The sequence below is a fragment of the Helicobacter apodemus genome, assembly GCF_000765745.2.
In the GTDB taxonomy this organism is placed as follows: domain Bacteria; phylum Campylobacterota; class Campylobacteria; order Campylobacterales; family Helicobacteraceae; genus Helicobacter_D; species Helicobacter_D apodemus.
Genome location: NZ_JRPC02000001.1, coordinates 1 through 115,343, shown reverse-complemented (window position 1 = coordinate 115,343; position 115,343 = coordinate 1). Strand labels below are relative to the sequence as shown.

Annotated in this window: 102 protein-coding genes, 2 tRNA genes and 1 pseudogene (1 of these 105 running past the window's edge); 64 read left to right on the top strand and 41 right to left on the bottom strand. The window is 33.9% G+C overall.

What is annotated here, in order from left to right; all coding sequences use genetic code 11:
- The 19 genes and pseudogenes from LS72_RS00520 to LS72_RS00435 form a co-directional block, all read left to right on the top strand.
- Positions 1–516, top strand: the final stretch of a protein-coding gene (locus LS72_RS00520; protein WP_034551972.1) for a succinyldiaminopimelate transaminase. 609 nt of this gene lie to the left of the window's left edge; the window shows 516 of its 1,125 coding nt (coding positions 610–1,125); its start codon lies off the left edge, out of view; the stop codon is at positions 514–516.
- Between the two features lie 2 nt (positions 517–518).
- Complete coding sequence (gene murC / locus LS72_RS00515; RefSeq protein ID WP_034552082.1) at positions 519–1,841, top strand: UDP-N-acetylmuramate--L-alanine ligase; 1,323 nt, start codon at positions 519–521, stop codon at positions 1,839–1,841.
- The gene (locus LS72_RS00510) at positions 1,841–2,212 is read left to right on the top strand and encodes a hypothetical protein (protein WP_034551970.1); all 372 of its coding nucleotides are present in this window, start codon (positions 1,841–1,843) and stop codon (positions 2,210–2,212) included. The genes murC and LS72_RS00510 overlap by 1 nt, the downstream gene beginning before the upstream one ends.
- Complete coding sequence (locus tag LS72_RS00505) at positions 2,202–4,409, top strand: endonuclease MutS2 (RefSeq protein ID WP_034551968.1); 2,208 nt, start codon at positions 2,202–2,204, stop codon at positions 4,407–4,409. Before LS72_RS00510 ends, LS72_RS00505 begins: the two co-directional genes overlap by 11 nt.
- Positions 4,410–4,589: 180 nt before the next feature.
- Positions 4,590–5,282 (top strand): outer membrane beta-barrel protein, encoded by a 693-nt coding sequence (locus LS72_RS00500; RefSeq protein ID WP_052087195.1) that lies wholly within the window; start codon positions 4,590–4,592, stop codon positions 5,280–5,282.
- Between the two features lie 30 nt (positions 5,283–5,312).
- Entirely contained in the window at positions 5,313–6,698 is a 1,386-nt protein-coding gene (locus tag LS72_RS00495; RefSeq protein ID WP_034551965.1) for a mannose-1-phosphate guanylyltransferase/mannose-6-phosphate isomerase, read from the top strand.
- Between the two features lie 286 nt (positions 6,699–6,984).
- The gene (gene gmd, locus LS72_RS00490) at positions 6,985–8,124 is read left to right on the top strand and encodes a GDP-mannose 4,6-dehydratase (RefSeq protein WP_034551963.1); all 1,140 of its coding nucleotides are present in this window, start codon (positions 6,985–6,987) and stop codon (positions 8,122–8,124) included.
- Positions 8,117–8,992 (top strand): annotated as a pseudogene (locus LS72_RS00485) (GDP-L-fucose synthase family protein); the annotation flags it as partial. The gene gmd and the pseudogene LS72_RS00485, both read left to right, overlap by 8 nt.
- Before the next feature lie 42 nt (positions 8,993–9,034).
- Positions 9,035–10,204: a DegT/DnrJ/EryC1/StrS family aminotransferase gene (locus LS72_RS00480; RefSeq protein WP_034552077.1), complete on the top strand. Its 1,170-nt coding sequence runs from the start codon at positions 9,035–9,037 to the stop codon at positions 10,202–10,204.
- A gap of 178 nt (positions 10,205–10,382) precedes the next feature.
- Complete coding sequence (locus LS72_RS00475; RefSeq protein WP_034551960.1) at positions 10,383–11,303, top strand: FkbM family methyltransferase; 921 nt, start codon at positions 10,383–10,385, stop codon at positions 11,301–11,303.
- A gap of 1 nt (position 11,304) precedes the next feature.
- On the top strand, positions 11,305–12,408 hold the full coding sequence (locus tag LS72_RS00470) for a GDP-L-fucose synthase family protein (RefSeq protein WP_084590109.1): 1,104 nt from the start codon (positions 11,305–11,307) through the stop codon (positions 12,406–12,408).
- Positions 12,408–12,929 carry a dTDP-4-dehydrorhamnose 3,5-epimerase family protein gene (locus LS72_RS00465; protein ID WP_034551958.1) on the top strand — a complete coding sequence of 174 codons (522 nt, stop codon included), beginning with the start codon at positions 12,408–12,410 and terminating at the stop codon, positions 12,927–12,929. The genes LS72_RS00470 and LS72_RS00465 overlap by 1 nt, the downstream gene beginning before the upstream one ends.
- Positions 12,930–12,938: 9 nt before the next feature.
- Positions 12,939–13,337 carry a hypothetical protein gene (locus tag LS72_RS00460; RefSeq protein WP_138154867.1) on the top strand — a complete coding sequence of 133 codons (399 nt, stop codon included), beginning with the start codon at positions 12,939–12,941 and terminating at the stop codon, positions 13,335–13,337.
- Between the two features lie 61 nt (positions 13,338–13,398).
- Positions 13,399–13,938 (top strand): acyltransferase, encoded by a 540-nt coding sequence (locus LS72_RS00455; protein ID WP_084590163.1) that lies wholly within the window; start codon positions 13,399–13,401, stop codon positions 13,936–13,938.
- Positions 13,925–14,164, top strand: coding sequence for a class I SAM-dependent methyltransferase (locus LS72_RS11200; RefSeq protein WP_202978610.1), 240 nt, complete (start codon positions 13,925–13,927; stop codon positions 14,162–14,164). Before LS72_RS00455 ends, LS72_RS11200 begins: the two co-directional genes overlap by 14 nt.
- A complete protein-coding gene (locus tag LS72_RS11195; RefSeq protein WP_202978609.1) occupies positions 14,155–14,481 on the top strand; it encodes a hypothetical protein in 327 nt (108 codons plus the stop codon). The genes LS72_RS11200 and LS72_RS11195 overlap by 10 nt, the downstream gene beginning before the upstream one ends.
- A 9-nt stretch (positions 14,482–14,490) precedes the next feature.
- Positions 14,491–15,579: a DegT/DnrJ/EryC1/StrS family aminotransferase gene (locus tag LS72_RS00445; RefSeq protein WP_202978608.1), complete on the top strand. Its 1,089-nt coding sequence runs from the start codon at positions 14,491–14,493 to the stop codon at positions 15,577–15,579.
- A gap of 76 nt (positions 15,580–15,655) precedes the next feature.
- On the top strand, positions 15,656–16,933 hold the full coding sequence (serS, locus tag LS72_RS00440) for a serine--tRNA ligase (protein ID WP_034554307.1): 1,278 nt from the start codon (positions 15,656–15,658) through the stop codon (positions 16,931–16,933).
- 4 nt (positions 16,934–16,937) lie between these two features.
- Entirely contained in the window at positions 16,938–19,322 is a 2,385-nt protein-coding gene (locus LS72_RS00435) for a tetratricopeptide repeat protein (RefSeq protein WP_034554305.1), read from the top strand.
- Here the strand turns inward: LS72_RS00435 and prfB are convergent.
- Together prfB and mnmH are read right to left on the bottom strand one after the other, a co-directional pair.
- Entirely contained in the window at positions 19,299–20,390 is a 1,092-nt protein-coding gene (prfB, locus tag LS72_RS00430) for a peptide chain release factor 2 (protein ID WP_034554304.1), read from the bottom strand. The genes LS72_RS00435 and prfB overlap by 24 nt on opposite strands.
- 34 nt (positions 20,391–20,424) lie before the next feature.
- Positions 20,425–21,417: a tRNA 2-selenouridine(34) synthase MnmH gene (gene mnmH, locus LS72_RS00425; protein WP_034554302.1), complete on the bottom strand. Its 993-nt coding sequence runs from the start codon at positions 21,415–21,417 to the stop codon at positions 20,425–20,427.
- Positions 21,418–21,548: 131 nt separating this feature from the next.
- On the opposite strand from mnmH, the gene LS72_RS00420 reads away from it, so the two are divergent.
- A complete protein-coding gene (locus tag LS72_RS00420) occupies positions 21,549–21,896 on the top strand; it encodes a P-II family nitrogen regulator (RefSeq protein WP_034554301.1) in 348 nt (115 codons plus the stop codon).
- Between the two features lie 69 nt (positions 21,897–21,965).
- Complete coding sequence (locus LS72_RS00415) at positions 21,966–23,183, top strand: ammonium transporter (RefSeq protein ID WP_034554308.1); 1,218 nt, start codon at positions 21,966–21,968, stop codon at positions 23,181–23,183.
- A gap of 857 nt (positions 23,184–24,040) precedes the next feature.
- Here LS72_RS00415 and LS72_RS00410 read toward each other — a convergent pair.
- Together LS72_RS00410 and LS72_RS00405 are read right to left on the bottom strand one after the other, a co-directional pair.
- Positions 24,041–24,604 (bottom strand): Fe-S-containing hydro-lyase, encoded by a 564-nt coding sequence (locus tag LS72_RS00410; RefSeq protein WP_138154865.1) that lies wholly within the window; start codon positions 24,602–24,604, stop codon positions 24,041–24,043.
- Between the two features lie 9 nt (positions 24,605–24,613).
- A complete protein-coding gene (locus tag LS72_RS00405; RefSeq protein ID WP_034553043.1) occupies positions 24,614–25,459 on the bottom strand; it encodes a fumarate hydratase in 846 nt (281 codons plus the stop codon).
- Positions 25,460–25,729: 270 nt separating this feature from the next.
- Here LS72_RS00405 and LS72_RS00400 point away from each other — a divergent pair, with 270 nt between their 5' ends.
- A complete protein-coding gene (locus tag LS72_RS00400; protein ID WP_034553040.1) occupies positions 25,730–27,139 on the top strand; it encodes a major outer membrane protein in 1,410 nt (469 codons plus the stop codon).
- A 430-nt stretch (positions 27,140–27,569) separates the two neighbouring features.
- On the opposite strand, the gene polA is transcribed toward LS72_RS00400, so the two are convergent.
- The 9 genes from polA to LS72_RS00355 form a co-directional block, all read right to left on the bottom strand.
- Positions 27,570–30,254: a DNA polymerase I gene (gene polA, locus LS72_RS00395; RefSeq protein ID WP_034553035.1), complete on the bottom strand. Its 2,685-nt coding sequence runs from the start codon at positions 30,252–30,254 to the stop codon at positions 27,570–27,572.
- Positions 30,255–30,258: 4 nt separating this feature from the next.
- Complete coding sequence (locus LS72_RS00390; protein ID WP_034553033.1) at positions 30,259–30,993, bottom strand: TerC family protein; 735 nt, start codon at positions 30,991–30,993, stop codon at positions 30,259–30,261.
- A 93-nt stretch (positions 30,994–31,086) separates the two neighbouring features.
- The gene (locus LS72_RS00385) at positions 31,087–32,151 is read right to left on the bottom strand and encodes an acyl-CoA dehydrogenase family protein (RefSeq protein WP_052087237.1); all 1,065 of its coding nucleotides are present in this window, start codon (positions 32,149–32,151) and stop codon (positions 31,087–31,089) included.
- Positions 32,152–32,682 (bottom strand): OsmC family protein, encoded by a 531-nt coding sequence (locus LS72_RS00380; protein WP_034553030.1) that lies wholly within the window; start codon positions 32,680–32,682, stop codon positions 32,152–32,154.
- An 80-nt stretch (positions 32,683–32,762) separates the two neighbouring features.
- Positions 32,763–33,518 carry an ABC transporter ATP-binding protein gene (locus LS72_RS00375; protein WP_034553028.1) on the bottom strand — a complete coding sequence of 252 codons (756 nt, stop codon included), beginning with the start codon at positions 33,516–33,518 and terminating at the stop codon, positions 32,763–32,765.
- A gap of 10 nt (positions 33,519–33,528) precedes the next feature.
- Complete coding sequence (locus tag LS72_RS00370) at positions 33,529–34,293, bottom strand: ABC transporter permease (protein ID WP_034553026.1); 765 nt, start codon at positions 34,291–34,293, stop codon at positions 33,529–33,531.
- Entirely contained in the window at positions 34,286–35,272 is a 987-nt protein-coding gene (locus LS72_RS00365; RefSeq protein WP_052087236.1) for an ABC transporter substrate-binding protein, read from the bottom strand. The genes LS72_RS00370 and LS72_RS00365 overlap by 8 nt, the downstream gene beginning before the upstream one ends.
- A gap of 226 nt (positions 35,273–35,498) precedes the next feature.
- A complete protein-coding gene (locus LS72_RS00360; RefSeq protein ID WP_034553021.1) occupies positions 35,499–36,590 on the bottom strand; it encodes an NAD(P)-dependent alcohol dehydrogenase in 1,092 nt (363 codons plus the stop codon).
- Positions 36,591–36,636: 46 nt separating this feature from the next.
- Complete coding sequence (locus LS72_RS00355) at positions 36,637–37,587, bottom strand: radical SAM protein (RefSeq protein WP_034553019.1); 951 nt, start codon at positions 37,585–37,587, stop codon at positions 36,637–36,639.
- A 91-nt stretch (positions 37,588–37,678) separates the two neighbouring features.
- Here LS72_RS00355 and LS72_RS00350 point away from each other — a divergent pair, with 91 nt between their 5' ends.
- Both LS72_RS00350 and truA read left to right on the top strand, forming a co-directional pair.
- Positions 37,679–38,713: an LptF/LptG family permease gene (locus tag LS72_RS00350; RefSeq protein WP_034553017.1), complete on the top strand. Its 1,035-nt coding sequence runs from the start codon at positions 37,679–37,681 to the stop codon at positions 38,711–38,713.
- Positions 38,713–39,432 carry a tRNA pseudouridine(38-40) synthase TruA gene (gene truA, locus LS72_RS00345; RefSeq protein WP_034553014.1) on the top strand — a complete coding sequence of 240 codons (720 nt, stop codon included), beginning with the start codon at positions 38,713–38,715 and terminating at the stop codon, positions 39,430–39,432. Before LS72_RS00350 ends, truA begins: the two co-directional genes overlap by 1 nt.
- Here truA and cysK read toward each other — a convergent pair.
- Complete coding sequence (cysK, locus tag LS72_RS00340; protein ID WP_034553009.1) at positions 39,429–40,349, bottom strand: cysteine synthase A; 921 nt, start codon at positions 40,347–40,349, stop codon at positions 39,429–39,431. The two genes, truA and cysK, sit on opposite strands and share 4 nt — an antisense overlap.
- 240 nt (positions 40,350–40,589) lie before the next feature.
- On the opposite strand from cysK, the gene acnB reads away from it, so the two are divergent.
- Together acnB and LS72_RS00330 are read left to right on the top strand one after the other, a co-directional pair.
- Entirely contained in the window at positions 40,590–43,139 is a 2,550-nt protein-coding gene (gene acnB / locus LS72_RS00335; protein ID WP_034553004.1) for a bifunctional aconitate hydratase 2/2-methylisocitrate dehydratase, read from the top strand.
- A 398-nt stretch (positions 43,140–43,537) separates the two neighbouring features.
- Entirely contained in the window at positions 43,538–44,551 is a 1,014-nt protein-coding gene (locus LS72_RS00330; RefSeq protein ID WP_052087235.1) for a cytochrome-c peroxidase, read from the top strand.
- 457 nt (positions 44,552–45,008) lie between these two features.
- Here the strand turns inward: LS72_RS00330 and flgL are convergent, their stop codons facing one another.
- Positions 45,009–47,621 (bottom strand): flagellar hook-associated protein FlgL, encoded by a 2,613-nt coding sequence (gene flgL / locus LS72_RS00325; RefSeq protein WP_138154863.1) that lies wholly within the window; start codon positions 47,619–47,621, stop codon positions 45,009–45,011.
- 155 nt (positions 47,622–47,776) lie between these two features.
- Here flgL and aspS point away from each other — a divergent pair, with 155 nt between their 5' ends.
- From aspS to pseH, 8 genes are all read left to right on the top strand, one after another.
- Complete coding sequence (gene aspS, locus LS72_RS00320) at positions 47,777–49,528, top strand: aspartate--tRNA ligase (protein WP_034554645.1); 1,752 nt, start codon at positions 47,777–47,779, stop codon at positions 49,526–49,528.
- 9 nt (positions 49,529–49,537) lie between these two features.
- Positions 49,538–50,110, top strand: coding sequence for an adenylate kinase (locus LS72_RS00315; RefSeq protein WP_034554644.1), 573 nt, complete (start codon positions 49,538–49,540; stop codon positions 50,108–50,110).
- Between the two features lie 9 nt (positions 50,111–50,119).
- Entirely contained in the window at positions 50,120–50,638 is a 519-nt protein-coding gene (gene ppa / locus LS72_RS00310) for an inorganic diphosphatase (RefSeq protein ID WP_034554643.1), read from the top strand.
- Between the two features lie 120 nt (positions 50,639–50,758).
- The gene (locus tag LS72_RS00305; protein ID WP_034554642.1) at positions 50,759–51,778 is read left to right on the top strand and encodes a DctP family TRAP transporter solute-binding subunit; all 1,020 of its coding nucleotides are present in this window, start codon (positions 50,759–50,761) and stop codon (positions 51,776–51,778) included.
- Between the two features lie 10 nt (positions 51,779–51,788).
- On the top strand, positions 51,789–52,409 hold the full coding sequence (locus LS72_RS00300; RefSeq protein ID WP_238700647.1) for a TRAP transporter small permease: 621 nt from the start codon (positions 51,789–51,791) through the stop codon (positions 52,407–52,409).
- 1 nt (position 52,410) lies between these two features.
- On the top strand, positions 52,411–53,685 hold the full coding sequence (locus LS72_RS00295; protein WP_034554641.1) for a TRAP transporter large permease: 1,275 nt from the start codon (positions 52,411–52,413) through the stop codon (positions 53,683–53,685).
- A 2-nt stretch (positions 53,686–53,687) separates the two neighbouring features.
- Entirely contained in the window at positions 53,688–54,437 is a 750-nt protein-coding gene (locus LS72_RS00290; RefSeq protein ID WP_034554639.1) for a cytochrome c biogenesis CcdA family protein, read from the top strand.
- Positions 54,434–54,898, top strand: coding sequence for a UDP-4-amino-4,6-dideoxy-N-acetyl-beta-L-altrosamine N-acetyltransferase (pseH, locus tag LS72_RS00285; protein ID WP_034554638.1), 465 nt, complete (start codon positions 54,434–54,436; stop codon positions 54,896–54,898). The genes LS72_RS00290 and pseH overlap by 4 nt, the downstream gene beginning before the upstream one ends.
- Before the next feature lie 941 nt (positions 54,899–55,839).
- Here pseH and LS72_RS00275 read toward each other — a convergent pair.
- The 15 genes from LS72_RS00275 to LS72_RS00210 form a co-directional block, all read right to left on the bottom strand.
- Positions 55,840–56,253 carry a LysE family transporter gene (locus LS72_RS00275; RefSeq protein ID WP_194145512.1) on the bottom strand — a complete coding sequence of 138 codons (414 nt, stop codon included), beginning with the start codon at positions 56,251–56,253 and terminating at the stop codon, positions 55,840–55,842.
- Positions 56,254–56,543: 290 nt separating this feature from the next.
- Positions 56,544–57,155, bottom strand: coding sequence for a recombination protein RecO (gene recO, locus LS72_RS00270; protein WP_034554877.1), 612 nt, complete (start codon positions 57,153–57,155; stop codon positions 56,544–56,546).
- A 20-nt stretch (positions 57,156–57,175) separates the two neighbouring features.
- A tRNA-Arg gene (locus LS72_RS00265) sits at positions 57,176–57,252 on the bottom strand.
- 3 nt (positions 57,253–57,255) lie between these two features.
- A tRNA-Ala gene (locus LS72_RS00260) sits at positions 57,256–57,331 on the bottom strand.
- Positions 57,332–57,374: 43 nt separating this feature from the next.
- Positions 57,375–57,971 (bottom strand): dephospho-CoA kinase, encoded by a 597-nt coding sequence (gene coaE, locus LS72_RS00255; RefSeq protein WP_034554874.1) that lies wholly within the window; start codon positions 57,969–57,971, stop codon positions 57,375–57,377.
- A complete protein-coding gene (locus LS72_RS00250; protein WP_034554873.1) occupies positions 57,968–58,774 on the bottom strand; it encodes a spermine/spermidine synthase domain-containing protein in 807 nt (268 codons plus the stop codon). The genes coaE and LS72_RS00250 overlap by 4 nt, the downstream gene beginning before the upstream one ends.
- Positions 58,775–58,848: 74 nt before the next feature.
- Positions 58,849–59,286 (bottom strand): META domain-containing protein, encoded by a 438-nt coding sequence (locus LS72_RS00245; protein ID WP_034554872.1) that lies wholly within the window; start codon positions 59,284–59,286, stop codon positions 58,849–58,851.
- 11 nt (positions 59,287–59,297) lie between these two features.
- Positions 59,298–60,167 (bottom strand): hypothetical protein, encoded by an 870-nt coding sequence (locus tag LS72_RS00240; protein WP_052087361.1) that lies wholly within the window; start codon positions 60,165–60,167, stop codon positions 59,298–59,300.
- Positions 60,168–60,216: 49 nt separating this feature from the next.
- A complete protein-coding gene (locus LS72_RS00235) occupies positions 60,217–61,530 on the bottom strand; it encodes a M20/M25/M40 family metallo-hydrolase (protein WP_138154861.1) in 1,314 nt (437 codons plus the stop codon).
- A complete protein-coding gene (locus LS72_RS00230) occupies positions 61,514–62,179 on the bottom strand; it encodes a 3-methyladenine DNA glycosylase (protein ID WP_034552499.1) in 666 nt (221 codons plus the stop codon). The genes LS72_RS00235 and LS72_RS00230 overlap by 17 nt, the downstream gene beginning before the upstream one ends.
- A gap of 97 nt (positions 62,180–62,276) precedes the next feature.
- Positions 62,277–63,401 (bottom strand): cytochrome d ubiquinol oxidase subunit II, encoded by a 1,125-nt coding sequence (cydB, locus tag LS72_RS00225; RefSeq protein ID WP_034552496.1) that lies wholly within the window; start codon positions 63,399–63,401, stop codon positions 62,277–62,279.
- Between the two features lie 10 nt (positions 63,402–63,411).
- Complete coding sequence (locus LS72_RS00220; protein ID WP_034552493.1) at positions 63,412–64,956, bottom strand: cytochrome ubiquinol oxidase subunit I; 1,545 nt, start codon at positions 64,954–64,956, stop codon at positions 63,412–63,414.
- 9 nt (positions 64,957–64,965) lie between these two features.
- On the bottom strand, positions 64,966–65,175 hold the full coding sequence (locus tag LS72_RS00215; RefSeq protein WP_034552490.1) for a DUF4492 domain-containing protein: 210 nt from the start codon (positions 65,173–65,175) through the stop codon (positions 64,966–64,968).
- Between the two features lie 166 nt (positions 65,176–65,341).
- On the bottom strand, positions 65,342–65,512 hold the full coding sequence (locus LS72_RS10655; protein WP_194145511.1) for a hypothetical protein: 171 nt from the start codon (positions 65,510–65,512) through the stop codon (positions 65,342–65,344).
- Between the two features lie 225 nt (positions 65,513–65,737).
- A complete protein-coding gene (locus LS72_RS00210) occupies positions 65,738–66,847 on the bottom strand; it encodes a Cj0069 family protein (RefSeq protein ID WP_034552513.1) in 1,110 nt (369 codons plus the stop codon).
- Positions 66,848–67,243: 396 nt separating this feature from the next.
- Here LS72_RS00210 and LS72_RS00205 point away from each other — a divergent pair, with 396 nt between their 5' ends.
- From LS72_RS00205 to recJ, 3 genes are all read left to right on the top strand, one after another.
- Complete coding sequence (locus LS72_RS00205) at positions 67,244–68,728, top strand: flagellin B (protein ID WP_034552487.1); 1,485 nt, start codon at positions 67,244–67,246, stop codon at positions 68,726–68,728.
- Positions 68,729–69,454: 726 nt separating this feature from the next.
- Positions 69,455–71,086, top strand: coding sequence for a CTP synthase (locus LS72_RS00200; protein ID WP_034552485.1), 1,632 nt, complete (start codon positions 69,455–69,457; stop codon positions 71,084–71,086).
- A complete protein-coding gene (gene recJ, locus LS72_RS00195; protein ID WP_034552482.1) occupies positions 71,067–72,662 on the top strand; it encodes a single-stranded-DNA-specific exonuclease RecJ in 1,596 nt (531 codons plus the stop codon). Before LS72_RS00200 ends, recJ begins: the two co-directional genes overlap by 20 nt.
- On the opposite strand, the gene LS72_RS00190 is transcribed toward recJ, so the two are convergent.
- The 8 genes from LS72_RS00190 to hisC all read right to left on the bottom strand — a co-directional run bounded on the left by LS72_RS00190 (position 72,627) and on the right by hisC (position 82,875).
- Positions 72,627–74,960 (bottom strand): efflux RND transporter permease subunit, encoded by a 2,334-nt coding sequence (locus tag LS72_RS00190; RefSeq protein WP_238700646.1) that lies wholly within the window; start codon positions 74,958–74,960, stop codon positions 72,627–72,629. The genes recJ and LS72_RS00190 overlap by 36 nt on opposite strands.
- A gap of 64 nt (positions 74,961–75,024) precedes the next feature.
- Entirely contained in the window at positions 75,025–75,606 is a 582-nt protein-coding gene (locus LS72_RS00185) for a Tgt2/MlaC family protein (protein WP_034552480.1), read from the bottom strand.
- Between the two features lie 6 nt (positions 75,607–75,612).
- Complete coding sequence (locus tag LS72_RS00180) at positions 75,613–76,299, bottom strand: MlaA family lipoprotein (protein ID WP_034552509.1); 687 nt, start codon at positions 76,297–76,299, stop codon at positions 75,613–75,615.
- A gap of 1 nt (position 76,300) precedes the next feature.
- On the bottom strand, positions 76,301–78,169 hold the full coding sequence (dxs, locus tag LS72_RS00175) for a 1-deoxy-D-xylulose-5-phosphate synthase (RefSeq protein ID WP_084590117.1): 1,869 nt from the start codon (positions 78,167–78,169) through the stop codon (positions 76,301–76,303).
- A gap of 3 nt (positions 78,170–78,172) precedes the next feature.
- Positions 78,173–79,006 carry a flagellar assembly protein FliH gene (fliH, locus tag LS72_RS00170; protein WP_034552477.1) on the bottom strand — a complete coding sequence of 278 codons (834 nt, stop codon included), beginning with the start codon at positions 79,004–79,006 and terminating at the stop codon, positions 78,173–78,175.
- Complete coding sequence (gene fliG / locus LS72_RS00165; RefSeq protein WP_034552475.1) at positions 78,999–80,033, bottom strand: flagellar motor switch protein FliG; 1,035 nt, start codon at positions 80,031–80,033, stop codon at positions 78,999–79,001. The genes fliH and fliG overlap by 8 nt, the downstream gene beginning before the upstream one ends.
- A complete protein-coding gene (gene fliF, locus LS72_RS00160; RefSeq protein ID WP_034552472.1) occupies positions 80,033–81,763 on the bottom strand; it encodes a flagellar basal-body MS-ring/collar protein FliF in 1,731 nt (576 codons plus the stop codon). The genes fliG and fliF overlap by 1 nt, the downstream gene beginning before the upstream one ends.
- An 11-nt stretch (positions 81,764–81,774) precedes the next feature.
- Positions 81,775–82,875, bottom strand: coding sequence for a histidinol-phosphate transaminase (gene hisC / locus LS72_RS00155; RefSeq protein WP_034552470.1), 1,101 nt, complete (start codon positions 82,873–82,875; stop codon positions 81,775–81,777).
- Positions 82,876–83,104: 229 nt separating this feature from the next.
- On the opposite strand from hisC, the gene LS72_RS00150 reads away from it, so the two are divergent.
- From LS72_RS00150 to LS72_RS00135, 4 genes are read left to right on the top strand one after another with little or no spacing between them, the layout of a single operon-like run.
- On the top strand, positions 83,105–83,830 hold the full coding sequence (locus tag LS72_RS00150; protein ID WP_238700645.1) for a tRNA1(Val) (adenine(37)-N6)-methyltransferase: 726 nt from the start codon (positions 83,105–83,107) through the stop codon (positions 83,828–83,830).
- Positions 83,824–84,201, top strand: coding sequence for a YkgJ family cysteine cluster protein (locus LS72_RS00145; RefSeq protein ID WP_034552468.1), 378 nt, complete (start codon positions 83,824–83,826; stop codon positions 84,199–84,201). The genes LS72_RS00150 and LS72_RS00145 overlap by 7 nt, the downstream gene beginning before the upstream one ends.
- Positions 84,185–85,483: a tetratricopeptide repeat protein gene (locus tag LS72_RS00140; RefSeq protein WP_034552466.1), complete on the top strand. Its 1,299-nt coding sequence runs from the start codon at positions 84,185–84,187 to the stop codon at positions 85,481–85,483. The genes LS72_RS00145 and LS72_RS00140 overlap by 17 nt, the downstream gene beginning before the upstream one ends.
- Positions 85,484–85,493: 10 nt before the next feature.
- Positions 85,494–86,249 carry an SDR family NAD(P)-dependent oxidoreductase gene (locus tag LS72_RS00135; RefSeq protein WP_034552464.1) on the top strand — a complete coding sequence of 252 codons (756 nt, stop codon included), beginning with the start codon at positions 85,494–85,496 and terminating at the stop codon, positions 86,247–86,249.
- Here the strand turns inward: LS72_RS00135 and LS72_RS00130 are convergent.
- On the bottom strand, positions 86,237–86,917 hold the full coding sequence (locus tag LS72_RS00130; protein WP_034552461.1) for a metallophosphoesterase: 681 nt from the start codon (positions 86,915–86,917) through the stop codon (positions 86,237–86,239). The genes LS72_RS00135 and LS72_RS00130 overlap by 13 nt on opposite strands.
- Before the next feature lies 1 nt (position 86,918).
- Positions 86,919–88,502, bottom strand: coding sequence for an inorganic phosphate transporter (locus tag LS72_RS00125; RefSeq protein WP_034552458.1), 1,584 nt, complete (start codon positions 88,500–88,502; stop codon positions 86,919–86,921).
- 192 nt (positions 88,503–88,694) lie between these two features.
- On the opposite strand from LS72_RS00125, the gene flgH reads away from it, so the two are divergent.
- The 22 genes from flgH (at position 88,695) to LS72_RS00015 (ending at position 113,153) form a co-directional block, all read left to right on the top strand.
- Positions 88,695–89,405 carry a flagellar basal body L-ring protein FlgH gene (flgH, locus tag LS72_RS00120; protein WP_414458053.1) on the top strand — a complete coding sequence of 237 codons (711 nt, stop codon included), beginning with the start codon at positions 88,695–88,697 and terminating at the stop codon, positions 89,403–89,405.
- Between the two features lie 58 nt (positions 89,406–89,463).
- Entirely contained in the window at positions 89,464–90,927 is a 1,464-nt protein-coding gene (thrC, locus tag LS72_RS00115) for a threonine synthase (protein WP_034552453.1), read from the top strand.
- A 3-nt stretch (positions 90,928–90,930) separates the two neighbouring features.
- Positions 90,931–91,818 carry a glycine--tRNA ligase subunit alpha gene (glyQ, locus tag LS72_RS00110; RefSeq protein WP_034552451.1) on the top strand — a complete coding sequence of 296 codons (888 nt, stop codon included), beginning with the start codon at positions 90,931–90,933 and terminating at the stop codon, positions 91,816–91,818.
- On the top strand, positions 91,796–92,542 hold the full coding sequence (locus LS72_RS00105; RefSeq protein WP_138154859.1) for a Nif3-like dinuclear metal center hexameric protein: 747 nt from the start codon (positions 91,796–91,798) through the stop codon (positions 92,540–92,542). Before glyQ ends, LS72_RS00105 begins: the two co-directional genes overlap by 23 nt.
- A 19-nt stretch (positions 92,543–92,561) precedes the next feature.
- Complete coding sequence (locus tag LS72_RS00100) at positions 92,562–93,275, top strand: zinc ribbon domain-containing protein (protein WP_034553092.1); 714 nt, start codon at positions 92,562–92,564, stop codon at positions 93,273–93,275.
- Between the two features lie 6 nt (positions 93,276–93,281).
- Positions 93,282–94,511 (top strand): lipid IV(A) 3-deoxy-D-manno-octulosonic acid transferase, encoded by a 1,230-nt coding sequence (gene waaA / locus LS72_RS00095; RefSeq protein ID WP_034553090.1) that lies wholly within the window; start codon positions 93,282–93,284, stop codon positions 94,509–94,511.
- 25 nt (positions 94,512–94,536) lie between these two features.
- A complete protein-coding gene (locus LS72_RS00090; RefSeq protein WP_034553099.1) occupies positions 94,537–95,283 on the top strand; it encodes an RluA family pseudouridine synthase in 747 nt (248 codons plus the stop codon).
- A gap of 61 nt (positions 95,284–95,344) precedes the next feature.
- Positions 95,345–96,262, top strand: a complete 918-nt coding sequence (locus LS72_RS00085) for a branched-chain amino acid transaminase (RefSeq protein ID WP_034553087.1) — start codon at positions 95,345–95,347, stop codon at positions 96,260–96,262.
- A gap of 11 nt (positions 96,263–96,273) precedes the next feature.
- Positions 96,274–97,356, top strand: coding sequence for a prohibitin family protein (locus LS72_RS00080; protein ID WP_034553086.1), 1,083 nt, complete (start codon positions 96,274–96,276; stop codon positions 97,354–97,356).
- A gap of 3 nt (positions 97,357–97,359) precedes the next feature.
- Positions 97,360–98,034, top strand: a complete 675-nt coding sequence (hisIE, locus tag LS72_RS00075; protein ID WP_034553084.1) for a bifunctional phosphoribosyl-AMP cyclohydrolase/phosphoribosyl-ATP diphosphatase HisIE — start codon at positions 97,360–97,362, stop codon at positions 98,032–98,034.
- An 8-nt stretch (positions 98,035–98,042) separates the two neighbouring features.
- On the top strand, positions 98,043–98,582 hold the full coding sequence (locus LS72_RS00070) for a DUF2393 family protein (protein WP_034553082.1): 540 nt from the start codon (positions 98,043–98,045) through the stop codon (positions 98,580–98,582).
- Positions 98,582–99,508: a 4-hydroxythreonine-4-phosphate dehydrogenase gene (gene pdxA, locus LS72_RS00065; RefSeq protein WP_034553078.1), complete on the top strand. Its 927-nt coding sequence runs from the start codon at positions 98,582–98,584 to the stop codon at positions 99,506–99,508. Before LS72_RS00070 ends, pdxA begins: the two co-directional genes overlap by 1 nt.
- Positions 99,509–99,686: 178 nt before the next feature.
- The gene (locus LS72_RS00060; protein ID WP_034553075.1) at positions 99,687–101,984 is read left to right on the top strand and encodes a dynamin family protein; all 2,298 of its coding nucleotides are present in this window, start codon (positions 99,687–99,689) and stop codon (positions 101,982–101,984) included.
- The gene (locus tag LS72_RS00055; protein ID WP_238700644.1) at positions 101,956–103,971 is read left to right on the top strand and encodes a dynamin family protein; all 2,016 of its coding nucleotides are present in this window, start codon (positions 101,956–101,958) and stop codon (positions 103,969–103,971) included. Before LS72_RS00060 ends, LS72_RS00055 begins: the two co-directional genes overlap by 29 nt.
- Positions 103,972–104,017: 46 nt before the next feature.
- Entirely contained in the window at positions 104,018–104,830 is an 813-nt protein-coding gene (locus tag LS72_RS00050) for a J domain-containing protein (RefSeq protein WP_034553069.1), read from the top strand.
- Positions 104,831–104,839: 9 nt separating this feature from the next.
- Positions 104,840–105,544 (top strand): hypothetical protein, encoded by a 705-nt coding sequence (locus LS72_RS00045; protein ID WP_034553067.1) that lies wholly within the window; start codon positions 104,840–104,842, stop codon positions 105,542–105,544.
- Entirely contained in the window at positions 105,544–106,383 is an 840-nt protein-coding gene (locus LS72_RS00040) for an NAD(+)/NADH kinase (protein ID WP_034553065.1), read from the top strand. Before LS72_RS00045 ends, LS72_RS00040 begins: the two co-directional genes overlap by 1 nt.
- The gene (locus LS72_RS00035) at positions 106,383–107,936 is read left to right on the top strand and encodes a DNA repair protein RecN (RefSeq protein ID WP_034553063.1); all 1,554 of its coding nucleotides are present in this window, start codon (positions 106,383–106,385) and stop codon (positions 107,934–107,936) included. The genes LS72_RS00040 and LS72_RS00035 overlap by 1 nt, the downstream gene beginning before the upstream one ends.
- Complete coding sequence (locus LS72_RS00030; protein WP_034553061.1) at positions 107,933–109,261, top strand: NFACT family protein; 1,329 nt, start codon at positions 107,933–107,935, stop codon at positions 109,259–109,261. Before LS72_RS00035 ends, LS72_RS00030 begins: the two co-directional genes overlap by 4 nt.
- Positions 109,262–109,264: 3 nt before the next feature.
- A complete protein-coding gene (locus tag LS72_RS00025) occupies positions 109,265–109,579 on the top strand; it encodes a hypothetical protein (protein WP_034553059.1) in 315 nt (104 codons plus the stop codon).
- Positions 109,580–109,662: 83 nt separating this feature from the next.
- A complete protein-coding gene (locus LS72_RS00020) occupies positions 109,663–110,289 on the top strand; it encodes a superoxide dismutase (protein WP_034553058.1) in 627 nt (208 codons plus the stop codon).
- 206 nt (positions 110,290–110,495) lie between these two features.
- A complete protein-coding gene (locus LS72_RS00015) occupies positions 110,496–113,153 on the top strand; it encodes a calcium-translocating P-type ATPase, PMCA-type (protein ID WP_034553057.1) in 2,658 nt (885 codons plus the stop codon).
- On the opposite strand, the gene trpS is transcribed toward LS72_RS00015, so the two are convergent.
- Positions 113,150–114,145: a tryptophan--tRNA ligase gene (gene trpS / locus LS72_RS00010; RefSeq protein ID WP_034553055.1), complete on the bottom strand. Its 996-nt coding sequence runs from the start codon at positions 114,143–114,145 to the stop codon at positions 113,150–113,152. The two genes, LS72_RS00015 and trpS, sit on opposite strands and share 4 nt — an antisense overlap.
- A gap of 179 nt (positions 114,146–114,324) precedes the next feature.
- On the opposite strand from trpS, the gene LS72_RS10650 reads away from it, so the two are divergent.
- Entirely contained in the window at positions 114,325–115,014 is a 690-nt protein-coding gene (locus tag LS72_RS10650; protein WP_052087238.1) for a hypothetical protein, read from the top strand.
- The last annotated feature ends 329 nt before the right edge of the window (positions 115,015–115,343 follow it).

Below are 115,343 nucleotides of genomic sequence, written 5' to 3'. Positions count from 1 at the left end.
CCATCTTCTATCTTAGAAGCTAGCATAGCGGTAGGTAATACAAGCTTTAAAAATGTTTTGGCGTTAAATTCTATTTCTAAACGTTCGAGTGCTCCGGGGCTTAGGAGTGGATTTATCGCCGGAGATAGTGCGGTTTTAAAAGATTATGCACGGTATAGAACCTATGTAGGTTGTGCCTCTCCTTTGCCTCTTCAAGAAGCAGCTGCTTTAGCGTGGAGTGATGAAGCCCATACGCAATATTTTCAAAGGCAGTATGCCAAAAACTTAAAATTAGCAGAGGAGATTTTAGGTGTTGAAGTTCCTAAGGAGACCTTTTATGTATGGTTATATGTAGGCGATGACTTGGCTTTTAGTAAAAAACTTTTAGAAAAAGAAAATATTTTAGTGCTTCCAGGAAGCTTTTTATCAAGAGTTGATAGGGGTATTAATCCCGGTAGTGGGTATGTCCGCTTAGCACTTGTTTATGAAGAGGAAATTATTAGGGAATCTTTATTAAGGATTAAGCAGTGTCTATAAAAATGCCACAAAGCGTTCATTTTATCGGCATCGGAGGGATTGGAATTTCTGCACTAGCTAGATTTTTGTATGCACAAGGTATAGAAGTAAGTGGTTCAGATATTGCAGAGGGTGCTATGACAAAAGAGTTAAAAAAAATAGGCATTAAAGTAACAATTCCTCATAGCATTCAATCTTTTAAAGATCCAGAGTTAGTAATCCATTCAGCAATTATCAAAGAGGATAATATAGAAATACAAGAGGCAAAAAAAAGGGGTATTAAGATTTTATCCCGCAAAGAAGCTTTATCTTTGATTTTGAGAGAAAAGCAGGTTTATGCGGTTGCAGGGGCGCATGGTAAAAGCACTACTACAGCGATTTTGAGTGCCATTTTACAAGATTGTAGTGCTTTAATTGGTGCAGAAAGTAAGGAGTTTCATTCTAATACACGGGCACTAAAGAGTGAGAAGGTTGTTTTTGAAGCTGATGAATCGGATAAGAGTTTTTTAAATTGTAACCCTTATTGTGCCATTGTAACTAATGCCGAGCCAGAACATATGGAAGCTTATGGGCATAATTTAAAGATGTTTTATCAAGCCTATGAGGATTTTTTAGGATTGGCTAAAAGACGTGTTATTAATGCTGAAGATAGTTTTTTAGGGGGATTAGAGTTAGAGTGTGTGCGTCTTTATCCTTCTAAAGAAATTTGTGAGATTGAATATTCTTTATGCAACAATCAACCAACAACGAGATTTAGATTATTCCATAACCAACAAGATTATGGTTATTTTGAAGTTTATGGTATTGGGGAACATATCGCATTAGATGCCTCTTTAGCTATTTTGAGTGTTTTAGATTCTGTGGATTTAGAGACTATTCGTAAAAATATCAAGAATTTTGTTGGGATTAAGAAACGTTTTGATGTTTTAGAGATTGGCAATTGCATTATTATTGATGATTATGCACATCATCCAACAGAAATAAGAACAACACTGCAAGCACTTAAAAAATACCAAGAATTAACAAAGAAAAATAAAATTTGTGCGATTTGGCAACCCCATAAATATTCTAGAATCTGTGATAATTTAGAGGATTTTGTAGAATGCTTTAGGGGTGTTGATGAGCTTGTGATTTTACCTGTTTATTCTGTGGGTGAGACAAAAAGGGAGATTGATTTTTCTTGGCTTTTTAAAAGTTATAGTCCTATTTTTGCAGATCGTATTCAAAGGGATGGAAATTCTTTGATTTTATATAAAAACCAACAACCCATTAGCAAGATACAAGAAGGGATCGCTATTGGGTTTAATGCGGGGAATTTGACTTATCAATTAAGGGGTGGAATTTAATGTTGAAGTATGGATTGATTGTCGTTTTGCTAGGTTTTTTGTTGTTTTTACTTTTGCAGTTACTAGCTTCTTATAATATTATTAGTGCTAAGGGAAAAATTTTTATAGCAGGATTTTTAGTTGTGATTGCTATGGGTATTGGAGTTTTTACAATAATTCAAGATAAAAGTGATGATAAGCTAACTTCTTTAGCGCAGATCTTTTTACAAGGTAAAAATCTTGAGTGCCAAATAGGTGCAAAAACCCTTGAAGCTAATAGTGAAGTTTTTAATTTTGTAAGTGGAACTTTAACTTTAGTGGGTAAGGAAAATACCCCATATTTTAGAATGGTTGTTCCGCTAAAAGATTGTGTCTTTAATAATGTTGATTAAACAGCTTGATTTAGTTGATTTTATTAAGCATTATGAAGCGTTTTTATCGCGTCCTAAAGCCTTATTTTTAGAGGGTGATTGCAAAAACCATTTGCGTTATATTCAAGCTTTAGAATCTATTCTTTTTACACCTCCTCAAGCCGTTAAACCCTTAGAAACTCAATTGCAATTATTGAAAAAGTTTGGTTATTTAAAGCTTGATGAAATTTTTGAATTTATAAAAATCATTCGCTATTTTATGTATCTAAAAACCCTAAAATGTGAGGGAATTTTACGAGAATGGTTTGATAATATTTTAATTCCAGAGTCTTTATTGGAATGTGTTAAGGCTTTTGAAAACAATGGTGTGATCAAACAAGGTGTTTATTTAGAGTTTGATGGGTTGTGTCAGAAAATTTTAGAACTTAAAAAAGAAATTTCTTCCCAAATGCATCAAATCTTATTCCAAAATAAGCTTGCCCCTTATTTGGTTGATAGACAAATTCACCTTATCAATAATGAAGAATGTTTATTGCTTAAAGCAGGATTCCATTATGTTTTAAAAGGGCAAATTATCCATCGCTCTAACACAGGATTTTTTTATGTATTGCCCCAAAGCATTATAGGTTTAAAAGATAGGCTTAATCACTTAAACAACCAAAAAGAAGAGGAGCTTTTTAAAATCTGCAAGGAAATCTCTTCGCTTTTTACGAAACATTTTTTATTTTTGAAATTTATTAATAAAGAATTTGATAGATTTGATTCTTACCAAGCGCGTTTAATGTTTGCTAAAGATAGGGGATTAGAGTTTTTATCCCCTAAGGGTAATGCAGGAAATATTCAAATTTGTGAATTTAAGCATCCTGCTTTAAAAGATCCTAAGCCTATTAATCTTGATTTTAAAGGAAATGTTTTAATTTTAACGGGAGTGAATGCAGGGGGTAAAACGATGTTTTTAAAGTCGGTTTTAAGTGTAGTTTTTCTTGCAAAATATTTACTTCCTATGCCGATAAATGCTCTTAAATCTAATGTGGATGTGTTTAAATTTATTCACCTTATTTTAGAGGATCCCCAAAATAGTAAGAATGATATTTCCACCTTTGGTGGGAGAATGCTTGAATTCTCTCAAATGCTTCACCAAAAAGGCGGAATTATTGGTATTGATGAGATTGAATTAGGCACAGATAGTGATGAAGCAGCAAGTTTGTTTAAGGTGCTTTTGGAATATTTAATGGAGAAAGAGAATAAGATTATTATTACTACACACCATAAACGGCTTGCAGCATTAATGGCGGGGAATCCAAAAGTGCAACTCCTTGCTGCACTTTTTGATGAAGAGAAAGAAATGCCAACCTTTAGTTTTCTTGAGGGTACAATTGGTAAGAGTTATGCTTTTGAAACTGCTTTGCGTTATGGGATACCTAAAATCTTGATTAATGAAGCTAAAAAAGTTTATGGAGAAGATAAAGAAAAGCTTAATGTGTTAATTGAACATTCTTCGCATTTAGAGATGAAACTTCAAAGGGAAATAGAAGAAGTGCAGCAAAAACAAAAAGATTTAGAGTATAAGAGGTTGCGATTAAAAGAAAAAGAAGAGGAAATGCAAAAAGCCTACAAAAAGAGAATGAATGCCTTAGAAATGCTTTATTATCAAGCAATTAATGAAGCAAAGAAAGCAGTAAAATCGCAAAACTCTCAAGAGATTCATCGCCAGATGAATAATGCCAATAAAATTTTTTATCAAATTAAAAAGGATTATGAAGAGAAATCTTTAGAGAAAATAAAGGAATTTAAAATAAAAGATAGGGTAAAATATGGTTGTTCCAAAGGAATAATAATCAGCATTCAAAGACAAATGGCAGTAGTGCAACTTGATGATGGGATAAAACTAAAAGTGCCATTAAATGAATTAAAACATAGTAGTGGAAATATTTTAGATACACCCAAAGTAAAAGTTGATGTGAAAATGCCTCAAAATGCTAATGTATCCCTAGATTTACATGGAATGAGAGTAGAAGAAGCTTTAGAAAAACTTGATGAGTTCATCTCTAATAGTTTAATAGCTGGACTTGATGAAGTATTAATCTATCACGGTATTGGAACAGGTCGGTTATCAAGTGTGGTAAGAGATTTTCTAAAGCAACATCCAAAGGTTGTGGAATTTTTAGATGCTCCACCAAAATTAGGTGGTTTTGGTGCTAAGATTGTAAGATTGTAAGAGTATAAATTATATTAAGGATAAATAATGAAAAAGTATTTGATTTTAATCGGGCTTGTGGCTTCAGTTTTTGTTTTTAGTGCGTGTGAAAAGAAAGAGTATCAGCATCCCGCACATAGAAGTGGAGGAATAAGGTAACCTTTTTAGGTTGTTTTCTTATTTGTAATGAGGACAGGTTTTATGATGAAGTTTTCAAATAAATTAAGTATTGTATTGGGTTTATTCATTGTGGTATTTGGTATAAATGTCCTAGCTAATGAAAGTCAAGGATTTTTTCTAGGTGCAGATGCAGGATATGGAAAGACAAAATTTCAACAAGACGATTTTGGTATAAATGTTAGAAATAATGTATCAAATCTTGGATTAAGAGCTGGGTATAGATTATCTCCTAAACATAGAGCCTATATTGGTTATTACCATCAATCTAAAATAAAAGATACGGGTAAAGTGCCTGTAACGGTTGCTGGAAACCTAATAGATAATATCTCAGTAGAAACTAAATATCGAGCACATAGAGTGATTGCTGGTTATGACTTTACACCTATCCTTGTTGAGAATATACGCGGTGTTTTAGGCGTATATGGTGGATATTCTTTTCTACGCGCTAATACAGAGTCTAATTTCTTTGGGGATGTTTTTTCTCTACCAAGTGCCTTTGATGGATTTATGTATGGGACTAAAATAGGACTTTTATATGAAATAGCTAAAGCAGAAGTAGAATTAGGTGTTAAATTAGAGCAGATTAGATATAAGACAAGAGATTTAAAATTAAGCTTTAATGTAGGTGGGCAAAAAACAGATGTATTAAGTGAGGATGTTAGACCTATACAAACTACAGGTGGAGTGTATCTAGGCTTTAACTTCAAATTTTAAATTCAATTTAAAGTTATTTAGAGGAGCATTATGACAAATGTAATTCTTTGTGGCGGCAGTGGAACAAGACTTTTTCCTCTAAGCAGAACGTTTATGCCAAAACAATTTGTTTCATTTTTTAATGGAGAATCTCTTTTTGAGCTTACCTTGAAACGCAATTTTGCTCTTTGTGATAAAGCTTTAGTTGTCTGTAATGCCGAGCAATATTTTTTAGCATTAGATAAAATAGAGCAGATAAAAGCACATAAACTCCCTACAAACATTTCTTATCTTTTAGAGCCTATAGCTAAAAATACAGCACCAGCTATTACCCTAGCGTGTTTGGATTTACCATTAGATGAAATTGTGCTTGTTACTCCAAGTGATCATTTGATTAAAAATATGGATTCTTATGGGGAAGCTTTACAAAAAGCTAAAGAATTAGCAGGTAATGGCTCTTTGGTAACTTTTGGTATTACCCCAAAGTCTCCTCATACAGGATTTGGATATATCCAGATGGGAGAGGATTTTAATGCAGAATCTTTTATTGAGAAACCTAAATTAGAAATAGCACAAGATTTTTTAACAAAAGGCAATTATTTTTGGAATTCGGGTTTATTTTGCTTTAGGGTTGAAGTTTTATTACAAGAAATGCAAAAGTATAGTCCGGATATTTTTAATCAGTGTAAAGCTGCATATACTAAGGTTACTAAGGATAAAAATCTTAGGAGAATCCCTTTAGAAGCAATGGAAGAGATTTCCTCAAATAGTATTGATTATGCTTTAATGGAAAAATCAAAATGTGTTAAAGTGCTTCCTTGCGATATAGGTTGGAGTGATGTAGGGAGTTTTGATACACTTTATGAAGAATTACCTAAAGGTAAGGATGGGAATGTTATTTTAGGCAATTCTTTACCATTAAATTCTAAAAATAATCTTATTATTAGCCATAGAGATAAGTTGATAGCACTTTTAGGCATAGAAGATTGTATGGTGATTGATACAGGGGATGTTTTATTGGTGGGTAAGAGGAGTGAGAGTCAAAGAGTAAAGGCTTTAGTAGAGCATTTAGGGGATAGTGAAATTTGTAAAACTCATCTAACCACACATCGTCCTTGGGGAAGTTATACGATTTTAGAAGATTCTGCAGGGTATAAGATTAAAAAAATTATTGTAAAACCGGGTAAATCTCTAAGTTTGCAAAAACATTTTCACCGTAATGAGCATTGGATTGTTGTAAGTGGTAGTGCGAGTGTGCAAGTTGGTAATGAGAAAAAGTTAGTGCGTCCTAATGAATCTACTTATATTAAAATGGGAGAAGTGCATAGATTGAGCAATGAAGGTAAAATCCCTGTAGTTTTAATTGAAGCACAAGTGGGTGAATATACCGGCGAGGATGATATTGTTCGGCTTGAAGATATATATGGGAGAAGTTGAGGGCTATAGAATATAGAGATGCATTTAAGAGGCATTAATTAGGTGCCTTATTATCGCAATTCTAAGATATTTTATTTGCTTTATTGGTGTTTTGGTAAGTTAAAGGTATATTAGTTTTATTGAGGAGCAACAAAAGTTGATAAAAATGAGAAGATTCTTATTTGGATTTGGTTTTAAAATTTGTTGTAAAGAGGGTCGTGAAAGTCCTTTAGAAATGGATAGCTATTATCATTTATTAGGTTATAATGTAGAAAATAAATTTTAGAAACTATTAAAAAGGGAAAAAATGGCTAAAGTAGCGTTAATTACGGGTGTTACAGGACAAGATGGGGCGTATTTATCGGAGTTTTTACTAAGTAAGGGTTACGAGGTGCATGGAATTAAAAGGAGGGCGTCTCTTTTTAATACGGATAGGATTGATCATCTCTTTGAGGGGCATCACTGCAAGCATAATAATTTTTATTTGCATTACGGAGATATGACAGATTCTATGAATCTTACGCGATTAATTGCTGATATTTGTCCTGATGAAATCTATAATCTTGCTGCTCAAAGTCATGTGGCTGTTAGTTTTGAAACACCAGAATATACGGCTAATGCCGATGGTATAGGAACGCTTAGAATCTTAGATGCGGTAAGGTTTTTAAAACTTATTGATAAATGTAGGATTTATCAAGCTTCTACTTCGGAACTTTATGGTAAAGTCCAAGAGATTCCCCAAAATGAAAAAACTCCTTTTTATCCTCGTTCTCCTTATGCTGTGGCTAAAATGTATGCGTATTGGATTACCGTGAATTATCGGGAGGCTTATAATGTATTTGCTTGTAATGGGATTTTGTTTAATCACGAATCTCCAGTGCGTGGAGAAACTTTTGTAACAAGAAAAATTACAAGGGCTGCTGCTAAAATTTCCCTTAATTTGCAAGAGAAGCTTTATCTTGGGAATTTAGATGCTAAAAGGGATTGGGGACACGCTAAAGATTATGTAAAAATGATGTGGATGATTTTACAATACAAAGATCCAGAAGATTGGGTGATTGCTACAGGTCAAACAACAATGGTAAGAGACTTCGTAAAACTTGCTTTTGAGTATTGTGGGATTGCTTTAGAGTTTGTAGGGAAAGGGATTGATGAAAAGGGTGTTATTGCAAAGCTAGATTTTCATAAGGCTAAAGAACATCATCTTGATTTATCGCATCTTAAAATCGGGCAAGAATTAGTTTGTGTAGATCCCCAATATTTTCGTCCTACAGAAGTAGATTTGCTCTTAGGTGATCCTAGTAAGGCTGAAGAAAAGCTTGGTTGGAATCGTGAATTTAATTTAGAGGATTTAGTTTGTGATATGATGCGAAGTGATTTGAAGCTAATGAATAAAGATAAGTATTTACAAGAAGGTGGATATACCATTATGAGGTATTATGAATAAAATCTTAATTACAGGTTCTACCGGAATGGTTGGGCGTAATATTGTAGAATACAAAGAAGCTCAATTTTATGAGATTTTAGCCCCTAAAAGAGAGGAATTAAATTTATTAGATAAAACACAAGTATTGGCTTATCTTAAAAGACATAAACCTAATATTATTGTGCATTGTGCTGGGCTTGTAGGTGGGATTAGTGCAAATATTGCAAATCCTGTTGAATTTTTAAGCCAAAATGTTTCTATGGGTTTGAATATTATAATGGCTGCTTTAGAGTGTGGGGTCGAGAAGTTTTTAAATATCGCAAGCTCTTGTATGTATCCTAAAGAAGGCAAAAATCCTTTAAGTGAAGATTTGATTCTAAATGGAGGATTAGAGCCTACCAATGAGGGTTATGCGTTAGCCAAGATTGTTTCTACCAAGCTTTGTGAATATATTTTAGATTCTAAAAATAAACTTTATAAAACAGCCATACCTTGCAATTTATATGGTAAATACGATAAATTTGAGATTAATAAAGCCCATATGCTTCCAGCAGTGATTGCAAAAATACATAGTGCTAAAAAGAGTGGAGCTAAGGAAGTGGAGATTTGGGGAAGCGGAAAAGCTAGAAGAGAGTTTATGTATGTGGAGGATTTGGCAGATTTTGTATATTATGCTTTAAAAAACTTTGAGAGAATGCCAAAGGTTCTTAATGTTGGCAGGGGTGAAGATTTTAGTATCACAGAGTATTATGAAGCTATAGCGGAGGTTATAGGTTATAAAGGAGATTTTGTTTATAATACACAAAAGCCAGAAGGAATGGCACAAAAACTTGTTGATATTACCCATTTAAAAGAATTTGGTTGGAGTTCTAATACAAGTTTAAAAGAGGGTATAGAAAAGACTTACAAATATTTTTTAAAAGGAGTAACGATGCAATATTATTCTTTAGCTTCATCAACTTGGGATTATAAAGAATTACAAGCTATAGAGGAGGTTATAAAGAGTGATATTTTTACTATGGGGACGAGGGTTGCGGAGTTTGAAAAAAACTTTGCTGCTTATGTAGGTGCTAAATATGCGGTAATGACAAGTTCGGGTTCTACTGCAAATTTAATTGCAACTGCTGCCCTATTTTATACAAGTAAGCATAAACTACAAAGGGGTGATGAGGTTATTGTCCCAGCAGTTTCTTGGGCTACAACTTATTATCCTTTATATCAATATGGTTTGAAATTGAAGTTTGTTGATATTGATTTAGAAACGCTCAATTATGATTTAGAGGCTCTAAGTGGTGCCATTAGTGAAAAGACCAAAATGATTATGGTAGTGAATTTACTTGGGAATCCTAATGATTTTGACAAGATTCAAGAAATTATTGGGAATAAAGATATTTTGCTATTAGAGGATAATTGTGAATCTATGGGGGCGGAATATAAGGGTAAGCAAGCAGGTACATTTGGGATTATGGGGACATTTTCTACCTTTTTTTCCCACCATATGGCGACGATGGAGGGAGGGCTTGTCGTAACAGACGATGAAGAGCTTTATCATATTTTACTTTGTTTAAGAGCGCATGGTTGGACTAGAAATTTACCAAAAGATAATAAGATAGCCCCTAAAAGCGAGGATAGCTTTAGTGAATCTTTTCGCTTTGTCTTGCCCGGATATAATGTTCGTCCAGTAGAAATGAGCGGTGCTATTGGGATAGAGCAGTTAAAGAAATTGCCAAATTTTTTAAAACATCGCAGAGAGAATGCAAAGATTTTTAAGCAATATTTTCAAAACCATCCGGATTTTATGATACAAAAAGAAATATCTTCTAGTTCGTGGTTTGGCTTTTCACTGATTATCCGAAAAAATTCTACACTTAATCGCCAAGAGGTAATCCAAAAACTTCAAGCTAACAATATAGAATGTCGCCCTATTGTTACTGGGGATTTTACGCAAAATGAAGTAATGCGGTTTTTTGATTATGAAGTGTTTGGAATACTCAAAAATGCACAGCATTTGCATAAAAATGGGTTTTTCGTAGGGAATCATCAAGTAGATATTAAAGATTCTATCCTCTTGCTTGCTGAAGTGTTGGGGGGGGGGGATTAAATAGATATATATTAATTAGATATTTATTTGTCGAATTACTATTTACTGCTTTTATTATTCTACAAATATATTTTATTTTCTTAAGAACTTCTTTTTCTGCTGTTTTTCAATGTTGCCAATCTTGCAAGGATTGGACTAAGGACTTTCATTTTAAAATCTTATTATTTAAGGAGTAGTTATGAAAAAACTTGAAGAGGCTATAAGGCAAAATACGCAAATTCATTACAATCTTTTAATGTCTAATATTATTATTCATTCTCTTATAAAAGAGGAAGATAAGCAAATTTTATTATTGCTTTTGCAAGATAGAGATAGGAACTATGTCCGTATTAATCATAACCAACAATGTTTGGAAAATATCCAAAAATATTTAGAAATTTTACAGCCTATCAAAGTGGCTTATGAAGATTTAGTTAGAGTAGGTGGCAAAGGTGATGGAGGATATGTGATGTATAAGCCTAACCTTTTGTGTTCTTCGGGGGGGGGGGGAATCCCTTTGAATGAAGTAAAAGCCATTTCATTAGGTGTTAGTGAGAGTTCCCCTTGGGATTTAGAAATGGCACAGAGGGGTTATCAAGTTGTTGAATATGATGGAAGTATAGAACAATGTCCCTATAATCATCCCAATATTGCTTTCCATAAGCGTTTTGTAGGAGTGGGTGAGAATTGTATTTCTTTATCTTCTATTATTGAAGACAATCATTTGAAGAAGATGGCAAACATCTTGCAAGTTGATATTGAAAATGCAGAATGGGAAGTTTTAGAGCAGGTAGATTTAGCTTTAGTGGCAGAATATTTTACGCAAGTAATTTTTGAATTTCATGGATGTAATCCTGAAGAGGATGAGGGTGCTAAAAGGCGATTGAAAGTATTAGAAAAGATTAATGAGTATTATGAACCTATACATCTTCATTTTAATAATCATGGAAAGATTTTCTACTCACAAGGATTATTTTTTGGCACAACTTTGGAGGTTAGTTATATGAAAAAAGGAGAAATTCCATTTTCTAAAGAAAAAGTAGTAGAGGGTATATTAGAGGGATTAGATTATCCTAATCACCCCTCCAATCCAGAAATACCTATTTATTTTAAGGAGTAGAATGAAAAAGGATTCTAAAATCTATGTTGCAGGACATAGAGGACTTGTAGGGAGTGCGATTATCAAAGAGCTCCAAAGGCGAGGTTATACTAATATAGTCGTTAAAACACACCAAGAGTTAGATTTAACCAACCAAAGTGAGGTAGCAGAGTTTTTTGCTTTAACAAAGCCAGATTATGTTTTTTTAAGTGCTGCAAAAGTGGGTGGAATCCTAGCAAATAATACTTATCGGGCAGAATTTATTTACCAAAATTTGAGTATTCAAAATAATGTGATTCACGCTTCTTATGTCAATGGGGTAAAAAAACTTTTGTTTTTAGGTTCCACTTGTATTTATCCCAAAAACGCCAAACAACCTATGTGTGAAGATGCTCTCTTAAGTAGTGAGTTAGAATATACTAATGAGCCTTATGCGATTGCAAAAATTGCGGGATTAAAAATGTGCGAGTCTTATAATTTGCAATATGGGACAAATTTTATTTCTGTAATGCCAACTAATCTCTATGGAGAAAATGATAATTTTGATTTAGAGAAATCCCATCTTATCCCGGCATTGCTTAGAAAAATGCATTTAGCAAAACTACTGCATCAAAACAAAAGAGAGGCTATTTTAAAAGATTTAAATCTCAAAGATTGGGAGAGTGCAGAGGAATATTTAGCAAAGTTTGGTATTAAAAAAGATTCTGTAGAGATTTGGGGTAGTGGGAAGCCAAGGAGAGAACTTTTATACTCTAAAGATATGGCAAGTGCGTGTGTATTTGTAATGCAAAATGTGGATTTTAAAGATTTATGTTCTCATAAGCCTATTAGGAATACGCATATTAATATTGGCTCAGGCGTAGATTATAGCATTGCAGATATTGCTTTAATCATCAAAGAAATCGTGGGTTTTGAGGGAGAGTTTGTGTTTAATACCCAAAAACCAGATGGAATGATGCTTAAAAAAACAGATTGTTCAAGGATGAATAATCTAGGTTGGAAATACCAAATAACACTAGAGCAAGGAGTAAAAATGATGTATGAATGGTATATAGCCTCTAGCGGGGGGGGGGGTAATACCTCTTTAGTTAGATTCTTATGCAACGATAATTTGGAGGTTGCATAATGGAATTTATAATTAAAGAGAGCCAAAAAATACAAGGCGTTTATATCATAACCCCTACTATCTCACAAGATAGACGCGGGGATATTTGGACTTCATTTTTAAAAGAAAGAATAGAAAATCTCTTACCACATAACCTACATTTCAAACACGATAAATTTTCACAATCTCACCATAATGTCTTGCGTGGAATACACGGCGATAATAAATCGTGGAAATATGTTACTTGTGTGTATGGAAGCATTTTTCAGGTGGTGGTAGATTGCCGCAAAGATAGCCCGACTTATCTTCAATGGGAAGGCTTTGAAATCCATAAAGAAAAGCAAAAGATGATTCTTCTCCCTCCTAATATGGGGAATGCTTATTATGTGCGAAGCCAAAATGCGGTTTATCACTATAAACTTGCCTATGAGGGGGAATATTTTGATGCCCCTCATCAATTTACTTATGCGTGGAATGACAAAGTAATTGGGATTGAATGGAATTGTAAAAAGCCTATCTTATCGGATAGGGATTATTATTAAGGAGATACAATGAAAAAAATAACAAAAGATGGGATAACCCTAGCAAAGCATATTAGTGCAAAAGAGTGGGGAGAGGGATTGCGATTCTTCTCTAGTGATGATGAGTTTATTCAAGTGGGGACTTGGTGCTATGATGAGGGAAAGGAGCTTTTAGCACATATCCACAATGAGGTGGAAAGAAAGGTATTTTGGACGCAAGAAGTCTTATATATCAAGCAAGGTGCCATTAGTGCTAGAGTGTATGATGTTAATGAAGTTTTTATAGAGGAGATTATCGCTAAAGAGGGGGATGTTCTAGTAATGCTACGAGGAGGGCATGGCTATACCATCTTAGAGGATAATACGCAAGTGTTAGAGGTTAAAAATGGACCTTATGTAGGGGCAGATAGAGATAGGAGGAGATTCTAATGGCAGTAGATAGGAGTGTGCGGGGGGGGGGGGATTTTATTCAAGAGAGGAGTTATTAGCTATGAATTTTAGAAATTTAGGTGAGAATGTGTTAATAGATAGGCTTACGCCTATTTATCATCCTGATAAAATCTCCCTAGGAAGCAATGTCCGTATAGGGAGTTTTTGCATTTTATCGGGGGATATTTGTATAGGGAATTATGTGCATATAGCCTCTTATGTGTTTTTAAATGGTGGGGCGGGTATAGAGATGAGAGATTTTTCAAGCGTATCATCGGGCGTAAAAGTTTTTACGGAATCATCGGATTTTAAAGGAGAGGGATTAGTCGTGCCTTTAGTGGATGAAAAATACCAAAAAGTTACAAAAAGCAAAATTATTTTTGAAAGACATAGTGTTGTGGGGGTAAATTCAGTGATTTTGCCCGGGGCGTATTTGGCTGAAGGGGTGGCTGTGGGTGCTATGAGCCTACTTATGCAACCAACAAAGCCTTTTGGAATCTATTTTGGTATTCCCGCAAAAAGAATGAGTGAGAGAAGTAGGAATATTTTAGAGTTAGAAAAAGCAATTTATAAGGATGGAATAAAATATGGTGAAGCTTAATTTAGGATGTTGGCATAGGAATATACCAGGTTTTATTAATGTTGATTTATGCGATATGCCACATATTCATTATAAAACAAGTATTGATAAATTAGATATGTTTGAGGATGGAAGTGTTGATTTAATCTATAGTAGCCATTCCCTTGCATATTTTGATAGGATTGAAGTAAAAGCTCTTTTGCAAGAGTGGCGTAGGGTATTAGCGGGGGGGGGGTATTGCGTTTAGCAGTGCCTGATTTTGATAAGCTCATTTTAGCGTATCAAAAGAGTGCGGATTTATCCAAGATTCTAGGACCCCTTTATGGCAGGATGGAAATACAAACCCAAGAGGGAGAGAGGGTGATTTATCACAAGACTATGTATAACTTCGATTCTTTAAAAGCAGTGCTAGAAGAAAATGGATTTAGTGATGTCAAGCCTTATGATTGGAGAGAGAGGATACATAAAAATTATGATGACCACTCACAGGCGTATTATCCGCATATGGATAAAGAAAATGGGATTTTAATTAGCTTAAATGTGGAAGCACAAAAATTACTATAAGGAGTTTAAATGGATTTTATTATGCAGATGAAACCTTGGTTTGGCAAGGAGGAAAAAGAAGCTTTGTGTGTTTATATGGATGAGGGAGGATTCTTAACAGAGTTTAAAAGAACGGAGCAGTTTGAGGAGATGATAGCGGATTATACAAAAACAAAGCATTGTATAGTTGTAAATAATGGGACTATTAGCTTAACATTAGCAGCTTTAGCTGCTGGTGTGGAGGCTGGAGATGAAGTAATAGTGCCAAATTACACGATGATAGCAACCCCAAATTCTGTTAAGCTTTTTGGTGCAAAGCCTGTATTTGTAGATGTAGAAGAGGATACTTTGTGTATGGATATACAAAAGGTAAAAGAAGCCATTACCTCTAAAACGAAAGCTTTGATTTTAGTTAGTGCAAATGGCAGGTATCCAAGAGTGGGTATTGAAGCATTTGAAAAGCTATGCCAAGAAAATAATCTAGTGTTGATTGAAGATGCAGCACAATCTTTAGGTTCTTTTTATCCAAATGGTAAGCATATAGGAAGTGTTGGGCTAGTGGGTAGTTTTTCATTTTCTGCACCTAAGATTATTTCTACTGGGCAAGGTGGTGCATTGATTACTAATGATGATAGAATCGCTAAAACTTTAAGGAAGTTAAAGGATTTTGGGAGAAGTGGCGGTGGTAATGACTTCCACAATAGCATAGGCTATAACTTCAAATTCACAGAGTTACAAGCATGTGTGGGTATAGAGCAAATGAAGAAGCTAGAATCTAGAATTGTAAGAAAAAAAGAAATATATACTTTGTATAAAAACGGCTTAGAGAGTATAGAGGGTATAAGGCTTATAGAACAAGATATAGAGCATACAACGCCTTGGTTTTATGAAGTGCTACTAGATAAACGCAATGAGTTACAAGATTATCTTAAAGGAGAGCATATCGGAACAAGATTGATGTATGGACCCATTAACAAACAAGTTGCTTATGGAGTTTCAGGAGAACATAAGGTATCAAATATGATAGGCAAAAAGGGGCTTTGGCTTCCTTCATTTACGCAACTTACAAATGAGGAGATAGCCTATGTTTGCGAGAGGATTCAGCGATTTTTCAGATAAAACTAGAGGGGTTGTTTTATTATTTTTTTAGTAGCTCTTAAGGTATAATAAGCCATTTATTTTTGGATTAGAGTAAATGATTGATTTAAAACTGCTTATAAATAACTTTGATGAGACGATACAAAAGCTCTCAAAACGCAATATTGATGAAAATTTTTTAAAGTGTCTTAAAGAAGTGAGTTTGCAATATAAGCAAAAAAAGATCGCTTTAGAATCACTGCAAGCAACACAAAATACAAAGTCTAAGCTTTTTGCACAATATAAACAAGAGGGCAAAGATATTAAGGATTTGAAGAAAGAATGTGATTTGCTAAAATCTAAGATTACTCTTGAGATTCAAGAGGTAGAATTATGGGAGTATAAGCTACAAGAACTCTCCACTAATATCCCCAATATTCCTGATGAAAAAACACCTTTGGGTAAAGATGAGAAAGAAAATATAGAGATTAAAAGGATATTAGAGCCTAAAAACTTTTCTTTTAAGCCTAAAGAGCATTGGGAATTAGCAGCACAAAATGGTTGGATTGACTTTGAAAGGGGCGTGAAATTAGCAAAGAGTCGTTTTAGTGTTTTTATGGGAATGGGGGCAAAATTAGAGAGAGCTTTAATTAATTATATGTTAGATTTTAACGCTAAAAGGGGCTTTAGTGAGGTGGCAACACCAGTAATTGTAAATAAGGAAGCATTATTTGGCACAGGACAACTACCAAAGTTTGAAAATGATCTTTTTAAAATTTCTGATTTTGAAGATGAAGAGAACACTAAAGGGCATCAACTCTACCTTATCCCTACTGCTGAAGTGCCATTGACAAATCTTTATAGTGATGAAATATTAAGTGAGGAAGATTTGCCTTTGATGATGAGTGCTTATACTCCTTGTTTTAGAAAAGAAGCGGGAAGTGCAGGTCGTGATACAAGAGGTATTATAAGACAACACCAATTTGATAAGGTGGAATTGGTGGCTATCACCACTCCTAATGATAGTGAGATGATGCAAGAGAGGATGGTGGCTTGTGCATCGGATTTGCTAACTTCTTTAAAATTACCTCATAGGCTTATGCGACTATGTGGGGGAGATTTAGGATTTAGTGCAAGTAATACTATTGATATTGAAGTGTGGCTACCTGGTCAAAATTGTTATCGTGAGATTAGCTCTATTTCTAATACAAGGGATTTTCAAGCAAGGAGAGCAAAAATCCGCTATAAAGATTCTAAGAAAAAGAATATCCTTGTGCATACCTTAAATGGTTCTTCTTTAGCTGTTGGTAGGACATTAGTGGCTATTATGGAAAATTATCAACAAGAAGATGGGAGTATTCTTATCCCCTCTGTGTTAGAAACTTATTTGAGGTAATATTATGCCATCAGAAGAGTCAAAAGAAAATATTATTCAACTTGATGATGATTTTGATATTGTCCGTGATATTTTAGACAAAAAGTCCAAAGAAAAAAAGCCCACAACAAAAATTGAAAAGATTTTACATTTTTTTAATACCCATAAAAAACTTAGTGTTATACTTGCTTTATTGCTTGGTGTTTTGATAGTAGCCTTTATTTTTATAATGGGATCTTTGTTCTCTAAAGAAGAGGCAATGCCATCACAAGAAGAAGAGGCCATAGTTTCTCCTCCGCAATTTTCTATTGAAGGTGGAGGAGAGATTATTGTTGATGAGGGAGAGTTAGAAGATCTTATTGGCAAGGCAAATTTTCTTTATATGAATGGCAACAAAGAAGAAGCTCTTGATTTATATGGTAGGATTGCTAGTTATTCTGAAGGATTATCAAGTTATAATTTAGGTGTGGTACAAATGCAACAAGAGGCTTATAAAGGAGCTTTAAAATCTTTTCAAACTGCTATTGATGTAGGAGAATATAGAGTTATTAGTGCCTTAAATGCTGCTGTTTCTTCCTTATATTTAAAGGAGCCTTTGCAATACCAGTATTATTTACAACTTGCTCAAACCTATCTTCCTTACGCTGCGAATTTACCCATTCACTCTTATTTATACGGACTTATTCATTATTATCAGGGTAATTATATCGAAGCAATATCTCCTTTAACACACCAAAACACACCTTATTATAAGCAACAAAATAATCGTTTATTAGCAGCTTTGTATAGTTATTTTAATAGTAATAGAAAAGCTATTGCTTATTTAGATAATGATTCTTTAGAGTCTAAAGAATGGTTTAATCTTGCTTTGCTTTATGCAAGAATTGGTGAATACCAGCAAGCGGATAAATTTTTAGCACAGATTATTGATGAATCGGGTAATACTTTAGAAGTAGATATGGCTTCTGCATTAGTGAAGTTGAAGTTAGCTAGATTTAATCAAGCAGTGAGTTTTCTAAAACCTTATGCGGATAACCAAGAGATGATAAATAAAAACCCTTATCCTATTAAGGTCATTCTAAGGGATGATTTTTTTGATGTAAATATTGCACAAAAACGTTTTTGGAATGAGTTTGGAGGATCTAAACTTAATGCTTATGAAATTTTATTTTATTACGCTCCTTATAAGGTATTTGACGCTAAAGAGGCATTATATGTTATTCAAGAAGGAGGAATTAATATCTCTATTGAAAACTTGCAAGAAGCTAAAGAAGTGCTTTTAAGAGGGCAAACTATTTCTAAAGTTAATCGCAATATTGCCAGTGCCATTTTAGAAATATTAAGCGGGGATATAAGAATTGCTAATGATATTTTGCAAAGTGCTGTAGCACAATACCCAAATCACGCAATTTTGCATTATAATTTAGGTTTAAATTACGCACAAATGGGAGATTATGATAAATCTTACCAGCATTTTATCCGCTCTTTTCACCTTAACCCTAAAGATGTTCAAGTAGGGGTTTTTGCACTTGCAACTGCAAAACTTACGCATAGAGATTTTTCAAGACTTGAAAGTGATGTAGGAAAAGAAGTTGTGAATTTTCAAGGCAGTAAGGAAGAAATGCAGTTTTTGCAAGTGCTTTTAAATTTTGTTCGTGATGGCTCTCCTGCATCTTTAGGATTTTTAGAACAAAGCTCTAGTAATATATTGATTTATTATGCTTTAAATTTTGTCCAAGGGGTATTATTAGGAGATCAAAGCTTACTTATAAATTCCTCTCATCATCTAAAGAATCTTCAGCCAACAGATCCTCTAAGCAATCTTTTAGAGCTCTTAGCACTTAATTATTATGATGACCCAAAAACACTTTCTTTGAAGCTTCAAAGTTATTACCAAGATAAAAATCTCAATAAGGATTTAATTTACTATGGACCCTCTATTGTCCGAGAGACGTATATTAAAGTAGGGCATATTGTGGGGACATTGCATTATGTGCAACAAGATTTAGATTATCGTTTAATTTCAGAGAGAAAAGATGTGCGTGGAGTTACCCAGGCTTTAGCATTGACTTATATTTATCTCCAAGAGTTTGAAAAGGCTTTTACGCTTTATAATAACCTCATTGATGATTTGAAAGAAAATGATACGCAAACCTTATTTTTAGCAGCTGTTGCGGCTATTGGTGCGGGGCATACAGAAAATGCTGCTGCTTTATTGCAGCTTTCTAAATTAGAAGCACCAACTAATTATGAAACGCGTGTGGCTAATGGACTTTTATATTTGCAAGAGAAAAATTTTAATGCGGCTAATTCACAATTTACAGTTATTGGTGATAGTGAGCAAAAATCTGATTATTTTGATTTTAAGATAGATACGAGCCATCTTTTACGCAGAATTAATATGGATTAAAACCCCCTCTAAGATTTCATCAATATCCCCATTAAGGATAGAATCTACATTGTTATAGGCAATTTGAGAGCGTAAATCCTTAACTTGTTGGTAGGGAGCTAAGACATAGCTTCTAATTTGATGCCCCCAGCCAATTTCGCTTTTTTCTTGATTAGCACTTACTTCATTGCGTTTTTGACGCTCTAACTCATAGAGTTTTGATTTTAGCATTTTTAAGGCTATGGCTTTATTTTTGTGCTGACTTCTATCATTTTGGCATTGCACGACTATTCCTGTGGGGATATGGGTGATACGAATAGCAGATTCTGTTTTATTGATATGTTGTCCCCCAGCTCCTGAAGCACGATAGGTATCAATGCGTAGGTCTTTTTCCTCTACAATAATATCAATAGTATCATCAATCTCGGGGCTAACAGAGACAGAAGCGAAGCTTGTATGCCGTTTAGCATTAGAATCAAAAGGGGAGATTCTAACAAGCCGATGAATACCATTTTCTACTTTTGCATAACCATAGGCATTTTCACCTTTGATAAGAAAACTTACATCTTTAATCCCTGCTTCATCGCCCTCTTGATAGTCTAAAAGCTCAACTCTAAATCCTCTACGTTCTCCCCAATGCAAATACATCCTATAAAGCATACTTGCCCAATCTTGTGATTCTGTCCCACCCGCTCCAGGAGTGATAGTAAAAATCGCATTATTGCCATCTAGCTCATCATTTAGCATAACTTCAATTTCTGCATTTTTAATTTGTTGTTCTAACTCTTTAGATTCCCCAAAGAGTAATTGCAGGGTTTCCTCATCATTTTGTGAGATTTCAAAAAGTTCCTTAGAATCTGCTAACGCATTTAAGGCGGTGTGGCATTTTTCTAATTGTCTTTGTAATCGTTTCTTTTCTTTTTGCAACTCTCCAGCTCTTTTGGCATCTTCCCAAAATTCTTTTTGTTGTTCTAGTTTTTCTATTTCTTTAATTCTTGCTTCCAGTTTATTAGGTTGCAAAATCTTTTGGATATTTTGCACTTTAATTTCTAGGTTTTTGAGTAATTCTCCATATTCGTAAGTATCCAAAACATTCTCCATTTTTTTCAAATTCTATCATATTTTAAGGATAATAGAGTTTAGCAATTTCGCAAATCTCTTGTAGGGTATCGTGCGTATTTTTAAAAGCTAAGCTGTGATTATAAGATTCTTTTTTATAGACTTTATCATAATATTGTAATAGTAAAATCTCTGCAACTTTTGGCAAATCGCCTTTTGCAAAAGCTTCTTTAGCGTCTTCCCAAAATTCTTTTTTCATAAAAGGTGCAATTTTTTGCATAGCTTGATAAAAGAGGGTTTCAGAAATATTACCATATTGTTTTAAAATCCGTTCAATTCTCTCTTGAAGTGGAGAGATGATAAGAATCTTAGGCGATTTTTGGTAGGCTTCATAGAGTTTAGAGGGCAAAATAACACTGCCAAGTCTTTTACTCTCACCCTCTACTAACACAAAGGGAGCGTTTTCTAGCTCTTTTAATCTTGTAAAAAGAGCGTTTTGGAAGCTTTTAGTATTGGGCTGAATCCCATAAATATGACCAAAGCTAGAACCTAAATGTTTCGCGAGTTTTTCGATATTTAAAGAATTTGTAAAAGCCTCTATAAGCTCACTTTTACCGCTTCCTGTTTGTCCTATTAAGGTTAGGAAGTGGTGCTTTGGGGTTGTATCTAAAGATTGTGTAACGACTTTTCTATAGCCTTTATAACCACTTTGCAACAAACAAACTTGGTAACCAATATTGTCTAAAACAAGCCCAAAGGAGCGACTTCGCATTCCACCCCTTGCACAATAGATGCCAAAGGGCTTAGAGGGAGTGATAAGCTCTTTTAACCTTAAAAGATGTTTGGCAGTGTTTTCACATATCATACTAGCACCTAGTATTTTTGCATTAAAGGGATTTTGTTTGTAGAGAGTGCCAATTTGTTGGTATTGTGAATCTTCTAAAACAGGAAAGTTTAAAGCATTAGAAATATGGGAGTTATGGTATTCATTAGGAGACCTTACATCAAGGATAAGCGATAAAGACAAAAATTCTTGTGTAGAAACTATTTGAAGCATATCATCCCTTAATAAAATTTGTTATTGTAGCTATTTTATTTATAATTAAAAACTTAAATTTATAAAATAGTTTTTTATTTTAAGTTAAGTTTTAATTTTTTATAATTTTGCATTCCAAAAAAGGAGATTTTATGGAAAAAATTTTTAAGGTTGAGATTATTACGCGTCCTGAAAAACTCAATACTTTAAAAGAATCTTTGGCGCAAAGAGGGATTAAAGGAATGACTGTAAGTAATGTTATGGGTGCAGGGAATCAAAAGGGTAAAACCGAAGTTTATCGAGGGAGTGAGATGACTATTGATTTACTCCCTAAGATTCGTATAGAGATTATCGCTAAAGAGATTCTTGTAAAGGATATTATAGAAGTCGCTAAAAAAACCCTCAATACAGGGAATACAGGAGATGGAAAAATTCTTCTTTCTACTTTAGAAAATGTTATTAGGATACGCACAGGACAAGAAGGGATTGATGCTATATAAGGAGAATAGATGAAAAGTTTATGGATATTGTTATTAAGTGGTGGTTTTGTTTTTGGGGTAGAAGAGGAAATTTCTGCAGTAGATACTCTTTTTGTAATTGCCTCATCCGCATTAGTTTTGTTAATGACACCAGCTTTGGGGTTGTTTTATGCAGGAATGGTAAATCGTAATAATACCTTAAGCACGATATTAAATAGCACAATGCTTTATGCCTTGATTGCTTTGCAATGGATTATATTAGGTTATACCCTAGCTTTTGGTGAGGATAAAGGAGGGATATTAGGGGGTCTCAATCATATCTTTTTAATTGATACGAATTATTCTTATGTAGGAAATATACCCGAAAAACTTTTTGTCTTTTTTCAAATGCTTTTTGCAGTAATTGGAGCGGCAATTATTACAGGTTCCTTAGTGGAGCGTATGAGATTTGGTGTGCTTTTGATTTTTATCTTATGTTGGAGTGCTTTAGCCTATGATATTTTGGCCCATTGGGTATGGGGTGAAGGTTGGCTTATGAAAATTGGCTCTTTAGACTTTGCTGGGGGAGGGGTAGTCCATATTGCAGCTGGGGTTGCTGGGCTTGTAGGTTGTATTATGTTAGGAAAGAGGAAATTTAAAAGAGGGCTTTTGCCCCATAGTTTGCCCCTTTCATTTATCGGAGCAATCTTGCTTTGGATGGGTTGGTTAGGATTTAATACTGGAAGTGCTTTAAGTGTTAATTCTGTCGCTGTTAATGCCTTTATCACCACAAATTTTTCAGTGGCAGGGGCAATGCTATCGTGGATGATTATAGAATGGACAAAATATGGCAAACCAACACTTTTAGGAAGTATTACAGGGATTGTAGCAGGACTTGTTGCTATCACTCCTGCAGCAGGATTTGTAACACCTTTTGCAAGTATTGTTATAGGGTTTTTAGCTTCACCTATTTGCTTTTTTGCGATTAGTTTTTTGAAAAGTAAATTAGGCTATGATGATACCTTAGATGCTTTTGGTTTGCACGGAATAGGGGGCATTTGGGGAGGTATTGCTACTGGGCTTTTTGCTACAAGTTCTGTTAATGCTATTGTTAGCGAAGAAGCTGCAGGAGAAGGATTATTTTATAGTGGGGATTTTAACCTACTCTTTGTGCAAATAATAGCGATTTTAGCGTGTTTTCTACTCTCTGCAGTGGTGAGTTATGTTATTTTAAAGATAATGAGTTGTTTTGTTGTCTTGCGCGTAGAAGAAAACCAAGAAGAAAATGGACTAGACCAATCTTTACACGGAGAGATCGCTTACCGATGATTTAAACTCTACTAGTAACCTGTCTTAATGGGTATTAGTAAAGGTTTTATTCTGCGTTGGTAGCAATGCAAGAGGACTATAGGAATCACACAAGATATTATTTAAGATTATTGCTTTTAAGCCTTTTAATTATTATTAGACAAAGGGATTTTATCCTTAATTTTAAGCTATCTTTTGGTGTAAGCATTAATGATGGAAATATGTATTGTTGGGCTTGATAAATAATATATGAAATATTTAAAAACGCACAAAATTGAAGTTTTTTAGCGACACAAGATTTATAAAACCATAGAATTTAGAGGGCAAAACTTTGAAATTACAGGGTTCGTGATAGAGTAGCTTTAAATTGTAATGATTTTATGAGTGCCTTAAACGCTGTTTAATACACTTTTAAAGGTATTTTGCGATATTTTGAAAATCCAAATTTCATTTTGAGCTTTAAATTAGAGTATTTTAAAACTCAAACTATTATTTTAATGAAGCTAAGATAGAATGAATTATACAAATGTATAAATTATATGTTTGTGTATAATATATATACGCATTTTACGCTATTTATTGATCATACAAATTATACGCCTTTGGTATAGGGAGAAAGAAATTAAATAAAGGTTAGGTTTCAATGTTTCACACGAGGAGATTTTTAACCTTTCAAATGAAAAGAACTCCTATACCAAAATACACCCCCTATCTCCCTATATAGTATTTTAAAAACACTAAATCCTTTAATAGCAAGTATTATTGGCTAAGTATGGTTTAAAATCAAATTTATTAAATGTTAGAATAATGGCTAACTCTAGTGGATTATCCTAAAGATTTACTAGCTTCATAGAGGAGTAGCCCCTACTTTAAAGCGATTAATCAAGTGTTCTAAAGGGTGTTTGTCCTGCTTGGTAGAAGTTATTTCCTTGAGAATCAATAGCTACAATAGCGGGGAAGTCCTCTACTTGAAGTCTAGCCACTGCTTCAGGACCTAATTCAGGATAGGCTAAAACCTCATATTTTTTGATACTTCTTGAGATAAGTGCTCCAGCTCCACCAATAGCTACCATATAAACGGCTCCATTTTTGATAATGCTTTCAATAACTTCTTTAGATCGGTAACCTTTGCCAATCATTCCGCTAATGCCTAATTCTAACATAGTAGGCGTGTATTTATCCATTCTGCCACTTGTTGTAGGACCAGCAGCCCCAACCGCTTGATTTTTATCAGGATTAGCAGGACTTGGACCTAAATAATAGATGATTTCATTATGGAATTCAACAGGAAGTTTCTCTCCCTTAGCCAGTGTTTCTGTAAGCACCTTATGGGCAGCATCTCTTGCAGCGATGATACTTCCACTAATGAGGACATTATCTCCTGCCTTTAGTGTTCTAGCCTTTTCTTTGGTAAGGGGGGTAGTGAGTTTAATCGTTGCCATAAGTTTCCTTTATAATTCTGTATCTGCGTGTCTTGCGGCGTGGCAGTTGATATTGATACACACAGGCAATCCTGCAATATGTGTAGGATAGACTTCTATATTAACTTTAAGGGCGGTGGTGTTTCCCCCAAGCCCTTGAGGACCTACTCCAGTTTTATTCGCAAGCTCTACAAGTTCTTCTTCAAGTTTGGCATATTCAGGATTAGGATTCTTACTATCTGCAGCTCTAATAGCTGCTTCTTTGGCTAAAATCGCACATTTTTCCATAGTGCCTCCCACACCCACTCCTACGACTAAGGGAGGACAGGCATTAGGACCTGCATTTTCTACTGCCTCTAAAAACACTTTTTTAACCCCCTCTAATCCATCGGCGGGGACAAGCATTTTTAAGATTCCTTTATTTTCACTCCCAAATCCTTTGGGAGCAACTTTGATTTTGAGCTTATCTCCGGGGACTATTTTAGTATGAATTACAGCAGGAGTGTTATTTTGCGTATTATCCCTATGATAGATAGGATCTTTAACGACAGATTTACGCAAAAAGCCTTGCGTATAGCCTTGTGCTATTCCCTCATTAATAGCATCCTCTAAATACCCATTGATAATATGTACTTCTTGCCCGATTTCTACAAAGACTACCGTCATTCCTGTATCTTGACAAATAGGCATCATTTCTTTTTTAGCAATATCCGCATTTTCTAGGATTTTCCCTAATATATCTTTGCCAAGTGGGGATTGCTCTTTTTCCTTTGCTTTACTAAAAGCCTCATACATATCTTTAGTAACCACACAACAAGCTTGAATACATAACTCTTTAACCGCTTGTGTGATGGTATCACAAGAAATATCACGCATAATTTCTCCTTAATGTTTTTGCTTTATATTGTATAGTTTTGAATTTGAAATTGTGTTTAAAAAATTTTTAAATTTTTAAAGTCTCTATATTTTAAGTATCGAAAATTTTAAGTAACTTTTTAGCTTAGCCCATAAATTTTTAGCCCATAAAATTGATAGGATTTTAAGAATTTTAAGATATTGTAGCAATGCAGGGCAAAATAACTTGATTTTTTGCTTTTAAATTTGCTACAATCAAGCTTGTAATTTCAAAAAATACAAGGAGATCTAATGAAATTTTTAAAATTAAGTTTGGCAGCGAGTATTGCACTTGGTGCTTTATCAACTTCAAGTTTCGCACAGCCTTTAGAGGAAGCTATTAAAGGTGTGGATGTTAGCGGTTATTTAAGATACCGCTATACCGATGATAGATACAATAAAAATCAATTTGGGGTTAGCGGTAGAGGTAGTGCAGCACATCAATGGAGAGCAGTAGCGGATTTTAAAACACCTGCTATTAATAATGTTGCTCTTAATTTAGGGATATGGTATAACAAGTCTAATAATGTTAATCACGGGAAAGGTACTTCAGATATTAATTTTGCAGGGACTGGCTTAGGTGCGGGTGCTGATGGGCAATTTGGTGTTAGAAGTTTCTACGCAACCATCACTCCTGATAACACAGCTACAACAGTAAAGATTGGTAAGCAACCTCTTGATACTCCTATTACTTATGCTCCTGATGGCGATAGAGGAACAGGTATCTTAGTGCTTAATAATGATGTGCCTAATCTTACTTTAGTAGCAACAGCTTTTGATAGCTGGATGGTTAATGAAGCAACAATTCAAGCAAGGAATGATGTTCCAGTAGGAAATGGTATTGCTCAAACCAATTTAACAACTGATAATTCTATTGATAAAAATCTCTATGCGGTTGCAGGTATTTATAATCTTGATACCGATTATGGTAACTTTGGAGGACAGCTTTGGGGATTTTATATCGATAGTGCAGTAGATGCCCTCGTATTTGGAGAGCTTTCTTGGAAAAATAGTCTTTTAAGAGCAAAAGCACAATATACTTATGCAGCTATTAATAATGATAAAGATTCTATTTTTGCTACCTATTATGGTAAAGTGGCAGATAGAAAACAACACGCTAATATTAAAGAAGCCAATGATATTTTAGCCTTAGAAGTAGGGGCAAATCTTACACAAGATTATCAGCTTCCTCTTGATGTGCGTTTAGGTTATATCACAAACTTCGCAGATGGCACCGCAGTAGCACTTGAAAATGAAGGAAGCAATGTCTCAAGAGCAGGAAAAGTGTGGTGGGATAATGCTGCAACAGGTATTAGCACTTCAGCATTACAAAGTTATGGTGTTCGCGGAATTCAAACAGATCAAGATATTAATGTTTTCTATGCGGCTGGAAATTATGGATTTATCGATAATCGCTTAAATCTAGGTTTAGAGTTTGCTTATGGTCAAAATAAACTTTCTACGAGTTCAGTTAAAGACACACAAAAAATTAAATTTACAGAAATCACTCCAACGATTAGCTGGAAACATAGTAAAAACTTAACACTCTCTAGCTACTATGCTTACCTACAAACTGATACTGGTTTAAAGGACTCTAACGGTCAAAATGTAGATGATCAAAAAAGAGGTAAATTCCGCGTAGAAGCTAAATATAGCTTCTAATTCCTCTCCCCTTTTGGGGAATCTTATCTCCATAAATTTCTTTTCTTAATTTACTTAACTACTTTTAGATGTCTATGCTTGATTTTGTAATGCTGTTCCATCAAACTTCATAATGGCTTTGATGTTATTTGATAAAGTTAATCCCCTTATTTTGAGTTTTGGGGCAATACAACACTAGAATTTTTAGTTTATGCAAATTATAAGGTTTTATGGATTTTTTGTGTTTTAAGTAAATAGTATTTTGGGGCGTTGCTCTTAATCTCTCTGTGGTAATCTTAAGCCTCTTTTGAAGCTTTAAGATGGAAAACCATAAAATAGTTTTCATTGAACTTCACTTGATTGGGATTTAAGATAAATTTAACCTGTGTTTTATCTTAGGTTTAAATGAGTCTTAGGATTCAATGTTTTAAATATCCCTACTTTATTGTAGCTATTTTAACTCTCCCCAATTTTTACCGCTATTGACACTACATTTTAGCGGGACTTTTAAGGTTGTTATGTTTTCCATAATTTCTTTAATCATAGCTCCTTGAGAATCCACTAAATTTTCTGGGCATTCAAAGATTAATTCATCATGCACTTGCAAAAGCAGTTTTGCTTCAAGTTTTGCTTGGGTTAGGGCATTCATAGACATTTTGATAATATCTGCAGCACTTCCTTGAAAAATAGCATTAATTCCCTCGCGTAAAAAGGCAGCTTTTTGGTATTCTTGTGCGTCTTTAAAATCAAATTTTCTTACTCTTCCTAATAAGGTTTTGGAATAACCCTTTTCTAAAATAAAATTTTCTTGGTTTTTGAGGAAGTCCTTAACGGTTGGAAAGGATTCAAAATAATTTTGTATATAAGTTTTGGCATCGGAGAAGCTAATGTTAAGGGTTTCAGAAAGTTTTTTAGGACCCATTCCATAAATAAGACCAAAATTGATACTTTTAGCAATTGATCGTTTATGGTAGGCTTGTTCTTCACCAAAGATTTTTTTAGCGGTTTCTAAATGAATATCTGCATCTTTTAAAAACGCTTCTAGCATTGCCTTATCTTCAGAAAAATGCGCTAAAAGTCGTAATTCAATTTGTGAATAATCTAAACTCAATAAAAGATGATGTTCTTTAGCGATAAAGCCCTGTCTTATGCGTCTGCCTTGAGCAGTTTTTACAGGGATATTTTGTAAATTGGGATTTTTTGAGCTTAATCTGCCTGTGCTAGTGCCTGTTTGCATAAAAGAAGTATAGATTCTATGTTCTTTATCAAGTTTTGCGTGTTGTATGAGGGGTTCTATATAAGTGCTGTAAAGCTTGAAAAGTTCGCGGTATTCTAAGATTTTTGGGATAATTGGGTGGGCATTATAAAGAGAGTTTAGGACGACTTCAGAGGTGCTATATCCAGACTTTGTCTTTTTACCTGCTTGTAAGTTTAAATCTTCAAAGAGGATAATAGCGAGTTGTTGAGGGGAATTTAAATTGAAACGTTTATTAGTGATTTTGAAAATTTCTTCAGAGATTTGGTAAAGCCTCTCTTTAGATTCGTTTTTGAGGGTTTGAAAAAAGTCTAAATCAAGCTTAATCCCGCTAGTCTCCATACTAATGAGGCATTGTATAAAGGGAAATTCAATATTGTTTGCCACTTCTAAAATGGTTTCTTCTAAGCAATGGTAAATTTTAAAATAGAGCTGATAACAAGCTGCTGCATCCTCACTTGCGTATTGCACCGCATTTTGGATAAGGATTTGGGAGAAATTTTCATTTTTATGCACGATGTCTTTATAATGAATCATTTCGTGATTGAAATATTTTTTCATTAAAAAGTCTAAATTACAAAGTGAATCGCTATGTAAAAGCCACGCAAGAAGCATACTGTCTTTAATGTTTGAAAAGCCTTTAGGGGTAAAATCAAAATTTGTTTGTAATATTTCTAAGTCGTATTTTAAGTTATGCCCGATAACATAGCGGCATTCAAAAACCTTATGGACAAAAGCTTTAGCACACTGCAAACTTACTTGGTCGCCAACGCCTAAGTAATTATGCCCTATAGGGACATAATAGGCATTTATACCATCAATGCTAAAGGAAAAACCGACAATTTTAGATTCTTTAATATCTAAGGAAGTGGTTTCTGTATCAAAGGCGATAATGGTTTGCTCTGTGAGGTTTTGCATTATCTTTTGTAATTTTTCATCGGTATCGATTAAATGGGATTGGTAATTAAAATGTTTTGGAATATCCCCTTGATTCTTTTGCCTTTGTATGATTTTTTTCTTATTAATGGGATTTTTATTGAGTTTTTTTAAAATACTATTTAAATCATATTGTTTAAGAGAATCAACAATATTTAATAAAGGGGATTCTTCGGGCATTTCACATTCGCTTAAATCAAAGCTTTCTAATAAATCATCCCTTAAGGTTACGAGTTTTTTGCTGCGGTATGCGTCTTCTTTGCTTTGTGATAAAAGCTCTCTTGTGCGTTTAGATTCTATGCTTTCAAGATTATTATAAATAGAATCTAAATCTTGGAATTGGTTAAGCAAGGCAGCAGCACCTTTGGTGCCAATTCCCTTAACTCCAGGAACATTATCAGAACTATCCCCTACAATACTTTGATAATCAATGAATTGCTTAGGGGAGATTCCATATTTAGCGATACATTCTTCTTCTCTAATTTCTTCTTTTTTGCTGGGATTAAAAAGAAAGGTATCCCCATCGATGAGCTGGTATAAATCCTTATCGTGGCTAATAATACGCACTTGGATATTGAGTTTATTAGCTTGTTTATTAATAGAAGCGATTATATCATCGGCTTCATAGCCTTCAATGCTAATGTTTTTAAAACCCATATCTTCTACCCATTTAATAGCTACTTCAAGTTGAAGTTTTAAATCATTAGGAATTTCTGGACGATTAGCTTTGTAATTTGGGTCTATGCTTTTACGGAAATTTTCGCCACCGCTATCAAGGGCAAAAACTAAATAATCCTTAGGATAATCCCTATGAAGTTGCATAATGAGTTTTGCAAAACCTGTTAGAAGCCCTGTTGGGAATCCTTCGTGGTTTTTAAGTGGAGGTAGTGCGAAATAGCTTCTAAAAAAAAATCCAAAAGTATCAATGATAGTTAAAGTTTTCATAAAGTTACCCTTCTAGGCTAGAATGTTTTTTTCGGATATAAATATTAATGGATTCAACACCAAGAGAAAATGCCATCGCAAAGTAAATATAGCCTTTGGAGATATGGAACTCTAAACCCTCTGCAACAAGCGTAACACCTACTAAGATTAAAAAGGCTAATGCTAAGATTTTAATCGTGGGATTATTTTCTACAAATTCTGAAATGCTCTTACTTGCAAGCATCATAATAATCACAGCAATAATAACAGCAAGCATCATAATTTCAATATTATTCACCATCCCAATAGCGGTAATAACAGAATCTAAAGAAAAAACAATATCTAAAATTACAATTTGGATTAAAACACTAAAAAACCCTACTTTAGCTATTTCTTTAAGGGATTGTTGGTTTTTGTCCTCTTTGTTTTCCATATCACTATGAATTTCTAATGTGGATTTAGCGATTAGGAATAATCCTCCTACAATTAAGATAATATCTCTCCCAGAAATTTCTTGTGAAAAGAGGGTAAAAAGTGGCGTGGTGAGCTTCATAATCCAAAAAAGTGAAAGCAGTAATAAAAGTCTAGTTATCATCGCTAGGCTTAAGCCGAGGATTCTAGCTTTTTGTCGGCTTTTGGATGGGAGCTTGTTAGCTAAAATGGCAATAACAATAATATTATCAATTCCTAAGACAATCTCTAATGCACTCAAAGTTCCTAAGGCTAACCACATCTCTAGGCTAAATATCCATTCAAACATTCTATTCCTTATTTGAAAAATGGTAGGATTATACATTATTCCTTTATAGATTTTTCTTAGGAATTTTGCATTTATAAGAATTGCTAAATTATTTTAATAAAGCGTATGGAGTAATTTAGCAATGTGTTTTGTAGAGGGAGTTACCATTGCGATAAAATAAGATTCTAAAAGTAGTTTATGAGCTTTTGAACCCTCTAAGTAACCTTTGGTTCCATAGGTAAGCATACAAGTTTTAGCACTCTCTAGGCAAAGATTTGCAATATCAGTTTTAAGGTTTAAGACACAAGCAAAGAAATTTTTATCAAGTTGTGTTATGTTTGCGGGTATTTTATGGCTTCCATAGGGGGTGTGGCTTAAAAATTCACAAAGATTAAGGAGTTTTTTATACTCTTTTTGGAGATTATCAAAGGGGAGATAAGTATTGATATTACCTTTAGCTTGTTGTTGGGATTGTATCATCTCTAAGGCAGCATTAATCAAACCTAATCCTATTCCTGCTTGTAAAAGCACAAATCCCGGTAATATTTTAGGCAATAATGCAGAGGCTGGATTGCTAAGAATCATAAGCTCTTCTAAAAAATAATCTTTTAAAACGACACTTTTTGTTGAAGAACCCTCTAAGGCACAAAAATTAAGCTTTTCTTTAAGTTTTATGCCCCGATTTTTATCACAAACTATAAGCCCCATTATAAAATCTTGCGAATTAGTAGAATCCATAGCGGCGATAATTCCAAAATAATGCCCCCAATCAACATTTGAAACATAGGGTAATACACCATTTAGGATAAATCCACCTTCTACTTTTTGAGCTTTAAGCTTAATAGATTCTATTTTAGCAAAAGATTTAATAGGGTTAGAAAGTCCAGTGCCACCTAAAATTTCTCCTTTGATAGCTTTATAATAAAGGGAGCGGTCAATATGGCTAGAGTGCTTTAAATACCAAATAAATATTTTATGGCACCATAAACAAAAGCCTGTATTTCCGCATATTTTAGAAATTTCCATTATGGTTTGTATGGAGGTATGGAGGCTATAATGATTCTCCATATGGGTATAAAATCCATTTTCTCCGAGTTTTTGGAGTGTTTCTTTGGGGTAGAATCCTTTATGGATTTCTAAAGTTTGCCCCTTTAAATCTTTGAGTATAGATTCTAACATTTAAGAAACCTCAAGATTAACAACGCGTAAAATGGTATTAGCTACAGGAGAGTATTTCGTAGCGTGTGCGATAAGTTTCTTTTGTGTAGCTTCATCGGCATTAGATTCTAAAATCACCTTAACGCGAATATCTGTAAAGCCTAAGGGTTTATCTTCTGATAGGTCTCCTGTCCCCCATACTGCGGTAATATTTAAATCCCCTTCTAATTCTAATTCTAGTTTGGTAATAACGATATTTTGTGCAATGGCATTTGCGTGAATCCCTACTGCTAAACAACTTCCAAGAGCTGCTAAAACCGCTTCACTAGGATTTGGTGCGGTATCATCACCTAAAAGTGTGGGTGGCTCATCGACAATATAAGCAGGAAGATTACGAATATAGTTTGCGTGTCTAAATCTCCCCTCCGCTACGGTTTTACATTTAAGTGTTTTAATAACATTAGGATTTGCTTTTCCAGACTTGATTAATTCTTCTAATCCAGCTCTATCAATAGGGTCTAATCTTGTGCAACTTGTTTCAACAGGTTTCATAATATATCCTTTAATAAAATAAATTTGGGTTACACCCAAAAAGATTAGAATCATTGCTAACTTTTTTGGGTGTAACAGTATTATATTTCATAATTGTTCTCAAAGCAATAAGTTTTTAAATACACACCAATCTCTCTCTTTAGCTCTAAAAAGTCAAATCCATACCTATCTTTTTTATCAATGGATATAGGAATATCAGCGACTATTTTACCCGGATTTGGGGACATAATAATAACTCTATCTCCTAAAAATATAGCTTCTTCTATATCGTGGGTTACAAAAATCATTGTGGTTTTAAGTGTCTTAGCAATATTTAAAAGCTCATTTTGTAGGGTATTTCTTGTGAAATTATCTAATGCACTAAAGGGTTCATCAAGGAGTAAGATATTAGGATTAACACTTAAGGCTCTTGCTAAGGCTATTCTTTGCTTTTGTCCTCCACTAAGGGTGTTTATAAATCTATCTTGAAACTGCCCTAAATGGACGAGCTTTAAGTAACGCAAAGCTCTTTGTTTTGCTTCCTTTTTGGGTATGTTTTTAGCTTGTAGAGCAAAGAGGATATTATCAAGGGCGCTCTTCCAAGGAAGCAAAGCATAATCTTGAAAAATCTTAATGCAATCTTTGCGCTTTGTTTTGTGGGTGTAGGCAATGCCATCAATGATAATCTCTCCTTTATCAAAACTTTCAAAACCTCCAATGATGTTTAATAAAGTCGTTTTTCCACAACCGCTTGCACCAAGAAATACTATAAATTCTCCTTTCTTGATCTCTAAATGGATATTTTCTAAGGCTTGGTAGCTACCAAAGGTTTTATAGCAGTCTTTAATTTGTATCATTGTGTATCCTTTAGAGATTACCTAGTTTTGAGCGGATATATCGCTCTAAAATAGAAAATAAATAATGCAGTCCAAAACCTAAAAATCCTATTAATAGCATCGCAACAAGGACTATATCTATACGCAATAAATTCCTACCGTCAATAATAAGATAGCCAAGCCCACTTTGAATCCCTAGCATTTCTGCTGCGACAAGATGTATCCAAGCAATTGAGGCGGCAAGTTTTAATCCGCTTGCGATATATACAAAGGTTCCAGGTAAAATAATGTGTTTAAAGATTATCCATTCACTAGCTCCAAAATTATTAGCCATCATTAAAAGCGTAGGCTGTATTTGTCTAACTCCACTAATGCTTAGTAATAATATTGGGAAAAATACTGCATAGGCGATGATAAAGATAGCACCTATTTCTCCAATGCCAAACCATAATACAATAATGGGTAGCCAAGCAATAGGGGAGATAGGGCGAAAGAATTGTATAAAAGGCTCTAAAGTAATTTCTAAAGGGATAAATCTACCAAGCAACAATCCTAAAATAATCCCTAAAGTTGAACCTATGGTTAATCCTAAGATAAAGCGGATTAAAGAGGCAAGAATAGATTCTTGAATAACTCCATTATAGAGTAATTCTATAAAAGTTTGAAAAACAATGCTAAAAGGTGGGAGTTCTCCTCCTTCTAAATAGCTTTCATGAGTGCTAAATTCCCAAAATAGCAAAAAACCTAGAATTAGCATTAAAGATATAATTCTAAAAGTAATATTCTTTCTATTCATTTTCTAAGCTCTCATAAAAAGCATTTTGAATAAAGTTAGAATCTACAAATTCTTCAAAATTTTGGTGAAGATTTTCTATTTTGTATTTTTGCATATCTAAAAGTGTCCTTGTAATATCCTCCTCTTTAATAGCGAGATTATTGTATATAACTCTATCATTTTGGAGTAATAAATTTTGTATTAAAGCGGGTCTTTGTCCTAAAAATTTCGTGGAAAGATCTGCTGCTTTTTGGGGTTGTTTTTGTATAAACAAAGCAGTTTCTAGGAAATCCTTAGTGATTGCCATAATGGCTTGTTTTTGATTTTGTAAAACTTCTGTATGAAAGGTTAGTAAGCAGCAAATATGATTAGGAATAATATCTTTAGAGAGGATAAAAAGATCCCCAATATTATTGGTTTGTGCTGCAATGCCAAAGGGTTCTGCCACGATAAAACCATCAATGCTTTTGTTCTTTAGGGCAGAAACCATTTCTGGTGGGGACATATCAATAAGTTTTATATCATTTGGGGTAAGGTTGCTTTGAGATAAAAGGTCTGCTAGGAGTAAATAATGTGTAGAAAACCTGCTAGGAATAGCAATTTTTAACCCCTTTAATGAGCGAATATGGGGTTGATTGTTTTCTTGTATTAATCCTTTTTTAACAATGAGGGCAGAACCATTTCTATGGGCTGCTAAAATAGCTTTAATCTTGACTTTTTGTGAAGCAAGTTTAAGTGCTAAGGGTGTTAGAATAAAAGCTCCATCAATACTTTTAGTGCGCAGGGCTTCACTTAAATCACTCCAAGATGCAAATTTAATAGGTATAAAGTTAGCATTTCTAAAAGTTTTAGCAATAATCAATAAATGGTCAGTTATAGGTAAATAACCAATTTTAATGCCCTTAAAGTCTATTGTTATATCTTTAGCATTGAGCGCATTTAGCCCACTAAGGCTTAAGAAGAATGTGTTGGCAAGATGTAAAAATTTTCTTCTGTGCATAAAAAATCCTTTATAATTTATTTAGAATGATTGTATTATACAATATAAGTATAAATACATATCGTATTTATAAAAAATTTAAAATTTTTAATAAGATAAAGTTACTTTTTTACCCAAAAGTCATCAAATATTTTGGTGTTTTAGTAAAAAATGTAAGCTTTATTTATGAAATAAGGGATTTTTATGGTATTAAAGAGATTTTTATTTCTTTAAATCCCAAATAACCTTAAGATTCTAGGGTATTCATATCAATAACATAACGAAATTTTGCCTTGCCATTGGTGAGGTTTGTATAGGCTTTATCAATTTCATTAGCCCTAATAATTTCTATTTCTGGATAAATTTGGTGTTGTAGTGAAAAATCAAGCATTTCTTGCGTTTCTTTAATCCCTCCTATCATAGAGCCATAAACCTTTTTTCCTGCATTAAAGATTAGCCTTGTCATATCTGTTTTGACGCTTTCATTAGTAGGGGGAAGCCCTACAATAGCCAACTCTCCACCATATTTGAGTAAATTTACATATTCCATTGGATTATAGGCAGTAGGAATAGTGGAGATGATGAGGTTAAATCGTTCTTGTATGTCGGAAGTAGAATCATAAAGAGCTTTTGCCCCCATAGCTAATGCTTCCTTTTCTTTCTTTTTGTTTCTAGCAAAAATAGAAACTTCTGCTCCCATTTTTATCGCATATTTAACCGCCATCATCCCAAGCCCACCAAATCCTGCTACACCAACTTTATCACCTTTCTTCACTTGGCTAAATTTTAAGGGGGAATAGGTTGTAATTCCTGCACAAAGTAGGGGTGCTACCTTTTCTAATGGGGCATTTTGTGGGACTTTGATAGCAAATTTTTCACTTACTACAATGTTGTTAGAATATCCCCCATAAGTAGGTTCATTATTATGAAAACAATCTTTGCAATCATAAGTTAGCACCATTTTGCCATTTTCACAAAATTGTTCTTGGGATTTTTTGCAAGATTCACATTCTCCACAGCTATTTACCATACAGCCAACCCCTGCATTATCCCCAATTTGAAATTTGCTAACCTTTTTGCCTATGGCTACAACTTTTCCCGCTATTTCGTGTCCTGGAACCATCGGATAAATCCCTTTATGCCATTCGCTCCTTGCAGAATGAATATCACTATGGCAAATTCCTGCATAATAAATTTCAATTAAAACATCATAATCCCCTAATGCGTGTCGGGTGAAGCTAAAACTTTCAAAGTTTGAATCTTTAGTTTGGATAGCATAACCTTTAGCAGAGATTCTTTGACCTTCTTTGGCTTGTGTTAAATTTTCACTTAAGAGCATAAAAATTCCTTTATAAAATTAAGTGCGTATTATACTAAAATTAAGTTTATTTTGGGTGCAGGTTTTTTGGTAAATCATAAAACTCTACTCCATTAAGAGAGATTGTTATAACTTCTTTAGCCTTGATGAGGTTTTGTAATAAATCTTGCGTGGAATTATTCCATAGCCCCTTTACATCCTCTTTACTCATTGGACGCAAGGCAAGGGTTTTTAGGATTTGCTCTCGGCTTAAATCTATACTTTTAGTAGCGGTGGGATTTGCTTTTGTAGGATTTATTCTTGTGGGTAGAGAAACAGGCAGGTTATAGGCATAAAAGACTTGGGCTAGTTTTTGTAATTCTTCTAAGCTAAGGGGTTTAACCGCATAGGCAGGTGGTCTATCAATGGTGCTTATATCAAGCCTTTTAAGCCGCATCGGGGCAAGGAATCTCGCCATTTTTTGTGCTTCTAAAATGGTATCATTAATGCCTTTTACAAATAAAATCTCCGCATAAAGCTCCCCGCTAAAATCGGCACTAAATTGGTAGATTCCTTGTAAGATTTTTTCTAAATCTATGTTTTTAATGGGTCTATCGATTTTTTTAAATGTTGCTTGTGTGAGTGCATCAAGTGAAAACTTGACTTTATCAAAGAGCAAACAAGCCCTTGAAACATTTATATCCCATAATAAAGAACCATTGGTTAAAAGGAGTGTTTGAGTGTGCCCTTTAATATCCTCTAGCTTTAACATAAGCTCATATAAATAGGGGTAGAGGGTTGGCTCTCCATTGGCTGTAATGGTGAGAGATTGAATCTGTTTATAGGTGTTTAACGCTTCTTTAATAGCCTTTAAAATATCCTCCACCTTTAGCACTTCTTGCATACTCATTTGTGCCTTTTTACCCTCTAATTCGCAATATAAGCAGTCATAATTGCATTGCTTAGTTTGGGGGGATAAATCAACGCCTAAGGATTCCCCAAAGCGTCTGGAATGTATAGGACCAAAAATAATATTCATTCTTTAATACTTTATTGTGTTTTTGGTATTTTATACTCTTATTTTTGAAAATTGTGTAAAATAATGTTTTAAAAAGCCTTTAGGATATTTTTTGAGAGTTAAAAATTTCTTGTTTCAAAGTTTCGCACAATTTTTTTTCCCTATTTTTTTAGTTTTGTTTTTTATCGCTTCTGTGATTGTATTTATTCGTATCGCAGAGGTTACTTTTATCGTTAAAATAGGATTTTTTGAATTATTCTCTCTTTATTTTTATACGCTTCCTATTATGATGTTTTTTGTGATTCCTTTGAGCTTTTTTGTGGCTTGTGTGCTTTGTCTTTCGCGTCTTAGTTTTGATTATGAACTTCCTGTTTTATTTGCTTTAGGGATGAATCCTAAAGAGATTGTGAATATATTTTTACCTATTGCGTTTTTGGCAACTTTTAGTCTCTCTATCCTTTCTTTAGTTTTGATACCTTTAAGTGATTTGTTTTATAAAAGGTTTTTAGAGGAGAGAAAAAATGATATTAATATTAATTTACAAGCTGGAGAGTTTGGGCAAAAACTTGGGAATTGGTTGGTTTATATAGAGAAAAATAGACAAGATGAAAATGTTTATGAAAATATTGTTTTGCTCTCTCTTGAAAAAGAAAGAGGGTTAATCTTTGCTAAGGAAGCAAAAATTATGAATTATCTAGGGGTTATGGAAGCAATATTAAGTAATGGGCAAGTTTATCGCTTAGAAAAAGCTAGTGAGATGATAGAGAGGATTGAATTTCAAAAGCTCATTTTACGCAATAGTGTAGGCTATATTAGTGATTTAAATCTTGGAGTTGTAGAGTATTGGAGGCAGGCTTTTTATCCTAATGATAAACAAAAAAGAGTATTACGCAATCTTGCGATGTATATTTTAATCTCTTTATTTCCTCTAATGAGTCTTTTTTATTTTCCTCTTTTGGGGATTAAAAATCCACGTTACCAAAAAAATTGGACTATCTTACAGATTATGGTAGTAGTGGCGATTTTTTATGGTTTAGTCTATTTGGTGGCAAATACATTCCCTTTGTTGGGTATAGCAGTGATTCCTGTGGCTTGGTTTATTCTGGGGTATTGGGGTTATAGGAAGTGGATAAGTAGATATTATTAATGTTTGTAGCAATGAAAATTTCTTATAATGGTTCTATGTTCTTTGGGTTTCAAAGCCAAAGCCAAAAGCATACTATTAGCAATACACTCAAAAAAGCCTTTGAGAGTGTAGGTATTTTTAGTCCTTTTGTAGGGAGTGGTAGGACAGATAAAGGAGTGCATGCAACTGCTCAAGTGATTTCTTTAGATATACCTGCCTTTCATAGTCACTTAGAGCAGTTAAAAAATCTTTTAAACACTAAACTTTATCCGCATATTAAAATTAAGCAAATTTGGGAGGTAAGTAAAAATTTCAATGCTCGTTTTAGTGCAAAAAGAAGGGGGTATTGCTATGTATTATCTAAGCATTATTCTCCCTTTTATTCTGTTTTTTCGTATCATCATAAGATAAAAAATGAGGCTTTATTGCAAGAGGCTATGGCTTATTTGGTTGGGAGGCATAACTTTCAAGCTTTCAGCAAAAAAGGGGGTGCTGGTAGTAAGTATTGTTGGCGTGAAATTTATCGTGTAAAACTCATTCAAAGCAGGGATTTTTATATTTTATCTTTCTTAGGCAATAGTTTTTTACGCTCACAGATTCGTTTAATGGTAGGGTTTTTGTTAGAAATAGATAAGGGAAAACTTACTTTAGGGGATTTAAAGAGGCAATTAGAAGCGGAGGAGATTTTTAAAATCCCCGCACCTCCTGGGGGTTTGTTTTTAAGTTCTGTTGTGTATTAGAGATTATCAAATAATTCTGTGCTTAAATACCGCTCACCGGTATCACAAAGAATCGTAACAATGTTGGTATTAGGGTATTTTTTCGCCATTTCTCTTGCCGCCCATAGATTAGCCCCTGTGGAGATTCCTACAAAAATACCCTCGCATTTAGCAACTTTTCTTGATTCTTCCATAGCCCATTGTGCATCGACTTTTAAGACTTCATCAATAAGGCTGGTGTCTAAGGTTTCAGGTATAAATCCTGCTCCAATACCTTGTATTTTATGGGGTCCGGGTTGTCCTCCGCTAATAACAGGGGAGTTAATAGGTTCTACGGCTATTACTTTAGCATTAGGGACTTTAGATTTTAAGACTTCGCCCACCCCTGTTAGTGTCCCACCTGTCCCTACAGCACTAATGAAAATATCAATTTTATTATCTAAGGCTTCTAGTATTTCTACCGCAGTGGTTCTTTTGTGAAAAGCAGGGTTAGAGGGGTTTTGGAATTGTTGTAAGATAAGGCTATTAGGGATTGTTTGTTGTAACTCTAGGGCTTTATTTACAGCCCCTTTCATCCCTAATTCTGCGGGAGTAAGCTCTAAAGTAGCCCCTAAAATGCTTAGTAATTTTCTACGCTCAATACTCATTGAGCTTGGCATTGTTAAAATAAGTTTAATCCCTTTTGAAGCACAGATACTAGCAAGGGCGATTCCTGTATTTCCGCTTGTTGGTTCGATGAGTGTTGTATCTTTAGTAATAATTCCTTTTTGGAGTGCATCTTCAATCATTCCTAGCCCAATTCTATCTTTAACAGAGCCACTAGGGTTTAAAAACTCACATTTTCCATAAATATTTGCATTGCATTCTTTGGATAAATGTTGTAATTTTAATAAAGGGGTGTTACCAATTATTTGTGTAATAGATTCTGCAACTTTCATTTATTCTCCTATTTTAGTTAGTGTAAATGTAAATTAGTGTAAAAGCGTAACATACTATCATAATTTATCTTGCTTTGTCAATATTGAAGAAAAAATTCTTTGTAAAAATCTTTTTTAGCTATTTATGTTGTGTTAAGAATGAAACAAATTCAAAAATATCTTAAAGTTTAAAAAATATTTATCCAAAAATTTTGTATGATTTTACTTACAAATAATAATGATTTTAATAAGGAGATGATAATGAGTTTTTTTGAAAAATACCAAGAACAAGTCAAACAAAGAGCTAAACAAAATATCCCACCTCTTCCCCTAACGCAAGAGCAGGTAAGTGAAGTGATTGATTTATTAAAAAAGGGAGAAAGGGTAGAGGAATTAGTAGAATTACTCTCACATCGTGTAGCACCAGGTGTTGATGAAGCTGCAAAGATTAAAGCTGAATTTTTAAATGAGATTGTAGAGGGAAAAATTTCTATTAAAGGGATTTCTAAAATACTTGCCATTGAATTATTAGGGAGTATGCTAGGAGGATATAATATCTATCCTTTGTTTAATGCCCTTAAAAGCGAAGATTCACAAATTGCCAAAGCAGCTGCTAATGCACTAAAGCACACCTTATTAGTTTATGATGCTTTTAATGATATTGTAACATTAAGTAAAAATAATATTTATGCTAAAGAGGTTTTGGAATCTTGGGCAAATGCGGAGTGGTTTTTAAGCAAAGAGCCTTTAGCACAGAAAATTACCGCTGTTGTTTTTAAGATTGATGGAGAAACGAATACGGATGATTTAAGCCCTGCTAGTGATGCATTTACGCGTAGTGATATACCCCTTCACGCACAAGCAATGCTAAAAAATCGCACACAAAATGCGTTTGAAAGGATTGAAGAATTAAAAAAGAAAGGTTATCCTTTAGTTTATGTCGGAGATGTTATAGGGACAGGTAGCTCCAGAAAATCTGCTTGTAATTCCTTAGTATGGCATATGGGTAGGGAGATACCTTATATACCTAATAAAAAAGCGGGTGGTTTAGTGATTGGTAGTGTTGTTGCTCCTATTTTCTTTAATACCTGTGAAGATAGTGGTTGTTTGCCTATTGTAGCCCCAGTGCTAGATTTAAAAGAGGGGGATATTATTGATATTTATCCTTTTAAAGGTGAAATCCATAAAAATAATCAAGTGGTTTCAAAGTTTGATTTAAAGCCTAATACCTTACCCGATGAGATAAGGGCAGGGGGTAGAATTAATCTTATTATTGGTAGAGGTTTAACTACTAAGGCTAGAGAGGCTTTAGGAATGCCAAAAGAGGATATTTTCACTAAACCTTTAGTTTCTAACTCTCAAGCAAAAGGCTATACTTTAGCACAAAAAATGGTAGGTAGAGCTTGTGGAGTAGAGGGTGTGTTGCCTGGAACTTATTGTGAGCCATTAGTTACCACTGTTGGGAGTCAAGATACTACAGGGGCTATGACAAGGGATGAGATTAAAGAGCTTGCATCTTTGGGATTTAGTGCGGATTTTGTTTTACAAAGCTTTTGCCATACCGCAGCCTATCCAAAACCTGCTGATGTGAATCTTCAAGCAACTTTACCACAATTTATGAGTAGTCGCGGTGGGGTGGTTTTAAAGCCCGGTGATGGGGTTATCCATTCTTGGCTTAATCGTATGGTGTTACCTGATACTATCGGGACTGGAGGGGATTCTCATACGCGTTTTCCTATCGGTATTAGCTTTCCTGCTGGTAGTGGTTTAGTAGCCTTTGCCGCTGTTACTGGTTCTATGCCCCTTGATATGCCTGAATCGGTGCTTGTTAGATTTAGTGGAGAATTGCAACCTGGTATTACCTTGAGGGATTTAGTGAATGCTATCCCTTATTATGCCATTAAGCAGGGCTTATTAACCGTTGCTAAACAAGGTAAGAAAAATATCTTTAGTGGAAAAATTTTAGAAATAGAGGGCTTACCTTACCTAAAAGTCGAACAAGCCTTTGAACTTAGCGATGCAAGTGCGGAGAGGAGTGCGGCAGCTTGTAGTATTGCTTTAGATAAAGAACCTATTATTGAATACCTAAAATCTAATATAACACTCATTGAGGCAATGATAAGAGCTGGTTACCAAAATGCGGAGACTTTAAAAAGAAGGGCGGAGAAAATGCAAAAATGGATTGATAATCCCGTGCTTTTAAAAGCAGATTCTAATGCAGAATATGCCGCTGTGATTGAGATTAACTTAAATGAAATTACAGAGCCTATTTTAGCTTGTCCTAATGATCCTGATGATGTCGCAACTCTAAGTGAGATACTTGCTGATTCTAATCGTCCGCATAAAATTGATGAGGTTTTTGTCGGAAGTTGTATGACAAATATCGGGCATTATCGTGCTTTAGGGGAGATTTTAAGGGATGAGGGAATGGTTCCTACCACACTTTGGGTAGCACCACCTACCAAAATGGACGCACAGCGATTAACACAAGAGGGCTATTATTCACTCTTTGGGGCAGCTGGAGCTAGGATTGAGATGCCCGGTTGTAGCTTATGTATGGGGAATCAAGCAAGGGTTAGGGATAATGCGGTAGTGTTTTCAACCTCTACAAGAAACTTTGATAATCGTATGGGGAAAGGTGCTAAGGTGTATTTAGGAAGTGCGGAATTAGCCGCACTTTGTGCGTTAGTTGGCAGAATCCCAACTAAAGAAGAGTATTTAGAGCTAATACCTAATAAAATACAAGGCAAGAGTGATTCTATTTATAGATATTTAAACTTTAATTTAATCACTGATTTTGAATTACAATAAATGATGATATTTGCCTCCCCTTACAAATTATTAATTAATACTATGAAGTTTGGTAGATTTTAAAGGCAATGAAAAGAATAGTCAAAACACGGATATTAAAAACATCACAAAGAATGCCTCCTATTTTGGTGTGATTTAGTCTTTAAATGAAGCTATTAGAGAAATAGGAAGGACATATCTTGGTATCAGTATCCCTAAATAAAGTAGAAACCTAAGATTATTAGTTTTAGAGAAGGTGTATGTTATTTTTAGGTGAGAGTGATTTACAAGTTAGTCTTTATAGAATTATTTCAGAATGAAAAAGATATAATACTAAAGTGCTTTAAATAGAGAATTTAGCTATGTTTGGAGTAAAATTTATTTAGGTTTAAGCCTAATTTAGGAGGTATAATGCGTTTATTTCAAGTATTGTTAAGTGTAAGTTTAGTAAGTGTTTGAATGCAAATTCATTAATAGAGGAGGCTAGGAATCTTGGGCTTATCCCATTGCCAAAAAATCAAAAAGGCATTGAAGAGATATTAATGGATATGAATATTAAATTCAGCCCCTTTACAGAGGAGAAAGCGGAGCTTGGTAAAAAATTATATTTTGAACCTAGACTTTCTAAGAGCGGTATTATTTCTTGTAATACCTGTCATAATTTAGGACTTGGTGGAGCTGATGGTGTATCAGCTGCTATAGGGCATAGATGGACTGTTAATCCTCATTATTTAAATTCACCTACTGTTTATAATTCCATACTTAATGCTAGTCAATTTTGGGATGGGAGAGCTACTACTTTGGTAGAGCAAGCAAAGGGTCCTATTGAAGCAGAACCAGAAATGGCAACTCCAGCAAAATTAGCCGTAGAGAAAATCTCTTCTTTACCAGAATATGTTAATGAATTTAAGAAAATATATGGCAAAAGTGGAGTTACCTTTGATAATATAGCTGATGCTATTGCTAACTTTGAGAGGACGCTTATTACACCTTCAAGATTTGATAAATTCTTAGAAGGAGATGAGAATGCTTTAAGTAAAAAAGAGCAAGAGGGGTTAAAATTGTTTATAGATAAGGGTTGTGTTGCTTGTCATAGCGGAGTTAATCTTGGTGGAAATATGCAACCATTCCAAGTTGCTAATCAATATAAATTTGCAAGTTTAGGCGATTTTAAAGGTGATGAAAATGGTTTGGTGAAAACACCTACATTGAGAAACATTGCAGAGACTGCCCCTTATTTTCATAATGGTGCGATTTGGTCTTTAAATGAAGCTATTAGAGAAATGGGAAGCACACAGCTTGGTATTAGTATCTCTAACAAAGAAGCAGAAACCATTGCGGTATTTTTGAAATCTTTAACTGGTGAGAAACCTAAGGTTATTTATCCACAACTTCCAGCCTCTACAGAGAAAACTCCAAAACCCCAATTATAAAGTTATCCGCATACCCAATATGGGTATGGTTTATGATACATTTGATAATTGGGTAAATTATCCTTTATCTTTTTGATTGCTTGATTAAAAAGCTTTTATTGTTGTCTCAAGTAGATTGTAGAGATTTTATCTATATGCGTAGAATCTTGTTAGTGTATTTGCTGAAATGAGATGAAGTATAATGCTATAGAGTGATTACCACCGCAGGCTCTCTATCTCGTGGTGAAATCTATCCCCAAAAAGAAGCTTGTGTATAATTTCTTCCAACTGCGAATTTAAGTCTAACTTCTTTATAAAGGGGACTAAGATGAATTTATCCTATAGTTTTAAATAATGTTAATTGTTCTTTTATAGAGTTTTTTTCTTTTAATATTCTATATGTTTAATTTTTACAAGGACTTTAGCATTTATTCTTTTGTGTGGGATAAAAGGCTTCTATATTTAAGCCCCTAAGGACTTAAATATAATTTACTAATGAGAGCTGGGAGATTTTTCCTATAGTTGAGAGCATAGCTTGGTAATTAAGGCTTAATTGGGAGAATTGAAGAAGGGCTTCCGCGTGATCTACATTAATAGTTTCTGAACGCACGCTTTTTGCTTGAACGACTAGTGCTTCTGTCCTTTGGATAGAGTATTTAAATGCACTCCCTTGCGAACCATTTTTGGTATGGGCTTTATTGATATGATTAGCTAGATGATCAAAGGTGGTAATTGCATTTTGGATTCCGGGATTTCTCATAGAATCTCCATAGTTTGAATTTCCTCCGGGTCGATAGATTCCCTCTTCTAGAGATTTGATAATCGTATCAATTTGTTCAAAGAAGTTAGTATGCGGATCATCAGCAATAATTGCATTATTGGCTTGAAAAGTTAATGCGGGGCGATTGGTAGTATTTACTCTTCCATTAGCGTCAAGTAGAAAGTTGTTAGCAACACTATCATAAAGCATAAAGTCCATTCTTGTGGCTGAATGATTTAAATCTTTAATCTCTAATTTTCCATTAATATTTAAGCCAATAGAAATAGCATTTTTAGAATCCCCAATAAGCTTTTCATAAGATGCTTTAATGGTTTGGTTTGTATAATCTGCATTAGCATTAAAGACATTTTGTAAATCTGCCTGGTTAGAATTAGAGAGATTCATAACAATGCCTAAAGTGTCCGCTAATTGTTGATAGGTAACTTCATTAGCGGGTGTGATTGTATTATTGACTTGTGGAGGATTTCCATTGGGATTTAAAATGGGAATTTCTATGTTGGCAATATTGTGATTATTCATTTGTGTAGGAGAGGTGATAATCATTACACTACCTGCATCTCTAAACTCTATTCTGCCCTCAATCGCAGTTCCATTGATATCTTTGACTTTGAAGTTATAGTTATGTCCATTTAAACTCCCTCCTGCTACTTCAGAGAGTTTTGTATGCATTGTGGCATGTTTGTTAGAATCTCTTATTATTTGGGAGACATTAGAAGTAAGCTTTGAACCATCTCTGCTAAAATTTACTCTATCGTATTCTGTGGCAGGTTCATATCTAAAGCCATTAATTTCTTGATTTCCATTCATGGTAGTTAAAAATAGTCTAAAAGAGCTATTTCCAGTAAAGGGCAAATTTTTATCATCCCTATCGGGTGGGTTTCTTTTAGAAACATTGTTATCTATTACGATAATTCTGCCATCGGAGAATTGCACATCTACATTTCCATTTTGCCCATAAGTTGTTCTAATGTTATCCATTAAATCTTGTATAGTAGTTGTATTGGTGATGGTTAAAAATACCGCAGGATTGACAGGAGTTCCGGGAGTATCTAAGGCACTATTTCCTCTATTCCCATCTAGTCGGATTCTTGTAGTCTCAGGTGGCACAACATCCCTTAGAAGTGTTCTAGTCGTTGCAAGTTTGTTATCTTCAGTCCTAAAAATTGTTGGAAAAGTATAGATTCTATGATCATTATCATCAGGGTTAGCAATGGTTCTTACATGATTAAAATCATTTAAAAACGGGCTTTGCACATAGGTATTAATCTTCACTCCAGCAACTCCAGCTCGATTAAGATTTGAAAATCCTATGCCATCTCCACCTTGATTTATGCTATTAGCAGGATCTACCCATTTAGAGGAAATCATAGAAAACTCAATATTAGAGCGCCCACTTGTTAAATCTTTAATTTCAATTTGTCCCCATTTATTGAGGGTTACATCCACTACTTTGCTTGATTCTGTGTTTCCAAATTCTCTTCCGATTCTGTCTAAGAGATCTTGCACTTTAGAAGTTGTATCCATAGGAAATTTTGCTTTAAAAGCTGTTCCATCTGCCTTTCTTCCTGTGATATAAAAGACTTCTTGGGGATCATTGTTAGGGTCTGAATCATCATCCCCTACTAAATCCCTAATCGTATCTTCTGCGGTTATATAGACTTCTCTGCCTTGTCCTGTGGTGTGGTTTGGGTCCATAATCTCTGGATGCAATTCTCTTTGGTTGAATTTGGGGATATTGGTTGAAATGATACGATGGATATCATTATCTGCACCAAAGAATAGCTCTTCCCCTGTTATATTATAAGGCAGGGCATTATTAGAGCCTAGTAGAGCATTTAAAGTCGCATTGTTGCCATTATAGGTTCCATTTGGGTTAAAGGGTGGATTAGCGGTCGCACTTCCCCCAAAGATAAATTCCCCCCCAATAGAGGTATTAGCAATAGATAAGAAATGGTCTCTAATGGCTTTTAAGTCTTTAGCGATAGCTAACCTTGAAGTTTCGCTATGGATATCATTACCCCCTTGGATAAGCTTGGTTTTAAAATTTGTCATATTTGCAACAAGGTCTTTTAGGGCGGTATCGGTGTTGTTGGTATAAGTTAGGGCGTTATTAGCGACACTTTTGCTTTGCTCTAGGGTGGTAATATCATAATCAAGAGAGAGGGTTTTATTGAATATGGTAGTATCTTGATAGCCAGATTGGATTTTTAAACCCGATTGTATTTGTCCTAATGCATCATCTAAGCCACTTTTTGAGGTTCTTTGGTGGTATTGATACATTGTATAAGTTGAAGCTAAACCTATTCGCATAGCGTATCCTTAAAATAAATATAGAGAATATCAAGCAAATATTATGCCAAATTTTAGATTAGTGTTTTTAAAGGGGAGGTAAATACTAATGAAAACTTGTAGGTTTTTTTGCTACAATCCCAAAATTATTTTTGTAAATTTTAGGAGCGGATATTGTGAGAAGCCATTATTGTGCAGAGATAGGTGAGCAAAATATTGGAGAGGAGTTAAGTGTTTGTGGTTGGTGTAATACCTATAGAGACCACGGCGGAATTGTATTTATTGATTTACGCGATAGAAGCGGGATTGTGCAACTTGTCTTTGACCCAAAAGATTCTGCAAAAGCCCATAAAATCGCTAGTGAAGTGCGTGATGAGTTTGTTTTATTAGCCAAAGGAATCGTAAGAAAGAGAGGGGAGGGGCTAGACAATCCTAAGCTTAAGACAGGAAACATTGAAATCTTGGTGCATTCTTTGGTGATTGAAAATAGAAGTCTTACCCCCCCTATTAGCATAGGGGATGAAAATGTGGGTGAGGAAGTGCGTTTAAAATACCGCTATTTAGACTTAAGAAGCCCAAGAATGCAAGAGATTTTTATTATACGTAGTAAAATAGCTCAAGCTGCAAGAAATGTTTTAAGTGATTTGGGGTTTTTAGAGATAGAAACCCCTGTTTTAACAAAAGCCACTCCCGAGGGAGCAAGGGATTATCTCGTGCCTAGTCGGGTGCATCATGGTGAGTTTTATGCACTTCCTCAAAGTCCCCAACTATTTAAGCAGCTTTTAATGGTGAGTGGTTTTGATAGGTATTTTCAAATCGCTAAATGTTTTAGGGATGAGGATTTAAGGCTTGATAGGCAGCCAGAATTTACGCAAATTGACTTAGAGATGAGCTTTTGTAATCAAGAGGATGTGATAGAGGTGGCGGAGCAGGTTTTAAAATCTATTTTTGGTGTGTGTGGGATTTGTATTGATGCACCTTTTGAGCGGTATTCTTATGCAGAAGTTATGGAAAAGTATGGGAGTGATAAGCCAGATTTGCGTTATGGGTTGCCTTTAGTAGAAGTGGGGGATTTGTTTGTAGAATCTAGTAATGGGGTTTTTGCCTCTATTGCAAAAGATACTTTGCATAATCGCTTCAAGGCTTTGTGTGTGAAAGGTGGGGATAGCTTTTTTAGCCGCAAAACCTTGAGTGAGACAGAGGAGTTTGTCCGGAAGTTTGGGGCTAAAGGTTTAGCTTATATTCAAGTTAAAGAAGAGGGGGCTAAGGGTCCTTTGGTGAAATTTATCTCAAAGAGTGCTTTAGAGGATCTTTTAAAGAGGGTTGGTGCAGAGATTGGGGATATTGTTTTTTTTGGTGCGGGAGAGAAAAAGTTAGTATGGGATACTATGGGGCGGTTGCGACAAAAAGTCGCTAATGATATGGAATTAGTCGATGAGGGGGCTTATAAACTCTTGTGGGTTGTGGATTTTCCTATGTTTGAAAAAAATGATGATGGTTCTATTTCTGCTTTGCACCACCCCTTTACAATGCCAAAGAACTTAGAGAGTGAGGATATTTTATCTATTCAATCTGTGGCTTATGATGTGGTGTTAAATGGTTTTGAAATTGGTGGAGGAAGTATTAGAATCCATAAAAAAGAAATTCAAAATCGGGTTTTTGAGCTATTGGGGATAAGTCAGGATGAAGCTAGAGAAAAATTTAGCTTTCTTTTAGACGCCTTAGAGTTTGGAGCTCCACCGCATGGGGGATTAGCTTTTGGCTTAGATAGGATTATTATGCTAATCTCTAAAGCGAAATCTATACGTGATGTTATTGCATTTCCTAAAACTCAAAAAGCGACTTGTCCTTTAACTAATGCACCAAGTGCAGCTAATGAGGAGCAATTAAGAGAATTACATATTAGGGTAAGAGAAACCAAAAAATAAGGAGTTAAATTGAAAAAATTATTTTTAGTCATTGGTGCACCAGGAAGTGGGAAAACAACAGATGCAGAAATCATTAGTAAAAATAACGCTCAAGTAATGGTGCATTATTCTACAGGAGAGCTTTTAAGGGCAGAAGTGGCAAGTGGTAGTGAGAAAGGTAGGCTTATTGAAGATTTTACAAGTAAAGGTAATCTCGTGCCTTTAGAGATTGTTGTAGAAACTATTGTAGAAGCTATTGCTAATGCACCTAAAGAGGTCGTGTTAATTGATGGATACCCTAGAAGTAGCGAACAAATGGTAGCACTTGATAGAATTTTAAAGGATAAAAAGAGTATTGCGCTTGTTAGTGTTATTGAAGTAGAAGTTAGTGAAAAAATAGCTTGTGAGAGGGTCTTAGGACGCGCAAGGGGTGCTGATGATAATGCGGAGGTTTTTAAAAACAGGATGAAAGTGTATTTGGAGCCTTTAGCGGAGATTCAAGACTTTTATACCCAAAAGGGTCTTTTGCATAAGATTAATGGAGAGAGAAGCATTGAAGCAATTGTAGCGGATATGGAGTCTTATATCAAAAGCAAAATTTAAGGAGAAAAAATGGATTTAAATAAAATTGAAGTAGGGAGTAATCCTGATAAGCTTAATGTGGTGATTGAAATTCCTTATGGCTCTAATATCAAATATGAGATTGATAAAGAGAGTGGGGCGGTAGTGGTTGATAGGGTAATGTATGGTGCGATGTTTTATCCTGCTAATTATGGCTTTGTGCCTAATACTTTAAGCGATGATGGAGATCCAGCTGATGTTTTGGTGCTTAATGAATATCCTCTTCAAGCAGGAAGTGTGATTAAAGCTAGGCTCATTGGGGTTTTGATTATGGAGGATGAAAGTGGGGTTGATGAGAAGCTTATTGCTGTGCCTATTTCTAAGATTGACCCAAGATATGACAGAATCCAAAGCTTAGAGGATTTGCCGCAAATCACACTAGATAGAATCAAAAATTTCTTTGAAACTTATAAGACTTTAGAGCCTAATAAGTGGGTGAAAGTTAAAGAATTTCAAGATTTGCAAAGTGCAAAGAGAATTTTAGATAAGGCAATTTCAAATTATCAATAAAGAGTTTAGAGGGTTTCAAAAAGTAATAATGTATAAAATTTTGAAAAACTAAGGAAAATTTGAGCTTTTTAAAAGAAGTTGTGTGGAATTATAGAGTTTTTACTTAAATAAGGAGTTGTTATGAAGATTAAAATATTCATTGCTATTTTAGGCATTCTTGCTTTTATTGGTTGTGGAGATAGTAACACTAGTAGTGTTAGTAAAGCAGATTCTAAAAAGGTTTATGAAGTTAAGTTTTCGCATGTCGTGAATGTTAATACCCCTAAGGGCAAAGCGGCGGATTTCTTTGCTAAGAGGGCGGAAGAGTTAAGTAATGGTCGCTTGAAAGTTTATGTCTTCCCTTCTGCACAATTAGTGGATGATGATAAGATTTTTCAAGAATTAAAACGCAATAATATCCAAATGGCAGCACCAAGTTTTTCTAAATTTACACCTTTTGTTAAAGAATTTAATTTTTGGGATATTCCTTTTTTGTTTAGGGATACTGAGCATTTGCATAAGGTAATGGATGGAGAAGTAGGGGAAATACTTAAAGATGTTATCGCTAAAAAAGGCTATGTTGCATTAGATTATTGGGATACGGGATTTAAGCATTTTAGTAGTAATAAAAAACCTATTGTTATTCCAAGTGATGCGGAGGGGCAGAAAATGCGGATTATGAGTTCTAAGGTTTTAGAAGAGCAGACAAAGGCTATTAAGGCTATACCGCAAGTCTTACCTTTTGGGGAAGTGTATTCAGCTTTGCAAACAGGGGTTGTAGATGCTGCGGAGAATCCTCTTGCGAATTTTTATAATTCCAAATTCTATGAGGTGCAAAACTCTCTTACTATTTCTAATCACGGCTATTTGGGTTCTTTAGTGGTGGCAAGTGAAAAATTTTGGCAAGAGCTACCTCAAGATTTGCAAGAAGTTATAAAAAGTGCGATGAAAGAAGCGACAATGTTTAATCGGCAAGAGGCTAAGGAGGATGAAAGATTATTATTTGAAAAACTTAAAAGTGAGGATAAGACAAAAACTCAAATATTTGAGCTAACTCCAGAGCAAAGGAAGGAATGGGAAAAGGTGATGATTGGTATTTATCCAAAATTTTATGATTTAGTCGGTCAAGATTTGATTGAAAAGACTTTGAATATTCCTTAAAAGAGATAGTTTGAATACAATAGCATTATTTTTGCAAAAACCTTTTCTTTGGATTCATCATAACCCAAAGATTAGGAAATTTTTTAAAACACTTGATAGGATTATCATAACCATTAATAAAAATATCGCGGTTTTTGGCTTGGGCTTAGGTGTGTTTATCACTGCTTTAAATGTGTGTGTGCGGTATATTGCGGGATTTTATCCGGATATTGGTTCGCTTACTTGGGCTGAAGAGGTGGCACGATATTGCTTTCTATGGTCGGTATTTTTTGGTGCTGCTTATGGATTTAGGAAAGGTGTGCATATCTCTGTTATGATGGTTATTGAAAAACTTCCTCCCTTTTTAGCTAAGATATGCGTGATTTTTTCGCATTTATTAACCTCTGTATTTTTAGGCTTTATGTTTTATGCGAGTTTAATGGTGATTGTTTTGAATTATGAATTAGGTTATATGAGTGAGGCATTGCATAATGTTCCTTTGTGGGTGTTTTTACTTTGCTTACCTCTTGCCTTTTTGGCGGCAACTTATCGCAGTGTAGAGAAGATTTATGAAACCTCTTGGATGAGGGCGGAAAAAATTGCTAAAAATACTAAAGAGGAAATGCTACACGATAGTGTGATTAAAGATTAGTATGAGTATTGTTTTTTTATTGCTTAGTTTATTTGGTTTGTTGTTATTAGGGATTCCTGTTGCTATTGCTTTGGGTGTGAGTGCCACGTTTGCGATGGTGTTTTTTAGCTCTTATGATATTTTAGCAGTGCCAGAGATTATGTTTAATGGACTAAAGCCTACCTTTATGGCTATCCCTATGTTTATTTTGGCGGGTTCTTTGATGAGTAAAGGAAGCTCGGCACGTAGGATTATTCAGTTTGCTAAAAGCCTTGTAGGGCATTTGCCCGGTGGGCTTCCTATGAGTGCGATTTTGGCTTGTATTATCTTTGCTGCTGTGAGTGGAAGCTCACCTGCAACGGTTGTTGCTATTGGTTCGGTGATGTTTGTCGCGTTAAAAGAAGCAGGTTATCCTAAGAGTTATTCTATAGGGGCTATTACTTCAGCGGGGAGTTTAGGGATACTCATTCCACCCTCTGTTGTGATGATTGTTTATGGCGTTACTGCAGAAGTTTCTATTGAGAAGCTATTTATGGCAGGAGTGATTCCGGGATTAATGGTTGGTGCTATGATGATGCTTTATGCTTATTTTGACGCTAGAAGGCTTGGGTTTAAGGCAATACAAGTAGCGAGTTTTAAGGAGCGATGGCAAAAGTTTAAAAATGCTTTTTGGGCGTTGTTAATCATTGTTGTTATTATTGGAGGGATCTATGCAGGAATTTTCACCGCTACCGAGGCAGCAGGGATTAGTGCGGTGTATGCCCTTATTATTTCTGTATTTGTTTATAAAGATATTAAATTAAAAGAGCTTTATTCGGTATTTCTTGATGCAGCTATAACGACTGCTATGATATTTTTAATTATTGGATTTGCCGTTGTTTTTGCACATTTTCTAACCAGTGAGCGGATTCCCCATATGATTGCGGAATATCTTATTGCTATGCATATGAATTGGTGGCTATTTTTGATTTTTGTTAATCTTGTGTTGTTTGTTATGGGGCAGTTTATGGAGCCTAGCTCTGTGATTTTGATTATGACTCCTTTATTGCTACCTATTGCTACACAATTAGGCATTGATCCTATTCACTTTGGGGTTGTAATGGTTGTAAATATGGAGCTTGGTATGCTAACGCCACCTGTTGGACTTAATCTTTTTGTGGCTAGCTCTTTAAGTGGCTTAAGCTTAAAAGATGTAACGCTTTGTGTAATTCCTTGGTTATGTATTTTATTGCTTGGTTTAGGGCTTATTACTTATATACCACAGATTTCACTTTGGTTACCAAATTTGATAGGATGAATATGGAAGAATCTTTGCTTGTATTTTTTGATAAGGCCCCTCTTATCATTAGTTTTTTAGCGGGGATTTTGACTTTTGTTAGTCCTTGTATTTTGCCTTTAGTGCCTATTTATCTCTCTTATATCTCTAAACGTTCTTTAGAGGAGCTAAAAGATAATGGAGGACTTTCTTTTAAAGCACGATTAGGGATTTTTAAAAGTGCAGTATTTTTTGTTTGTGGAATGGGGGTTGTGTTTATTTTATTAGGTGCGGTTGCGGCTAGAATTTTATCCGGAGGGATTTTGTTAAGCCCTTATGTAGGCTATGTTACCGGAGGGATTTTAATGCTTTTTGGATTGCATACTGCTAGGATTATCCAAATTCCTTTTTTGAATTATCAAAAAACCTTTTTGCAAAAAGAAGCCAAAATATTATTTTTCAAAGATTTCTTTGCACCCTTTTTATTGGGGGTTAGTTTTTCTTTGGGTTGGACTCCTTGTGTGGGTCCTATTTTAGCAGGGATTATTTCTTTGGCGAGTTTAGAGACTAATGCGGGTATGACTTTGATGGCGGTTTATACTTTAGGGCTTAGTATTCCTTTCTTGCTTAGTGCGGTGCTATTAGGCTATATCTTTGGGTATTTTAATAAAGTTAAAGCTTATTTTAAATGGATTGAATGGGCTTGTGGGGGCTTGTTAATACTTATTGGAATCTTAGTAGCAAGTGGGCAAATGGCTTTTATTTCTGCTTATCTTATAGAACATTTGAAGTGATAGTATTAAAAAATTTCGCGCAATTACAAGCTCAAGAGAAAGCTTTGGTTTATAAGTGGAGAACGCATAAGGATGTAGCTAGTTATATGAGAAATGAAAAGATTTCTTGGAAGGAGCATTTGGAGTTTTTAGAATCTTTAAAAGGGGATTTAAGTAAGAAATATTTTTTAGTTTTTTATGGGGATGAAGCCATAGGTGTTATTGATTTTGTGGATATTTGTGAGGAATCTTGTGAATTTGGAATGTATCAAAGCCCTAATTTAAAGGGTTATGGCGGAGTTTTAATGCAAACTTTATTACAATATGCTTTTGAAACCCTAAAAGTTAAAAGTCTCTATGCTAGAGCCTTTAATACTAATACTAAAGCTATTAGCCTTTATTTAGCCTATGGCTTTAACTTCTTTAAAAAGGATTGCTTAATGAGTTATTTTGTTAAATCTGCGGGGGAGGGGGGATTATAGAAGTTTAATTGCCTCTATTTTATATCATAACTGCTCTAAAAAATTCTTTACCACCATAACCACACATCAAGGATGGGTTTTTTAGATTTTCCCTCTATCCTCTGCACACACTTAAGCTCATAGGGTTGCTTATGACCAACATTCGCACGATTTATATATTGCATTATTGCTTTATCTGTTTTTTTGTCCTATTAAAGCATTTGGCAAACGCCACACAAATGGCAAAATACATACTTATTGCCCCATACACTCACACACAAAGGCGTTATGAACTAATATAAACTAATGTTTAAATGAATAATTTTAAAAAGTGAAAATCAATTTTTGAAGCAAAAAGTGCAGTTTTGGCACAAAATTTCTGCAACCCCATTGGGTTTCTACCCCCCCCCCGCCTTTTAGGTAAAAATTCCTACAATTTGGATAGACTGCAAAAAATGGCACAAATATAAGAATGCCTTATGTATTATCTTATATCAAAGATAAACATAAACAAGAACAAAAAGAATATCAAGAAAAGATAAAAAAGAATCCTAAATAAAACTTCCTAAATTAGAGTCCTATGCTGATTATAAAGAATCTCTAAAAGAAAAAGAATGCTTGACTTATAAACTAGGGGAAGCTTTTATAAAGGCTAATTTTGTGCGGGGGGGGGGGGCGAATATTTGCACCTTTATTTGCCTACATCACATTCTTCAAAGAAGTGCGTAAGTTAAAGAGGGAGTTTAGGGAGAAAAAGGCAAAAAGATAAAAGTTTATATTAATCTTGTAGCAATAAGTAAGTTTTACTTTGCTATTGTAATGTTTTATTGCTTTGAAATAAGATTAGCAATATCGATTTATCTTTTGGATTAAAGAGGTAGAAATATGCTTACTGAAATTCTAAAGTCTTTAATGCTTAGATGCGCTGTAATGAATTTGTTTGCTAGCTTACCTAGGCTATGTTAGTTGTATTGATCTATAAGAATCTCTATAGCACTTAAGGTAAGTAAAATTGCCATTGTGAGATTTGTGATTTTATAATGCTTTACTAAAAAGTTTTTTAACCCAATACTTGCAATAACCCACAAAAGCCATTCCACAATACCCAATGATAATAGAATAAAGCACAAAAGAACTTGTATAAAAAGGCTTTGATAATAAGGTAAAACAAAGGAAATATGTATTGTGATAACATAAAGAATAATTTTCACATTGATAAGTTGTAAGAAAAAGGCGTTGAAAAATCCTAAACTATCATTATTACTATTGCTCTCTAAGTCTTGTGGCTTGGATTTAGCGATTTTATAGGCGAAATAAAATATATACAATGCACTAGGAATTTTTAAGATTCCTAAAGTATTCGGGCAAAAGCTCAATGAGTAAATGAGTGCTAAAACCGTAGAGAATCATTACAGTGGCAAATTCTGCATAAATACCAAAAATTAATCTTTTACTTTGCGTGTAGCCATAATTTATTACGCTACTTAGGGCAAGAATGTTATTTGGTCATGGAGTTATTGCAGCAATAATTATATAAAGACTAAGGGAAATAAAAGTTTCAAGCTCCATAATGTTGCCTTGTTGTGTGCTTTTGTTTGGATTTTGAAGTGGTATTGTAGCAAAAATTAAGAGATAGTTGTTTAACTTTTAAGGTGTCCTTTCAAAATTATAGTCCAAGCATTAAAAGATTCCAAAGTTTTTCTATTTCTAGTTCCTCTAAAAATTCTCCTTGATTATTAAACCAATGTAGTAAGGATTGTTGTTGAAAGGATTCCCCTTGCATACAGGCTTTATGACCACAAACCATACTCCTGCCAAGCACAATTTCTTCCTTAAGGGGTTTTTGACAGATTAGGCAGGATTGTAAGGTATTGTTGCGTCCTTCAAAGGCTAAAAGCTTAACATAAAGATTAAGGATGGCTCGTTTTGGTTCCTCTTTGGTTAATCGTTTCGTGCCTTCCTCTAAATGGTTGAAATAAAAAGAATCCAATACCATAATATCTTTTAAGTGGTGGTTAAGCAGTTTTAAATATTGTTGCCAATAATAGCGGATAGAAGATTCTCTCTCCCAAGGGAAGCTTAGGTGTATAGGCTCTCTTAATTTAGCTATTTCCCTTATATCTTGCTGGATAGTGAAATCAATTTTATTGCCAAGATGAATAATGCTATGCCTTAAACCATAAAAACGATAGAGTGTATAGAGGTGATTTGGGGTTAGGACTTTTATAAGTAAATCCTCATCGCGGATTCTTTGCGTGTGTAGTATAAAGCCTTGCATATAAGCCTTTGTTGCCACTATGGTACGCCCGGAGGAATTCGAATCCCCGACCTACAGGACCGCAACCTGTTGCTCTATCCAGCTGAGCTACGGACGCATATGGTGGAGTGTAGGAGGATCGAACTCCTGACCTCAACGCTGCCAGCGTTGCGCTCTCCCAGCTGAGCTAACACCCCTTTGAAAAAAGCCTAATTCTAGCAAAAAAAGCTTAATTTTGCACTAAAATTTGATGTTAGGCAAGTAATTTTGCAAATACTTCTCTATTTCTTTTTGTAGATTTTTCAAGTCCCCATTATTATTAATTACATATTTTGCAAGTTTTTTCTTTTGATGTAGTGGTATTTGTGCGTTAATACGTTCTAATATAGCCTCATCACTTAAGGCATTGCGTTTTTTGATACGTTCTATCTGTGTGGATTGCTCGACAAAGATTAATAAGGTTTCTTCTATGTCATAATGTTTAGTTTCAAAAAAAAGGGGAATGTCTATGAAATAGGGGATATTTTTTCCATCTAAGAGATGGGATTGTTCTAAGATATATTCTTTGATTCTTGGGTGCAAGAGATTTTCTAATTTATTCCTTAAGGCTTTATTTTTAAAAACGATATTCGCAAGCTTTTTTCTATCAATTTTTCCTTCTGTTAAAATAATATCGCTAAAAATTTCTATGACTTCCTCTGTGCTTTGCTCTAGTGCTTTATGTGCGATTGTATCGGCGTCAATGATAGCGTATCCATAGAGTTTTAGTAGTGAAGCTGCAGTGCTTTTCCCGCTACCAATCCCACCTGTTAAAGCAATAGCATATTGAAAATTCAATTTTTAGCAACACCCAATAAAGATTTTTTAATTGCCTTAGGCAGGGTAAAAGCACTCAAATGTAAGTTTGCGTGATAATATTGCAAATCTTCTAGCATATCCGCTCTTTGGAGCATAATATCTGCTATGGGGTGATATTTTTTAGAGGCAAAGATATAGCAATCATTCATATCAAAAAACAAAGGCATATAAAAGGGCATTTTTACCTTAAAGCTATCATCTAAACTTTCTAAAGTTTTGATAGCCTCTTTAGTATCTAGTAATAAATGGGGGCATTTTATGATCATAATCCCATCCTCACTTAGGAGATTATAATAAGATTCATAGTTCTTTTTGCTTTCTAAGCAGAGGATAATATCATAGGGGTTATTGCGTTCTTGGTTTTGTTGAATAAATTCATTTTCTAATTGGGGAATATGGGTAAAGCGTGGATTATCAAGCACTTCTTGATAATGTGGCAGGAAGCTAATAAGGGATTGTAAAACCTTTAAGTCAAATTGTAAAAAATCAACTTTTATTTTTAAATGACGTAAGAGTTCATAGGCAATTTCTAGGTTAAAACTTCCTAATACTAAGACCTTTTTAGGTTCTTTATGTGAGCAAACTGCAGTATGTGCTAAAAACTCACTTTGGAGGGTAACAAAATTTTTAAACATTATTGTTTCATCAATTAAAGCAATGCCTCCAAAAGCTTGTGCGTTAAAGATTTCAATATTATGTTTATTGCCCTTAGTTTCTAGGAGTTTGCTCTCTATTTTGTATTCTTGTTGGAATTTTTCGTTATAAGTTTTTGTTAGCCACATCAATAACCTTTAAAATTTTCTTATAAAGTTCTATTTGTAAGCCTATTATAGTTTAGTTAAAAATATCTTTAAATTTATTGCATTTCTAAAGAAAAAGAAGCATTAGAAAAATTAATTTTTTTGCCTTTGAGTGTGATTTCACTGCTTGTATTTAAAAAGCCATTTATCATTTCTGCTTCTATTTCCATAATATCATTTTCACACATTTTTCTTGTTACTCCCGCATTCCCAATTGTTATTTTGTTGCCCTCTATGGTATAAGAGCCAAAAAAATTATTGCACCCAAATTTACCAAAAACTTGTTCCCCCTTAAAGCCAATAATAAATTCTTGTTCTTTTTCGTAAGAGAGAATAGTTGTTAATTGGTTGCTTGTATAATTTTCAATCTTCCATTGTTTTTTAGAAGTGAGAATCTTCTGAAAATATTCATCTTTATAAGAGGCATTTTTAGTAGCACAAGCACTAAGGAATAAAAAAATGCTAAGAGATACAAGAAAAGATATTTTTTTCATCAAAATCCCCTTTAATCAAGACGAATAATATTGATTTTAGCATTAGAACGTAATTTTTCGAAATGCTCATAAATAATATAATCTTCTTTTTGATTCATTGTTTTTTGTAAGATAGTATTTTTAACAAATTCATAAGGTAGAAGCGTCGGGTTATTTTTCTTAAGGATTAGAAAACTAACAAATTGTCCATCAATGGGATAAATGGGGGTAAAAGTATTGGTTGCAGTTTGTGCAAAATCTGCCATAATTTGTGGATTAAGTTCAGTAGTTTGCAAAATTTCATTTTCTGTAAAAACATCAGAATGGGTTTGGCTTTTGTCTCTCATAGCTTGTTCTAATGCCTGTGAATTGTAGCTATAAAACTTCACTACTTCAATGCTTTGAGGTACGGAAAATTCTTCTTGATGGGTGTTGTAGTATTCTTGTAAATCTTTTTCATCGGTTAATTTCAAACTATCTTGTGTGATACTTTGATAAAGCTTGGTTTTGATGAGGTTGTCTTTGATTTCTTGTTTGTAAGCATTCCAATCTTTCCCATTTTCTTGCATATAGGAGCGAATATTCTCAACACTTGTTTTATTAACTCTTGCAATGCGTTCAATTTCATTACTAATATCTAAATCAGTGATAATGATATCACGTTTTTTAATTTCTTGTTCGTGAAGTTGTTTATTAATTAGTATATCAATAGCTGCATCTTGATTGACTTTAGCCCCTTGCATAGTAGAATAAAGATCTAGCAATGTGATAGGATCACCATTGACAAAAAAAGCAATTCCATTGACTAAAGAGGGGGCAGCATAAGAGGAACTAATAAGAAACGCACTAGTAATAAGGATTTGTTTAAAAGGTTTTATTGAAAGTAGAGTTTTTGTTCGCATAAGAAATTCCTGATTTTTGGTTAGTATTTTAGCAAAAATCTCTTAGATATTAAGCCATTGTTTTTAGTATTTTTTGTAAAATTTCCCAAAAATGTTGAAAACTTGCTATATCTAGCTTTTCATTTAAAGAATGCGGGTGCAATATCGTAGGACCTATAGAGACAAAATGGATATGCGGATATTTTTGTTTTAAGATTCCACATTCAAGCCCAGCGTGAATACTTTTTAAATACGAGTTTGGATTATATTTTTGGTAGATATTCCATACTTTAAAGAGTAATTCCCCCTCCTCTTTCTCCCAAGGGGAGTAGTAATCTAGGAGATGAGCTGCAAATCCTAAATCCTCTAAAAATGTTTGTTGTTTTTGGATATTTTCTTGCATAAGGGATTCTTCATTGCCTCTACCCATTAAAAAGAGGGTAAAATTATCTTGATGCTGCTCTAAAATCCCGATATTGCTTGATAAGATAGGGGCGTTATTGAGTGATTTTAAAACCCCATTTCCTACCTTTAAAAGAGATTTTGCTAAATCCTTGCAATCATAGCCTTCATTGGGGGAATCTTTTAATTTGCTAATACTAAAGGACTCTTTGGGTAAATGCTCTATTAAGGTTGTATGTTTTGGGGGGCAAGCGATTTTTAAGGTCGCATTAACAGGAATGGAATTGCGTTTTTCTCCTCCAAAAAATCTTAAAACAATGCCCTCTGTGGCTTCTACAATCTTAGCAAGCTCTAAGAGTGCATTAGGGATATTTTTGTGTATTTCAATCCCACTATGCCCTCCTATGAAGTTTTGGGTATGTATTGCGTAGTATTGAAAATCTTGTGGAATGGGAATCTTTTTGAAAGTTTTTGTAGCCTTTAAATCATAGCCTCCAGCGCAGCTAAACACAACTTCATTAATATCCTCACTATCGCAATTAATCATAAAGGGGGATTGTGGCTTTAAGGCGATATTTTTTGCCCCAATCATTCCTATTTCTTCATCAATGGTAAAGAGGCATTCTAGGTTATCAAAGTATTTAAGGGCTAGAAGCATACAAGCTAAGGCCACTCCATTATCCGCTCCAAGACTAGAGCATTGTGCTTTAAGCCATTCTTTATTTTCTATACTAAAGAATTGTGGTTGGATAGAAAAGTCTTTGCATTCCCCAACATAAACCATATCATAATGCCCTTGTAAGCATACCTTTGGGATTCCTTTAGAGCATAAAATATTCCCTATGGTATCCTCATAAATCTTGACACCAAACTTACTGGCCTCTTTTTTAATCCATTCTTTCATTTCCTTGCAATCTTTGCTAGGATGAGGGATTTTACAAATTTCTAAAAACACTTCTAAGGGTTCAAAATTTGTTTGCATTTTTGCTTCTTTTTATGGGATTTTCTTTAGAGTATTCTACTATTTTTCCGTGAAATCTAGCATAAACTTTAAAAAGTGGAATTTCCTCTTTATAGAGCTTCGTGATTTTATCATAATGTTCTACTATCCCCTGCATTAGCCATTGCTTAATCTCCTCATAACTCTCTAAGGTGTAGCCAAAGCTTTGAAGCAGCCTATAAGTATAAGTATCTACAACCATTTCCCCCCTTAAAAGCCCATAGCAGAGAATACTATCGCAAGTTTCATTCCCAATGCCCTTTTGGGAGAGTAGCCACTCTCTTGAAACTTCTGTTTTAAAGGTAGGAAAATCCCTAAAATCCTTTAAGATATTTTGACTTAATAAAACAATATACTTAGACTTTTGTCGGAAAAATCCTAAATCTTGCATAAGGGATTGTAGAGAGTGTAAAGGGGTATTAGCAAGTAATTCTAAGCTAAGGAGATGATGGGTTTTAAGCCTTTGTAGGATTTTGAAAGCTTGTTCCCATTTGGTATTTTGCACCAAAATAGCCCCTACTAAGACTTCAAATTCTCCAGCATTTGGCCACCATAATGTATGGGGTGGATTTTTCAGATAACCTTTTTGCTTTAGCCAACAAAGTAAATCAAAGCTATTTTGTATCTTCATCTTTTTGGAGATGTTGAATATTTAAAAGCACAAAGCGGTAGCTTATGTAAATTATTAGTGGCCACAAAAGTAATAAAAAAGTCGTCATTCTCTCTCCTTAATAACTATGTGTTTGTTCTTGTAATTCTTTTTTAGTGAGTTTTACTCTATCCATTAGAGACCATACATAGATGATATAAGCTAATACAAAGGGGACGAGCAGGCTTACATATCCCATTACGCTAAGGGTATAATAACTAGAGCTTGCGTTATAAATCGTAAGAGAGCTTTGTAAATCCACGAAACTAGGATAAAACGCACTCTTGCCAACCCCTAAACTTGCCATAAGGGCAAAAACACTCAAGACACTACCTAAACCTAAGGCAAAGATTGCCTTTTTATGTCCCTTATACCCTAAGAATATCCCTATTAAAGCCAGTAAAACACCGATTAAAAAGATTCCCATTAAGAGGGGTATTTGGAGAAAATTCATAAGATAAAGGTATTTTTGCAAAGAAATAGTAGAATCCGCATTCATCAAAAATCCCTCCTTAGTAAAAATCCAGAAAAGAAAACCCAAGAAAAAAAGTAAGAATAAAAGAGCATTGAAAGTGAATTTTTTGATAATCCTCTGTCTTATTATTGCCTCATCAATATGGTTTAAAAAATACCCACAAGCTAAGATTCTGCTTAAGAATATTAATGCAAAACCCAAAAGGAAATTATAAGGATTAAGCAAAGCCTCTAAACCCCTAGCAGAGCCAACCCACGAAACAAAATGATGAGAGTCTAATGTGAAATTTGCCCCGCTAAAAAAGGTGCTTAGTGCAACACCAATAAGAAAAACCCCCAAGATTCCATTAAGCAGTAAAAAGATTTCATAGGTTTTAGAGCCTAAGAGATTCCCTTCTTTTTTGCGGTATTCATAGCTAACTGCTTGAAGTATGAAGCAAAAGAGGATTAAAAGCCAAACCCAATAAGCCCCGCCAAAACTTGTGCTATAAAAGAGAGGAAAGGCTGCAAAAGCCGCCCCACCAAAAAGCACTAAAGTCGTAAAACCAAGCTCCCATTTTCTGCCTAAAGAATTAATAATAAGGGCTTTTTCCTCTTCATTTTTAGCAAGCTCAAAGAGCATTCCTTGCCCACCTTGCACGAAAAACATAAAGCTTAAAAGCCCAGCAAGTAAGCTAAAAATTAGCCACCAATAGATTTGTAATTGTGCTAAATCTAATCCAAAAAACATCAACTCTCCTTTAATGGCTTTCAAAACCCTTTTTGATTTGTTTAAGAATTATTCCAATTTCTGCAATAAGTAAAGTGGTAAATAAAACCAAAAAAATAAAAAACGAAATTTGTATATTGACATTGCTTAAATGTGTCGCTGCAATTTTAACAGGCATTAAATCTTGAATAGCCCAAGGTTGCCTTCCAACTTCTGCAACAATCCAACCGCATTCTGCTGCGATATAGCCTAAGGGGATAGTCCAAACACAAAGCCATAGAATTTTATGAAATCTTGTAATATCATTTGCCATTGCTAGATAAAGAACGATAATAAAGAGGATAAAAAACCAGCTCCCTAAAGCTACCATTAAATGAAAGGTATAAAAGGTTAGCATAATAGGTGGCACAGCTTCTTTAGGATCTTTTAAGAATCCATAGCCAAAATAGGGCATATTTTCTTGCACGATTTTGCTATAAACTTGCAAATCCTCTGTGCTAACCCCAGCTTCTCTTTGTTGCTTATAGGTATGAAAAGCATCTAAGGCGGTTTTACCCTTTTGTATCTTTTCCTCTATACTCATAAGATTGCGTTCTTTGTTGCCATAAACTAAATCATTAATGCCTGCGATAAAGCCATCAGCAGAGCGATGCCCTAAAAGCGAGAGGGCATAAGGGATAGTAACATCAAAGAGAAAGGTAGGTTCTAAATCCCCAATTTGTTTTTTAGGGTTTAAAATCCCAAAGGCTACTAATCCAGCCCTATGCTCACCTTCATAAATCCCCTCCATTGCCGCGAGTTTCATAGGTTGTTTTTGGGTAACTTGATAAGCGCTTTCATCCCCGCTAATAAACAAAAATACCGAAGTAATAAGCCCAAAACTAGCCCCCACTACAAGAGACTTTTTAGCCTCAAGCAAATGCCTTTTTTTAAGAATAAACCAAGCAGAGATTCCAACCACCACTAGAGCAGAGATTACATAACCACTAGCGATAGTGTGTAAGAATTTGCTAATCCCCACAGGGCTTAAAGCTACTTCTAGGAAGTTTGTCATTTCATTCCTTGCTTGTTCTAAATTAAAGCTCGTCCCAATGGGGTATTGCATCCAGCCATTAGCGACAAGAATCCAAAATGCACTAAGGTTGCTTCCAATGGCTACAAGCCAGGTAGAGAGCAGGTGAAATTTAGGAGAGACTTTATTCCAACCAAAAAGCATTACCGCAAAGAAAGTCGCTTCTAAGAAAAATGCCATAATCCCTTCAATGGCTAAAGGTGCGCCAAATATATCCCCTACAAACCAAGAATAATTCGCCCAATTTGTCCCAAATTCAAACTCCATAATAATGCCCGTTGCTACACCAATAGCAAAATTAATCGCAAAAATGGAGAGCCAAAATTGCGTAATTTTTTTCCATTGCTCATTTTGTGTTTTCACATAAATGCTTTCCATAATCGCTAAGATAAAAGAAAGCCCAAGCGTTAAAGGCACGAACAGAAAATGATAAAGGGCAGTAAGGGCAAATTGTGCGCGACTCCAATCCACGCTTAAAGAATGTTGTAATATTGCTTGTTCCATAAGTTTCCCCTAATAATTTTTAAGATTATGAGTGATAAATTGACTTTTTTCCTCTTGCGTAGCATAGAGTTTATGCAGACTATTATCATAGATAAAGACTTTTAAGATTCCAAAGATGATAAAAAGTTTAACAATAATAACAAGCCATAAACTACGACCTAATCGCATATTTTTAAATCCAAAATAATAAAAGGAAAAGATTCTTGTCAAAATTTTCATTATTAACCTTTTGTTGTAGTGGGGAATTGTAGGGTTTTTAAGTTTAAAAAGGAATTAGTAATTAAAGCAAATATCCATCCTAAACTTAGAAGTGAGATTGTTCAATGAGGCTTCACTGATTAGGATTAATTTAAGAATCTTTAACCCTCCCCCACTAAGCTATAATCTATGATTTTTTATGTTTTTGGTTAGGGGTTTTTCTAAATTTTGGGTGATTGGTTGTTTTAAGAGAGGTTTTAAGCATATTTTGTTTTAGTGTCAATGCAATGTTTGTAGTAACATAAAGCTTCTTTGGGTGCATCCATTCTAAAACAAACTTTGTTTGTAAATTAAGCATTATCAAGATTAAATAGTTATTGTAACTATCCCATAATATAACATTTGTAAATGAATTACCCTTGCATTTTTAGCCTTTTAAGGGGTGATTATAGGAGCATTTATTGATGATTCTAAACCCTTCTCTGCTAGAGGTAGTCTCTGTTGAGATTGTGGGGTTTAGTTAAATTATTGAATTATGGAGCTATAATATACAAGATATTCCCCTTTATATAAGGGGATAGAGTTATGCCTTTTTCTCACTTACGATATGAATGATATTATCACCTACCATTACCGCAATTTTTTCCATAAACTCTTCAGGGCTTGTAAATCCTACGCAAGAGCAGTTAATTTCTCCTAAGACATACTTATCTTTGCCACTCTCATCAGTATCAAGGATAAAATCCGCCGTCCAAATTAAAGGTAAATCATAGTTTCCAAGTTTAGAGCGAATCTGTGGTAGCTGGTTTAAAAACCAATCAATCAAAGCCTGCCAATCTTTGGGTTCATCATAGCGGTATTTTGCTCCACTAAAGAGTGTTGCAGAAAAGGCATCTCCTCCTTCAGCGGGTTTTTTATGCACGACATAAACGGGGGTTTTATAAAGCATTAAGATTCTAATCTCTCCTTCTTTAATGCGGGGTAAGAAAGTCATATCTACAAGCATTCCATTATCTCCGACTAGATAATGCTCACAAAAATCCATAAATTCCCCTAGTTTTCTCTCCTCTGTGTGATTATCTTTAGCCTCTGTGCAGATAATCTTGGTATCAAGGGGCAGGGAAGTAACTTTATTATAATCTGCATTAGATTCTAATCGCACACGCCAAATCCCCTCACCCGTAGAGCCACGATTTTGCTTTAATACCCTCTCTCCTTTAGCAAGAGTTTGGGGGAAAGTTTTTTTGAAATCGTGTTTATCAGTCCAAGTTACACCTATCCTTTGTGCCTCTGCTTTATCATAATACGCATAAGTATCACTAGGCACTAAAGGAGTATCGGCTAATTTGGTTAGAGCATCTTTAGCCCCATAGCCAATCATCGCATCAGGATGAGGCATACCTACTAATCCATCCGCACAAAGTTTGCGTAAAACATCAAAATAAAGTTTTTCTTCCTTGAGATTCCCCGGATTTACTCTTGATACATAACCATCAGCGGCATTTTTTACATATTCATAAATCTTATTCCTTTCACTTTCATCGCGTAAAATCTCATCAGTAAAAAACACCACTTCCGCATTCCAGCCTTTTGCTTTGAGTGCATTTACCATAGGCATAGTATCTTTTCTATGCCCATCAGCTCCTTTATCACTCCCTCCTCTTGCTTCAAAAAAGACGATATTTTTTTTCAAACTCATAGTTTGCCTCCTAAAATTAAAATATGTTTGCAAAGGTAGCAAAAACTATCTATAAAGATTATAAAAATCAGCCTATAAAATGATTTTTTTGAATTTTTGTTTATTACAGGAACATTTGAAAATCAAATTATGTAGGGGGGGGGGTATGAAATTTTTAAAAGATTTTTGCAAATTTTCTTAAGTTTTTTAAAATTTGTCCGATATACTCAAGTAACCAAACAGGGAAGTTGGTTAGCAAGGACTTTAGAGCTAATGGAGCAACTCCTAGATAGCTTTAAGCTAATCTTTATAAAGCTTTAAAACTTTAAAGAAATTTAAAACCTTGCTTACTATTTCTTTGTAGGTTTAAATATTTTGTCAAGGAAGACAACAAATAAAAAGGAGTTTAAAATGGCTTTCCAAGTTAATACTAATGTTAATGCGTTAAACGCACACGCTCAATCAAGTTTTACACAGACTTCGCTTTCAAGTTCATTGCAAAAGTTAAGTTCAGGTCTTAGAATCAACTCTGCTAAAGATGACGCTTCAGGTATGGCAATTGCTGATAGCTTACGCTCACAAGCGAATACTTTAGGACAGGCTATTAGGAATACTAATGATGGTATGGGTATGATTCAAATTGCGGATAAAGCAATGGATGAGCAAATCAAAATCTTAGATACCATCAAGACTAAAGCAACCCAAGCAGCTCAAGATGGTCAAACTACGACTACAAGAACTGCGATTCAAGCAGATATTAACCGATTGATTGAATCATTAGATAATATCGCAGCAACCACTTCTTATAATGGTTTGAATCTCTTAGCGGGTGGATTTACCAATAAAGCATTCCAAGTAGGTGCGTATTCTAACCAAACTATCCAAACAAGTATTGGCGCGACAAGTTCGGATAAAATAGGGCACGCAAGGGTAGAATCTCTAAAATTCACTGCACTTGATAATATCGCGATGAATTTTATTGGTGCGAAAAATCAACAAAATGTAACATTAGAAAATGTTGTGATCTCTACTTCTGCTGGGACAGGTTTAGGAGCTTTAGCCCAAGTTATTAACAAAAACTCTGATAATTTAGGCGGTATTCGTGCAGAAGCTACGGTTGTTAGAACAGGAACACAGCAAGTTGGTGCAGGAGATATTGTAAGCTTGAGTATCAACGGAGTAAAAATTGGTGATATTACAGGTGTTCAACAAGCCGATAGGGATGGACGATTAGTCCAAGCTATCAATGCTTATAAAGAAGAAACTGGCGTTCAAGCCTCTGTTGGTGAAGATGGACGATTGGTGCTTACATCAACAGATGGTAGAGCTATCCAAGTTAGTGGAGGTAATATGAGTGCTGGTGGAGCTGGTATTACTACAGGAGCTGGGGGTAGCACATTTGTTGGGACGCTTACGCTTACAAGATTAGGTTCTAATGATATTCAATACGATGGTCTTGGTAATGCCGCTGCAGCTTCTGGAGCCGCACAAGCAACTGCGACTTTAAGAAATGTTAGGGGCACATTTAACAAAGATATTCGCTCAGCAGTGGGTGCAAACGCAGCAAACTCTGCAATGGCAGGTCAAGCTTTAGGGGCAGGGGTAACTTCATTAAAAGGTGCAATGCTTGTTATGGATATAGCAGAATCTGCTATTAAGCAACTTGATTCTATTCGTGCGGATTTGGGTTCTGTTCAACAACAAATGCAATCTACCGTGAATAACATCACCGTAACTCAAGTCAATGTAAGCTCTGCTGAATCTTCAATTAGACAAGTAGATTATGCTTCAGAATCTGCGAATTACTCTAACTTGAATATCCTTGCTCAAGCAGGTAATTACGCCCTAAGTCAATCTAATGCTGCACAACAAAACATTTTAAGACTACTCCAATAATCTTAAAGTTTTATCCCCTTTGGGGATTATTCTTTATTTTTATCCCTACTCAATCTTTTATTATCATTTGTTTTTGCTTCTATATAATTTACTTTTATTGCTTTAGCTGTTTTTTGTTTCTCTTATTTCTTTTTCCGGTTTTTGATTTCTATTTGCTTCTTTGGCTTTCTTTTACACTCTTTATTTTTTTAAAAATAACAAACCATATGCCTGTTTTTAAGATTGAAGTTAGGGATTTAAATTGTTAAGGATTAGGATTTTAGTCTATAAAAGAGCAATCTATTTAGCCGTAGGGTAAATTCATCTTGAACCCCTTTAAGGGGTTCAAGATGAATAAGCCTTGACAGCAATTATACAAAGCAGTATAATCACAACCAAGATGAATTTTAGTGGGTTTTATCTTAGGCTCCTTTATGGGGCATAGATTTTGCCACAGGGGTGAAGAGCCTGTGGCAATTACCCCATAGCATTATACTTCATTTTTATTCTAACCATACAAACTCCCTAAAAATACCTCGCATAGATAGAATTTCTATAATCTCTTATTCTCTTATCTTTCTTTTGTTTGTGCGGTTTTTAGGTTTAAGTTAATAAAATGTAAAATGATGGATTGAAAGATTTATTTATTATTAATTTGTGTTTTAATAGCTTTGCCTAATCAATCCTTTTACGATAGTTTTAGATAGCTTAGTTTATAATTGCTCTTATTATTCTAAGGGGTTTATAATGACAAAATATATCTTTGTTACTGGTGGTGTGTTAAGCTCTTTGGGCAAAGGAATTACCTCTTCTTCTATTGCGACTTTATTAAAGCATTCTGGATTGAATGTGGGTATTTTAAAGATTGACCCTTATATTAATGTAGATCCTGGCACGATGAGCCCACTAGAGCACGGAGAAGTCTTTGTTACTTATGATGGAGCAGAGACAGACTTGGATATAGGGCATTATGAGCGGTTTTTGAATGTGGATTTTTCTTTTAAAAACAATTTTACCACCGGACAAGTGTATCTCTCTGTGATTGATAGAGAAAGAAAAGGGGGATATTTGGGGAAAACTATCCAAGTTATTCCCCATATTGTCGATGAGATTAAACATAGAATCAAACTCGCAGGAGAGGGAAAAGATATTTTAGTGGTGGAATTAGGGGGGACGGTTGGGGATATAGAGGGATTACCCTTTTTAGAAGCTATGCGTGAGATGAAGCACGAATATGGAATAAATAGAATAATTAGTATGCATGTAACGCTTATCCCACTTATCCGTGCTGCAGGAGAGTTAAAGACAAAGCCTACGCAACATAGCGTCCAAGAGTTAAGACGCATAGGCATTACACCCCAAATTATCATTACAAGGAGTGAAAAGGAGATTCCAACAGAACTTAAAAATAAACTTGCGATGAGCTGCGATGTGGATTATGATTGTGTTATAGGCGCTCAAGATGCTAAAAGTATCTACCAAATGCCAATTAACTTCTTAAAAGAGGGCGTTTTAGTGCCTATTGCAAGGTTTTTAAAATTACCCGAATTAAAGCCGGATATGAAAGCGTGGGATTTATTGGTTAAACAAATTTTAGCCCCACAACAAGAAGTCAATATCGCCTTTGTGGGGAAATACTTAAACTTAAAAGAATCTTATAAATCTCTTATTGAAGCCTTAATCCATGCAGGGGCTAACCTTGATACACAGGTGAATATCCAATGGATTGATAGTGAGGAATTAGAAAAAAACGAGGAAATGCTCCAAAAGCTTAAATATGTTAATGGTATTTTAGTGCCTGGTGGATTTGGAGAGAGGGGGATAGAGGGCAAGATGAAAGCTATTCAGTTTGCAAGGGAGCAAGGAATTGTATTTTTTGGGATTTGTCTAGGTATGCAATTAGCGATTTTAGAATTTTGTCGGAATGTTTTAGGGATTAAAGAAGCTAATTCTATGGAGTTTAACCCTAATACTCACGAAGCAGTGATTTACTTAATAGAAAATTTCATTAACCAAAGCGGAGAGAAGCAAATCCGAACGCATACTTCCCCGATGGGTGGCACTATGCGTCTTGGTGAGTATGAATGCACTTTAAAAGAGGGTAGCAAACTTCAAAAAGCCTATAAAAACCAAAAGCTTATTAAAGAGCGTCATAGGCATCGCTATGAGGCTAATCCTAAATACCAAGCAATGTTAGAAAAAAAAGGGATGATGATTAGTGGAAAATGTAATGGGCTTATTGAAGCTATTGAATTAAAAAATCATCCTTGGTTTGTAGCGGTGCAATTTCACCCAGAATTTACCTCTAGGCTTCAAGCACCTAATCTAGCTATTTTAGAATTTATCAAACAAGCCCTTTATGCAAAATCTTATAAATAAAACCCTTGATAAAGCCTCCATTAAAACCCTGCTAAAAGAACGTTTTGAAAATCAAATCACTACCTTAAAAGAGATACCAAAACCCGCAACTTTAGATAATTTAACACTTATCGCACAGAGGATAAAAGCAGCGATTTTAGAGCAAAAGAAAATAGCCATTGTTGGGGATTATGATGTTGATGGCGTAGTTTCTTGTGCGATTTTACAAGAGTTTTTTGCAAAGATTCCTTATCCTTTAGAGATTATTATCCCTAATCGCTTTAGCGATGGTTATGGAATCTCTAAAGCCTTGATTGAAAACTTAGATGTGCAGATGATTATCACGGTGGATAATGGGATTAATGCTACAGAAGCAGCGGATTTTTGTAAGCAAAAAGGTATTGAGCTTATTATTACTGACCATCATATCCCTGCTAAGGAGCTTCCTAATGCACTTATTTGTAACCCTAAGCTTTCTGCTGAATTTATAGAAAAAGAGATTTGTGGGGCTTGTGTGGCTTGGTATTTATGTGGGAGCATCAAGGAGGCTATGGGCTTAGAAATTCCTATGGTGGAGTTTTTAGATTACCTAGCTTTAGCAATTGTGAGTGATGTAATGCCTCTTAGGGGTATAAATTGGGTATTACTTAAAAAGGGTTTAAGTGTTTTTAAAGAGAGTAAAAGGGTAGCTTTTGTGCTATTAAAAGAGTATTTTAAAAAATATAATATAGATTCTAGGCTTATTGGTTATTATATTGCCCCTTTGCTTAATGCAGCAGGGAGAGTGGAAAGTGCTATGCGATCTTATGAGTTTCTTATTCAAAAAGATTCTAAAAAGGCTTTTGTGCTATTAGAGCAATTATTAACGTTTAATGCTAAGAGGAAAACCTTGCAAAGCACTATGTATTTAGAAGCAAAAGAGCAGTTTATCTCCCAGAGGGATTATTTGTCTTTGCCTTTTATTGTTGTTTATAAGGCTAATTGGAATGAGGGGGTTATTGGGATTGTAGCGGCTATGCTTTATGAGGAGTTTTTAAAACCCGCCATTGTTTTTGCTAAAGAGGGAAGTCTAAAAGGGAGTATGAGAGGGGTAGATTGTATGGGGATTTTAGAAAATTATCGGCAGTTTTTAGAGAACTTTGGTGGGCATAGTGGAGCAGCGGGGATTGTCTTGAAAGAGGAGAATTTAGAGGGTTTTAAAAAGGCTTTAATACAGAGCCAACAAATGGGTGATACTCAAGAAAAAAACTTGCTAGCACAGAGGCTTAAAGGGGTCTTAGGGAATTTATCTTTTAAAGAGGTTGATGAAGAATTATTTTTGCTTTTGCAAAACTTTGAGCCTTATGGTTATGGTAATGCTTTGCCAAGATTCCTAACACAAGCTAGAGTTAGGGAGGTACGGATATTTGGGGATTACCATAGCTCTATACTTTTAGAGAATGAGGGAATTACTAAAGAAGCGGTAATGTTTAATAGGGATTTGCGTGATTTAAAAAATCAAGAAGTGCTATGTAGTTATAGTCTTTATAAAAATAGCTTTCATCAAAGGCTCTGTTTGCAATTAGCAGAGATTGCTCCTATGAAAGCTTTTGAGTAATGCAGGGAGTAAGATAAGTGAGGAGAGAAGCATTAAGAGCATTACTAAAGTGGTTAAGAAGCCAAAATAAATAGTAGGGATGAAATTGCTACTCATCATCGCACAAAAACCTATGACAATAATAAAAGTCGTATAATACATAGCACTTCCTATATGTTGGTGAGAATTTTTAATAGCTATTTTTAGAGGATTCCTTTTTATCTCCTCTTTGAAGCGATGGATATAATGAATCGCATCATCAACCCCAATACCTAAGGAAATAGCAGCGATAGTAACCCCCATTAAATCTAGCGGAATATTAGTAATACCTAAAATTCCAAAGATAATCCCTAGAGGAATAAGGTTGATTAAAAGTGCGATAATTGATAGTTTAAGACTCTTAAAAATAAAGATAAAGACTCCAAAAATAGCAAAAATTACAAGAGCTAAGGTATTAATTTGTGAGTTAATAAGTGTTTGAAGGAGATTATTATAAAGCACCATTGCACCATTAATTTCTACTTTTAGGGATTCCCCTTCTAAAAGCTTATTTAACTTTTCTTGTATGTTGAATAAGAAAGCATTACGTTGCAAATTAGGATTAGAATCAAAGATTCTTAGCACAAAGCGGATTTGGTTTTTATTGATATTAGCATAAGGGGCAAATAATTGTGCTTTAAGGGAAGTAGAGGTGTTTTTATAAAGGAAAGCAAACATAAAGTCATTTGCCTCTAAACCTAATGATTGTAGGAGTTGTGAGAGTGAATATAAGCTTAAAATAGAGCCTACAAATTCCTCCTTTTCTAGGGCTGTATGGATAATCTTTGCAATGCGGAGTTTTTGGCTATCAAACCAATAAGAATCTTCACTTTCTAATGCGTTAAATTCTGCTTCAAAGTCTGATAATGGTGCATTTTGAAAATCTTTTTTAGGGAAAGTGATGAGGATTTCTAAAGGAATTGTTCCCCCTAATTGTTTATCAATAAGCAATAAACCTTGCTTAATTTCACTTTTGTCTTTAAAATAATTAACAAAGCTATTTTCAACTTTTAAATGGGTAATTCCATAGAGGCTAAAAAGAACAAGTAAAAAAGTTATAGGATAAATAATTTTTGTTTTTTCTAAACCCATATTCGCACAAGCATTAAGTAATTTTTCGTGCCATTTAGGGAGGCTTTTTATGCTTTTTGGCTTGGGTAGTAAGGCAAGGATAACACCAAAGAGAATATAAGTAAAGATTAAGGCAAGGCTTACGCCAATACTCATAATAGCCCCTAAATGGATGATGGGTAAGATATTAGAAAACATTAAACTTAAAAATCCAATAATAGTCGTTAAGATAGCATAAAAGCTTGGAGATTTTTTAGCAAGCATTGTCGCATAGAGGAGATTTTTCGCTGAAGCATTAGGGAATTTTTGGTAAAACTCTAAATAAGCTACAATGAGATGAATAATTAAAGAAACATTGATAATTAAAAGTAAAGAAATATAGTTTGAAGAAATAATAGTAATTTCATAACCAAAAAGGCTAAAGATTCCGCTACTTACAACAAGCGTAAATAAACAAATGCCAAGTGTGAGAAAGACAAAACGCAATTGCCTAAAAAATACCCATAACATAAGGGCTAAAATCACACTAAGCGTGCTTCCATAAGTGATAAGGTCAGATTTTACATAGGCTATCATATCACTAGCAATAAGGGGAATTCCTCCAATATATAAGCCCTCATATTTGTTTTTGAGTGCTTTAATGGCATTAATGGTATGGGTGGTTTGTATTTGGGCTTGTTGTTTGTATTCTTTAAGGAGGGCATTTTTAGAGGAGGTTTTAGTCTCCTTTTTAAGATTTTCTAATTCTTCAAGCTTAGTATCTTTTTTTAAATAGACGATAATTCCTGCAGTTTTTAGGTCTTTTGAGAGGATATTTTTACTATAAAAGGGATGGTTTAAAAACTCCTCTTTAGCTAAGTCTTTATCAACTAATGGGGATAATAAGGTAGGATTTATCTCTAAGGCTTCTTGTAAATCTAACTTTGGGGAGCTTTTAAGTAAGGGAGCGTTTAAAATGCTTAGTGTGGATTGCACTTGGGGCATAGTGTTTAGCTCTTGTGTGATTTGCTGGAGTATTTGTAAAGAATCTTCAGAGAAAATATCCCCACTCTTTGGGTTAAAAGCTAACATTAAAAAATCTTGTGTTGCGTAAGTTTTGTTTATGAATTGGTAGGTTTTAAAGTCTTTGTCATTTTCTAAAATAAGACTATCAGAATCTGCATTAATAGGGAGCTTGTAGGCAAAATACCCACAAAAGATGAAAAACAAAATACATAATACCAATAGGGTTTTTGACCTATTGATGATAGCTTTAAACAAAATAAGCCAGAAGTTATTTAATATCAAGAGTGATTTCACTTTGTAGCTTTTGCATAAGTGTTGTAAAATCATAACGTTTTAAAATATCTGCAAATTGTGAGCGGTAGGTTTGTATGATGCTAATCCCTAAAACATCAGCGTCATAGATTTTCCAATTTTCTTGTTCTTTGGGATAGAATTTAAAAATAATGTAATTAACCTTTCCATCAATGATAATAGAAGTTTTTAAGTGATAACGATTAGGTTGCACTAGCGTTCCCTCTAAGACTTCAAAGGTTTGATTCTTGTAAAGACGCAATTTATCGGTGAAGTTTTTTTTTACATTGTTTTCAAAGACTTGATTAAAAAGTTTTTGGTCATCAAGGGAGAGAGTATTATAAGATTGAGAGAGGGAGAGTTTAGCCATAAGCTCCCAATCAAAAATATCATCAAAGATTGCAAAAATCTTTTGTGCGATTGCTTCGGTGCTTTCTTGAGAGGTTTGCAGGATTTGCAAGGATTTGTGAATATTTTGTTCCATAGTAGAGTGAATAGCATTAAAGGGTAATGCAAAAGTTAGATTGAAGAATAGACAAAGGCTTATAAGAATTTTCATAATCAATTACTCCTTAATTAATTTATCTCGATAGGCTTGATAGGATTGACGCATTACAATATAATCATCTAAACTCTCTTTTCTTATACTATCTAAAATATCCTTACGTTGAGCCGCATAAACAATCTTGTCAATTACATAAAGTCCCACTGCATAAGAAGTTGGTTTGACATAGGTTATAGGAGTTGCAAACGAATTTAGGGGCAAGGCAAGAGTGTCGCGTAAATTGCTTTGCCCAAGTATGGGTAATACAAGAGGAAAACCTTCACCAATCCCCCATTTGCCAAATACAATTCCAAAATCTGTATCTTTAGAATAAAGCTTATTAGCAGAAGCAACATCAAAAAAGCCCAACATTCCTACTGTGCTATTTAGGCTAAATCTTCCTAATTCATTGAGTGCATCTTGGGGTTGTAAGACTAGCATATGTCCTAAAAATCGTAGAGGAGAGTTAAGATTTTCAAAAAAATTTTCAATCCCCATTCTAAAGCCAAGGGGCATTATCCAATTATAGCCTTTAAGCACAGGAGAGAAAATATAGTCGTAAAATTTCCAATTGACTTTATTCATAAAGCGGTTATATTTTTCTAGAGGATCGTTAATAGGTTGTTGTTGGTATTCTTGTTCAAAACTTTCTAAATCTAAAGCGTAGCAATTACATACAAAGATTAGTATAAGGCATAACTTTTTCATTTTAATTTTTCCTGTTGAGTATTTTTGTAAGAATACTCTTTTCATCTAAGCCAAGTTTAGATTCAATTTCTTCTACCTTTCCGTGAGGAATAAAAAAATCTTCATATTCAAAAGAGGTTAGGGAGATTTGTAAATGGTGTTTTTGCAAAAAGCTATTAAGTATATCACCAATTCCGCCAATCTTGCTACTATCACTAAAGACAAACCATTGTTTATAAGCTTTTGCTAAGTCTAGCAAGGAATTTTCATCTAAGGGTTTTGCAAAACGCAAATCTACTACCGCACATTCTTTAGTATATTTTTCTTTGAGTATTTTTGCGCAATTAAGGGCTTTTCCTACCCCATTCCCATAACCTATAAATAAAATATCACTAGGGCTTGTTTGTAAGATTTCTAATTTTCCTAATTTAAAAGGTGTTGGTAGGATAATGCCTGATTCTAATTTAAAGGCTTTTCTAGGATAGCGAAATGCACATGGTCCTCCATTAAAGTCTTTAGCAAAATAAAGTGCTTCTTTTAAAGTGGCATTATCCCTTGGGGCAAAAATCGTAAAATTAGGGATGAGGTTAAGATAAGAAATATCAAAAGCACCTTGATGAGTTTCTCCATCCTCTCCAACAATACCCGCCCTATCTATGGCAAATTTCACCGGAGTTTTCATAATGCCTACATCGTGGATGAGTTGATCAAAGGCACGTTGCAAAAAGGTAGAATAAATAGCTACAAAGGGTTTAAAACCCTCTTTTGCTAAGGCACTTGCTTGTGTGGTTGCGTGAGCTTCAGCAATGGCTACATCCCAAAAACGTTCAGGGAAATTTTGTATTAATAAATCAAGTCCTGTTCCACTTGGCATTGCAGCGGTAATGCCTACAACCTTTGAATCTTCTTTTGCAAGATCTAAGAGTGTATTAGCAAAAACCTGTGTAGGACTTAGGTTAGCAGAATTACTTAATGTAAGTCCATTTTGTAAATTAAAAGGGCTAACACCGTGCCATTGCTCTAAACAACCCTCAGCTATAGAGTATCCTTTGCCCTTGAGGGTTTGTGCGTGGATAACGACAGGCTTTTGCATATCTTTAGCGATTTTTAAAGTGTTGATAATTTCTTTTAAGTTATGCCCATCAATAGGTCCAATATATTCTAATCCTAATTCTTCAAAGAGCATTCCAGGTGTTATGAGTTTTAGTGATTCTTCAAAACGTTTAGCAAGATAACTAGCATTTGGCATTTTGTTGATAATGTTACCTATTTTGTTTTTGATATTTTGCACAAATTTTCCAGCAATAATTTGGGAGAGGTATTTACTAATAGCCCCAATGGGTTGAGCAATACTCATTTCATTATCATTAAGGATAATAACAAGGGGGTATTTTCTATCCCCTAATTCATTAAGGGCTTCATAGGCTAATCCAGCGCTCATCGCACCATCTCCAATAAGCACTACAGGGACTTTTGAATCTTTGTTTAAGGCGATGGCTTTTGCTGCCCCAACCCCTAAAGAAAGAGAGGTAGAGCTATGCCCTGCAATGAAATAGTCATAGGGACTTTCTTGGGGTCTAGTAAAACCACTAATCCCATCAGTTTGTCGTAAGCTATCAAAGCAATCCCAACGATTTGTTAAGAGTTTGTGGGCATAGGCTTGATGGCTAACATCAAAGATAAAAGGATCATTGGGGCTATCAAATACGCAATGCATTCCAATAATTAATTCCACAGCCCCTAAGGTAGGGCTTAAATGCCCTCCATTTTTAGAAACAACCTCTAAGATTCTTTTGCGGATATGGGTTGCTAATTCATTAAGAATTGCATAATCTTCATCTTGATATTTGCTCTTTTGTAAAATATCTAGGAATCTTTTTTCTAAAGCCATTTCTTACTCTTTATTATTGAGGATAGATTTTTTTAGTGTTGCAAAACGTAAGTGAATATCCCCATCAATATTTCCTTCTTTGCTTAAAATTACGACTCCACCTTTTGCAATGGCTTGGTCGGCTTGTAGCACAATATTTGTTAAATCCTTTAGGGATTCTTTTAAATCCTCTAAGTCTCCAGGAAAGACTTTTAAAGTAACTTCTGTATTTTTCGCGACATTTTCAAGGAGGGTTCTTGCTAAAGCAGCAGCTATTTTTGAGCTATTATTACTTACTTCTGTGGTGATAATTTCTTTAGCAATATCTAAGGCAATAGCACTTAATTCTTTCTCTAAGTTTAAAATATGATTTTTAGATTCTGCAATATTTTGATCAATGCGTTGAATGCTTAGGTTATAAAGTTCTTTTTGGCTATTAATTTGGGCTTCTAGTTCTGCTTTAGCGGCTTCATATCCCTCTTTATAGCCTAATTCTTTAGATTCTAATTTTACTGCATTCACTCTTTGGTCAAATTCTTTCTCTTGTTTATCAAATTGTTCTTGAAGTTTTTGCAAGGATTGTGCTAAGACATCACTTTTTTGTAAGATTTTATCTACAACTTCCGTCTCAAAAAGCTTCAAAGAGGGAATACTAAGATTTGGTGTCTCTATGGATTGATTTTCGGTTTGCTCTTGTGGTGGGGAAGTTTGTTCTTGTGGTGTATTATCAATATCTTGTTTTTCTTTAACAATAGGAGTTTTTTTTATTTCCATATTTCTAAAACTATATTTTTTAATATCGTGTTTTGATTTATGCTCTTCAGGTATAATATTTTCGTATTCATTAAGATTATTCAATGGTATCCTCTTGTTCTCCGATTTGTATTATGCCTTGTTCAGAGAGTGTTTGCACACTCTCTACAATGCGTCTTTGTGCAGATTCTACATCTTTAACTTTAACAGCACCTAAATATTGCATTTCTTCTAAGAATTGTTCTCCTGCTCTTTGGGACATACTACTCATAAATTTTTGCTTTAATTCTTCTGGAGATGCCTTAAGGGCTAAAATTAAATCTTTTTTATCGGCAACTTTTAAGATTTCTCTAATAGCGTTGTTATCTAGTTTTTCAATATCTTCAAAAGTAAACATCATTTCTTTAATAGCCGCTGCTAATTGATCATCAATTTGTTCGATATAAGCAATGGTTGATTTAGCAGATTTTTGCCCTAAGCGGTTAAATACCTCTGCTACTGCCCTAGTTCCACCCACCTCGACTTTATAACTTGTAAGTGATTCTAATTTGTTTTCTAGCACAGTTGATACTCTTTTGACAACATTAGGGGAAATATCTCCTAAATTTGCCATACGAATAGCAATTTCTGCCCTTAAATCATCCGAGAAAAAATTTAAGGTCTCCGCAGCATTAGAAGGGTCCATATGGGCAAGAATGAGGGCAATAGTTTGGGGGTGTTCGTGAATAATAAAGTCTGATAGTTGTTGAGGACGCACCCTTGAGAGATAAGAAAAATTTTGTGAAGACTGCATAGATTTTGCAAGTTTATCTAAGACTTTTTTAGCAGCCTCTGGTCCTAATGTCCGATAAAGTAATTCTTTAGCGTATTCAAAGCCACCTGTAGAAATGTATTGATTAGATTGAAAGATAGCATAAAATTCTTCTAAAATCGCTCCAGCAATAGCTTTGTCAATACCGGCATTTTGGGCAATGTATTTAGAGACTTCTGTAATAGAATCTAAATCTAAATGAGAGAAAATCTCGCCAGTAATCTCATCACCTAATTGCACAAGTAAGATAGCGATCTTTTCTGACATAGAAAGCTCATCATATTGTGCTTGTTGTCTAGGGCTAAGGGTGATAGAAGACATTAGAGTTTCCCTCCTTTTGATAAATTTCCTCCGCCATCAAGCCCTAATTCATCATGAACTAAAGTTTGAAAAAGATTGGCTAATTCTGTTGGTTTTTCTACAGCAAGCTCTCTAATTTTTTCTAAAAGCACATTGTATTTAATTTGGTCTTCATTAGAGTTTCCAAATCCAAGCTGATCTTCAATACGTTTTCGCATTTCATTTTGTTTATCATTATCAAGCTCTTCATCTTCATCAACTTTAAGTAAAGATTCAATTTCTTCTTCCTCATCAACTCTAGCTTCAAGCATTCTCTCGCTAAAGGGTAGGATAATCTTTTTGTAAAATAAGAAAAGAATAATACCAACAATGACATATTTAAGTAGTGGCATAAAAGGTTCTAAGAGTGATTGGGCAGTTTCTAAGAAACGTTCCAGTGGAGTTCTAGCCCTAAATCCAGAGACTTGTCCATTAAGCTGAAAATTACTTACAGAGACTTCATCGCCTCTTTGTTGATTATATCCGATAGCTTGACGCACTAGATTAGAGATTTGTTCCATTTCTTGTTCGTTTAAAGCAATATATTGTAGCTTCTCTACCCCTTGCTCATCAAGCTCTTTTTGGTATTTACCATCCACAACAACGGCAGCTGAAAGCCGTCTAATGGTTGCAAATTCACCTTTAATATTAGAAATGGTTTTGCTAACTTCATAATTAGTGGTAGTTTGGGATTTTTCATATTTTTCTTTAGTATTTTCATCTTCTAATCCTTGCACAGGTCCAATGTTGCTTACAACTCCGGGGACTCCTCCAATTTCTTTAGGGGTAAAACCTTCCCTTTTTTCTTCAAGATTTTGTTCGCTTCTTATAACATTGGTGGGGTCATAATATTCTTGAGTGCTTTCTTTTTGGGCGAAATCAAATTCTGCAGTTACTTTGGCGACCACCCCTTCAACCCCTCCTGTAATAGGGGCTAAGATATTGATAATTTTTGCTTCTAATGTTTGTTCAAAATTTGTTTTATAACGTAATTGTGCTGCTGCAAGCTCTCTAGCTCCACCTAATTCATCTAGCTCACTAAGGGGTTCTCCTTTTTCATTGACAACTTCTACATTCTCGACAGTTAGATTAGGGACGGCAGAGGAAACAATATTTTTAATCCCCGAGATTTGTTTGGGTGTTAGAGTTTGAGAGGGTTTGAACACTAATACAACCGAAGCGGTAGGAGGAGTTTGCTGACTAACAAAAACGGTTTTTTCTGGTTGGGCTAAATGCACTGTTGCTTTTTGAATGGGGGAGAGGCTTTCAATGGTTCGTGCTAATTCTCCTTCAATGGCGCGTAGATATTTAATCCTTTGATCAAAATCTGTCGCTCCAAAATCTTTGGTATCAAAAATTTCAAAACCTACCTTGCTACTTTTTGGAATCCCATTACTAGCAAGCTTCATTCTTTGTTCATAGACAAATTGTTGAGGGATTAAAATAGTATTATCTTTAGGAATCTTATAGTTAATATTATCTTGTTGGAGCTGCTGAATGATTAAGGCACCATCTTCTGGGCTTACTCCTTCAAATAAAACGGCATAACCTGGGTATAAAATCCCGGCTTTGTTATTCATAGAGTTCCAAACAATTAAAGCCGAAATAAAACCAACAATAGCAATAATTGTCCCTACAATAACAATTTTTTGTTTTTGATTGAGCCTTTTATAAAGACTTCTAATTTGGTCAAATAATGCTTTTAAATCCAATGTTTAATTCCCTATCTTTGGCTTAAAAAATGATGAAATAAGGCAAAGAATTTTTGATTTTGTTCTTTTGTCCCTATGGTTATTCTAATAGCATTTAACCCATAAGAAGATAAATTCCTAATAATTACTCCTCTTTGTAGTAAGAAATCACTAATTTGTGTAGAGTCAATTTCTTTAAGCAAATAAGTAATGAAATTGGTGTAAGAGGGTATATAATCAAAGCCTTGTTCTTTGGCAAAAGCTTCAAAATAAGGCATTTGTTCTAAATTATTTTGGAGACTTTTTTGGATATGTTCTTGGTCTTTTAGGGCTTCTAGGGCTGCTAGGAGTGAAAGTGTTGTTACATTAAAAGGAGGACGAAGTTTAGAGAGTGCCTTTATAATGGATTTTTCAGCAATTCCATATCCTATACGCATACCCCCAAGCCCATAGGCTTTAGAAAAAGTCCCTAAATAGATAGCATTAGGAAAAGATTTGATAAGCTCTTTAGGGTCAATATTCTTATCATTATCTTTGGCTTTGGCGTATTCTTGATAAGCTCCATCAATAATAACAAGGGTATCTTCATTAATTTGTTTGAGGAATTTATAAATATCTACTCTATCTAAACAATCCCCTAAAGGATTATTAGGGACACAAAGAAAGATAATGGAGGGATGATAGGTGTTATAGTATTCTAAAAACTCTGCTAAATTATGGACTTCCCCTGGTGTTCTAATAACTTTAGCCCCTACTGCTTTAGAATAAATTTCATACATCGCAAAGGTTGTTTTAGCCATTAAGATTTTGCTATTTTCATTAGCTTTTGCATGAATACAGAATTCGATAATTTGGTCACTTCCTGCACCAATAATGATTTCATTGGTAGAAACTTGGAAGTGTTGGCTTAAACTTTCTTTGAGTGCAAACATTGAATCATCAGGATAAAGATAGATATTAGGGGCATTTTTAATGATACTTTGAAGTGCTTTAGGGCTAGCACCTAAAGGATTTTCATTAGAGGCAAGTTTAATAATTTCATCTTCTTTGATTCCAAATTCTCTAACAACAAGTTCGATAGGTTTTCCTGCTTCATAGGTAGAAATAGAATCTAATGCTGCATTAAAAGTCATTACAAATACCCTAGATAAAGTAAATTATTTTCACTATTGTAGCAAGTAAAATTTTAGAAAATTATAAAATTATTTCCATCAATAATAGTGATTAATGAATCGCCTCCAAGCAGCTTAGGCATTATGAATATTGCTAATTACTTATTAAAAAAATCTAGTCATTTAGGGGTTTTAGATTCTTGATAAAAAAGAGATTATTCTTTAAGGTTTGGTATAGATATTTGCTATAATGATAAGGTATTTCAATGATAATGAGGAAGATTTGCAGATTTATCAGCCAAAAAATGGCTATTGTTATAATAGTGATACCTTGTTTTTATATGCTTTTATGCTACCATTTATAAAGCCTAGACAAGAGGTTTTAGAGGTTGGAGCTGGGAGTGGAATACTTAGTTTATTGTGCGCAAGAGACAGAGAAGTGAAGTTGCATATCATTGAAAAAAATGCGACAATGATGGAATTTTGCAGGAATAATCTAAGAATTAATAAAGTTTGCGCCAATGTAATTTTTGGGGATTTTTTAATGTATGATTTTTTGAATTTGCGGTTTGATAGAATTATAAGTAACCCCCCCTTTTATCATAGCGGAGTTATTAAAAGTGCTAAGAAAACCATTTATGAAGCAAGGTATGAGGAGAATCTACCTTTTGAATTAATGGTAAAAAAGATTGATTCTATTCTAAAACCTAAAGGAGAGTTTATATTTTGTTATGATTGTAAATCAAGCTATAAGCTATTTTATACCTTGATACAGTATAATATCCGACCTATTACCATACGTTTTGTTTATCCTAAAATTGATAAAGAAGCTACTTTAATATTATGCCGTGCAAAAAAAGATTCTAAAAGCGCAATGCAGGTTTTACCTCCACTTTTTACGCATAATGAGCAAGGATTCACAAAAGAGGTTCAAGAAATTTATGCAAAAGCTAATACTTGGAGCATTAAATGTTAGAAATTAGTGGGTTTAATTTTACTTTTGATGAGAAAAAATGCCTTGAATGTGGAGGAAAGTGTTGTATAGGAGAACGTGGATATATTTTTGTAACACCTAATGAGATAAAGCAAATCGCAGAATTTATGAATATGGATTTTGAATCTTTTTGTTTAAGATTTATTAAGAAAGTGGGTTATAGGTATTCCCTCATTGAGAAAAAAATGCAAAATGGTATGGGATATGCTTGTGTATTCTTTGATGAGAAGACTAAACAATGTAAGATTTATCAAAAACGTCCTAGTCAGTGTGTAAGGTTTCCCTTTTGGGAAGATTATGAAGAAGATTTTAAGGATTTATTAAAGGAATGTATTGGTGTGGTTAAGAAATAAAATAGTAAGCATAGTATTGTTAAGTATTGTTTTGTTGTTTATGGGATGTTCTATAAATACTCCAAATATGAATAGCTTTTTATCAGAAAGGTTTGAAACAATAGAAAATCCAGAAGATGTTTTGATTGTAGAAGGTTATAATGCACTTGATAATCAAGACTTAAAAGAGGCTAGAGAATCTTTTTTGGAAGCTTACTACTTAAGTGGGAATAGGAGTTATTTAAAAGAAATTATCGGGGTTTTACTGCTAGAACAAGAATATATTTTGGCTAAAGAGAAAACTTTGCAATATTTAGAAAAATACCCAAAAGATGAGGATATGAGACAGACTTTAATTGGTATTTTGAGTAAAGAGGGTGATTTAAAGAATGCATTAAAAGAAGCGATGATTTTATTAAAAAATCATAGAAATGTGCAAAATTTAGAGATTATCTCTTCAGTATATCTACTGCAAAAGAAATACCAAAAATCTATAGAATATTTGCAACAAGCCTATGCTTTGGAGAAAAATGATTTAATTTTAGATAAGTTAGCCTCTACTTATTTTGTATTTTTAAATAATAAGCAAAAAGCTATAGAACTTTATGAAAGGCATATTCAAAAATATGGAGTTTCGCCTATGATAGGTGAGAAACTTGCAATGATTTATTTGCAAGATAAAGCCTATAAAAAAGCAGCAAGAGTATATGAGAAATTATTTAAGGCAACAGGGGAGCAAAATTATGCAAAAAATGTTTTAGAGATTTATTTTCAGTTCAATAATTTAACACAAGCACAAAGCTTTTTAGAGAAAAATTCCTCTATTCATTTAGCAGATGAAATCCTTTTAGAAATCTATCGGCATAAAAAGGATTATCAAAAGAGCATTGAAGTATTAGATAGAATCTATAAACAAACTCATAATGTTGATTTTTTAGCTTTGAAGGCTATGATGATTTATGAAAGTGCTAAAAATCGTAATGATAAAAAAATGTTAGAATCGGTAGTGGAAGATTTAAAGATTGTTAGTAATAAACTTGATGATGCTTTGTATTGGAATTATTTGGGGTATTTAATGATAGATCATAATTTAGATATTAAAGAGGGAATGCAATATGTTACAAAAGCCTTGCAAAAAGAACCGCAAAATGTGTATTATCTTGATTCTTTAGCTTGGGGTTATTACCAATTAAAAGATTGTATCAATGCAAGATTGACTATGGAAAAAATACCTTTAGAGGAAATACAAAAAGAAAAAGAAATCAAAGATCATTTTGAAGTTATTCGCCAATGTAAATTTTAAAGGAATATAAATGGTAGTTTTTATAACAGGGGCGTCAGCTGGGTTTGGAAGGGCAATTGCGAAAAGATTTGCACAAGAGGGTCATAGAATTATTGCTTTAGCAAGACGCAAAGAACGATTAGAATCTTTACAAAAAGAGATTAAGGAGTGCTTTATAATTCCTTGCGATATTTGTAATAGGGAGGGTTTAGAGTATCATCTCTCTTCTTTGCCTAAAGATTATCAAAATATTGATATATTAGTTAATAATGCAGGGCTCGCTTTGGGATTAGAGAGTGCAGATAAATGTGATTTTGCAGATTGGGTGCAAATGATTGAAGTTAATATTAAGGCTTTAACTTCTATTACGCATTTAATTTTGCCACAAATGGTTAAAAGGAGAAGTGGGCATATTATTACTTTAGGTTCTATTGCTGGGACATACCCTTATCCAGGTGGTAATGTATATGGTGCAAGTAAAGCTTTTGTTAGGCAGTTTGTGCTTAATCTTCGAGCGGATTTAGCGGGAACTTGTGTGAGGGTAACGGATATAGAGCCAGGTCTTGCAAGTGATAGCGAGTTTTCTTTGGTGCGGTTTAAAGGAGATATGCAAAAGGTGGAATCACTTTATAAAGATTCTAATGCCCTAAAGCCAGAGGATATTGCTGAAGCCATCTATTGGGTTACTACTTTACCTAAACATATTAATATCAATACCTTAGAGCTAATGCCAACAAGTCAAAGTTTTGCGGCATTGAATGTATGGCGTGAGAATTATCCACAATAATTTTGTTGAAAAATTTTTTTAGAAGGCCACTCTAGTGCTGTAAGAGAAGCTGTTGTGTAACGTTGATGATAAACGCAACCTGTATCAATAGCAGCAAAGTTGTTTGTAATCATAGGTGTGATTTGCACATCGTGTCCAAAAACATTAAAAACCCCATATTTTTTATTGCTTTCTTTTTCTAAATCGTGCATTTTCATACGATTCCAAGTTATAATCTCTGCCTTTTTATCCCTATCTCTATAATAGGGCAATCCAAATCCGTGAGTGATAAAGAGTGTTTGCCCTTTTTCATCAAGGGTTGGTATTTCAAGGAATCTAGGAAGCTCTAAAATCCATTCTAAATGTTCGTGGATTTTCTTAAATCCTCCATTTCTTTGGTAGCTTTCCATAGTCTCATAGCCACCATTGTTAATCCAATTCTTACCATATCCCTTTGGAGGGATGGCGTGATAATACTCTAGCATTAATTCTTCGTGATTACCTAGTATGGCTTTGAAATTATGTTGAATAAGCAAATCAATGACTTCACAGGATTTATCGCCCCTATCGATTAAATCTCCTGTAAAGATAATCTGTGATTCCCATTTTTTGGGCAATTGTTCGATAAGGGCTGTGAGGGTATCAAAGCATCCATGAACATCACCAATTAAATAAAGGGGTTTTTGCATATTAAAATCCTAATACATCAAAAAGAAAATAAAGTATTCCTCCAATAACAGCAGAGACAGGAACGGTAATAAGCCAAGCAGAAACAATTTTGTTAATAGCAGAACGTTTCACGAGTTCTTCTTCATAAGCCTTTTTAAGTTGTTTTAATTCTTTTTTCTTAAATTCTGGTAGTTGTGTATTTTGTTTAGCTTTTTTCTTGTCAATGTTTTTTAGAATAGAAGCTTTTCGCTTAACAGAGGATTGCTTGAATTTTTCTAAAAATTCTTTGATTTTTTCTATATCTTTATCTTTATAAGAGGCTAGGATTTTTAATTCCATCTTTTTATAACGTTTTTTAAGGTATTCTCTTAAAAATCCTACTCCAAAAATAGCTCCGATGGCGATATGTGTGGAGCTAACAGGCATTCCAACTTCTGATGCAATAAGCACGGTTAAAGCAGCACTCATTGCGATACAAAAAGCACGCATTTGGTCTAAATCGGTAATTTCATTACCAACAGCTTTTATAAGCTTTGGTCCAAAAAGTGCTAAACCAATAGAGATTCCAAGTCCTCCTAAGAGCATAATCCAAAAAGGCGTTTTGATACTACTTTGCGTTTCTAAATTTATCCTTAAAGCATCATTGATAGCAGCTAAAGGTCCAATAGCATTTGCGACATCATTAGCTCCGTGTGCGAAACTTAAAAGTGCTGCTGCAAAGATTAAGGGAATGGTGAAGAGTTTGCTAATTTCTTCTTTTTTGTTTTCCATTTTTTCTAAAGTATTGCGTATTATGGGGCTAACGACAAAGAAAGTAATAATAGCTAAACTAAAGCTTATGGTTAAAGTTGTTAATGAATCAAGGGTAATAACTTTTTTAAGTCCTTTATTGATAAGATAGAGACTAAAAGCCCAAACCATAAAAGCAATGAGATAGGGAACTATTTTTTGAGCGGCTATTTTCTTATTTTGTTTATAGGTAATAGTGCTTTTCATAAAAAATAATAAGATAGCCGCAATGATTCCTCCTGCAAGAGGGGAGACTACCCAACTTAGAATAATTTTGCTTAATTCCCCCCAATTGACTACACTAAAACCCCCAGCAACAATTCCAGCACCTAAAACTCCCCCCACAATAGAATGTGTTGTAGAAACTGGCGCACCAATGGTTGTAGCAAAATGTAGCCATAAAGCACCTGAAATGAGTGCTGCTAACATTAGGGTAATGAAAGTTTTTGTATCCTCGATACTTTTAAGTGAGATAATATTAGTTCTTATGGTATTGACAACTTCTCCTCCAGCAATTAATGCTCCAGAGATTTCACAAATTACAGCAATAGTGATAGCACCTGCCATTGTGAGGGATTTTGAACCTACAGCAGGTCCTACATTGTTGGCTACATCATTAGCCCCAATGTTTAAAGCCATATATCCTCCAACAATGGCGGTAAAACCTAAAAGTAAAGGATTAGAAATATTATCACTATAATAAATTACCATTCCAATAATAATAAGAATAAAAAGTGTGAGAATCCCAAAATTTTGAATATCTACACGATTTATTGTGAAAGCTTTGTTAAGCTTTGAGAAATCTTTCATTTTCATTATTGAATACTCTTAAATTATATGGTTTTGAGATTGTATCTATAAAATCTTTAAAATTAAGTATAAATAGTTTTTAATATTTTTAGGGGATATTAAAAATATGGAATATGCTTTGCTTTAAAATATTTTTGAAATTTGGGCTTATTGTGAGAGCTACCATAAGGATATGTTATGCGATTTAAAAAGGAAATTATAAAAGGCTTGTTATTTTTTGGGGTAGCTTATATGGCTATTTTAAGTGGTTGTGCAAAAGTAGAGCCACAAATTTCTTTTAAACCTCCTGCGTATGTTGAAGAGCTACCTCCAAGGGAAGAAGAGGATAATTTTGGGAATCCCGGAAGCATTTTTGGTAATGGAGAGAATGCTTTATTTTCTGATAGAAGAGCTATGCAGCTTAATGATTTAGTAACGGTGGTAATTAACCAAACCGCTCAAGCAAGTTCAAGTGCTAATAAAAACCTTAATGAAACCTCTAATGGAACATTAAATGCACCTAGTTTAAGCTATAATGGTGCAAGCTCTAGCATAGGAAGTCTTGTTAATAGTATTAATAACGCTACAGGTTTTGGGATAAACCTTGGGAATAATACTTCAACTTTTAGCGGAACAGGCACCCAAAATCGTCAAGAAAGCTTTACTACTACCATTGCTGCAAGGATTATTAAAGTTATGCAAAATGGGAATTATTTTATTGAAGGAAGCAGGGAAGTGCTTATTAATGGAGAGAAACAGATAATCCGTTTAAGCGGAGTTGTGCGTCCTACCGATATTGCTAGAAATAATACTATTCAATCCCAATTTATTGCCGATGCAAAAATTATGTATGATACGCAAGGAGAACTTAAAAAAAGCACTCAAAAAGGCTGGGGAACACAACTTGTAGAATCCCTATGGCCATTTTAGCGTAATTTATGGGAATGTAAGATAGAATATCCCATTTTCTTGAAGAAAAGGATTTTGTGTGCAGTTACAAAAATTTATTGGGACTAGAGGAGGAGATTGTTCTGTTAATTTTAAAGGTTGCGTGTTAAATCCTAATGCTCCCTATGGTGGGCTTTGGACTTTAGCAGATTTACCGAAGTTTTCAGAGGATGAGATACAATCTTTTATAAGAATGGATTATGAGGAATTAGCCCAAAAAATCTTTCAATCTTTAGGATTAGATATACCACAAAGCCTTTTAGCTAATGCCTTAGCACTTTATAAGAAGTTTGATGATAAAAATACTCCCGCTCCGCTCTCTAAGATTAATAAGAACTTAAGTATTCAAAAGCTCTATTGTGGTCCAACAAGGGCTTTTAAAGATATGGCATTACAACCCTTTGGGGAGATTTTTAGTGCTTTTTTAAAAGATTCTTCTAAGGAATACCTTATTTTAGTCGCTACAAGCGGAGATACAGGACCAGCAACTTTAGAGAGTTTTGCTAATAAAGATAAAATCAAAGTAGTTTGTCTTTATCCAGAAGGTGGAACTAGTGAGATTCAAGCACTTCAAATGACAACTATAGCGGCAAAGAATATTAAAGTGATAGGCATAAAAGGGGACTTTGATGACGCACAAAATATTCTTAAAAATCTTTTAAAAGATGAACAATTTCTTCAAAGTTTAACTCAAAATAATTTAGCCTTAAGCGCTGCAAATTCTGTTAATTTTGGACGCATTGCTTTTCAGATTCTTTATCATATCTATGCTAGTTTGCAAAGTTTTTCTTTGTATAAAAGACAAGCACATATTATTATCCCAAGTGGGAATTTTGGTAATGCTTTAGGGGCTTTTTATGCGAAAAATATGGGATTCCCCATCGAGAAAATTTGGATTGCCTCTAATGCAAATAATATTCTAACAGATTTTATAGAGAGTGGAGTTTATGATATTTCTTATCGGGTTTTACAAAAAACTTATTCCCCCGCTATGGATATTTTAACAAGTTCCAATGTAGAACGCATCCTTTTTTTTCTCTTTGGAAAAAATCGGACTAGAGAGCTTATGGAGGATTTACAAAAGTATAAAAAATATGCTCTAAACCAAGAGGAGTTAAAGTTATTACAGACTTATTTTCAAGCAACTTATTGTGAAGATTTGTATTGTTTAGAAAAAATAAGAGAATATGCTAATGCAGGTTTTATACTAGATCCCCATACCGCTTGTGGAATAAAAGCTTATGAGGAAATTATAAAAAATGATAATGAAGCCATTTGCATACTTTGTTCTACTGCAGAATGGACAAAGTTTGCTAAGACTTTATCTCAAGCTTTAGGAATGGGAGATTTGGGGGATAAAGAATCCTTAGAAGCAATTGCGAGTAAATATTCCCTTACAATATCGCCTAATATTTTAGATCTCTTTAAGAAAGAGATAGTGCATACACAAAGCATTACTAAAGAAGAAGTGAAGCAAAATATTTTACAATGGCTAAGGAAGTAAGGAATGATCTACTTTTCAGATATTTTATTACAATTGCAGCAGTTTTGGAAAGAGCAGGGTTGTTTAATCTTGCAGCCTTATGATATTCCAGCAGGAGCAGGGACTTTTCATCCTGCAACTTTATTAAGGAGTTTGGATTCTAAGCCTTGGAGCGTGGCTTATGTTGCACCCTCTAGGAGACCAACAGATGGGAGATATGGAGAAAACCCTAATCGTTTAGGGAGTTATTACCAATTTCAAGTATTAATAAAGCCTAATCCTTCAAATATTCAAGAGCTTTATTTAAGGAGTTTAGAATCTTTGGGATTGGATTTAAAAAATCACGATGTTCGCTTTGTAGAGGATAATTGGGAATCTCCAACTTTAGGGGCATGGGGATTAGGTTGGGAAGTTTGGCTTGATGGAATGGAGGTTACGCAATTTACTTATTTTCAGCAAGTAGGAGGGATTCCTTGTGAGCCAGTGGCTGTAGAAATTACTTATGGGAGTGAGCGACTTGCTATGTATTTACAAGGTGTAAAAAATGTTTTTGAAATTGCTTGGAATGAATCTTATACTTATGCAGATGTGCATTTACAGGGGGAATATGAGTTTTCTAAATACCATTTTGAAATAGCCGATACTGCAATGCTTTTTGAATTTTTTACTAAAATGCAAGAGGAGGGGAAAAGGGCTTTGGAAGCTAAATTACCTTTACCCGCTTATGATTGTGCTATGTTTGCTAGCCATTTATTTAATATTCTTGATGCTAGAAGGGCTATTTCTGCTACAGAGCGTCAAAATTATATTTTAAAGATTAGGGATTTATCAAAAGCTTGTGCAATGCTTTATAAAGAGCAAGAACAGGCAAGAATGGAGCGTTTAGAAAATGCAAAAAAAATTAAGGTTTAAAACTCAAGAAATCTTCGAATTTTTAGAGAGTATCACGCCTTTTAGCTATCAAGAGAGTTGGGATAATTCGGGTTTAATTCTAGGAGGATTTGAGCAAGGATTTAATAAGATTTATTTAGCCTTAGAAGTAGATAGAAAAGTTTTAGAATCTTTAGAGGAAGATTCTCTGCTTATTACTCATCATCCTTTGATTTTTTCTCCTCTTAAGCAATTAATTGAGGATTCCTATCCTGCTTCTTTAATAAAATTAGCCCTAAAGAAAAATATACAACTTCTTGCTATACATACTAACTTTGATAAAACGCATTTTGGGAAATATGTTGTTGGGAATATATTAGGGATTAAAGAATATATTCAAGAGGATTTTATTGTGTTTTTTGACTGGGAGAGAGATTTTTTTGCATTATGCCAAAGGCTTAAAAGTAGAATGGGAATTAAGTATTTAAAGGTTACACAATCTTATAATAAGAATTGCAAAAAAGTTGCTTTAGTAACAGGAAGTGGGGCTAGTTTTATCCGCTCTTTAAAGGGAGTAGATTGTTTCATTACAGGGGATATTAAATATCACGATGCAATGGAAGCCCTAGAGAGAGGCATACATTTAATAGATTGTGGGCATTATGAATTAGAATCTTATTTTGGTGAGATTTTATTTCCGATTTTGACAAAAAAAGGCTATGAAGCTATAATAACCCATTCAAAAAATCCCTTTAATTTTGTCTAAATTTAATTTTGGAGTTGTTATGAATAAACATTTAAATCAATTAATAAAGATTGCTAATCTTGATAAAGAAATTGATTCTTTTGAACCAAGAATCCAAGAAGCTAAGAAAGAATTAGATATTCTTTTAGAACAAGAAGAACAAATCAATAGTGAAATTGAATCTTTACAAGGAGTGGCTAAAGATATTTCCCTTGCTATTGGAAAAAATGAAAATCATTTACACGAACTTTCCACTAAATTAGAAGAAATTGCTAAAAAAATAAAGCTTATTAAAACAGAAAAAGAACATAAGGCATTAAATTTAGAAGAAGAATTAGCCAAAGAGCAAATCACCTTCGCTAATGAGGAGATTGCCCGGTTAAATGTGCTTTTAGAGAGCAAAAAAGATGCTATTAATGTTTTAAAAGAAAAGATTGAAAACAATAAAAAAGAGCAACAAGCTATTGAAACTAAGGTGCAAGGAGAGGTGGAGAAAGTAAAAGCAGAGCAAAAGGAAGTTTTCTCCCAGAAAGAAAAACTTGTTATCAAGATGGATCAAAAAATCATTTCTTTTTATGAAAAGATTAGAAAATGGGCAAAAAATACGAGTGTTGTTTCTATTTCTAGACAAGCTTGTGGTGGTTGTTTTATGCGTATTAATGATAAAGTTTATTCTGATGTTATTCGCTCTGATGATATTATTACTTGCCCTCATTGTGGAAGAATTCTTTATAACCAAGAAGAAACCGCTTAAAATTTAATGTATCTTTTTGTTTTTTGTTATTATATTTTAGTGTCTTTAGTGCATTTTTGTGCTTTACCTATTCTTTTTTTACTCTCTTTTAAATCTAAATATGAAGAATCCCTTAAGAGACGTTTTTTTATTCCAGAGTTTTTAGAAGAGGGTGCTGATATTTATTGGATTCACGCTTGTTCTTTTGGTGAGATAAAGGCATTAGGACCTGTTTTGGAGGCTTTAGAAAAGGCTTTAAAAGATAATGAAAAAATCTTATTAACTACTATAACACAAACCGGATTTACTTTAGCACAAGAGAATTATCCTAAGTGTATTGTCTGTTATTTACCTTTTGAGAGTTTTATTCCTTTTTGGATACAGAATCTTTCTCTTAAAGCTTTTGTGCTTTTTGAAGCAGAGTTATGGCTTATGCCTGTTTTTTACGCTAAAAAAAAGGGTGCAAAAACTTTTTTGATTAATGCACGTATTTCTTCTTTTGAAAAATACCAAAAAGGGAAGTTTTTTTATAAGAGATTTTTTTGCTATATCGATAAAATTTTTTGCCAAAAGAGAGGGGATAAAAGAAACTTTGAAGCATTAGGGGCTAAAGATGTTGAAGTATATGGTAATTTAAAGCTTTGTGTTAATCCACAAGTTACCCAAGAATACCCAATTCCAAATCAAAAAATATGGGTTATTGCAAGTACACACCAAAAAGATTCTACATTAGAGGAAGTTTTAATTTTAAAATCTCTTTTAAAGGTTTTGCCTAAAGACCTTGAAAATTGTCCTAGAATCCTCTTTGTCCCGCGACATTTAGAGAGGATTGGGGGTATTCAGCAAGCCTTAGATGCACTTTTAAAATCCCATAATCTTCCTAATTTAGTTGTAAGCTCTAAAGTGGGAATAGAAAAGTCCTTGCATTTCCCTTTTGTTTTAATAGATAAAATGGGTGTTTTAAATAATCTTTATGCTTTAGCGGAGTTAGTAATTCTAGGGGGAAGTTTTTTGAAGGGTATTGGTGGGCATAATCCTATAGAACCAGCTTTTTTTGGAGTAAAACTTATTAGTGGTCCTTATATCTTTCACCAAAGAGCTTTATTTGATGGTATCCAAAATTATGTTTTATGCGATATTTCCCAACTAGAAAATGTGCTTTTATATGTAGATTGCTTATATCCCTCTTGCATTATTAAAAAAATAAAAATTTCTAGGATTATTCAAGCTTTGCGGGGTGTTAGTGAAAAGGCATAAGAAAACTCACCAAATTTCTCCTAAAATTGTAGTAAATGCACAAAAAGCTTATAAGCTCTTAGCTCTACAAGAGGGGATTTCTAATAATGAGGCTAAAGAGCTTATTGATAGAGGTTTAGTGAGTATTCAAGGGAAGCGATTAAAGATTGCTCGCTCTTTGCTTAATCCGCAAGTAAAATTCCAAATCCAAAAGATTCCCCACTCTCACATACTCTTTGAGGATACAAATATCCTTGCACTTTCTAAGCCTCCATTTCTAACTTCAGAGGAGATTGCAAGAAAATATCCTGCGTGGGATTTATTACATCGTCTTGATAGGGAGACAAGTGGAGTTTTGTTATTAGTTAAAAAAGATTCTAGTTTTGCCTTGAAAGCAAAAGAAGCTTTTAAGCAAGAGCGAGTTTTTAAAGAATATATCGCTATTGTAGGGGGAATTTTTAAAGAGGAATGTGAGATTGAACTCCCTTTGATGGCACAAAAGGGGAAGTTTGCTAAAGTGGTAGTTGCAAAAGATGGATTGAGGGCTTATAGTAAAATTACCCCTTTAGAAATTGAAGGAAAGAAAACAAAGGTTAGTATTCAAATAACAACCGGTAGGACGCATCAAATAAGAGTGCATTTAGCCCATATTAAGTATCCTATTCTTGGGGATACTTTTTATGGAGGGAAGCCTTTTAAACGTATAATGTTACATTCCCATAAAATTGCTCTTTTAGGGTATGAGTTTGAGGATTTACCCTCACAAGAATTTACTTTTAAAAGCAATTTGTAAAAATGAAGTTTTAAGGCAGTATCTGTTATACTCTCTTGTATTTCTTACAGATAGGAGAATCATGAAGGAAGCAAAATCAATCTGGATGGATGGAGAGCTTGTTCCTTGGTTTGAAGCTAAAGTGCATATCTTAACGCATACCTTGCATTATGGTAATGGCGTGTTTGAAGGGACTAGAGCTTATAAAACTGATAGGGGAATGGCAATTTTTCGTCTTAAAGAGCATACTAAAAGGCTTTTAAATTCTGCAAAAATTGTCGCAATCCAAACCCCTTTTACGCAAGAAGTGCTAGAGCAAGCCCAAATTGAGCTTTTAAGGGATAATCATTTTACGAGTAATGCCTATATTAGACCTTTGATTTATTTAGGCTATGGTGTAATGGGTGTTTATCACAAACAAGCCCCTGTCAAAGTCGCTATTGCTGCTTGGGAATGGGGTGCTTATTTGGGTGATGAGGGATTAGAGAAAGGTATAGCTATTAAAACCTCTTCTTATACAAGAAACTCTGCTAGATCCCATTTTGGTAAAGCAAAGGCTATAGGGAACTATCTTAATTCACAAATGGCAAAATTTGAAGCTATTGAATGTGGGTATCAAGAAGCTTTGCTTTTAGATGATTGTGGAATGGTGGCTGAAGGAAGTGGAGAATGCTTTTTTATTGTAAGAGATGGAGAAATTATTACACCGCCTCACGATTCTTCTTTAGAGTCTATTACGCAAAATTCTGTTATTACTCTTGCAAGAGATTTAGGGTTTAAGGTAATTGAACGTAATATTACTCGTGATGAGGTGTATATTGCCGATGAGGCATTTTTTACTGGAACTGCTGCTGAGATTACTCCCATTTCACGATTAGATAGTCGTATTATCGGGAATGGTGGGAGAGGGGAAATAACAAAAACCCTTCAAGAATCTTTTTTTGATATTGTTTATGGACGCAATTCAAAATATAGCCATTGGCTAACTTATATTGATTAAGAGAGGTTATTATGCCAATTGATTTAAATGAGCACTTAAGACAGAAAAATAAAAATTATAAATCCCAGCAAGAAAATGGAGGGAGTAGTAATAATGGAGGAAATGGGGCTAATCGTAATTTTCAAAATTACTCTAAAATCCCATCTTTTAATATGCCAAGTGGTAAGAAAATGGCGGTAATTTATGTGTTAATTATCTTGATTGTATTATTATTCTTACTAAAACCTTTTACGATTATTAATAGTGGTGAGGTAGGGGTAAAAATCACTACAGGGGAATTTAGTCCTACTCCTTTACAGCCAGGGATTCACTTTTTTATCCCCGGAATTCAGAGGATTATTCCTGTAAATACTAAGGTTAGAATTGCGGAATTTATAAGTGCTGAAGCTTCTACTTTTAGAGGTAGGGATGAGGGAAGTTTAAAAAATCAAGCGATTAATGTTTTAGATTCACGGGGTTTATCTGTTTCTGTGGAATTAGCCGTGCAATACCGCTTAGATCCCCTAAGTGTGCCTCAAACGATAGCAACTTGGGGACAAAATTGGGAGGAGAGAATTATTACTCCTGTTATTCGTGAGATAGTTCGTAATGTTGTAGGAAGTTTTCCAGCTGAAGAATTACCAACTAAACGCAATGAAATTGCTGCCCTTATTGACCAAAAATTTAGAGAAAATATTGAAGGCTTGAAAAATCGTCCTGTAGAGTTAGTTTCTATCCAATTAACAGAAATAGTCCTTCCTATTGCTATTAAAGAGCAAATTGAACGCGTGCAAGTAGCAAGACAAGAAGCAGAGAGGGCAAGATATGAGGTAGAAAGGGCTAAACAAGAAGCAGAGAAAAAGGCTGCCTTAGCCAAAGGGGTTGCGGATGCTACTATTATAGAAGCTGATGCACAAGCAAGAGCTAATAGGCTTATTAGTCAAAGCTTAAATAGCCCTCTTTTGCAATTACGACAAATTGAAGTGCAAGGTAAGTTTAATGAGGCTTTACAAGTCAATAAAGATGCAAAGATTTTTTTAACACCAGGTGGTGTTGCTCCTAATATTTGGTTAGATTCAAAAGATACACAAAGAGCAGCTTCTATAGGGCAATAAAGCGTGAAAAAATTAGAAAAAATAGCTTGGGATAAACTCAATGGCTTAATCCCAGCAATTATACAAGATTATGCGACTAAAGAAGTCTTAATGTTAGCTTTTATGAATAGAGAGGCATTGGAGCTTAGTTTAAGCACTGGATATACACATTTTTACTCCCGCTCTAAAGAAAGGATTTGGAAAAAAGGGGAGCAAAGCGGACATATACAAAAAATTCATCAAATTTTTTTGGATTGTGATAAAGATAGTGTGCTATTGGAGGTAGAGCAAGTAGGTGTAGTCTGCCATACGGGTCATAAAACTTGTTTTTTTAAGACTTTAGAGGGGTCTTGTTCTTCTTATGAAGCCTTGAATACTAATCTTATTTATGGGGTAGTTGATAGGCTTTATCCTATACTCTTAGAAAGAAAAGATGCTAATCCTAAGACTTCTTATACTGCCTCTCTTTATCAAAAGGGTGAAAATGCCATTGCTAAAAAAATTGTTGAAGAAGCGGCGGAGCTTGGATTTTCTATAAAAGATAGAAGAAAAGAGGACATTGTTTATGAGGCAGCAGATTTACTTTATCATTCTTTGGTAGGGCTTGCTTATTGTGATGTGAATCCTGATTTAATTAGACAAGAACTCATAAGACGTTTTGGTCTAAGTGGGATTGAAGAGAAGCAGGCAAGGGGTTAATTGAGTTTATGGATATTGTTTCACTAAAGGCTACCATCGCTTCTTTTATGGATTTTGCAGAATATTTTTCTTTGCCGGATTATTTGATTTTAACTAGTGGATTTTTAGTGCTTTTGCTTTTGCTCTTATTATTTGTTGCATTGCGTTCTTATTTTATAGTAGCCTTTGTAGTGTTTCTAGTAGGTTTGATTTTATTCTTTCTATCCCCTCTTGTTTATCAAGTTTTAATGACAAATGTTATTAGAAAGGTTGAAATTACTCTTAAATTTAACCAAAAGATGTATTATGATGATTCTTATTTTGTAGAAGGGAGTCTTGTTAATAAGGGGATAATTAAATTTAGAGGCTGTGTAATCTCGGTGAATTTTGTTCCCAAAGGTATTAAAAAACTACAAGCTTTGAGATATGAAATTAAACCAATTTATAAGCATTTACAAGTTTATGAAAATCCTCTAAATGTTGATGAAAAATTAGATTTTAAGATTCTTATCCCATCTCCTAATCCTGAAGTTTTATATTTTCTAAATACAAGAGGTAGCTGTTATTAATGAAAATTGCCATTAGTGTTGGGGATATTAATGGAATTGGTTTAGAGATTTTACTAAAAAGTCATAAAAAGATTTCAAAAATTTGTCAGCCTATTTATTGTGTAGATGAGAAGCTTTTAAAACAAGCTGCGAAAATTTTAGGATTAAAAGATCCTAAGGATTTATGTTGTGTATCTCCTTGTTCTTTTATGCCTTGCATTGAACCCGCCTGCATTACTAAAGAGAGTGGAGAATATTCTTATGCAAGTTTTTTAAAAGCTTTAGAGTTAGTAAAAGAACATAAAGTACAAGCTATTACAACTTTGCCTATCCATAAAAAAGCCTGGCAATTAGCTAATGTTCCTTATGCAGGACATACACAAGCCCTTAGGGATATTTTTAAACAAGAAGTGATTATGGTTTTAGGGTGCAAGAAGCTATATATGGCTTTATTTAGTGATCATATTCCTTTAAGAGAGGTTTTTGAAAAAATAACTTTTGAATCTTTGTTGAAATTTTTGTTGCAGTTAGCTCCTTTTATCCATAAGCCACCTTGTGGAGTTTTAGGATTAAATCCTCACGCGGGGGATTTTGGCGTATTAGGAGATGAAGAAGAAGTGATTAGGGAAGCTATTAAAAGAGCTAATATTGTAATGGGTGAAGAAAGATTCATAGGTCCTTTAGTGCCAGATACTGCATTTGTTGGTAAGCATTGGCGTTATTATGTGGCTATGTATCACGATCAAGGGTTAATTCCGCTTAAAATGCTTTACTTTAAAAATAGTATTAATCTTACATTGAATTTGCCCTTTATCCGCACTTCCGTTGATCACGGCACGGCTTTTGATATTGCTTATGGCAATAAAGCTGATACTAAAAGCTATAGGAATGCTATTAAGGAAATAATTAGACATAACTTGAAAACAAAAGGAGGGGATAGAATATAAAACATAAACTAACTATTAAGTGAGTGTATGGTTAATGTTTCTTAAATTTTTATTGATATTTTATGTAACAATATATTTCTTGTTTTAATGGGTGGTGCTAAAGGAATTTTTGTTATATTATGGTTTTTGGTTTAAAATTATTAGTTTTAAAATGTGATATTATTGAGAATGAGGTGCTATGGAGGAGTTAGAGGAGTTTTTTAAAGAAGTCTATCCTTTAAAGAATTTGCATATTATGGATTCTAATCTTGAAAGTAGTAGCGATAAGGTGGCTATTATTCTAAGCTTAGATTCTAAGAATTTTCAAGTTTTTTGGGAAGTTCCTATTTTATTACAATTTTATAGACAATATTTAAGGGATACCATAAGTTATAAATTGATTTTGCAAGTGCAATATGGATTATGTTTGCAATTACAACAAGAGAGTATTTCTAAAGAATTTGTAGAAACTATTTTGGCGAAATTAAATGTTTTATATGAAAAGAGATTGGTTGAAAATAAGCATTTTTTAAAAATGCAGGGTTTTTTGCAAGTTATTTTGGGGCGTAAAAGTTATGCAAAAGAATCTAAAATCCAATCTTTTTCTAGGGAATTTCAAAATTTCTTTGATGAAAGTTTAGAAATATTGCAAAACCAAGTAAAAAAGATAGTAGCTAGTGATAATACGATGGAAAAAGAATTTGAAATTTTATTGCAAAGGGCAAAAAATAAACATTTTTCTATTGGGGTAAGTGGGGTTTTAAGCTCGGGTAAAAGCACGCTTTTAAATGCTTTATTGGGTAAGGAAGTCTTAGGGAGTTCAACCATTCCAGAGACTGCAAGTTTGACAATTTTAAAATATCATCAAACCTCTTATGCAGAAGTTACTTTTTGGAATAAAAGAGAATGGGAGATTCTTCAAAAGACTTTTGATTTAGAGATTTTAAGCACATTAAAAGCACTCCCTAAATTTACACAAAGCTTACAAGAATATATATTAGAAGATTCAAAGATTATGCGGATTCCCTTAGAGGAGTTACCTGTTTTTACTTCTGCCAATCACCCAGATAAATTGTGTAATTTAGTAAAAACTATTACACTTTTTACTCCTTTAGAAATTTTAAAGAATAATGTAGAAATTGTTGATACTCCAGGTCTTGATGATCCTATTATTCAAAGAGAGGAAATTACTAAGAATTGTATTAAAAGATGTGATTTGCTAATTCACGCTATGAATGCCTCACAAAGTGCTACCCAATTGGATATAGATTTTATTTTACAAACTTTAGAAACTACCAATATCTCTAGACTTTTGGTTGTTTTAACGCATGCTGATTTATTAGAGGAGAAGGAATTACAAGCGGCTTTGCAATATACTCAAGGGAGTATTAAAAAGCAGCTTTTAGAAGTTATAGATAAAAAAGAGTTAGATTTGTTTATGGAACGTGTAGATTTTATTTATCTTTCTAGCTATCCTGCTTTGTTATGCCAAATAGATCCTAAGAAGGCTATGGAATTAGGATATAGTTTAGAATCTTCTAATTTTCAAGTCTTTAAAGACTATCTTAACAAAACCCTTTTGGGACAGGATAGTTTTCAATCTAAGGATATTATTTATACTCTTACACAAGGACTTATAAAGATTATTAAACAATATAAAGAGTATTTGCTGTTGCAAAAAGACTTGCTTTTTGCAACAGAGGATAAAATACAAAAAGTTATTTTAGAGGCGAAAGGACAAAGGCAAAAGGCTTTAGAAGCTTATAAGCTTAAGGAGCAAAATTTACAAGAATACAAAGAGCAAGTGGAGGAATATTTAAAGAGTTTAAAAGTATTTCTTATGCAACAATTAGATGAGGCACAGAATGTCCTTATCCAGAGACTTTTTGATGATATAATGTATGATTATCAAAGAAATAAAGCTCCAGATAACGCAAGGCTAGAGAATATTTTAAACCAAGGATTAAAGGATTTTTTAGTGGATATTTTACGCCAATACCAGCAAAGTTTGACTAAAAAGATTCTACAAATTCAAAATAAAATGCAAATTGTAAGTGATGGAGGACAACTTCTAAAATTCCATTTGAACGAAACGATGCTTATAAAGACAAAAAAGCAAATCTTAAATGCTATTATCCCTAAACTTCTTCAATATAATAAAAATCAATCAAGCTTACTTTTAGAGATGTTGAATTTAGCTTTTAAGGTAGGATTTGAGAGTTTTATTGAAGAAATTGTAGCACAAAGCCATACTCTACAAGACGAACTCATTTTAACCTTTGATAATGCCCTAAAGAGTATTTTTGATGAGATGAATAAAAATATAGCTACAAAAGATGAAATTTTGAATAAATCTTTAAGGGAGAATGCAATTACGCAAGAACAAAAGATTTTAAAGCAAAAAAGCTTTGATACTTTTGAGGGGCTTTTAGAAGAATCTTTAGAGATTTTTAGAGCTTTACAAATGTATGCAACAAGGGGTAAAGCCTATGCTTGAAACCTATATAAAACAATGCCAAGAAATTTTAGAATCTAATGCTAAAAGGACTCCTTTACAAAAGTTTATTTTTGAAATTTGTAAAAATTTAAATCCTAATGATTATTCCTTAGAGTTTATACAACAATTGCAAAACCAACCCAAAGAGCCTTTGCAGATTGCTGTTATAGGGCAGTTTTCAAGTGGTAAAAGCACCTTTTTAAATGCACTTTTAGGGCAAAGTATTTTACCAACAGGTGTTACGCCTATTACTTCTAAAGTCTGTAAAATTTGCTATGGGGAGGAGTATGTCTTAGAAGTTTTGTATAAAGATGGTAGGAGATTTTTACACGATGTTGAATTTTTTCACTCTCTAAATAGACAAAATTCTGAAGATATTGATTATTTTTGTCTTTATGCTCCCCTTTTGTTCCTTAAGGGTATGAATTTTTTAGATACTCCGGGGTTTAATTCTCAAAACATTGAAGATACTTTAGTAACCCAGAGGATACTAGAGAATGTTGATGGAGTTATTTGGATAACTTTAATTGATAACGCAGGAAAAAATAGTGAAAAACTCTTATTAAAGGAGATGATACAACGTTATGCACAAAAAAGTCTTTGTGTGCTTAACCAAAAAGACAGATTAAAAAATGAAGAAGAGATACAAATAAGCTTAGCTTATACACAAAATGCTTTTGAAGGAATGTTTGCTAAAATCATTCCTGTATCGTCTAAAGAAGCTTTAAGGGCAGGATTAAATACCCAAAAGAAAATTTTAGAGAGCTTTTTTTTAAAGATTTCTCATCATATTGCTAACTCTCCAAAAACTCAAGAATCTTTGGGTATTTTTGAAGATTATTATTATAAAAAAAGAGAGGAAATCCAAACAGAAATCTCTCATTTGGGGGAGAATGAGGGCTTAATGGAGAAGTCTAATATGCCTTTAATCTTTGAATTTTTTAATGAAGTCATTAAACCCCAAGCTAATACAACAAAGGAATATAGTGTTTTAAAAAAGCTTAAAGAAATGCATATAAGGCTGCATTTGCAATACCATAAAATTTATCTTTGTTATGGGGGGCTACAAAAGATTTTAAGTAATCATTATCAAAATGTTTCTTTAAAGTGTCTCAAACACCAAGAACAAGAGCAAAAGAGGTTTAATGATATTTATAGGAATTTAGATTTACTCTTAGATGTTCTAGCACAGAAAATTTATACAAGTTTAGAAAAAATACAATTTTCTTATGAAATTAAACAAAAAGGAATCTTTACGCAAAAAACCTATAAACATACTAAAGAAACTTTTGTATTGCCCATAGAAAAATTGCAAATTTCTTTGCAAAATATTGATACCCAATTAGTCAAGGATTTTAAGGCTTTAAGTGTGCAAATTCGAGACTTTTATGGAGTTATTTTGGGCTTTATTTCAGGGTTTTCCAATGCCCTTAAGAAAGAAATACAAATATGGATAAATAAAGAGGTTAAGAAGCAAGAGATTTATAAGTATGCTCCAAATAATCAAGCCTTAAAGAACTTACAAGAATTTTCACAAAACCATTATGAAACCCTTTTAGTAGATTTTTTTAGCAATGATTTAAAAGCGACTTCTTATTTGCAAAGTGAGTTATTTTTTCTTAGTCATTTTATTGGCGTTAATTATAATAATTGTATTACTTTGGTGCTTAATACTTTGGATTTAAAAATTAAAAATGCTTTGCAAAAATTTCAAGAAAACCCTATGGAGTTTGCACTTTTTGTGCCAACTTTAGAGAATATTCGTGAGATTTTAAACACAGCCTTTTGTTTTGAGCAGTTTCAGGCAAGGCTTTTTGGTCCTATGAATCTTTTAAAAAAAACCTATTCACAATTTAATACGCATCTTCAAGAGATTATTGAGGATAAAATAGCAAATATTGAGAGCGAAAAATGTGAAATTAAAGAAGAAATGAATACAATCTCAAAAAATTTAGGCAAAATTTCAGAGTTTTCAAAAGGAACTTAAGCTGCCTTGAAGTATAATAACTTTATATGGATCAAAGGACGATAATATGAAAGTAGAGCTCTTAGAGCCATACATTCAAGTTAGTATAGAAAAAGAATCACAATTTTTAAAACGTGCAGTGGATTTTGCATATAAGCATTTTTCAAAGGCTTATCGTCTCTCAAGTTCTGTTTTGATCTTAGATGATGGGGAACGTTATAAAAAAAATTATTTTTTGAATTGGGCATATCATGTTGCTATGCAAGATGAATGTAAGAAGCAAAGCGAAAAATTTGATACTATTTTAGATAGTAGCTATCTACCCATACGCATTAAAATGATAGAAAATAGAGCTATGTTAGAGCATATTGTTGTCTCTTTGCAGATTATTCAAAGTAACATTAGTAATTCTCAAGTTTGTTTAAGACTAAATCGTCCTAATCGTTTAGCAAAACGTTATTTGACATCCTTTTTTCAAGATTTTTTAATTAGTTATACAAAAAAAGAGATTTTCTTAGATTCAAGTAGCCCTTATTTTTGGGAGAAACTCATTACTATATTATCTGCTAAGATTATTCATAATATTGTTCTTGATTTTGATTATGAGACTTTTAAATCTCATAATACCTTTGAATGTTTTGAAGAATATTTGACACAGGAGGAGAAAATACTGAAAAAAAGTTATAAAATTTTGGGTTGTAGTTATAATGATGCTTTTGAAATTATTAAGAATCGTTATGTAGAATTAGCAAAAATTTATCACCCTGATAATGTTTATGGGCAAGATGGTAAAATTGTTGAAGGTTATGCAGAAAAGTTTAGGATTATCAAAGAAGCCTATGAGAATATTAAGAGTAACTTTAGAAGAATAGCTTATTAAGGAGGCAAGATGGCAAATAATGGAATGGAGATAAGGTTTGAAGAAGAACCAAAGAGGGGTTGGAGCTTTTTATGGATTCTAATCTTTATTATTCTTTTGCTTTGTGCTATTGGTTTTTATTTGTTAAAACAGCCTTTTGGGCAAGATAGTGTTGCAAAAATTCAAAATTTTTTTACAGGAAAAACAGGAGAAGAGGATCTTTATGTTGAAGTTATAGAGGATACAAAAGATGAAGAGATTAAGCGATTACAATTTGCCCTAATGCAAAAAGAGCAAGAGTTAATGGAACTTGCTAATTCTATGAAAGGTGGTATTGGGGTATCATTTGAGCAAGGTAGTAAAAGTGAAAATACTTTAACAAATATTCGCTATGTTATTAAACCTAAAAAACAAATTATTGCAGAGTGCTTTTCTATGGATATAGGAAGATGGGAGATTCCGCAAGGTTGTTTGCTTTCTATTGCGACAAAAGTATCTAAAGAATTAGAAGAAGATATGCAAGTAGTAGCTTTTGAAGTGCAAGGAATTGTAGACACTAATCCTTATCGTGGATTATCTCCAGAATTAAAGCAAGAAGGTTTAGCAAGTTTTAGAGCAAGAGAAGCAATTAATCAGATTTATTCAAAAATACCTAATGCTACTGCTTTTGAAGGTCCTAGTATCCAAAGACCTAACCAAAGGGGCTATAGCATTAAAGCTTATTTTGTAGAATAATGGAGCCTATTCATACTATCGGCGTATTTTTACGCCCCCTTACACATTCTTTAAAGCAATATTTTTTTGAATTTCAAGATTTAGCTACCTCTTTAGGGTTTGAAGTAGTTTTAGAATCCATTAGTGCAAAGATGATAGGGATAGAGGGTTTGGATTTTGAAAGTGTTTGTCATAAAAGCGATGCTTTGCTTTCTATTGGGGGGGATGGCACTTTAATTTCTGTCGCTAGACGCTCTTTTATCCATCAAAAGCCAATTTTAGGTATTAATATGGGGAATTTAGGATTTTTAACAGATTTGCAAAAAGAAGAAGTAGAAACCTTTTTCCCTCTTTTAAAGAGTGGAAATTATAATATTGCTAATCATATGATGTTAGAGGGGAGTATTAATGGGGATTGTTTTTTTGCACTTAATGATATTATTTTAAGGCATATTAATAATGGCTCTATGATACATCTAAAGGCTTCTATTGATGGAGAATATTTTAATTCTTATTATGGGGATGGTTTGATTATTGCCACCCCTACAGGTTCTACGGCTTATAATATTAGTGCCGGTGGAGCTGTGGTTTATCCTTTCTCTTATAATTTATTACTTACTCCTATTTGCCCTCATTCTCTCACACAAAGACCTTTGGTTTTACCCGGGGAATTTGAAGTGGATATAGAAGTGGGGAATAATGAGGAATGTAATGTTGTTATTGATGGGCAAGAAAATAAACTTTTAAAACCTAATCAATGTATTCATATTAAGGCTTTAAAAAGTGGAGTAAAACTTATCCATAATCCCCATTGGAATTATTTTAAAATTCTTCGTCAAAAATTCCATTGGGGGGAATAATGCAAAAATTGCTACTCCATAAAATTTCAATTTTTAACTCCCCAGCTTTTAAAGAAGTATCCTTTGAACCTAGTGCTTATTTTAATGTTTTTAGTGGTGCAAGTGGGGCTGGTAAATCCGTGTTGATGGAATCCATTTTAGCCCTTTTTGGATTAAGGGAGTGTAATGCCTCTAAATTGGAAGCTTACTTGGAGTTAGAAGGAGTATCTGAAGAATTTAGTGATTTAATTGATGAAGGAGAAGTTGTTTTAAGTATTATAAAAAAAGAAAAAGTGAGCTATTTTCTTAATGCTCAAAAAATCCCTAAAAAAAAGATTCAAGAGTTATTTGCTCCTTTTTTAAAACATTTAGCGACAAAGAGGGGTGAAGAGTTAAGTCAGGAAAATTTACTCTTTATTTTAGATGGTTATTGTGAGTTTAGAAGTAGTATCCATCAACAAAAGCTTAATAATTATCATCAAAGTTTCATACAATACCAAAAAAGTAAAAAAAAATTAGAGGCTTTAGAGCGGGAATCCTTACAAATTTATGAGCTTAAGGAGTTTGTGCGTTTTGAAATTGACAAGCTAGAAGCTCTATCTCCTAAAGAGGGGGAGTATGAGGAACTTTTAGCACTTAAAAAAGCTATTTCAAAAAAAGAGAAAATCGCACAAAGCATCCAAGAAGTTTCAGAAATCTTAAATCATAGCCATAAAATTTCAAACTTCTTAGAACTTGTTGGTGAATCCAATAGTCCTATTTTAGAATCTTTAAATGAACTTGAATTAATCTGTGAGAGAGAAAAGGAATATTTAGCAGAATTACAAGAGAGCAATATCGACACAATTCTAAATCGTTTGGAGGAATTAAGCTCTTTAAAGCATAGATATGGAGGAATTAAGGAGGCATTAGAATATTTAGAAAACAAAAGGCAAGAATTACAAAAATACGAAAATATCGAGCAGGACTTAAAGGAGGCAAAAAACTCTTTCAAGGAAGCCAAAGCATTATTATCCCAACATACACAAATGCTTCTAAGCTCTAGAAAAGAACATTTAGAGGATTTTAACAAGGATTTAAATGAGATTTTAATAACCCTTAAAATGCCACAAGTAAAAATAGAGATTCTTTATGAGATTTTAGAAGAGTCTTTGGGGGATTTTTTTCTTTCAATGATTTTTCCGCCTAATACTGCATTAAAAAACCTTAGTGCCGGAGAGGTTAATCGTTTAAGACTTGCTTTGCTACTTATTCAAAATACCGAAGTTAAAAACCAAGCCCTTATTATTTTAGATGAAATTGATGCTAACTTAAGTGGGGAAGAATCTCAAGGGGTAGCTTTGATTTTAAAAAAGCTCTCTAGTAATTTTCAAATCTTTGCAATTTCTCATCAACCGCATATGCCAAGTGTGGCAACAAAACATTTTTTGGTGCAAAAACAAGTAGCAACATCAGGAATTATAGAATTAGATAAGGCAGGGAGGATTGAAGAAATCGCGAGAATGATAAGTGGAAAAGACATTACTAAAGAAGCAATAGATTTTGCAACACGATGCCTTAAAGATATAGAATGAATTTAAATCTTTTAAAGAGATTTTCCTCCTTTTTAAACGATAAAACCCCCCTTAAGCTTCGTCTCATTAAACGTATAGGGGATAATCTTTTTAAATTAGATATTGCAGGGAGTATCTTTTATTTTGATTTGAGTAAAGGAAAAAGCGGTATTTTTGTTACAGAGGATTTATTGCTCTCTCCTAAGAGCTATAATGCACCTTTTGATAGGAGTTTAGAGAAATATTGTGTGAATGCTTTTATTACAAAAGCACAAGTTGATGGGGAAAATAGGATATTACAGCTCTTTTTAGAAACTAAGCATAGTTATAAGACTTTAGAAGTGATTTTACAAGCAGAATTTACGGGCAGGAATACGAATCTTATTTTACTCAATAACGAGCAGGTTGTTTTAGATGCTTTGCGTCATATTACTCTCTCACAATCTTTTCGTGAGGTTCGCATTAATAAGAAGTTGTTACCGCTGCCACAACCTGTGTTTGCTAAAAAAGTTATGATAGAAAAAGAGGGGGATTTATTTGTAGATTTAAAAAATCTCTTTGTTTATAGAAAGCAAGAGGTTTTAGAGAAAAGAATTTTGAAAGTTAGTCTTTATATTCAGCAAAAAATTCTTCATCTTCAAGAGATTCTTAAATCTCTAGGGAACAAGGAGTTATTAGAGCAAAAAGCTAAAGAGGAATTAGAATTTGGGAAAGTTATTATTCATAATCTTTATCGTTTTTTGGATTTTAGGGGCAAAGAAATTGTATTAGATGGGAAGCTCATAGTTTTGCCACCTAAGGCACATTCGCTCTCTCAAGCAGCCCAAATATTTTTTGAAAACTCTAAAAAACTTTATAAAAAAGCACAAAATATTTATATTCAAGAAAATCATTTGAAAGAAAAAATCAACTTTTATCAAAATCTCTTAGGAATGGTTCAAAATGTAACAAATATACACGATTTAGAAATTTTAGATTCCAATTTTCAAAAAGATATTAAGAAAAGCAAAGGCGATAAGGCTTTTGAGAGCTTTTTTATCGAGGGTTTTAAAATCTCTATTGGGAAGAGTGAGAGAGAGAATATTGTCCTTTTAAAAGAGGCTAAAGCTGAGGATTTGTGGCTGCATATTAGAGATATTCCAAGCTCGCATTGCATTATCCATAGTGGAAAAAGCAAGATTCCTGATATAATAATTTACAAAGCAGCACAAATTTTAGTCGGATTGCTTAAAAGTTATGGTGGAAGTTATGAAGTTGATTACACAAAAAGGAAATTTGTAAAAATCCTAGAGGGTGCAAAGGTAGTTTATGCAAAGGAGCAAACACTTAAGGCTATAAAGGAGTAAAAGATGGCAGTAAATCCTATAGGCAATGTTACTTATATTAATCAAAATGCACAGGTTAATTCCATACAATATGCTAATTCCCAAGTAAAGGGAGATTTTCAAGCAATGGTTAATCTCCAGATTATGGAAGAAAAACAAAATGAGATTGAAGAGGTGCGTCCTACTGAAGAAACTCTAAAAAGTGATGAAGATGCAGAGGGACAGGCTAGAGAGAGGGATGAGGAGGAAAAGCAAGCTAAAGAAGGTGAAAAAAAAGATGGGGATAATATAGAAGTGGGAGAAGATGGGAATATTAAACATTTAGATATTTCTGTTTAAAGAAATTAAAGTTTTTTTTGTTTTTTATTTTGTAAAATTTCTTTTAAGGTTTATACCTTAATTCTATATAAATAAGGAAAGTCATGTTTAAATTACGCACATTACCTTTTGGTGAAATTAAAGATTTTATTAGTAGAGAAACTTGTGAATTCCATTATGGGAAGCATCATCAAACTTACATCAATAACTTAAACAATCTTGTTAAGGGAACAGAGTTTGAATCTGCAGGGCTTTTTGATATTGTAACAAAGGCACAAGGTGGGATTTTTAATAATGCAGCACAGATTTATAATCACGATTTTTATTGGGACTGTATCTCTCCTAATGAAACTAAGCAAAGTGATGAGTTAAAAAATGCCATTAATGAATCTTTTGGAAGTTTTGATAAATTCAAAGAGACTTTTTTACAATCTGCTACAACACTCTTTGGTGCTGGATGGTGTTGGGTTGTTTATAATCCAAATTCTAAAAAACTAGAGATAGTCCAAACAAGTAACGCACAAACTCCTGTAACTCAAGGGTTAATTCCTATTTTGGTGGTTGATGTTTGGGAACACGCTTATTATGTGGATTATAGAAACGCACGTCCGGGATATTTAGATAAGTTTTTTAGCCATATCCATTGGGATTTTGTTTCTAAAGCTTTAGAGTGGGCTAAAAAAGAGGGTATGAATTCAGTGAAGTTTTATATAGACTCTTTACATACTTAATATATACTTAAGTAGTTTATGCTAGAATACCGCTTCATTGTGAGGGAGTAGTAAGCAAGAAATTTTCTTGTGGTAAGCCAACATACTGATAGTATTTCTTAATAATTATCTGGTTTTACCTTGAATTATGAGACTCATATATAACGAATTTTCGCTATATATGATTCCCTCTTTGCGTTAGGCTCATATATAGTTAAGGAGGCTTAATGCAATTGCAAGATTCCTTTTCTATTCTTTTATCCAAATACCATACTAATATAAGTTTTGGTTTAACCCATCAGCAGGTTTTAGAAAATAAAGAGAAATTTGGTAAGAATTCTTTAGATAAACCTCAAAAAATTCCGCTATTTGTGCAACTTATCCAAGTTTTTAAAGAACCTATTATGGCATTATTGCTTTTTGCTGCATTCTTAGCATTAGTGGTTAATACCTATGAATCTTTTTATCATCAAGAAGTAAATTTTTTAGAAACTATAGGCATTTTTACCGCTATTTTTTTATCAGCATTTGTTACTTTAGCTATGGAAAATAAGAGTCAAAAGGCTTTTGAGAGCCTTAATAAGCTCTTGGAAAACAATAAAGTAAGGGTTATACGCGATGGAGTAATGCAATTAATAGGGCAAGAGAATGTTGTTGTAGGGGATATTCTTTTTTTAGAAAGTGGGGATAAGATTCCAAGTGATTGTAAAATTTTGCAATGTCAAGATTTATTTTGTGATGAATCAAGTCTAACCGGGGAGAGTTTTCCAGTTGCTAAATCTGTCTGTTTAAGAGAGAATGCTAATGAAAGTATGCTTTATAGAGGATGCTTTATTGCTCAAGGAAATGCAAAGGCATTATGTATAAGGGTCGGCAATCAAACAGAATTTGGAAAAATAGCCTTAGCATTAAAGGATGTTTCTAACCTTAGCACACCCTTGCAAGAGAAGCTTAAGAGCTTAAGTGGAAAAATCACCATTTTTGGAATCTTAGCGGCATTTCTAGCCTTTTTTATCCAAATTGGGATTCTTTTCTCACAAGGAGAGCCTGGATTACAAATTGTTGCGGATATTTTTGTTTCTAGTGTTGTTTTGATTGTAGCTTGTGTGCCAGAAGGATTACCAGCTATTGTAGCTATTTCTTTGAGCTTAAATATTATTAAAATGTCTAAACAAAATGCTTTGGTTAAAAAGTTAGTGGCTTGTGAGAGTATTGGCTGTGTGAATATTATTTGCTCTGATAAAACAGGCACACTTACACAAAACCAAATGTGTGTGCAACAGAGTTTTATTAGGGATAGGATTTTTAAAGATGATAAAACTATTGATGAAATTTCTAATAGTCCTTTTAAAGATTCTATGATTTTTTTACTCAATAATGCTATATTAAACTCTACCGCAGAGGTTACTTTAGAGCAGGGAAAGTATAAATTTATAGGCAATCCTACCGAATGTGCTCTTTTGGTGTATAGCTATAAGTTAGGGGTAGATTATAAGCAAATACGCGAAAAAGGCAAGATAATACAAGTTTATCCTTTCTCCTCAGAGACTAAAAATATGACAACACTTGTGGAAATAGGGGATAAAACCCTAGCATTTAGTAAGGGGAGTCCAGAAAAGATTTTTGCGCAATGTGATTTAATGCAATGCCAAGATTTACAAAAAATACAAAAACAAATACTTTATTACCAACAACAAGCTTATCGTGTAATAGCTTTTGCCTATAAAGTATTATCCTCTGCAGAGAGTAGTATTTATACGCGTGAAAGTTTAGAGAGTAAGATGGAGTTTTGTGGGTTTGTAGCCATTACAGACCCTTTGCGTTTGGAAGTTTTTGACGCTATTTGTGAGTGTAAAAAGGCGGGAATTGAAGTAAAGATTCTCACAGGAGATAATTTAGAAACTGCTAAGGCTATTGGTAAAACATTGGGATTGTTGCAAAAAGATTCTCTAGCCCTTGAAGCTAAAGATATAGAATTAATGACTAAAACGCAGTTGTTGCAGAATTTACCTAAGATTAAAATTATCGCACGTTCTACCCCAAGTATTAAAATGCAAATTGTTAATACTTTGAAGTCTATGGGAAATGTTGTAGCACTTACAGGTGATGGGATTAATGATGCTCCAGCTCTTAAGAATGCAGATATAGGGATTGCTATGGGGATAAGTGGGACAGAAGTTTCTAAAGAAGCAAGTGATATTATCCTTTTAAATGATAGTTTTGCCACCATTGTTAAGGCTATAGAGTGGGGTAGGGGAATTTATCAGAATTTTCAGCGATTTATACAATTTCAGCTTATTGTTAATTTCTCATCTGTCCTTATTGTCTTAGGAGTTGTGATTATGGGTTTTTCAACTCCATTTACTGCCTTGCAGCTTTTATGGGTAAATTTAATTATGGATGGACCCCCTGCTATTATTTTAGGCTTAGAACCAACCTCTAAAAACCTTATGGCACAAAAACCTATAAAACGGAATGCTAATATCCTAACAAAAGATATGTTGGTATTAATTATTACTAGTGGAATATTTATTAGCTTTGTTTGTCTTATGCAGTATTTTACAAATTTTTTAGGGGTTAATGAAGAAGAAAAATCAAGCACACTTTTTACGCTTTTTGTGGTATTTCAGCTTCTTAATGCTTTTAATGCAAGGGAGTTAAGCTATCAAAGTATTTTCATCAATTTTGCTAATAATTCTTTGATGCTTTGTGTATTTCTTTTAACTTTTATTTTACAGATTTTTATTGTTGAATTTGGTGGCAAAGCTTTTGGGGTTAATCCTTTGTCTTTGGAAGTATGGATTAAAATTTTGTTGGTGGGTTTTAGTGTGATTGTATTAGGGGAAGCTTTAAGATTTATTCAAAGGCAGGCAAAAAGTGCTTAGATTAATCCCATTTTTTCTTTAGCATCTTGGTAGGTTTTTTGTGCAATTTCTCTTGCGCTCTTAGCACCTTCTGCTAAAATTTTTTCTAAATAGTCTTTTTGGGTGATGAGATAATTATAAGATTCCCTAATAGGTCTTAAACTTTCAATAACAACTTCAGCGATTTTGCTTTTAAGCTTCCCATATCCCTCCCCTTTAAATTCCTCTTCTATGGTTTTTTGGGATTTTTGTGTGAAGCATTGGTAAATAGTTAATAGATTATAAACGCCTAAACGTTCCTTATCAAAGGTGATGAGGTTTTGCGAATCAGTCGTGGCTTTTTTAAATTTTTTGAGAATTTCTTCAGGCGTATCAATAAGGGCAATTAAGTGATTGGGTTTATCACCAGAGCTTTTACTCATTTTTTTACTAGGGTCATCTAATCCCATAATCCTTGCCCCCTCTTGCATAATAAGTGGCTTAGGTATAACAAAAGTTTCTCCAAAGTCGCGATTAAACCGCAATGCTGTATCACGAGCCAATTCAATATGCTGTTTTTGGTCTTCTCCTACGGGGACAAAGTCGCTTTGGTAAAGCAAAATATCAGCACTCATAAGGTTAGGATAATTAAAAAGTCCAGATAAAATGCTTTTGGGATTCTTTTGACTCTTATCTTTAAATTGGGTCATACGATTTAAATCCCCCATAGGGGTAATGCAAGTTAAAAGCCAAGCTAAGGAAGTATGTTCTTGCACTTGGGATTGGATAAAAAGCGTAGATTTTTTAGGATCTATTCCACAAGCAAGAAGCATTGCACTAAGTTCAAAGGTTTTTTCTTTAAGAATTTTTGGATCTTGAGGTATTGTAATAGCATGTGAATTGACAACACAAAAAATATTTTCATAATGATCTTGCCTATCTACCCAATTTTTAATAGCTCCTAAGTAATTACCTAAATGGATGTTACCGGTTGGTTGAATCCCAGAAAAAACGCGAGATTTTTTATTTTGCATATTAGACCTTGTCTTGAAAAAATTTGTTAATTATAATCAAAACTTTATAAATTTTTGTTGGGTATAATGCGTGTTTGTAAATTCTAGCTATATTTTAAAGGGATAAAACGGTAAATAAAAATGTAATAGCCTCTAGCGATTTGTGTCCGGGGGGGGGGGATAAATCTAAAGCTTATTTAGTGAGTTTTGGAGATACTAGGCTTGGTATCTCTATTTGTCGCTTTAAACAACAAGCAGAAACATTAGGGGTTTTTGATAATGTTTTTATCTACACAGAAGCTTCATTGCCACTAGATTTTGTCAAAGACTTTGAAAATAAATTCTATACTTATAAAAGTGGTATTAAAACACCCATAAGGGGATTTGACTATTGGAGTTGCAAGCCAAAAGTTATTTTAATGGCATTAGAGCAAATAAATTTTGGGGATTATTTGATTTATTGCGATATTGGCTTTGAGTTTAATGCTAAAGCTAAAAGCGATTTACAGAGAGTCTTTAAGGATATACAAGAGCAAGAACTATTAGGGGTTATAACACAACACAAAGAAAGGTGCTGGAATAAGGCGGATTTATTAGCACATTTTAATTTATTAGAGGACGAAAGCTTTTTAGATTCTGGGCAAGTAGCTGCTGGTGCTGTGTTTATGAAAAAATGTGAAAAAACTATAAAAATCATAGAGGAGTGGCTTGCGTATTTTTACCACTCTTACCCTTTAATTGATGATTCTCCATCAAAGATTCCTAATTTAAAAGAATTTAAAGAAAATCGCTACGATCAAAGTATTTGGAGTATTTTAAACAAGCGATACAAGCTAAAAAACTATGATTATACTGATTTTTCTAACCAAAATCGTTTGTTTGCTTTATAATCGCAATAAAATTTATTTACCCGTAATTGTAGAGCCATCTCTAAAAGGTTTAGGTGTGTAGCTTAGCACACTGCCCACTTTTTGCCATATATAGCGTGCAAACCCACTCTCCTCTTTTATCCAGCTCTCTATCAGATTAACCTCTAGATTCTATATTATCTTATGTAGTTAGAAAGTTTCCATTAGGGTTTAGAGCAAGTGTTTATAAATGCCCTGCGGGGTATGATACGATAGGCTATGGGAGAAATATAGAATCTAATCCTTTAAGCGTAGAGGAAAACAAACTCCTAAAAGATGGCAAGGTCTCTAAAAGCGTAGCTATGCGTTGG

Bases quoted from the DNA above. Each gene is read 5' to 3' on its own strand.
- murC (WP_034552082.1), top strand. From the start codon at position 519: ATGCCACAAAGCGTTCATTTTATCGGCATCGGAGGGATTGGAATTTCT.
- LS72_RS00510 (WP_034551970.1), top strand. From the start codon at position 1,841: ATGTTGAAGTATGGATTGATTGTCGTTTTGCTAGGTTTTTTGTTGTTT.
- LS72_RS00505 (WP_034551968.1), top strand. From the start codon at position 2,202: ATGTTGATTAAACAGCTTGATTTAGTTGATTTTATTAAGCATTATGAA.
- LS72_RS00500 (WP_052087195.1), top strand. From the start codon at position 4,590: ATGATGAAGTTTTCAAATAAATTAAGTATTGTATTGGGTTTATTCATT.
- LS72_RS00495 (WP_034551965.1), top strand. From the start codon at position 5,313: ATGACAAATGTAATTCTTTGTGGCGGCAGTGGAACAAGACTTTTTCCT.
- gmd (WP_034551963.1), top strand. From the start codon at position 6,985: ATGGCTAAAGTAGCGTTAATTACGGGTGTTACAGGACAAGATGGGGCG.
- LS72_RS00480 (WP_034552077.1), top strand. From the start codon at position 9,035: ATGCAATATTATTCTTTAGCTTCATCAACTTGGGATTATAAAGAATTA.
- LS72_RS00475 (WP_034551960.1), top strand. From the start codon at position 10,383: ATGAAAAAACTTGAAGAGGCTATAAGGCAAAATACGCAAATTCATTAC.
- LS72_RS00470 (WP_084590109.1), top strand. From the start codon at position 11,305: ATGAAAAAGGATTCTAAAATCTATGTTGCAGGACATAGAGGACTTGTA.
- LS72_RS00465 (WP_034551958.1), top strand. From the start codon at position 12,408: ATGGAATTTATAATTAAAGAGAGCCAAAAAATACAAGGCGTTTATATC.
- LS72_RS00460 (WP_138154867.1), top strand. From the start codon at position 12,939: ATGAAAAAAATAACAAAAGATGGGATAACCCTAGCAAAGCATATTAGT.
- LS72_RS00455 (WP_084590163.1), top strand. From the start codon at position 13,399: ATGAATTTTAGAAATTTAGGTGAGAATGTGTTAATAGATAGGCTTACG.
- LS72_RS11200 (WP_202978610.1), top strand. From the start codon at position 13,925: ATGGTGAAGCTTAATTTAGGATGTTGGCATAGGAATATACCAGGTTTT.
- LS72_RS00445 (WP_202978608.1), top strand. From the start codon at position 14,491: ATGGATTTTATTATGCAGATGAAACCTTGGTTTGGCAAGGAGGAAAAA.
- serS (WP_034554307.1), top strand. From the start codon at position 15,656: ATGATTGATTTAAAACTGCTTATAAATAACTTTGATGAGACGATACAA.
- LS72_RS00435 (WP_034554305.1), top strand. From the start codon at position 16,938: ATGCCATCAGAAGAGTCAAAAGAAAATATTATTCAACTTGATGATGAT.
- mnmH (WP_034554302.1), bottom strand. From the start codon at position 21,417: ATGCTTCAAATAGTTTCTACACAAGAATTTTTGTCTTTATCGCTTATC.
- LS72_RS00420 (WP_034554301.1), top strand. From the start codon at position 21,549: ATGGAAAAAATTTTTAAGGTTGAGATTATTACGCGTCCTGAAAAACTC.
- LS72_RS00410 (WP_138154865.1), bottom strand. From the start codon at position 24,604: ATGGCAACGATTAAACTCACTACCCCCCTTACCAAAGAAAAGGCTAGA.
- LS72_RS00405 (WP_034553043.1), bottom strand. From the start codon at position 25,459: ATGCGTGATATTTCTTGTGATACCATCACACAAGCGGTTAAAGAGTTA.
- LS72_RS00400 (WP_034553040.1), top strand. From the start codon at position 25,730: ATGAAATTTTTAAAATTAAGTTTGGCAGCGAGTATTGCACTTGGTGCT.
- polA (WP_034553035.1), bottom strand. From the start codon at position 30,254: ATGAAAACTTTAACTATCATTGATACTTTTGGATTTTTTTTTAGAAGC.
- LS72_RS00390 (WP_034553033.1), bottom strand. From the start codon at position 30,993: ATGTTTGAATGGATATTTAGCCTAGAGATGTGGTTAGCCTTAGGAACT.
- LS72_RS00385 (WP_052087237.1), bottom strand. From the start codon at position 32,151: ATGTTAGAATCTATACTCAAAGATTTAAAGGGGCAAACTTTAGAAATC.
- LS72_RS00380 (WP_034553030.1), bottom strand. From the start codon at position 32,682: ATGAAACCTGTTGAAACAAGTTGCACAAGATTAGACCCTATTGATAGA.
- LS72_RS00375 (WP_034553028.1), bottom strand. From the start codon at position 33,518: ATGATACAAATTAAAGACTGCTATAAAACCTTTGGTAGCTACCAAGCC.
- LS72_RS00370 (WP_034553026.1), bottom strand. From the start codon at position 34,293: ATGAATAGAAAGAATATTACTTTTAGAATTATATCTTTAATGCTAATT.
- LS72_RS00365 (WP_052087236.1), bottom strand. From the start codon at position 35,272: ATGCACAGAAGAAAATTTTTACATCTTGCCAACACATTCTTCTTAAGC.
- LS72_RS00360 (WP_034553021.1), bottom strand. From the start codon at position 36,590: ATGCTCTTAAGTGAAAATTTAACACAAGCCAAAGAAGGTCAAAGAATC.
- LS72_RS00355 (WP_034553019.1), bottom strand. From the start codon at position 37,587: ATGAATATTATTTTTGGTCCTATACATTCCAGACGCTTTGGGGAATCC.
- truA (WP_034553014.1), top strand. From the start codon at position 38,713: ATGTTTGTAGCAATGAAAATTTCTTATAATGGTTCTATGTTCTTTGGG.
- cysK (WP_034553009.1), bottom strand. From the start codon at position 40,349: ATGAAAGTTGCAGAATCTATTACACAAATAATTGGTAACACCCCTTTA.
- acnB (WP_034553004.1), top strand. From the start codon at position 40,590: ATGAGTTTTTTTGAAAAATACCAAGAACAAGTCAAACAAAGAGCTAAA.
- flgL (WP_138154863.1), bottom strand. From the start codon at position 47,621: ATGCGAATAGGTTTAGCTTCAACTTATACAATGTATCAATACCACCAA.
- ppa (WP_034554643.1), top strand. From the start codon at position 50,120: ATGGATTTAAATAAAATTGAAGTAGGGAGTAATCCTGATAAGCTTAAT.
- LS72_RS00305 (WP_034554642.1), top strand. From the start codon at position 50,759: ATGAAGATTAAAATATTCATTGCTATTTTAGGCATTCTTGCTTTTATT.
- LS72_RS00295 (WP_034554641.1), top strand. From the start codon at position 52,411: ATGAGTATTGTTTTTTTATTGCTTAGTTTATTTGGTTTGTTGTTATTA.
- LS72_RS00290 (WP_034554639.1), top strand. From the start codon at position 53,688: ATGGAAGAATCTTTGCTTGTATTTTTTGATAAGGCCCCTCTTATCATT.
- recO (WP_034554877.1), bottom strand. From the start codon at position 57,155: ATGCAAGGCTTTATACTACACACGCAAAGAATCCGCGATGAGGATTTA.
- LS72_RS00250 (WP_034554873.1), bottom strand. From the start codon at position 58,774: ATGTGGCTAACAAAAACTTATAACGAAAAATTCCAACAAGAATACAAA.
- LS72_RS00245 (WP_034554872.1), bottom strand. From the start codon at position 59,286: ATGAAAAAAATATCTTTTCTTGTATCTCTTAGCATTTTTTTATTCCTT.
- LS72_RS00240 (WP_052087361.1), bottom strand. From the start codon at position 60,167: ATGCGAACAAAAACTCTACTTTCAATAAAACCTTTTAAACAAATCCTT.
- LS72_RS00235 (WP_138154861.1), bottom strand. From the start codon at position 61,530: ATGCAAACAAATTTTGAACCCTTAGAAGTGTTTTTAGAAATTTGTAAA.
- LS72_RS00230 (WP_034552499.1), bottom strand. From the start codon at position 62,179: ATGAAGATACAAAATAGCTTTGATTTACTTTGTTGGCTAAAGCAAAAA.
- cydB (WP_034552496.1), bottom strand. From the start codon at position 63,401: ATGTTTTTTGGATTAGATTTAGCACAATTACAAATCTATTGGTGGCTA.
- LS72_RS00220 (WP_034552493.1), bottom strand. From the start codon at position 64,956: ATGGAACAAGCAATATTACAACATTCTTTAAGCGTGGATTGGAGTCGC.
- LS72_RS00215 (WP_034552490.1), bottom strand. From the start codon at position 65,175: ATGAAAATTTTGACAAGAATCTTTTCCTTTTATTATTTTGGATTTAAA.
- LS72_RS10655 (WP_194145511.1), bottom strand. From the start codon at position 65,512: ATGCTTAATTTACAAACAAAGTTTGTTTTAGAATGGATGCACCCAAAG.
- LS72_RS00205 (WP_034552487.1), top strand. From the start codon at position 67,244: ATGGCTTTCCAAGTTAATACTAATGTTAATGCGTTAAACGCACACGCT.
- LS72_RS00200 (WP_034552485.1), top strand. From the start codon at position 69,455: ATGACAAAATATATCTTTGTTACTGGTGGTGTGTTAAGCTCTTTGGGC.
- recJ (WP_034552482.1), top strand. From the start codon at position 71,067: ATGCAAAATCTTATAAATAAAACCCTTGATAAAGCCTCCATTAAAACC.
- LS72_RS00185 (WP_034552480.1), bottom strand. From the start codon at position 75,606: ATGAAAATTCTTATAAGCCTTTGTCTATTCTTCAATCTAACTTTTGCA.
- LS72_RS00180 (WP_034552509.1), bottom strand. From the start codon at position 76,299: ATGAAAAAGTTATGCCTTATACTAATCTTTGTATGTAATTGCTACGCT.
- dxs (WP_084590117.1), bottom strand. From the start codon at position 78,169: ATGGCTTTAGAAAAAAGATTCCTAGATATTTTACAAAAGAGCAAATAT.
- fliG (WP_034552475.1), bottom strand. From the start codon at position 80,033: ATGTCTTCTATCACCCTTAGCCCTAGACAACAAGCACAATATGATGAG.
- hisC (WP_034552470.1), bottom strand. From the start codon at position 82,875: ATGACTTTTAATGCAGCATTAGATTCTATTTCTACCTATGAAGCAGGA.
- LS72_RS00150 (WP_238700645.1), top strand. From the start codon at position 83,105: ATGATAAGGTATTTCAATGATAATGAGGAAGATTTGCAGATTTATCAG.
- LS72_RS00145 (WP_034552468.1), top strand. From the start codon at position 83,824: ATGTTAGAAATTAGTGGGTTTAATTTTACTTTTGATGAGAAAAAATGC.
- LS72_RS00135 (WP_034552464.1), top strand. From the start codon at position 85,494: ATGGTAGTTTTTATAACAGGGGCGTCAGCTGGGTTTGGAAGGGCAATT.
- LS72_RS00130 (WP_034552461.1), bottom strand. From the start codon at position 86,917: ATGCAAAAACCCCTTTATTTAATTGGTGATGTTCATGGATGCTTTGAT.
- LS72_RS00125 (WP_034552458.1), bottom strand. From the start codon at position 88,502: ATGAAAATGAAAGATTTCTCAAAGCTTAACAAAGCTTTCACAATAAAT.
- glyQ (WP_034552451.1), top strand. From the start codon at position 90,931: ATGATCTACTTTTCAGATATTTTATTACAATTGCAGCAGTTTTGGAAA.
- LS72_RS00105 (WP_138154859.1), top strand. From the start codon at position 91,796: ATGCAAAAAAAATTAAGGTTTAAAACTCAAGAAATCTTCGAATTTTTA.
- LS72_RS00100 (WP_034553092.1), top strand. From the start codon at position 92,562: ATGAATAAACATTTAAATCAATTAATAAAGATTGCTAATCTTGATAAA.
- waaA (WP_034553090.1), top strand. From the start codon at position 93,282: ATGTATCTTTTTGTTTTTTGTTATTATATTTTAGTGTCTTTAGTGCAT.
- LS72_RS00085 (WP_034553087.1), top strand. From the start codon at position 95,345: ATGAAGGAAGCAAAATCAATCTGGATGGATGGAGAGCTTGTTCCTTGG.
- LS72_RS00080 (WP_034553086.1), top strand. From the start codon at position 96,274: ATGCCAATTGATTTAAATGAGCACTTAAGACAGAAAAATAAAAATTAT.
- LS72_RS00070 (WP_034553082.1), top strand. From the start codon at position 98,043: ATGGATATTGTTTCACTAAAGGCTACCATCGCTTCTTTTATGGATTTT.
- pdxA (WP_034553078.1), top strand. From the start codon at position 98,582: ATGAAAATTGCCATTAGTGTTGGGGATATTAATGGAATTGGTTTAGAG.
- LS72_RS00060 (WP_034553075.1), top strand. From the start codon at position 99,687: ATGGAGGAGTTAGAGGAGTTTTTTAAAGAAGTCTATCCTTTAAAGAAT.
- LS72_RS00055 (WP_238700644.1), top strand. From the start codon at position 101,956: ATGCAACAAGGGGTAAAGCCTATGCTTGAAACCTATATAAAACAATGC.
- LS72_RS00050 (WP_034553069.1), top strand. From the start codon at position 104,018: ATGAAAGTAGAGCTCTTAGAGCCATACATTCAAGTTAGTATAGAAAAA.
- LS72_RS00045 (WP_034553067.1), top strand. From the start codon at position 104,840: ATGGCAAATAATGGAATGGAGATAAGGTTTGAAGAAGAACCAAAGAGG.
- LS72_RS00040 (WP_034553065.1), top strand. From the start codon at position 105,544: ATGGAGCCTATTCATACTATCGGCGTATTTTTACGCCCCCTTACACAT.
- LS72_RS00035 (WP_034553063.1), top strand. From the start codon at position 106,383: ATGCAAAAATTGCTACTCCATAAAATTTCAATTTTTAACTCCCCAGCT.
- LS72_RS00030 (WP_034553061.1), top strand. From the start codon at position 107,933: ATGAATTTAAATCTTTTAAAGAGATTTTCCTCCTTTTTAAACGATAAA.
- LS72_RS00025 (WP_034553059.1), top strand. From the start codon at position 109,265: ATGGCAGTAAATCCTATAGGCAATGTTACTTATATTAATCAAAATGCA.
- LS72_RS00020 (WP_034553058.1), top strand. From the start codon at position 109,663: ATGTTTAAATTACGCACATTACCTTTTGGTGAAATTAAAGATTTTATT.
- LS72_RS00015 (WP_034553057.1), top strand. From the start codon at position 110,496: ATGCAATTGCAAGATTCCTTTTCTATTCTTTTATCCAAATACCATACT.
- trpS (WP_034553055.1), bottom strand. From the start codon at position 114,145: ATGCAAAATAAAAAATCTCGCGTTTTTTCTGGGATTCAACCAACCGGT.